We start from the raw sequence: 115,343 nt of genomic DNA on the forward strand, positions 1-115,343 counted from the left end.
GCGGGGGCGGGGGAGGGGAATGCGCTGCCAGCTCTGGGGGATTGGAGGCTGGCGGCGCTCACCCGCGCCGACCGGGAGATCTAGTCGTCTTCGTCTTCGTCGTCGATGGGCCAGCCGTCCGGGCCGATGTCTCGTGCCTCGCCCCGGTCGTTCACGTACACGCTCATGGCGACACCGCGGGGATCTCGTTGGCGGGGAAGTGTTCGATCTCGCGCCACACGTGGTCACACAGTGGGCAGGTGGGGTCCAGCCATTTCCCGCCGAGTTCGTGGAAGTCTTGGCGTTGCGGGGTGACCTCGTCGCCGCACAGGGCCCGGAACTGCTCGCCCGGTCGGGGCCGGGTGTAGGGGTCGATGTCGAGCGCGTGCCGCCGCCCTTCGGCCTGCTGCCAACGGAGAGTCATTGCTGCTCCCGGTCGCGCTTGTCCTTCTCGGCCAGTCCCACGTAGATGTTCGCGGCCAGCCGCTTCCCGTCCTCGACGTCGACGATCAGCGGTGGCGCGTCGTCGATCGCAACCGCGAAGTACTCCACACCGTTCAGCGTGACGACCCCGGTCTTGATGGGGATACGCCTCCCGGCTGCGGTGCGCCCGTCGACGAGGTTGGCGGTCTGCCACTCCGGTTTTCCCATGCTCGGCCTCCCCGGTAGGCTTCGGTCCTGCATCTTCGAGCGCTGCACGATTAACTATCCGCTGCATGCAGCAACCGTGCAATACTCCGATCGTATGACAGGGCGTAAACGCACCGTGACCGCCTACCATCTGCTGCATGGCTAGCAGCGCTGACACCCCCCGCGCCCGCGCACTCGGCGCCGAACTCCGCCAACTACGCGGCACACTCACCACCCGTGAACTGGGCAAACGCACCGGCCGAAGCAGCTCCCACATCTCCCGCTGGGAAACCGGCCGGCTGATCCCCAGCGAAACCGACGTGGCCACCGTCCTCGCGGTCCTGAACGTCACCGGCCCCGAACGGGACCGGCTGCTCGAACTGGCGCGCGACGCAGCCGACCCCAACTGGATCGCACCCGGTGTTGATCGGCAGTTGGCCGCGTTGGCGGAGTACGAGCGCACCGCCCGCAGCATCACCGAGGTCGAACCACAGTTGATACCAGGACTGTTGCAGACCGGCCCCTACGCCCGGGCGGTGATGGTGGCGTTCGGTGCCACCTCCGGTGAAGCGGATCAGCGCGCTCTCGTCCGGTTGGGGCGGCGGCAGGTGCTCACCGAGTCCCCACCGAAGCGGTTCACCGCGATCATCGGGGAGGCCGCGCTGCGCTACCCACTATGCGGCCGAGAGGTGATGCTGGAGCAGCTACGCGAGCTGGAGAAGCTGTCGGCCCTGTCGAACATCACGATCCAGGTGCTGCCACTAGATCGCCCTACCCCGTCGGCGTTGACCGGCGGGTGGGGGTTGATCGAGTTCGACCGGGCCAAACCGGTCGTGCACCTGGAGCACTTCAGCGCCGCGTCCACGATCACTGACGCAAAGACGGTTGCTCGCTACCAGGCGGCGGCGGATACCCTTCGTGACACGGCGATGAACCCCGCCGAATCCATGGGGCTCATCGCCGATGTCATCACGGAATGGGAGACAACACAGTGAAGATACCGCACTCCACCGACACGTGGCGCAAGTCGAGCTACAGCGGTGGGCAGTCGCAATGCGTTGAGGTGGCCCACGGCCAGTCCATCGGGGTCCGCGACACGAAGGACCGTGAGGGCGGGCACCTCGTTCTACCGTCGGCTGGATGGCGGGCCTTCACCGACCAGGTGAAGCGAGGCTAGCCCGACAACCAACAGCGGCCCCCCGGTGTCACGCACACACCGGGGGGCCGCTCTCGTATGCCAGCAGGGGTCAGCGCTTCTTCGGCAGCTTCCAGGCGATCACGGCCAGCAGGGCGACGATCGCCAGCCCGAGTGTGGCGCCTGAGCCGGAGCCGATGCCGTGGATCACCATCACGACGAAGAACAATATTGCGCCGCCTACGAGCAGCACGAAGAACCCGTTGAGGACGATGCTTGCTAGCGCTCGAAGCTTGTCCTGCCTCGTGACTTCTGGCATGGCCCTCTCCTCGTGTTCGGTTTGGTTGTCGTCTATTACTCGTTGCGGTGTCACTGGTCGTTACCCGGCCGGCCCGACTCTTTGGGCTCATCCTTCGGCCAGCGGACGATGCCGAGGTGCACGCCGATCGTCACGATCACGTCGGCGACGGTGCGGAAGAACCGGCGGATCATGTGCCCTCCGCCTTCGCGTGGTCCTTCACTGCCTGGCGCACGTCGCCATCGTTGAGCGCCACCTGGAGCAGTTCGACAGGCACAGACCCCCGGTAGTCGTAGTACCCGGCCAGGAAAGCGACCTGGCCAATCAGTCGCGCGTACTCTTCCTCCATCATCGGACGGTCACCACCTGTGCGCCCTCGGGCGTGATCTCGGAGTGCATCAGGGTGGGGTTACTGAAGCCGGTGAAGATCACGACGGCGAGACCGGCGAGGATCGGGTAGGCGAAGATGCGGGCGATTCGCCAGCCGCGAGAGTCGACGACGCGGGCGTGGGTGGACTGGCCAGCGGAGGGCCAGAGATAGGCGCGGAGACGCTGGTGGAATCGCACATTAACTGCACGAAAACCAGGTGACTTTAGGCGAATTGAGGTGACATGAGATGACGACGCAACACTCTGACCTGGCAGGTCAGCGACATGACGTGACTTGAGATGACCGACGGAGCGATACCCGGAGGGTTGTTGGTTCGAGTCCAACCGGGGGAGCACTCGCCCCAGGCCATTGGCCTGGGGCTTTTTTCTGCCCAAACACGGACACCCCCAATCCCGCCAGAGATCCGCTGCTTTCGTCACTCCCGCCGTCCGGGAGATCTTTGGTCGTCCTCGTCGGTTTCGTCGTCCACCGGCAGCAAGGTGTCGAGGTCGATCTGTTCACCCTTGGCGTTGGTGTAGGTGTTGCGCAGGCCGTCGTTGTCCACCACGTTCACCTGCCCACCGGCAGGGGTGGGATCTCGTTGGCGGGGAAGTGTTCGATCACCCGCCATTCGTGGTCGCAGTGCCAGCAGGTCGGGGCGTGCCAGTGGCCGCCGAGTTCCTGGAAGTCCAGCCGTGTCGGGGTGACCTCGGCGCCGCACAGTGCGCGGAATCGCTCGCCCGGTCGCGGCCGGTTGGCCGGGTTCATGTCGAGTGCGTGCCGTTTCCGTTCGGCCTGCTGCCAGCGCAGCGTCATCGCCGTCCCCGCTCACGCCCGGCCGCGGTGCGCGCCTCCCCACGGACCTTCGTCCGCCACACCGGTGTACGCATATCCACTCACTGGTCAACTCGTCCTTACCAGTATTACAATGGCAGCAGTGGTACTACTGGTCAAGACGTGTGGAGAATGGGTGCCATGGTGGATCGAACAAGCGGCGTTCCCGCCTTCCGGCAGGTAGCTGCCGACCTCCGAGCGAAGATCACCAGCGAGCAGTACGCGCCCGGCGCGCAACTGCCCAGTGAACGTGAACTGGTGGAGGCCTACGGTGTTTCGAGGCCGACGATTCGCGATGCGGTGAGCGTGCTGCGCGCCGAGGGCATCGTCGTGGCAGAACACGGCAAGGGCGTGTTCGTCCGGCCGCCGGCCGCGATCCACCGGCTGGCCAGGTCGCGGCTCTCCAAAGAAGCGCGTGATCGGAACCAGGGTGCGTTTCTCGCTGACGCCGCCACACGCGGATTCACCCCGTCGACGTCGGTCAAGGTCAGGTTCGAGGAGGCCGACGACCGCACGGCCGAGTATCTCGGTATCGAGCCCGGTGACGAGGTAACCGTGAGAGACCGGGTGATGCGGGCCAACGGACTGGTGGTTCAACTCGCCGTGTCGCGCCTGCCGCGCGAACTGACGCGTGACACCGCCATCGAGCAGGTCGATACCGGAGCCGGTGGGACGTACGCCCGCTTGGAGGACACGGGCCGCACCATCCTTCGCTTCGTGGAGCATGTCGGGGCTCGAATGCCGACTCCGGAGGAGGCCGCTGCACTTCAGCTCCGCTCCGGTGTTCCCGTCGTGGCCGTCACTCGTGTGGCGCACGGGGAGGATCGGGCGTTGGAAGTCAACGACATGGTGTTGCCCGCCGACCGGTACGAGCTGTCATACGAGTGGCTCGCTGACTGATTGCCCGAGCGGCATGCGGCCCCTGGTGCGTCCACCGCCAGGGGCCGCATGACCTTGTAATGGTGCTTGTTCGTCAGGTTCTCGTGGGAGGCGGACGATGCGGAGCCAGAATCCATGACGATCACAGCCGCCACCGCGCGTAAGAACTCGCGCATCATGGCGCTCGGATGCCGGACCTGGCCGGCGAGAACACACGGATCGCCACCGTCGGATCCGGTGGCGGATACGAGTGGGAGCGGTTGCGTGGCGAACGACCCGCTGTCGCTCGTCGCGGTTCGGGTGCTTGCCGCCGAAAACGACTAGGTATCAACTCTTGACCTAGTGGCCTGTGTCCGACGATGATCCCTGTCACGACAGAATGTGCGCGAAACGTACCTAAATCACGCGCAATCAATCACTCTCGGTGTGGAGATGCTCCGAGGAGAGGCGGAATCGTGAGGAACACGAGAAGGATGCTTCGCGCGGGCCGTTTTGGGGCGATCGCGCTCAGCATGGGCCTGGTGGCAAGCGCCTGCGGCTTCGGCGGTGCCAGCGACGAGGCCGGCGGCGGCACCACGCTGGATCTGCTGGTGCCCTCGTACAGCGACGCCACGAAAAGTCTGTGGGACGGGATCATCAAGGACTTCACGGCCGAGAACCCCGATATCGACGTGAAGCTGGACGTGCAGTCATGGGACAATATCAACGACGTCGTTCGGACCAAGGTGCAAGCCGGCGAGGCTCCCGACATCCTCAATATCGACGCGTTCGCCGGCTTCGCCGGTGATGACCTGCTCTACCAGGCATCCGAGGTGCTCTCCGAGCAGACGGCAGCGGACTTCCTCCCGGCGTTCGCCGAGAACGCCTCGATCGACGGCACCCAGTACGGCCTGCCGCTCATCGCGTCGGCTCGTACCTTGTTCGTGAACCGGAGCCTCATGGAGCAGGCCGGCGTCACCAAGATCCCCGAGACGTGGCAGGAACTGCTCGATGCCTCGAAGAAGATCAGCGCGCTCGGTGGTGGCATCAGCGGATACGGTATGCCGCTCGGCAGCGAGGAGGCGCAGGCCGAGACGTCCATCTGGGCGTTCGGCAACGGCGCGAACTGGGGTGACAGCGGCAAGATCACGGTGAACACCCCCGAGGCCGTCGAGGCCGTCGAGTTCATGAAGACGATGATCGACGAGAAGGCCACCCAGCCGAACCCCGGTGCGACCGACCGGACTCCGCTGATCAACGTTTTCGTCCAGGGCAAGATCGGGTTCATCGAGGCGCTACCGCCCACGGTCGCCCAGATCGAGCAGGAGAATCCGGAGCTCGATCTCGAGCTGGCGCCGATTCCCACCGCGGACGGCTCGCCGGTGACCCTCGGCGTGGCCGATCACCTGATGGCGTTCAAGAACGACGGTGACAAGCAGGAGGCGATTACGACCTTCCTGGACTACTTCTACTCGACCGAGGTCTACACGAACTTCGTGAAGACCGAGAACTTCCTGCCGGTGACCACATCCGCGTCCGAGAAGCTAGACAATCCCGATCTGCAAGTGTTCCTCGATGCCCTGCCCGAGGCTCAGTTCTATCCGAGCACGAACCCCGCTTGGTCGGCGACTCAGGGCGCGTTCCAGACACTGGTGGGTCAGATCGGTCAGGGCAAGTCCGCCGATGAGGTGCTGTCCGCCATCCAGGCCAAGGCCGACGCGGCAGCCTGACACTCAACTGCGGAGATCGAAGAACATGCTCAAGCAGGCCGGGAAGAGACGGTCCGTGGTGGCGGCGCTGCCATGGATAACGCCCACGCTTCTGCTGATCGTCACGATCGTGCTCTTCCCGGCCGGTTACATGGTCTGGACCTCGCTGCGGGACCTGTCGGAGTTCGGCACTGATCGCGGTCCCGCGGGACTCGAGAACTACCGGCGATTGCTCGACTTCGAAGCGCTCCCGCAGGTGCTGATCAACACCGTGATCTGGGTGGTCGGCGTGGTTGCCGTCACCGTGCTCGTGTCCCTCGCGCTCGCCCAGTTGTTGAACAAGGCTTTTCCGGGGCGACGGCTGGTCCGGCTTGCGGTGATCGTGCCATGGGCCTCGAGCGTCGTGATGACCTCGATCGTCTTCTACTATGGACTGGATCCGTTCTACGGCGTCATCAACCAGGCGCTCGTCGACATCGGAATTCTCGACCAGCCGTACGGCTTCACGAAGAACCCGGTCTCTGCTTTCGTGGTATCGATGGCAACGGCAGTTTTCGTTTCGCTACCGTTCACCACTTACACACTGCTCGCAGGCCTCCAGGCGATTCCACATGAGATTCTCGAGGCGGCGCAGATCGACGGCGCGAGCCCGACGCGCACCTACTTCAACGTGGTTCTGCCGAATCTGCGTTCCGCGCTCGCGGTCGCGGCGATCATCAACATCATCAACGTGTTCAACTCGCTGCCGATCCTGCGCACCCTCACCGGGAGCCTGCCCGGGTACGACGCGGACACGACCACGACGTTGATCTTCAAGTTCATCCAGGCCGACCGCCAGGTCGACACCGCGAGTGCGTTGAGTGTCGTCAACTTCGCGCTCGTGCTGGTGATCATCCTTGTCTACCTGCGCGCGGTCCGACCAATGAGAGAGGACTGACCGGATGTCCCTCAGTGGGGCCCGAAGGCCACGCTGGCTGTTGTCCGTTGCCGGCCTGGCGGTTGCGTTGTTCTTTCTCGCGCCGTATCTGGTCATGATCATCGGGTCGTTCAAGACCAGATCCGAGATCCTGTCGGTGCCGCCGACGTACCTGCCGACGGAATGGCATCCAGAGAACTACTTCGACATGTGGAGTACGCCGGAGACACCACTGCCGTACAACATGGTCAGTACGATCGTGATCTCCGTATGCGCCACACTGCTCGTTCTCGCGGTGGCCATGCCTGCGGCGTACTACAGCGCGCGACACAGATTTCCCGGCAAGCTCGTGTTCCTGCTGCTGGTCCTGGTCACCCAGATGCTGCAGCCGACCGTGCTGGCCGCTGGTCTGTTCCGGGAGTTCTTCACTCTCGGCATTCACGACACCTGGCTTGCCATGATCCTGGTCAACGCGGCATTCAATCTGTCGTTCGCGGTGTGGATCATGCATTCGTTCTTCGCCGGGGTGCCGAAAGAGATAGAAGAGGCCGCGGCCCTGGACGGCGCCACGCGAATGCAGACATTGCGCACCGTGATACTGCCACTGGTCTGGCCGGGAATCGTCACCGCGATCATCTTCACGTTCGTAGCCTGCTGGAACGAGTTCGCGGCGAGCCTGGTCATTCTGACCACCGCCGAGAACCAGCCGTTGTCGGTCGCGCTGACGAAATTTGTCGGCCAGTACTCCACGTCTTGGCAGTACGTCTTCGGCGTGTCCGTGGTCGGCATCGTTCCCGTCGTGATCCTTTTCGCGTTGATCGAGCGCAGGCTCGTCGCCGGTCTCACTGCCGGCAGCGTGAAGTGATTCCACCCTTGCTATAACACCTTCGGATGCTTGATACTGATTGATGTCCGGCTAAAAGTGTCATCTTCGATCAAGGAAGTGATGTCAATGCCGTCATCCACCAACAGCGGGCCGTCCCGGCGGACCGTCCTGCGGTCAAGCGGTTTGCTGGGGGCAGCCGCTGGGCTTGGCTTCGCCAGCGGGCTACCCGCAGCAGCCGACGAGCTGTCCTCGCCCGAGCCGGCCAGGACCGGCCGCGAGGGCACGATGACGAACGTTCCGTTCGAGGGCTTCGATGAGGTTCGCGTTGGCCTGGTGGGAGTCGGCAACCGCGGTCTGGGGCAGGCCCGTCGATGGGCCGCGGTCTCGACGGTGACGGCGATCGCGGATATCCGCCGAGGCCAAGCCGAACAGGCGGCGGATCGAATCGTGCAGGAGAGTGGCCAGACGCGTCCGGCGATCTATGCCAACGGCGAGGAGGACTATCTCAACCTCCTGAAGCGTGACGATATCGACCTCGTCTACGTGGCGACGCCGTGGGAATGGCACCATCCCATGGCAAAGGCGGCGATGGAGCACGGTAAACACGTTGTCGTCGAACTGCCGATCGCGCCGTACCTGAACGAGATCTGGGACCTGGTGCGGACATCGGAGCGCACTCGCAAGCACTGCATGCTCCTGGAGAACGTTTGCTACTTCCGTCCCGAGCTGCGCGCGCTGATGATGTCCAAACAGGGTCTCTTCGGTGATCTGCTGCACGGCTCCGGCGGTTATGTGCACGATCTCCGCGATCCCTACATGTTCCACGGCGCCTATTACCCCGAGGGCTGGCGCCGCTTGTGGCACACGCGAATGAACGCGAGTCACTATCCGATGCACGGCCTGGGGCCGATCAGCGCGGCGATGGACATCAACCGAGGCGACCGTTTCGACCGGCTGGTGTCGATCGCGTCCCCGGCTATGGGACTGGCGCTCTACCGCGAGGAGAACATGCCGCCCGACCATCCGTCGTGGGGCGAGAAGTACATCTCCGGTGATCGCAACACCTGTTTCATCCAGACAGTCAACGGCCGGTTCATCCGGGTGGAGCACGAGGTCACCACGCCGCACCCCTACACGCGCAGGACCACTTTGGTCGGAACGCGCGGCGTCTGGGACGAGAACCTCGGGATCTACCTGGAGACCCTCGGGCACAACAACCATTCCTGGCGCTCATTCGGCAGTGAGTTCGCCGAGTACGACCACTGGCTGTGGAAGGACATCGGGGACTCAGCGGAGGAGTACGGCGGTCACGGGGGTGGTGACTTCATCTCGATCTTCCGGACGATCCAGCTGATGCGCCTCGGGCTCACGCCGGACATCGATGTGTACGACTCCGCCGCGTGGTGCGCGGTGATCGAGCTCAGCGAGAAATCTCTGACGGCCGGCAGCCGGGCGGTGAAGGTCCCCGACTTCACGCGGGGACACTGGGAGGAGGAGCGACAGGGACTCTCCCGAGACCGTCCGGAGTCAAGTGAGCAGGTGAAGGTGGCCGCCACGGGGCGACGTGGCGCGCGAGCTGGCGGCTGAGGAGCTGACCCAGTAGGGCTCTGGCGGGAGCTCGTCCACGAGCTCCCGCCAGGGTTCCGGTCCTTATCGGCGCCAGATGATCCGATTCTCCGTGTGTATGTGCCGGTCGCACTTTCCCGGGAAAGCGCGCGCTCGCAGAGCTCGCGCCACGCCTGATCTCGCACTTTCCCGGGAAAGTGCGAGAGGGGTGGGCCGGGCCGGGGGTCTGGCTAGCCCGAGATGGTTCGCAGCAGCGCCGAAACCTCCGCGGCCATTGCCTCGCGGCCCGCACCCAGATACTTGCGGGTATCGACCGCACTGGGATTGGCGGCGAGGTATTCGCGGACCGCTGCCGTGAACACCTTGTTGAGATGTGTCGATACGTTGATCTTGGTCATCCCCGCCTTCACCGCCTTCGTCAGAGCCGCGTTGCTGACTCCGGACGAGCCGTGTAGTACGAGAGGCACGGGGACGGCGTCGTGCAGGCGGGCGATGAGGTCGAAGTCGAGTGCCGCGTCACGACTGAGCATGGCGTGCGAGGACCCCACGGCCACCGCGAGGGCGTCGACTCCGGTGTCCGCGACGAACTTCTCGGCCTCGGCGGGATCGGTTCGCACCCCGGGTGCGTGGGCCCCGTCCTTGCCGCCGACTTCGCCCAGTTCGGCTTCGACCCAGACGCCCTTTTCATGGCATGCACGGGTGACCTCGCGGGTCAGCCGGATGTTGTCGTCGTAGTCGAGTTTGGCGCCGTCGAACATGACGGAGGTGAATCCCAGTTCGACCGCCTCGTAGACCAGTTCAGTGGACTCGGCGTGGTCGAGGTGGACTCCGACGGGTACCCGTGCCGCACGAGCCGCGGCGAGTGTCGCGGCCGCGACGGGCTCCAGCGCACCGTGGTACCGGACGCAGTTCTCGCTGATCTGCAGCAGTACTGGAAGACCCACGTTCTCGGCGCCGGAGATGATCGCCTCCGCGCTCTCGAGCTGGATCACGTTGAACGCGCCTACTCCGCGTCCCCGGTCGCGGGCAGAGCCCACGATGTCACCGGTCGCTGTGCGGGTCATGAATCTCCTTGAGCTGAACGAGGTCGATGACCTCTCGGTACGTCTCGTCGTCGATGTCACCGGCGTAGGGCGCCGGTACGGCAGCCGCAGACCAGGCCACGGCAGTCCGCAACGTGCCGGGCCACCTCACCCCCGTCACGAAATCCGCCGCGAGCGCCGCCACGCAGGCGTCGCCCGCACCGGTCGGGTTGCCGGAGATCCGTGCGGGCGGACGGGCCTGCCATGCCTCGTCGAGCGTCACGCCGAGCAGGCCGTCCGGGCCGAGCGAGACCACGACGGCCTCAGCGCCGCCGGCGAGCAGCCGCCGTGCTCCCTCGTGGGGATCGGGAGATCCGGTGGTGGCCCGCAACTCGACACCGTTGGGTTTGGTCAGGGCAGGGCCGGCTCCGACGGCAGCGGACAGAGCGGGTCCGCTGGTGTCCACAATAGAGGGAACGCCGTGATTGCGCGCACGCAGGCACAATTGACCGTAGGCGTCCACGGGCAGCCCTGGTGGGAGGCTGCCAGAACAGACCACCACAGTCGCGGCACGTACCGCGTCGTCGAAGTAGTCGATGAAGTCCTGCCACTCCCTTGTGGACACAACCGGACCGCGCTCATTGAAGGCGGTGGCCTCAGCGGTGTCGGCGGATACGACGGTCACAGTTCGCCGTGATTCGCCGGCGATGGCGGAGAAACTATGCCGGATCCGTGCCTTGTCCAGATCGGCCCGTAGTGCGTCACCGCTGATGCCACCGGCCAATCCCGTGGCGAGTACCGGCAGGCCGAAGTGCTCCAGTACACGCGCGACATTGACCCCTTTGCCGCCCGCCCGCTCATGTGGTCGTTCGACAAGGTGCGAGGAGCCCGGCATCAGCGACGTGACCGGGTAGGTCACGTCGAGTGCGGCGTTGAGCGTGACGGTAAGAATCATCAGCGACTCTCCAGCAGGTCGAAGGCCATCAGCCCGGCGCCCACGCAACCGGCCCGGTCACCCAGCTCGGCTGGCACAACTTCGGGGACCCGCTGGTAGCTCAGCCGGGCCGCGAGCCTCTCACGTAGCGGGTTCAGCAGACGTCGCTGCCCGGCATCCGCCAGGCCTCCGCCCAGCACGATCACCCCGGGGGCCAGCACGCTCGCGCTCCACGCGAGAGCGTGGGCCAGACCGCCGATCGCGTCCGACCAGACCGATTCCGCCACGACGTCACCGCTCAGTGCCAGTGCGGCCACCTCGGCGGCGCCCGCGGGCCTGCGACCGGCCTTCGCGGCGTAACGGCGGGCGATCGCCGCTCCGGAGGACACTGCCTCAAGGCACCCTCGGAGGCCGCAGTAGCACGACTGTTCATAACCGACGTCGACGTGCCCTATCTCGCCGGCCCAGCCGCCCGCGGAGTAGCAGCGGCCGTCGAGAACGATCGCGGCCGCGATTCCGGTGCCGACCGGCAGGAAGAGAAGGCTCTCGTGACCGCGTCCCGCGCCGAGCCGGGCCTCCGCGAGCCCGCCCGCGCGCACGTCATGCCCGAACGCCACGGGTGCCCCGATGCGCTCGGCGAGCAGTTCGCGCATCGGTACATCGCGCCAGCCAAGGTTCTGCGACCACACGCCGAGTCCACGCGCTTCGTCGACGATCCCCGGCACGACGACGCCGACCGCGGCGGCGCCGTGCCGATCCGACAGTTGGTTGGCGAGGGTGGAAACCAGGTCGACGACGGCTCGGGCGTCACTGTCCCGTCCGATGGGGGTGGGTGCCGTGGTCGTGTGCAGGAGCTGGCCGTGGTCGTCGAGAATTCCGGCCTTGACCGTGGTGCCACCTACATCGATGGCACAGACCTGTGTCACGGCTGCGCCGTGGGCAGGACCACCGACCTGGACAGGTGCCGTGGTCGATCGGGATCGAGGCCCCGGCGATGTGCCAGCGCGACCGCGAACCGCTGCGCGATCACCAGTTGCGCCAATGGGTCCAGGTCGCTGGTCACCAGTGACGCCCCGGTCGCGGCGACGTCGTCGGCGAGTCCTTCGATGGGCTCGCCGAAGTTCCAGACGAGCCGTCCGGGTTCCGCGATCGCGATCGGGCCGTGGCGGTAGTCCATGGCCGGGTAGGCCTCCGCCCAGAACTGTGCCGCCTCTCTTGTCTTCAGGGCGGCCTCGTGAGCCAGCCCGACCGTCCATCCACGACCGAGAAAGGTGACCTGCGGTGCGTCGAGATGGCTCGCCACCGGGAGCTGCAGTGCCTTCTCGGCGTCCACCGCCGCGGTGTCCATGTCATGGCCGAGGCTGGCGCGCAGCAGTGCGAGGGTGGTCGTGGCGAAGCGGGTCTGCACGACCGACCGTTCGTCAGCGAAACGGAGCGGAATCAGGTGTGTGGCGACATCGCGAATCGGCGCGTCGGCGACCGCCGTCAGCGCGACACTCGGTGTGCTTTCCCGCCGGAGCAGTTGAAGCACCTCGGTCGTCGTGCCGGACCTGGTGATCGCCACGATCCGGTCGTAGCGGCGGCCGGTCGGCATCTCCGACGCCGCGAAGGCGTCCGTCTCGCCGATTCCGGCTTCTTCGCGTAGTGCCGCGTACGCCATCGCCATGAACCAGGACGTACCGCAGCCGACGACCGCGACCCTCTCGCCCGCCTGGGGAAGCGCGTCGGAGACCCCGCGCGCCAGACCGGCGGCGCGCCGCCAGAGGTCCGGCTGACTCACGATCTCGGCGCTGACATGGTCACTCACTGGGCGAGACCCCTTCGGTTGGCAGACAGCGATGCACACAACGACCATACCTGGAGTAAACTGATCGAACAACACCACAAACAATCATCTTTGCGCAGTTCGACGTTCGTTGTGTGCATCGCTGTCCGGTTGATTACGGTCAGGAGCAGGTGAACGAGGCCCCGGCCCAGTCGCCGTGGTCCCCGGCGTTGCCGCCTGCTGGATCCACCACCAACTCGACGTACTGTGCCCCGTTCAGGTCGATGTCCACATGCTCGGTGGCGAACGTCCCGGTCATCGTCGACGAACGGAACTTCTCCTCCCCGTCGACGAGCACGGTGAAGATGATCGAACCGTAGTCGGGGATCTCGTCATCGACACCCACGTCCGACACGAACCGGTCGCACTGACCGCCGACGTAATAGCTGATACGGGAGGTCGCGTGTACGCCGAGTCCCTTGGCGTAAGTCTGACCGTCCAATGTGATCGGACGTCCGTCGCCGGCGGCGCTCTCACCGTTGCTGGTGTCCTTCTCCACCGGTCCCCAGCCGTTGGTCGCCTCCACCCATGGAACGTCCGAGGCCCAGACCTGTCCGGTCGGTGGCGTTGGCAGTTCGCGGGTGACCAGTTTCAGATCGAACACGTGTAGCGCCTGGGTGTTCGACAGGGTCACCGCGTAGATCTCCTTGCCCGGCGTCGTGCGCACCTGGTTGGTGAACACGCGGTACTTCGTGCCGTGGTTGGCCGGGCCGTCCTGGGTGTTGCGGTAGTCCGTCGTGACGGCGATCTTGGAGCCACCGGCGCTCGGGTCGAGACAGCACCAGTTCGGCAGCCGGAGATCTCGCTTCTCGGTGCTGCCGTCGGCGTAGCGAATGGTGACGGTCCCGGTCTGCTGGCCCGCTTCGGCCCCCAGGAACGCGATATGTGTTCCCGTTCCGGACAGCTTCACCGTCTGTCCACTGAAGATGGTGTTGTTCGGCGTGCCCGGGGCCGCCGACGGCCAGGTGAAGTCGACGCCGTCAGCGGTGATCGTGCTGCCCGGTGTCACACCGGCCGCGGCCAGCGCCTGCGCCGAGTATGACGCACCGCCCAGGTCGAAGTTGCCGCTCGCGGTGTCGCCGTCGTCGGTGACTCCCACGTTGTTGTACGACGCGGCCAGTGACGAGTACACGACTTCGGTGGTTGCCGCCGTCGACACGGCCTGCTCCCGCCCGTGGGAGAGGTAGCGCGCCTTGGCGCGCAGTGTTGTCCGTCCAGGTTCCGCTGTCGGACCGACCTGGGCACGGATCGTCGCGGTGGCGCTCTCGCCGGCGCCGAGGTGCTCGATCGCGCTGCCTTCGGTCGCGCCGGCCGTCCACCCGGTGGGCAGGGTCGCGGAGATCTCGACGTCGCGAACCGGTCCACCGGTGTTGTTGGTGAACGTGACCCGCAGTTCGGCCTCGTCTTCCTGCGCGACCAGCTCCGGTACCTGCGTGCTGAGTGTGGCCAGACCGTCCTCCACGCGCGGTCCGCCGACCGACGAAGTCCCTTCGAGGTTCACCGTGCGGGTTTCGCCAGATGGAACGGAACCGGCCTTGACGTGCACCACGCCGCCGCGCTCGGACGGGTCGTAGTACCACCCGGTCACGGCCGACTCGAAGGCGTCAGCACCGGAGACCTTGATGAGCGGCGCCTGTCCGCCGATGCGAACCCGCGCGGGTTCCGAGCCGGTATGCACACTCAGCTCATAGGGCCGAGCCGCGGCCTTGCCTTCGTAGTCGCCCTCGCTCGCGCCGATCGTGACCGCGACCGTACCGCGGCCCTGGCTCGGCGACCGGACGCTGAAGACCTGTTCGGCCACCGCGCCCGTCGTGTGCTCTCGAGTCACCTGGTCGTCCTCGTGGAGAGTGAAGGACTCGTCGTCGCTGGGGTAGACGTCCAAAGTGATCGGTGCGTCCGCGGGAACCTCCGCGGCGTTGCGGTAGCCGTCGGGTCCCATCGGGAGCACCGCGCCGGCCCGGACGAACAACGGCAACGTCGCCAGCGGGGCGCTGTACCCGTCTAGCACCCGGCCGCCCTCGTACACCGTGCCGTCCCAGTAGTCGATCCAGCGTCCTTCGGGCAGGTAGATGCCGTCGCGTACGCCCGAGTCCTCGAACACGGGCGCGACAAGCAGGTCCTCGCCGAGCAGGTACTGGTGCGTGGCTTCCGCGCCGTACGCCTTCGGGTCTTCGGGGTACTCGATCGGCATCGAACGAGCGACCGGCGTCCCTGTGCGATGTGCCCGCGCCGCCAATGTGTAGATGTAGGGCATGAGGCGGTTGCGCAACTGGAGGTAGCTGCGGTTGATCTCCGTGGCCTCCTCGCCGTACAGCCAGGGGCGCTTGTCTACCGATGCCCATCCGCTCATCGAGTAGAGCGCCGGTGACAACGCCTTCCACTGCAGGTCCCGCACATAGCTCTCCGGGGAACCGCCGAAGATGCCGTCCACGTCCCCGGTGGTGAATGCCATGCCGGAGTTGCCCGAACCATGGATCGCGGGCACCTGCCAGCGGATGGCATCGAGATTCCCGGAGTGATCGCCGGTCCACGGCACGGCGCAGCGCTGCGCGCCCGCCCACGCCTCGACCATGAGTACGTAGCCACGCGCGTCGCTGTTGTCCTCGATTCCCGCATGGGCGTCCTCGCAGGCGGACAACGCCATCCGGTAGCCCTGTCCGACCCAGGCGACGTCGAGTTTGCGTAGCCGTACGCCCGCCTGCCCGACCTCGTACTCCTGTTCGGTAAGGGAGCGCTCGGTCCACAAGCCCATTTCGATGCCGCGTTCGCGCATGGCATCGCCGGTTTCCTCGAGTTCGACGTACTCGCAGCCGTAACCGTCGTTGACGAGCATCCAGCCACCGGGCATGTCGTGGTCGACGAAGTCCTGCGCTACCGAGACGGCATCAGGTGTTCGCAGCTTGCCCGGCGTTCGATCGCCGCGGTACGCCGGATTCGACCGGTTGTAGCAGTCCGCGTCGCCGTACTCGAGGCCGTAGACCGGCGGCATCATGGGGCGACCGGTCAGTTCCGTGTACTCGTCGAGGGCGTGCTTGTAGTCACCCGGTTTCCCGACCAGGAAGTAGGCGTCGAACCGCTGTTCGGCGTGGGTGGTGGCGACCGGTTCGGTGAACGCGTACCGGCCCGGGGCGAAGGTGTTGCGCAGCACGCCGTACCCATTGCTGCTCATGTAGTAGGGGACGGCGTTCGGGTTGCCGCCGTCATCCCAGTCGAAGTCGCGGTCGATCTCGATGGTGTGCCCACGATGGCTGAACCGGCCGTTCTGCATGCCGCCGCCGAGGAACTGTTCCCGCGCTGCGCGGTCCAGATGCTGAGTGGCACCGGCGTCGTCGAAGGACACCGGCGCCGTCTCCTGCCACACGACGCTGCCGTCGCTGCGATGCAGGGCCATTCGTGCCGTGGCCTTGTCGATCCGCAGCCGGACTTCGTCGCTGGAGACGGTGACGACCCCGTCGGCGTCGGTGACCGCGAGATCCGCGCCGGGCCATCCCTCACGGACGATGATGTCGGCGTCCGGCGCGGCGGGGTCCGCGGGGGCGTCGTTGGCGGGATCGGTGAACTGCCCTGTCGGATCGGCTTCCACGCGGAGAACGTCGTCCTCCAGGAAGGTGACGCGAGCGGCGCCCTCTTCCCCGGTGAGTACGACCTTCGCGCCGTCCTGTTCGACACCGGTGATCGGTCCGATTCCCGTTCCGGCCGCGGACGCACTCGCGGACTCCGGGATCGGCGCGGCGGTTGCCAGGCCGGACGGCACGAGGAGTGCTGCCACTGCGAGCACTCCAGTGGCACAACGTCGTCCCGTTGACTTTCTCCAGCTCGGTCCGGACATCAGCACTCCTACGTCTCAAGGGTGGAGGCAATGCTGATGCACGCTCGAGTAAACGTCAATAGTTGATTGAAACTGCCGCTGTTCACGCACAATCAATCAACCGTTCGTCCCAGCGCGGCTCCCTGGCGGGTCGCCTGTTCGCGCGATAGTCCGTCGTCCCTGACACGGCCCATCAGCGCGTCGGGCAGGATGCCACCATGTCTCGTCATCAGCGCCTCAACGACATCCTTCGACTGCTTTCCGAGGACGGTCACCTCGATGTCGAAGAAGCCGTCGAACGACTCGGTGTGTCGGCGGCGACCGTTCGCCGGGATTTCGATCACCTGGCCGAGCAACAGTTGCTGACTCGCACCCACGGTGGCGCGGTCACGGCCGCGGGGTCCTACGATCTGCCGTTGCGGTACAAGATCGCGCGCCACGCCGACGAGAAGTTGCGCATCGCGAGTGCGGCGGCCGAGATGGTCGGCCTGGGCAGCACCATCGCGCTCAACGGAGGCACCACCACCAACGAGGTCGCGCGCGCGATCGCGAGCCGGCCGGACCTCGCGGTCTCCGACAGCGGTCCCCGCGTCACCGTGGTCACCAATGCCCTAAACATCGCAACGGAACTCGCCGTGCGGCCATACATCAAGATTCTCGTGCTCGGCGGGGTGGCCCGCCCGCAGTCCTACGAACTGATCGGCCCGCTGGGAACGTCGATACTCGAGCAGATCAACGTCGACATCGCCTTCCTCGGAGTGGACGCGGTCGACGCCGAGCACGGAGCGACGGCGCACCATGAGGGTGAGGCGAGTATCAACCGCCAGATCGCGGCCCGTGCCGCACGGGTGGTGGTGGTCGCCGATTCCTCGAAGGTCGGCAAGAGCGCCTTCGCGCTGATCTGTCCGGCGGACGACTTCGACGTACTGCTCACCGACTCCGAACCCGACGAGAGCGAGCGAGCCCGATTCGCGGAGCGCGGTGTCGATGTCGTGGTGGCCGATACGGGGTCAAGCCTCGGTCGAACCACCTGAGCGGAGTTATGCCTCGGAATTCGCGGGGAACGCGAGATCGCGGAGCGTGCCGAACACCCAGCCGATGAGGGGCAACAGGATCGGCGAAAGCTGGAGAACGAGAAGCGGGAGGAAGAACGCGAGAAATTTGGCCATGGTTTGGTCTCCGAATCGCTGTCGGCAGAGATTCCATGGTCGCCAGAGCCTGGCTGTTTCAGCCATGGACTCAATTCAAATTCTGGCGACCCGCGATTTGGTGCCAGCTCCAAAGATCACCGCGGCGGGGACGATGCCCGCGCGACTCGCCACCGCGGGCGCACGGACGCCGGGGTTGTCACCTGCTGCGACAGAAGCGGTGGAACTGTCGTACGCTTGTGGCGTGAGCACACCCGCGTTCTACGACGAGCTACGGAACCTGCGTCGGGAGCGGCTGCTCGATGCGGCGGCGGAGCTCATCGGCGAGGACGGTTGGGAGCGCCTGACGATGACCCGTGTCGGCGAGCGGTCCGGCATTCCTCGGCAGAGCCTGTACAAGGAGGTCAGCTCCAAGGCCGAGCTGGGCGAAGCCGTGGTGCGGCGAGAAACCGATCGTTTCCTCACCGGCATCGACGACCGGATCCGTGCGAACCACACCGACCTCGCGGCAGGACTGATCGCGGCCGTCCGGTTCAGCCTGGAGGCAGGCTCGCGAAACGACCTGCTCAAGGCGGTGCTCGGGGCCGGTCAGGGCTCGGAACTGCTGTCCCTGCTGACATCCCGGCCCAACGCGGTTCTTGCCCAGGCCATCGATGGCGTACGCGAGTCGGCCCGGCGGCATTTGGACACCCTGCCCGATGAGGAGACCCTCGAAACCGTACTGGACTGTGTGGTCCGTTTGACGATGAGCAACATGCTGCAACCCACGGTGGGGGTCAAACGTGCGACGACGCGGATCGCCACGATAGTCAACTGCCTGCTGGGCTAGGTATCGCGCGCCCGGTTCTCATCCGTCTGGGAGCTGGGCCCGGTTACCAGCGCATCGCAGCCCGCGTGAGCGCCCACCAGGCCTCGAACGCGACCTCCGGCTCCCGCAGGTTTGCCCCGGTGAGTTCCTCGAAGCGCGCGAGCCGGTAGCGGACGGTGTTCTGGTGTACGAACAGCCGCCTCGCGGTGGTCTCGACGTGCGTTCCACACGCCAGGTAGCCGCGCACCGTTGCCATCAGTTCGTCGGCTGAGCCGCTGTCCGCGAGTGGATCGAGGTAGCGAGCGCGCAGAATGTCTCCGATCTCCGCGTCGGCCGCGACGGCCGCGCGCAGGCTCAGCGAGGGCAGATCGTGGACGCCGGTGAGGCCGCAGGCGGAAGCGGTTGTGAGCGCTCGCGTCGCGAGCCGGTACGACTCGGCGAGCTGTTCCAGTGGGCGCGGTGGCCCGACACCGGCCACACCGTCGAAGTCGGTGTCCGGGACCGCGTACAGGAACCCCGCGAGGTCGCCGTCCCAGAGCGTGCTCAGCCCACACCGGTCCCGCACGGCCTCGGGCAAACCCAGGGCATGTTCGAATGTGCGGGCCGCCTCCCGCCCGGTGCCGCGTGCCCGCACCGCGACGTATTCGCGGTCGGGGTCGAGCAGGTAACTCTCGGCCTGGATGCGCAGCTCGGCGGGGGCGAGGACGCCGAGGAGTGCGTCACGCACGAACGCCGACCGGCGCTCCTGGTCGGCGGCCGCGACCTCCACCTCGGCCTGCCGGTGTGCCCTGGCCGTCGTGACCATCGCGACATCGGACCAGGCGAGCGCCGATTCGACGAACTCGAGGACCCGCTCGTCATCGATGCCGAGACGGCTTCCCACCTCGCGCGCGTGGGAGACAACGATCTGGACGCCGATCCGCCAGGCGCGCAACATGTCATCGACAGGGACACCCTGCTGCGCGCGCAGCTTGCCGATCACCGCCAGCCCATCGATTTCGTGCTCGCTCGCCGCCGCGCTGCCGGCACGTGCCGCACGCAGTACGCGCTCGACCTCGACCCGAACGTCGTCGTCGAGGGTCCCGGCGGGCACTGACCGGTAGGCGGGCAACTCGGTCCGCATGGCTTCGCGAACCCGTCGCGAGAGTTCGCCGAGCTCGCCGAGCAGCGCGTCGAACAGGACGTTCCACGTGTGCTGATTCTCGCGGTTCGTCAGCACGTTACGACTCCACCGGCGCCACTCACGCGTCGTAGTCGATCCGGAGTTCCTCGCTCACCGGATGCGCCTGGCAGGTGAGCACATAGCCGCGGGCCAGCTCGTCCTCGTCGAGCACCTGGTTCTGGTCCATGACCGCCTGCCCAAGCAGCACTTTCGCCCGGCACGTTCCGCAGGCTCCCCCCGCGCAGGAGTAGGGCGGGTCGATGCCCTGCTGCAGCGCCGCGTCGAGCACGGTGTCACCTGATGAGGAGAGCGTGAAGGTGGTCTCCACGCCGTCGACGGCAACGGTGACCTGGCTGTTGATGTCGACGTCGATATCGGCATGGGCGGCCTCGGTGTGGAAGACCTCCGTGCGGATGCGGGACTGGTCCACTTCCGCCGTGAGCGCTGACTTCACCGACTCGACCATCTGACCTGGCCCGCACAGGAACCACGTGTCGACCTCGGGCCGGTTGGGCACGAGCCGGTCCACCAGCGCGGGTTCGATACGGCCGGTGAGTTCCGCGGTGTCGTCGCGGGAGAGAACGTGGTGCACCTTCAGTCGTTGCCCGGCGAGCTCGTCGAGTTCGTCGCGGAACATGGTCGACTCGACCGTCCGGTTTCCGTAGATCAAGGTGAACCGGCTCGCCGGTTCGACTTCGAGCGTGGTGGCGATGATGGACAGAATCGGGGTGATACCGGAGCCCGCGGCGATCGCGACGTACTCTCTGGCTCGGTCGGCGTCGAGGACGCTGTGGTAGCTGCCCGTCGGAGACATCACGTCGAGGATGTCGCCTGCGGCCAGTTCATTGTTGACATAGGTGGAAAAGATGCCGCCCTCGATCTGCTTCACGGCGACCCGCAAGGTTTTCGCCGATACCGGAGCGATGATGGAGTAGCTGCGCCGCAGTTCCCGGCCCCCGATGACCGCGCGCAGCGTGATGTGCTGGCCCTGCACGTAGCGGTACTCGTGGGCGAGATCGGCGGGTACGTCGAAGGTCACCACCGTACTGTCCGCGGTCAGCCGCTGCGCCGAACGGACTCGGAGGGGATGGAACATGGGCCGCTGCGCCGAAGCGCGGTCCGGGGTCGGGGCCAGCTGGTCGGTCAGTCGTCGCCAGGTGCGGTACTCCGACGTGGTCATCGAGCGTCCGAACCACGTCGAGATCGCGGCGTTCCGGTCCAAATAGGCCTCTTCGTTGCGGCGCCACGCGCGCAAGTAGCGGTAGAACGGCACGCTCGGGTGCAAATGGTGCACCAGGTGATAGTTCTGGTAGACGAACAGGGGAGTCAGCCACATTTCCCCGCCCACTCGTACGCGGGTGGCCTGGTACTTGTCCTCCCGCTGTGTCTTGCTCAGCCCGTGGTGGGGCAGGTAGTCGAACCACCAGGCCAGGACGACGAGCCCGATTCGCTGGGGGATGATGAAGGCCACGAGTAGTTGCGCGCCGTAGCCTGCCCCTGTCAGCCAGGTGAAACCGGCGATCACGACGCAGAACGCGGCGACGGTACCCGCTACCTCTCCGCGTGGACGGCCGGTCAACCGGCGTAGGTAGAAGACCAGATACCAGACATCGATCGTCGCCCAGCGCAGCGGAAGCTGCCACCATGGGCCCTCGTCGGTCCAGGCGTCCGGATCCACCCCCTTCGGCTCGTTCGTGTTCCGGTGGTGCTCGATGTGGATGAACTTGACCATCCGGAAGGACGCGTACGGCGTCACGAACGGAACCGAAAGGTGACCGAAGATGTCGTTGAGACGAGTGCTGGTGCTGATCGCGTGATGCGTCGATTCGTGTAGCACGCTGAACATCAGGAACGTCACCGCGGCTCCCATGGGAACCGTCGCCCACGGCGACCATCCGGCGGCGAAGACCGCGTACATCTCGGCGGCGAAGAGCAGCAGCGTACCCAGGTACAACGCCGCCGTCGGCCAAGCCAGCTTCGGGATCTTCTCGCCGGGATCCGGTAATCCGCGAACCGGTTGTCGTGCCTCGCTGCGAGTCGCGACCGTCTCCATTTTCGACCTCCTGCGATGACACTCAGCATCAGAGTGTCTACTATCGTGACAGATTAGCGGAAAATGTCAACGCGACTGCGAATCCGGCCTGGCACGCGGGTGAGCTGAGGTGATCAACGGTGGTGGCCGGGCGCTGGTGCACGAAACCGTCATATCCGGCTAGGGTGTTGCGTCATGGGAAACTCGGACGGCGCCAAGGCGCCCGCACTCGTGCAGTCCGTGGACCGCGCCATCAGTGTCCTCGAGTTACTCGCGCACAAGGGGGCGGCTGGAATCACCGAGATCGCGGCCGAACTCAATGTGCACAAGTCGACCGTTTCCCGGCTGGTCAGCGTGCTGGAGGCCCGTGGCCTGGTGGAACAACAGGGAGAACGGGGCAAGTTCTCGATCGGATTCGGGGTCGTCCGGCTCGCCGGTGCGGCGACCGGCCAGCTAGATCTGGCACAGCTCGGCACCCCCGTCTGTGAATCCCTCGCCGACACGCTTGGCGAGACTGTCAATATCGCGGTGCTGGACGGCTCCGTGGCCATCAACATCAGCCAGGGCAGGGGTGGTGCTGCCGTCGCGGCGCAGAACTGGATCGGCAAGCGGACCCCGCTTCACGCCACCTCCAGCGGCAAGGTTCTGCTGGCGTTCATGGCCGAACCCGAGCGGGAGCGGCTCATCACCGAAGGAACCACGGCATACACCGCGAACACGGTGACCCAGCCGGGCCGGCTCAGGACTTTGCTCCAGAACGTGATCGAGGACGGCTACGCCACCAGTTTCGAAGAGCTCGAAGTCGGGCTGCACGCCGTCGCGGTACCGGTGCGCGGGCAACAGAACGACGTGGTGGCCGCGATCAGTGCCTCCGGCCCGGGGTACCGGTTGTCGCACGACCGCATTCAGTGGATCGTCGACGAACTCCGCCATGGCGCGGCGGAGTTGTCCACACAACTGGGATACATCCGCAGTTGACGGTCATGGTGTGGCGAGCCTCTTCGCCGCGTCATCCGCCGCCTTCGCTGCCGCATCGGCCGCACCGATCCCCTCGTCGTCGGGGCGACCGGCTGTTGTCAGATTGATGCGCGCCAGTACGGCCGCGCTACCGGCTGCCCCCGCGGCCAGCAGTGCGGCGGCGATGGCGTCCCCACGAGTGACCGGTTTTCCCCGCACTGCCAACGACTCGGCCATGCCTGCGATTCGTTCACCCAGGCCGGCCAGCTCCTGCGGTGGTCGTGCCGCCCCGGCGAGTGCGACGCTGAGCCGGCCCCCGCGTGTCTCCCCGCCATCTCGAACCCGCTGTGCGTCCAGCACGGCGCGGTAGGCCTCCGCGTCCTCCTCGGCCAGTTCCATCGCGCGCGCGGCGAGCGCGTCCGCCTCCGCGGCGCGTTCGCCCGCGTCGCCGAGGTCGGTCGCCAGCCTCGCGGTCATGGCGAGGAGTCCGGCGGCGGCAGCGGCGGTGACGGCCGCGACCCCGCCCGCACTCCAGTTGGGCGTGGGAGCCGCCACCTCGGAGAGGAAGCCGCGTAACGAGATGTCGCCGCTCGTCCGGGAAACCGGGCCACCAGGACCAGGCGATCCGCTGTTTTCAGGCGCCGTGTCAGTCAATTCAGTCCGGTCACCTCTCCGTTGTCGTCGATGTCGATCCGCTCGGCCGCCGGATGCGAACCGAGCCCGGGCATCGTACGCATGTCCCCGCAGATCGGGTAGACGAAACCCGCGCCGACCGACGCCCTGACCTCCCGTACCGGCAGCGTCCATCCGGTTGGTGCACCGACGAGACTCGGGTCCGAGCTCAACGAAAGGTGGGTCTTGGCGATACACACCGGCAGCCGCCCGAACCCGTTGGACTCGTAGTCGTCGATCGCCCGCGCTGCCGAGCGTTCATAGCTGACACCGGCCGCCCCGTACACTCGCGTCGCGATCGTCTCGATCTTCGTCCGCAGGTCGGCCGAGTCCGGGTAGAGCAGCCGGAACTCACTCGGCTCGTCGGCGGCCTCCATCACGGCCTCGGCCAGTTCGAGCGCCCCCTTGCCGCCACCGGTGAAGTGGTGGCTCACCGACACGCGCGCACCCGCCTCCTCGGCCACCGTCCGGATGGCGTTGTGCTCGCTGGGGTGATCAGTGGGGAAGGCATTGATCGCGACGACCGGAGACACACCATGCAACCGGATGTTGTCGATCTGTTTTCGAAGATTCGCCGCGCCGGCCAGCACGTCGTCCGGATTCTCCGCCAACAGTTCCTGGGGAAGGTCGCGCCCGGCCACCACCCGGTAGCGGCCCGAGTGCGCCTTGAGCGCGCGAACCGTCGCCACCAGCACCGCGGCGTCCGGTACCAGTCCCGAGTTCCGGCACTTGATGTTGAAGAAGCGCTCCGCGCCCATGTCCGCGCCGAACCCCGCCTCGGTGACCACGTAGTCGGCCCCCCGCGTGGCGATCAGGTCCGCCACGATCGAGGAGTTGCCGTGGGCGATATTGCCGAACGGTCCAGCGTGCACCAGCACAGGCGTGTTCTCGACCGTCTGCATCAGGTTCGGCTTGATCGCCTCTCGCATCAGCACGGTCATCGCTCCAGCCGCGCCGATCTCCTCGGCCGAAACCGGCACCCCACCGCTGGTGTAGCCGACCACGATGCGACCGAGGCGCGAGCGCATGTCCCGCAACGAGGTGGACAGTGCGAGTATCGCCATCACCTCGCTCGCGGCGGTGATGTCGAAACCGGTCTGCCGCGGGGTGCCGTCCGCGCTTCCGCCGAGCCCGGTGATCACCGAACGCAGCTCGCGGTCGTTGACGTCGAGCACTCGTCGCCAGGTGATCCGCTGTGGATCCAGGCCGAGCCGGTTTCCCTTGTGCAGATGATTGCCGACCATCGCGGCCAGTATGTTGTGCGCGGCGGTGACCGCGTGCATGTCGCCGGTGAGATGAAGGTTGATCGCCTCCATCGGAACCACCTGGCTGTACCCGCCTCCCGCCGCTCCGCCCTTGATGCCGAAGGTCGGCCCCATCGACGGCTGCCGGATGGCCACGGCAGCGTTCCTGCCGAGCTGCCGGAGTGCCTGGCCGAGCCCGACAGTGGTGGTGGTCTTTCCCTCCCCGAGCGGGGTCGGCGTGATCGCGGAAACCACGACGTATTTGCCGCGTGGCCGAGTTCCGAGTTCGTCGACGGCATCCAGGTCGATCTTGGCGACGTTGGGCCCGTAACTCTCGAGCAGGTGCGGCCCCAGGCCGAGTGAGGCGGCGATCTCGCCGAGGGGCCGCATCGTGGCCGCGCGGGATATCTCCAGATCGGACGGAATACTCATGCTGGCACCTCCTGTAGCCGGGCGGCGAGCTGGTGGCTCCAATCCCGGGTCCTGGCGATCTCGTTGAAGGTGAAGAAGTGCCATCCCGCGATCCGGTTCGCGGGATCGACGACGGCCGGTACGAGCTGGGTCAGCAGCTCCTCCGGCGTGTATCGGGTGACCAGTCTGCTGAGGACGGAGTGTTGCGAACGCAGAAACCTCATCGAATCGCCGAGGCCGATCTTGAGGGAGATCCGAAGCAGCTTCGAAGCGTCCACCACACCGGGTGCACCGAGATGGATGGGAAGCGTGATCCCGCGTTCCCGCACCGCATGTATCCAGGAGATGATGGTCGCCGGGTCGTAGCAGATCTGGGAGACGATGTAGTCGGCATATCGCGACTTCTCGTGCATGGCCTGAATCGTGGCCTGGTCGGAGATGAACGAGTGCCGCTCGGGGTAGCCGGTGATGCCGACCCGTGCGGGTCTGCGTTCGAGTTCACTCATCGCACGAAGCAGCGCGATCGCGTCACCGAACTCTCCCGCGGGCGTGTCCACATCCCCCGCGACCACGAAAACCTCGGCGATTCCCAGATCGGCGACCCGGTCGAGCAGTGACACGAGTGCCCGGCGATCCTGGATCATTCTCGCGGCAAGGTGAGGGACCACCCGCATGCCGAGCCCGGTCAGCTGCCCGGCGATGTCCAGAGTGGTCGCGACGCCCTTGCGGGGTGAGGATGTCACGGTCACCGTGGTACCCGCGGCCAGCTCCGATACCTGGTCGACGACGCCACGCAGCGGCAGCACCTCGAACCGTGCGTTCAGCAGGTGCCGCCGCAGCACCGCGTACCCGTGACTACTCATCGGACCGGTTCCCGGCTAGACCGGCGCAGCGGTGCGCTCGAGGCGTTTGGGAATGTCCTTCGTCGGGTCCAGGAAAGGCTTTTCCACCACTACGGCGTCCTGCGTGCCGTGCTGGGTCTCGACGAGCAGGCGCGTGCCGATCTCCTGGTATTCGATCGGCACCATCGCGTAGCCGACGTTGCGATCCAGACGTGGTGAATGACAGGCGGAGGTGACCTCGCCGACGCGCGCGCCGCCCGGCTCGTGCACAGCGAACACGTCGATCATCGACCCGTCGTTGAAGCTGCCCACACTTGGCCCACCGATCTCGACGCCGACGAGTTTCCGGCTGATCCCCGTCTCCTTGATCCGGCGCAGCGCGTCCTTGCCGACGAAGTCAGCCTCCTGCTCCAGATCGACCATCCAGGTCGACTCGAACCCGTACCCCACTTCGAACGGGTTGGTGTCGTAGGTGATGTCGTTGCCCCAGGACAGGATGCCTGCCTCGATGCGGCGGATGTGACACGGTCCGATCACCCGGAGATCGTGCGGCCTGCCGGCCTCCCAGATCCGGTCCCACAACCGGACACCGTCCCGGCTTGCGTTGTGCAGGTAGATCTCGTACCCGAGTTCGGCTGTGAAACCGGTACGGGAGACCACCACGTCCATTCCGTCGAGCTGCCGTTCGACCGCATAGTAGTAGGGAACGTCCAGAATGGACTCGCCGAACAGGTCCACCATGACCTTGCTCGACCTTGGCCCCTGCACCTGAACCGGACCCACGTCAGGCTCGGAGATCTGTACGTTCATGCCGAGGTTGTAGGCGAGGCCCTTGGCCCAGAGCAGGACATCGCTGTCGGCGAGTGACAACCAGAAGTGGTTCTCACCGAGACGGAGCAGCACCGGGTCGTTGATGATCCCGCCGTCGGCGTTCGTGACGAACACGTACTTGCACTGCCCGACCTTGCACTTCGTCAGATCCCTCGGGACGAGCATGTTGGTGAACTCGAACGCGTCCGGCCCGGTGATCTCCACCTGCCGCTCGACACCGACGTCCCACAGCGTCACGGCTTCGAGCAGGTGCCAGTACTCACCGACCGGATCGCCGTAGTGACGCGGATGGTAGGTGTGGTTGTAGACGCTGTAGAGCCCGACGTGGTGCTTGCGCGAGGCGTAGAAGTACGGTGACTTGCGGATCCGCGGGTACTGCAGGATTCCGGGCTGTGGGTTGATGGTCATGGCACTCTCCTTCACGTCGTCGGCGGATTCGGCGGTCATTGCCGCATCCGGTGCATCTCTGGATCCAGCACGGGGTCGGCCACGACCGTTGCCGGATGTCGCTTGTCGAAGTAGGAGATCTCCAGTCCGGTGCCCTCCACGGCGAGGTCGGCGGGCAACCAGGCGTAGGCCAGGCTGGCGCCGACGGTATGGCCGTACGCCGCGCTGGTGGTGAAGCCGACCACCCCGCGTTCCGGTGCTTCCGGCGCGTGCACGGCCTCGGACCCCAGCAGCACGGTGCCGTCGTCGACGGTCAGGCACCGCAACCGCCGGCGCGGGGACCGCTCCCTGCGGCGCAGGAGCGCGTCCCGGCCGATGAACTCGCCCTTGCCGGGTTTGACGGCGAAGCCGAGCCCGGCCTCGTCCGGATCGTGCAGGCTCCACATGTCTGTGCCCCAGGCCCGGTAGCCCTTCTCGATGCGCATCCCGTTGAACGCACCGCGCCCTGCGGCGATCACCCCGTGGGCGGCTGCCGCCTCGCTCAACAGATCCCACAGCCGCAGGCCGAACTCGGCACTGGTGTAGATCTCCCAGCCGAGTTCGCCTACATAGGACAGCCGCAGTGCGGTCACCGGCACCTCGGCGACGAAGAACCGCTTGGCACGGAAGAACCGGAAGGCCTCGTTCGAGATGTCGGTACTGGCCAGCGGGCCGAGTACATCACGTGCACGCGGACCCCAGAGACCGACACAGCAGGTACCACCGGTGATGTCCCGGACGTGGGTGGTGTCATCGGCATGCGCCTGAAGCCAGGCGATGTCGCGCCTGCCGTTGAGTCCGACCTGGAACGTGTCCTCGGACAGCCGGGCCACGGTGATGTCGGCTCGGATCCCTCCCGTCGGTTCGAGCATCAGGGTGTAGGTGACGTAGCCCGGCGGCCGGTCGAGCTGGTTGGTCGTCAGTCGCTGCAGCAGGTTCAGCGCACCTCGGCCGCTGACCTCGGCCCGGGCCAGGGAGGTCATATCGTACAGCCCGCCGCGTTCACGGGTGACCTGGTGTTCGGCGCCGACGATCGGGGAGTAGTACCTGCCCGCCCACGGTCCAGGGCCGGTGATGTCACGCCCCCGGACCAGGTGAGCGTTGCTCTCGAACCAGTGCGGGCGCTCCCAGCCGTTCGCCTCGAGGAAGACGCCGCCGAGTTCGCGCTGGCGAAGATAGAACGGGCTGGTGCGTAACGGCCTCGGCTGCTCGGGAGGCTGCTGCGGATGAATGATGTCGTAGACCTCGCGGAAGCTCTGAGATCCACGTTGGGACACATAGGACGGACTGTGGGCGAAGTCCTCGAAGCGCCGGACGTCCGCGGCGCGCAGGTCGATACTCGGGACACCTTCGGCCATCCACTCCGCGACCGCACGCCCGACCCCGCCGCCATGGGTGATCCACACCGCCTCCGCGAGCCAGAAGTTGTCCACCTCCTTACTCGGCCCGAGCAGTGGCATACCGTCCGAGGTGAACAGGAACAGTCCGTTCATCCCCTCGGAAACCTGGGTGTGCCCGAGTTCGGGCAACAGACGCACGGCGTCCTGCCACGGCCCGCCGAAATCCTCGGCGGTGAACGGCTGCACCGAGGGCATCCCCTTCCATGCCCCGCCCTCGGAAGGTGCTTCGGCGCCGCTGCCGGACGTGCTGACCGATATTTCCTCGGCGCGCACGGGCATCGGGCGGTGCTGGTAGGACCCGATGCCGTACCGGTCGTGAATCTGGCGGAAGTACATCGAGCGGTCCTGATGCCGCAGGATGGGCTGGGCGACCTCGACGCCCGCCGCCGGATCCTTGAGGCCGGGATCGTTCAGTCCGGGAAGCGCTGTGGTGACCGCGTACTGGTGCGCCAGTGGCTGAGCCGGCACCGAAACACCGGCCAGTGCGGCGACCGCGGGTCCCCAGATCCCGGCGGAGCAGAGCACACGTTCGACCGCGACCGTTCCCCGCGTCGTTCGCACGGCGCGAACCCTGCCGTCACTGATATCGAAACCGGTCACCCTCGTGTCCGCCTGGAAGCGCACACCGCGAGACCGCGCGGCACGGGCCATCGCCTCGGCCGCCCGAACCGGTTTCGCGATCCCGTCGGTCGGGGTGTACAGACCGCCGTGAATCCGTGCCGGATCGACCTGCGGGATGCGGGCGTGTACCTCGGCGGGCCCGATCAGTTCGGCGTCGATGCCCCATGCACGCGCCAGGCCGAGCTTGCGCTCGAGGTCCAGCCAGCGCTCCCGGGTGGTCGCGACCTCGATACCGCCGACCTGATGGAAGCACGGTTTGCCGTCGAGCTCGTCCGAGGTGAAGCGCTCGACGGTGTAGGCCGCCAGTTGGCTCAGCAGTTGTGCTGCGTTCGTCTGGAACACCAGCCCTGGCGCGTGGGAGCTGGACCCGCCCGTGGCGAAGAGAGGGCCTTGCTCGAGTACCAACACGTCGGTGATGCCCAGGTCAGCGAGGTGGTAAGCGGTGCTGCAACCCACGATGCCGGCACCGATGACGACGGTCTGCGCGCTGGAGTCCATAACGGCCGCCTTCAAAGCATTGCGTGTAGGGCAACTAATCGCGTTATACGCAACAGTGCGCCGAGCTCCGGCTGTGCGTCAAGTCACTTGTCGTACTACATTTAGGTGACGATCGACCCACTGCTATTGCTTTTCCTTGTCGGGCGAGTGGGTTAGCCGCGGCTGTCTGGATGGCTCGTCCACGAGGCCGAGTGACGCCGCTCGGCGACGTAACCGCGCCGCGGCGAGCGCGACGAGGTCCAGTGCGAGGAACCGGCGATGCCCGAATCCCCGATCGGGCATGGACATCGGTGCGCCGTCCGTGTACGAATGTACGCAAATCTGTGGCGGAAGCCACAGGGCAGGTTCTCTGGGCCAGGCAGTCAGGCACGAATCGCGTGCGAACTCGGCCCGCCTCAAGAGGAAAGGTGACCGCGCTTGTCTACAACTGGCGAACCTGATGCCCAAGCCGGACAGGACCGAGGGACGTCGACGGGCGGACCTTCAGGCGCGATCGCCGCTGCGAAGGAGAGCAGGGTCAATCCGGTGGTGTTCGCCGGAGCGTCGGTGATCATCCTGGCCATCTCGATCTGGGCGATCATCACACCGGCCGGTGCCGAACAGGCCATCGGCACAGTGGTGGGCTGGATCTCGAGCGGCTTCGGCTGGTACTACTTCCTCGCCGCCACGCTGTTTCTCGTCTTCGTGGTGTACGTCGCCTCCTCGCAGTACGGCAAGGTCAAACTCGGCCCGCAGCACTCGCGGCCCGATTACGGCCTGTTCGCCTGGGCGTCCATGCTTTTCGCCGCTGGTATCGGTATCGACCTGATGTTCTTCTCGGTCGCCGAACCCGTCACGCAGTACCTCGCCCCGCCGGACGGCGCTCCCGAAACGATCGAGGCGGCGCGCCAGGCGATGGTGTGGTCCCTGTTCCACTACGGGATCACCGGGTGGGCCATGTACGCGCTCATGGGGATGGCGCTGGGTTACTTCGCCTACCGTCACGGCCTGCCGTTGAGTATCCGCTCGGCGTTGTATCCCCTCATCGGCAGGCGCATTCACGGCCGGATCGGCCACGGTGTCGATATCGCCGCGGTCCTCGGCACCATCTTCGGCATCGCCACCTCGCTCGGGATCGGGGTGGTGCAACTGAACTTCGGGTTGAACTTCCTCTTCGGCGTCCCCGAAGGCGTGCCCGCACAGATCGGACTGATCGCCGTCGCCGTGTTCATGACGACCGTGTCCGCGTTCGCGGGTGTGGACAAGGGAATCCGCAGGCTCTCCGAGCTCAACGTCGTGCTCGCCATCGGCATGATGATCTACATCATGATCCACGAGGATCCGCTGTACCTGCTCAACGGTCTCGTGCTGAACATCGGTGACTACGTCAGTGGCTTCACCGGGATGACGCTGAACACCTTCGCCTACGACCAGCCGACCGAATGGCTCAACAGCTGGACGCTGTTCTTCTGGGCGTGGTGGATCGCGTGGGCGCCCTTCGTCGGCCTGTTCCTCGCCCGGATCTCCCGCGGCCGGACCATCCGCCAGTTCGTGGCCGCCACCCTGATCATCCCGTTCCTGTTCACCCTCAGCTGGTTGTCCATTCTGGGCAACAGCGCGCTACGTGTGGTGCGCGACGGCGACACCGAGTTCGGCCAGACCGCGATGAACGCTCCCGAACAGGGCTTCTACCTGCTTCTCACCCAGTATCCGGGAGTCACGTTCAGTGCCGGTCTCGCCACCTTCGTCGGGCTGCTGTTCTACGTGACCTCGGCCGATTCGGGTGCGCTGGTGATGGGCAACTTCACCTCGCACCTCAAGACCGCGACCACCGACTCGGCTCGCTGGGTCCGGGTCTACTGGGCTGTCGCCACCGGCCTGCTCACCCTGGCGATGCTGATCGTCGGGGGAGTGACGACCCTGCAGTACGCGACCATCATCATGGGCCTGCCCTTCTCCTTCGTGATGTTCCTGATCATGTGGGGCCTCTACAAGGCGCTGCGCGTCGAACGGTTCCGTGAGGACAGTTTCCGGACCAGCCTCCCCTCGTCGCTGTCGGAGCGAACCCAGGCCGAGGGCCGGGGCGCGCCGCGCGGCTGGCGGCAGCGGTTGACCCGGGTCATGAGCTATCCGGGCCGCCACGCCGCAGCCAGGTTCATCGATGAGGTGAGCAGGCCCGCGTTCGCCGAGGTCGCCGAGGAGCTGTGCACGCAGGGAGCACGGGCCGAGGTAAGCGAAGGCCTGACCGACGACAGCGATCTCCCGCACCTCGCCCTGAACGTCGCGCTCGGCGATGAAGAGGAGTTCACCTATCGGATCCGGCCAGGGGAGAAGAAGACCCCTTCGTTCGCTCTGAGTTCGTTGAACACGCAGAACACCTACTTCCGTTACGAGGTGTATCTGACCGAGGGAAGCCAGGGCTACGACGTACTCGGTTACAGCAAGGAACAGCTCATCGGCGACATCCTCGACCAGTACGAACGGCACCTCGAATTTCTCCGGCTGCATCGGGAAACGGTGGGCGGTGACGCGCTGCCGGACCGCGATCACGCTTCGGTTGAGGCGGACTGACAGGGATCTTCCGCGGATGCCGTATGCGCTGGGCGGGGCCGGTCCTGGGCAACACGACAAGACGGCCGAATCGGACCGGATTGCGCCAGCGGTTATTGTTGCGCTATGGGAAACTCCGACGACGGCAAGCCACCGGTGCTCGTGCAGTCGGTCGATCGGGCGATCAGCGTCCTCGAGCTACTCGCGAGCAACGGCGGAGCAGGCATCACCGAAATCGCTGGAAACCTGGGCGTGCACAAGTCGACCGTGTCCCGGTTGCTCGGTGCACTCGAGGCGCGCGGCATGGTGGAACAGCAAGGTGAGCGCGGCAAGTTCACCATCGGATTCGGCATCGTCCGGCTGGCCGGTGCCGCGGCCGGTCAGCTCGACCTCGCCCGCCTCGGGACTCCGGTCTGCGAATCCCTCGCCGAGAAGCTGGGCGAGACCGTCAACATCGCCGTGCTCGACGGTTCGGTGGCCATCAACATCTGTCAGGCGCGCGGTACCGCCGCTGTCGCTGCCCAGAACTGGACAGGGCAACGGACGCCGTTGCACGCCACATCGAGCGGGAAGGTCCTGCTCGCGAACGCCGACGAAGCGGACCGGGAACGGATCCTCGGCGGGCCGCAGCCGTCGTACACACCTCGAACCGTCACCGATCCGGACGAGCTGCGGTCGATGCTGCAGGTCGTCGCAGACGACGGCTACGCCACCTCGTACGAGGAGCTGGAACTGGGCCTGCACGCCGTGTCCGTGCCTGTGCTCGGCAAGAACAGTGAAGTGATCGCCGCCATCAGTGCGTCCGGTCCCGCGTATCGCTTGTCCCGTAAGCGAATCCGGCAAATCGTCGAGGACCTGCGCACGGGTGCCGCCGAGCTGTCAAACCAGTTGGGCTACTTCAACCAGTAGATCCTTTTCGTCCTGGCGCCGCACCCCGTACGGGGGTTGACAGCGCCTGTCGCAGGCCTCACATTATGTCGAGCGAAGTTGCGTCAATCGAAGGTTGTTGCGTAATGCGCAGCTTCTGATCCGGTCGATCCGGCATCGTTCGAAAGACTGGAGGACGGCTGATGGCGAGGACGCCGCGCGTGGTGATCATCGGTGCGGGCATCACGGGGTGTGCGCTGGCCGACGAGCTGAGCGCGCGTGGCTGGAGCGATATCACCGTCCTCGAACAGGGGCCGTTGTTCACCACGGGTGGACACACCTCCCAGGCTCCGGGGCCGGTGTTCCGGACCACCGGATCCAAGACGATGACCGGTTTCGCGAACTACACAGTGGACAAATACGCCGAGCTGACGCTCGACGGCGAGCAGTGCTTCCATCCCGTCGGTGGGCTTGAGGTCGCGGTCAGCGAGTCACGCTGGGCAGACCTCAAACGCCGGCACGGCTGGGCGACGTCGTGGGGAGTGGAGAGTTACCTGTGCTCGCCAGAGGAGTGCGCGGCACTGAACCCCATGCTCGCCGCCGACCGGCTGATCGGCGGCTTCCACATCCCGGGCGACGGGCTGGTCCGGCCGTCGCGCGCCGCGGAGGCGCAGGCGCGCCGCGCGATGGATCGCGGCGTGCGCTTTCTGGCGTGGCACACGGTGACCGGCGTGGAGCGTCACGCGGGGCGGGTGCGCGGGGTGACGACGGATCAGGGCGGCTTCCGCGCCGATGTCATCGTCTCCTGTGCGGGAATGCGCGCTCCGGCGATCGGCGAGCTGGTGGAACTGGACGTACCGCTCGTCCCGATGGTGCACCAGTACGCCAAGACCGCACCGGTTCCACGATCGCGCGGGCAGCGCGAACAGGATGGTTCTCGGCTCGAGGCGACCAGCCCGCTGCTGCGGCACCAGGAAGCCGGGCTGTACTTCCTTGAGCACGCCGATCGGATCGGTATCGGCTCGTACGGGCACCGGCCCATGCCGGTGAGCCAAGGGGAGCTCGCGGCTCCGGCCGTGGGGAGCGTGCCTACGGAGTCGCCCTTCACCGCGGAGGAGTTCGACTCCTCCTGGGCGCGCGCTGTTGCGCTGTTACCAGGGCTTGCCGATACGAAGGTGGAGGAGAGAAGCGACGGTCTCCTGCCCTTCACCGCCGACGGCAATCCGCTGCTCGGCGAGCACCCGGAAATGGAAGGCTTCTGGGTCGCCGAAGCCGTACGGATCAGTCACTCCGCGGGGGTGGCCAAAGCCATGGCGGAATGGCTCGTGGACGGGCAACCGGGTGTGGACGTGCGTGCCTGCGAACTCAATCGGTTCGAGCCCGCACAGCTGGCACCCGAGTATGTCGAGGCGCGCAGCAGCCGCACTTTTGCGGAGGTGTACGACATCGTGCATCCCCTGCGGCCGATGGAACACCCCCGCCCCTTGCGGACCAGCCCGTTCTACGAACGCGAGGTGGAGCTCGGAGCGCACTTCCTCGAGTCGACCGGCTGGGAGCGTCCACAGTGGTACGAGTCGAACGCGGAACTCCCCGAGGTTGAGCAGATACCGCCGCGAAACGACTGGGCCGCACAGTACTATTCGCCGATATCCGGAGCCGAAGCCCTCGTCACCCGCGAGCGGGTCGCGATGTTCGACCTGACATCACTGAAGCGCTTCGAGGTCAGCGGTCCCGAGGCGCTGGCCTTTCTGCAGACCCTGACCACGAATCAGATCGACCGCAGCCCGGGATCGGTGACCTATAGTCTGTTGCTCGGCGAGGACGGTGGGATTCGCAGCGACCTTACCGTCGCACGCCTTGCCGAGGACAGATTCCAGGTGGGTGCCAACAGCAATCTGGACCTGAACTGGCTGCAGCGGCACCTGCCTCCCGGGGGCAAGGTGCAATTGCGGGACATCACCGCGGGAACCTGCTGTATCGGATTATGGGGTCCGCGTGCGCGATTATTGCTCCAGCCGCTCATCCGGCAGGACATTTCGCCCGAGTCGATGGGAATCTTCACGGCAAAGAAGCTCTTCGTCGGCGACGTGCCCGTGACGGCAATGCGATTGTCCTATGTGGGTGAGCTCGGCTGGGAGCTCTACACCACGGCGGATCTGGGGCGGAAACTGTGGGACACCTTGTGGGAGGCGGGCCAGGACCACGGGGTTATCGCTGCCGGGCGAGGTGCTCTCGACAGCCTGCGACTGGAGAAGGGGTACCGCGCCTCGGGTGTCGATATGACGACGGAACACGATCCGTTCGAGGCCGGTGTCGGCTTCGCCGTGCGGATGGACAAGGGATATTTCATCGGCAGGGATGTACTGGTGGGACGTTCGCCCGCGACAGCGTCCCGGAAGCTGACCTGCCTGATCATCGATGACGACTATCAGGTGGTGATGGGCGGCGAACCCGTTTTAGGGGCGGGAGAGCCGGTCGGTTATGTCACCAGTGCCGCGCGCGGTTACACCATCGGCAGGAACATCGCCTACGCCTGGCTGCCGGCGGGGGTGGCGGTGCCGGGCAACGAAGTGGCCATCGAGTACTTCGGTGAGAAGGTGCCCGCGGTGGTTGCCGAGGAGCCGTTGTTCGACCCCGGAATGACGCGTCTTCGAGGTTGAAGAACACGAATCTTATTTAGGTCATCGCGGTTTCATTGGTCATGTTCCTCAGCCATTCTTCCTTGTTCTCATAATGCGAGATCGGGCCGTCGGCTTGGGATAAATCGGAACGCCGGCTCTCTTGACAGGTAATGTGCGTCAGGTCATAGTTGCACGGGTAATACTCATTCCTTGATCAGATCAATTCATCACGTTATGTGTACGACTTACCCGGCAAATCGGGCACATTGATTTCGCCTTTGATTCCCGGGGTTTTCGTTGTCCCCACGGCGAGAGGAGGCGGCGTCCTATGGGCGCCGGATACCAATGTCAGCGGATAACTCACCAGATACCTCGAACGACGGGCCTGGCGGCCGTCCCGGCCGGACGGACCGGGTCGTCTTCGGCAGCTCGGCGTTGGTGGTGCTCGGGTTCGTCGCCTGGGGCGTGATCGCCACCGACTCCCTGAGCGGGGTGTCCACTTCGGCGCTCAACTGGCTGATCACGAACATGGGCTGGGCGTTCCTGCTCGCGGCGAGCGGCTTCGTTGTCTTCGCACTGTGGCTGGCCTTCAGCCGCTACGGCAAGATCCCACTGGGTAAGGACAACGAACGTCCGGAGTTCCGGACGGTGTCGTGGGTCGCGATGATGTTCAGTGCCGGAATGGGCATCGGGTTGATGTTCTACGGCGTGAGTGAGCCGCTTGCGCATTTCACCGAACCACCGCCCGGCACCGTGGCCGGTGGAACCGACGCCGCGATCGACACCGCGATGGCCACCTCGCTCTTTCACTGGACGTTGCACCCGTGGGCGATCTACGCGGTGGTGGGTCTGGCGATCGCCTACGGCAGCTTCCGGCGCGGCCGCAAACAGCTGATCAGCGCTGCCTTCGCGCCCCTGTTCGGCAAACGGGCATCCGAAGGACCGGTCGGCAAGATGATCGACGTGTTCGCGATCTTCGCGACGTTGTTCGGTTCCGCCGCGTCGCTGGGCCTGGGTGCTTTGCAGATCGGTAGTGGACTCACCGAAGGTGGCTGGCTTTCCGGGCAGCCCGAGGTCGGCCTGCTGGTGGCGGTGATCGCGGTGCTGACCGTCGCATTCATCGCCTCGGCGGTCTCCGGCGTGGCGAAGGGAATCCAGTGGTTGTCGAACATCAACATGGTGCTGGCCGGAGTGCTCGCCCTGTTCATCTTCGTGGTGGGGCCGACGGTGTTCATCCTCAATCTGATTCCCTCGGCGATCGGTGACTACTTCCGGGAGATGGGGGAGATGGTCTCCCGAACCGCGGCGTCGGGTGGCGATCCGATGGAGAGCTGGCTGTCGTCGTGGACGATCTTCTACTGGGCTTGGTGGATCTCCTGGACGCCGTTCGTCGGCATGTTCATCGCCAGGATCAGCCGCGGTCGCACCATCAAGCAGTTCGTCGGTGGGGTGATCCTGGTGCCTACGGTCGTCAGCCTGGTCTGGTTCGCGATCCTGGGTGGTACGGCCGTCGACCTCCAGCGCGGCGGCACGGACCTCGCCGGCGCGGGTAGCCCGGAATCGCAACTGTTCGGGGTGCTGGGTCAGCTTCCACTGCCCGCCGTCGCCGGTGTGCTGGTCATGGTTCTGGTGGCGATCTTCTTCGTCTCCGGCGCCGATGCCGCGTCCATGGTGATGGGCACCCTGTCGCAACGGGGATCGATCGAGCCCAGGAAGTCCGTGGTGATCTTCTGGGGTGTGGCAACCGGTGCGGTCGCCGCGGTGATGTTGCTCGTAGGCAGCGGCGGTGGCACGGCGTTGACCGGCCTGCAGAACCTGACGATCATCGCGGCGGCGCCGTTCGTGCTCGTGATGATCGTGTTGTGTGTGGCGCTGGCGAAGGACCTGCGCAGCGATCCGATGGTCCGGCGGGACGAGAAGAGCGCCGAGCTAGTGGATCAGGCAGTCATGGTGGGCGATGCCGAGTACGACGGCGACTTCCAGTTGCAGGTCACCGCCGCTGTGGACGGGCCAGTATGTTCCCCTGACGACCTGATAGCGGACGACCTAGGGCTCGAGGAGGAGTTACGCGACATGACCGAGCATGTCGCGAGGGTCGATCGCGAGGACTAGGACGTGTCTGACGGATCCGCTTTCCGGCTGCGCGGTGCCCAGGCGGCGCCTCGCGGCGTTGCCCCCGCACCCCCGTACAACCAGTACGAGGGTGCGGGGGCGCCTTGCGATGCATCCACCTGGATCACCGCTCGCACGGAGGAGATCCATCAGACACGCCCTAGCGGTGACCACGAGAGGCCCGGCGGTGTCGTCCCGCCGGGCCTCTCGTGGTCCGCGTCGTCAGTGCCGGTCCCGCTCCGGCCCGGTATCGGCGGCGACGCAACGAAAGCCCACGTTGCCCGTGGTGGAGTCCGGCGTCATGCCCTGCCTGGCGGCGACGCGGTATCGGCGGCAGTAGGAGCTGTGGCACAGGTAGGAACCGCCTTTCGCCACGCGCCGGGTGCCGTCCCCGCCGAACTGGTCGGCGCACCATTCCCAGACGTTGCCGGTCATGTTGTACAAGCCGAAGTCGTTGGGTTCGAAGGTGTCCACCGGGCAGGTGCCGTACCAGCCGTCAGCCGTCGAGTTGTGCGCGGGAAAACTGCCCTGCCACACGTTCATCCGGTGCTGTCCGCCCGGTTCCAGTTCGTCGCCCCACGGAAAGAGCTTGCCCTGATGTCCGGCTCTGGCGGCGCACTCCCACTCCGCCTCGGTGGGCAGGCGTTTGCCCACCCACCGGGCGTAGGCATCGGCATCGGCCCACGAGATGTGCACCACGGGATGGTCCGGACGAAGCTCCACGGTGGATCCTGGTCCTTCCGGACGGGACCAGTCCGCGCCCTCGACCTGCCGCCACCACGGTGCCGCGGCGACGCCGCGCGTCGGCGGGAAGTTGTCGGGCAGTAGTCCGGCGAAGACGAACGACCAGCCGTACCGTTGCGCCTCTGTGCGGTAGCCGGTGCCCTCGACGAATCGCGCGAAGTCCGCGTTGGTCACCGCACGGGTGTCGATCCGGAACGAGTCGAGGGTGACCTCGCGAACCGGCCCCTCCCCGTCGTCCGGATACGCCGAGGGATGGACGCTGCCCATGAGGAAGCTGCCTGCGGCGACCCGGGTCATGCCCTCAGTGGAGACGGGCGACGCCGCCGTCTCGATCGGCGCCCCCGCCCCGGCCGGTACCGGGCCACGGCCTCCGGACGGGGCGCAGCAGCTCACTGTGCCCCCATGATCCGCCGGTGCAGGCCGCCGTCGAAGCCCGGTTCCTCCTCGCCCTGCGCGTCGAGATCGACCCGCACGGAGTGGATGAGGCCGGTGAATTCGTTGTCGATCACCGGATAGTCGTCGGTCACGGGCGTGCTGAGGTCCACCCCGATGTCGAGTGTCTCGTCGAAGGCGAAGTAGTACGGAATGGTCTGCTCGACACGCCCTCGCGCGTGTTCGGTGCCGTCGACGCTGACGACGACGGTGCCGCCGTTGCCGATCCCGCCGTCGTAGTCGAAGTCCATCCTGATCTCGTGCCGCCCCTGCGGTATCCGTTCGGCGCCACGCACCGGGTAGAGGTCCATGCCGAAGTAGTTGTAGACGTAGGCGGGCATGCCATCGGTGAAGTACATTGCCCAGCCGCCGAACCGGCCTCCTTGGGCGATGAGGACGCCCTCGCCCCCTGCTGCGGGCACCTCCACGTCGGCGACCACCGCGTGCGAGCGATTCTTGATGTTGGGCGTGGTCTCCTCGGTGAAGCGCCGCATTCCGCCGCGGTAGGTCACCGACTTCCGGTCACCGAGCAGGTCGAGACGTCCCGCCAGGGCCGGGTTCTCCCGTTCGGTGACCCGATCGTCCAGCGGGAAGACATTGTGCTTCGCGGCTTCGATCAGGAACAGTTCCTGTAACTTCCGGAGCTTCTCGGGGTGCTCGTGGGCGAGGTCGTGGGCCTGGCTCCAGTCGTTGTCGAGGTCGTAGAGTTCCCAGACGTCGTCGGCGAACCGCCTTTCCGCCGTCGAGACCATCTCCCACGGTATGCCGTGCCTGGTGACGGCCATCCATCCTTCGTGGTAGATGCCGCGGTTGCCGCACATCTCGAAGTACTGGGTACGACGGCGATCCGGAGCGTGCGGATCGGCGAGGGTCTCCCGCATGCTCGTCCCCTCGATCGGTTGCTGCCGCACGCCGTCCACCCGGGTGGGAGCGGGAATACCGGCGCACTCGAGCACCGTGGGCAGTACGTCGATGACGTGGTGGAACTGGTGCCGCAGCCCGCCACGCTCCTCGATCCCGCGTGGCCAGTGCATGATCATGCCGTCCCGCGTGCCGCCGAGATGTGATGCGACCTGCTTGGTCCACTGGTAGGGCGTGTTCATCGCCAGGGCCCAGCCTGCCGGTGCGATCGGATAGCTGTGCGGGCCGCCGATCTCGTCGATGTGCCGGATCATCTCGTCGGGGTCGTCCACCACGCCGTGGCCCAGACGGTGTTCGACGACGGTTCCCTCGATCCCGCCTTCGCCGGACGCACCGTTGTCGCCGAGGATGTAGAGGAACAGCGTGTTGTCCAGTTCGCCGAGTTCCTCCAGCGCGGCGGTGAACCGGCCGATCTGGGTGTCGGCATGCTCGGCGAAGCCCGCGAAGGTCTCCATGAACCTGGCCGCGAGCAACCGCTGGTTCTCGGTGAGCTCGTCCCAGCGCGGCACCCCCTCGGCCCAGTCCGCGAGTTCGGTGTCCGGCGGCACGACGCCGAGTTCCTTCTGCCGTCGCAGGGTGATCTCGCGCTGGCGGTCCCACCCGTGGTCGAACGCGCCCCGGTACTTCTCCCGCCATTCGGCGCCGACGTGGAGCGGTGCGTGCGCCGCGCCCAGCGCGAGGTAGGTGAAGAACGGGCGCTCCGGGGTCAGCGTGTGCTGCGTGCGGACCCAGTCGATCGCGTGATCGACGAGATCCTCCGAGAGGTGGTATCCGTCCTCCGGCCGCCCAGCCGGCTCGACGGGCGTGGTGCCCTCGTACAGCAGCGGATACCAGTGGTTCATCTCGGCGCCCATGAAACCGTAGAACGAGTCGAAACCTTCCCCCGTCGGCCAGCGGTCGAAGGGGCCGACTGCGCTGATCTCCCGTGGCGGCGTCTGGTGCCACTTGCCGAAGGCGGCCGTGCTGTAACCGTTGCCCTGCAGGATCTGGGCGATGGTCGCGGCGCTGCGGGGACGGAACCCGTTGTAGCCGGGCGCGGACGTGGCCATCTCGCTGGTGCCGCCCATGCCGACGGAGTGATGGTTGCGTCCGGTGAGCAGGGCCTGTCGGGTCGGGGAACACAGCGCGGTCACATGGAAACGGGTGTATCGGAGCCCGTTGTCGGCAAGCCGGTCCGCGGTGGGCATCTCACACGGTCCGCCGAAGGAACTGGACGTGCCGAATCCCATGTCGTCGACCAGCACGATCACCACGTTCGGCGCGTCCGGCGGGGCGGTCAGCGGGCGGACCGGCTCGAACGGAGCGTCCTGATCGTGGATGTCCATCGCCGTCGCCACCTGCTGCACGTGCTCCGGTTGCGGAAGCTCGTGGCGGCCTGCTTCGGAATCGTTCACGGTGCCCTCCTTGCTGGGTCGGCGACTCGCCCAGTCTTCGTGCCAGAAGCTCATCGGTCCAGTCGAGAGGGCCGAGCGGCACGATCGCTCCCAACGGCACCCCGCGATGACCCGCACTGCGCACACCCCCACCCCCGCCCATCGCACTTTCCCGGGAAAGTGCGATGGACTGGGCGCTTAGCCGACGGCTGTAGCCGGTCGCGCGATCTGGCGGCGCAGCCGGTTGAACAGCTTGGCGTTGTTCATGGCGAACACTCCCACCGTGACGCCGTCGCGCTGGTAGGTCGCGACGAAACGACGCTCCTGCGGTGTGCCGTCGACGATCGTCACCTCGTCACTCGGGTGCGGGTGCCCGGAGAGCTGGATCGTGGAGGAGTACTGATCCGACCAGACATATCCGGTGGGCGTGTAGTGCCGCGCGGTGTGACCGGCGAGGAGGTTCGTGACAGCGACTCCCGCCTGGTCGGCGGCGTTGGTCCAGTGCTCGTGGCGCACGACGGTGCCGGATACCGCGGACGTGTAGCGGGCGACATCACCGACCGCGACCACGTTGGGAAAGCCGGTCACGAGGCCGGAGTCGGTACCGACCCCGTTGTCCACGGCGAGGCCGGAGCCCGCCAGCCACTCGGTCGCCGGGATCATGCCGATGCCGACGACGACCACGTCGGCCGGAATGTGCTCGCCGCCGACGAGGTCGACGCCTGTGACACGACGGCCGTTCGCGCCGTCATCGGTGGTGCTCAGACCGTCGACCACGGCCCCGCACCGCAGCACCGTCCCGTGGTCGTCGTGCAACTGGGCGCACGCCGTTCCCAGTTGCGGGCCCAGAACGCGGGAGAGCGGTGTGTCGAGGGCTTCCAGGACGGTGACGTTCAGCCCTAGGCCGCGACATGTGGACGCGACCTCCGCGCCGATGAATCCGGCCCCGACCACGACCACCCTTGGTGAGCCCGCGGTGAGATCGGCGCGCAACCCGAGCGCGTCGTCGACCGTTCGCAGAACGTGTACCCCGGAGATGCCGTCCGTGCCGGGCAAGGTCCGGGGGCGTCCGCCGGTCGCGATGACGACGCCGTCGACGACGAGTTCGCTGCCATCGGAGAGGGCGATCCGGCGGTTCGCCGGATCGAGCCGTTCGGCCCGGATGCCGGTGCGGAACTGCAGGTCCAATTCGGCGTCCTCGCCGGCATCGAGCAGATCGAGTTCCGAGCGGTCCAGTGTGCCCGCGAGAAACGCCTTCGACAGCGGGGGCCGGTCGTAGGGCTGCTGATGTTCCTCACCCACCACGAACAACTGGCCGTCGTACCCCTGGACGCGCAGCTCCTGAGCCGCACGCGTCCCGGCCAGGGACCCCCCGATGATCGCGATGCTCTTCATGCCGCTTCCTCACTCGCCGCGTCCGATGCTGCGCTAGTTGCGTATTACGAGAATGGATGTGTATTACGCAACACAGTCTGGTTTCTCGTACCGTGGTGCGTCAAGGGTGTCCCGATCGTCAATCCGGGGGATACTTGTTGGTATGAGCCGATATTCGGGCATTCGGGTCGCCTCCGGACCCGCTGGACGGTGGCTGCCCGTCGCCCGGCGGTCCACCGGGCGACGGACAGGTCCGGCGGGGCCTAGGTCGCGGTCTCGCTGTGCCGGAAGAAGGGCAGATGGACCGGGGCCAGCGGGGTGTTGCCGAGGATGAGGTCGGCCGACTTCTCCGCGGTCATCATCACCGGCGCGTAGATGTTCCCGTTCGGGATGTACGGCATCACGGAGGCATCGGTGACGCGCAGTCCCTGAAGCCCGTGCACACGCATGGTCTCCGGGTCCACGACGGAATGCTCGCCGGTGCCCATCTTGGCGGTACAGGACGGATGTAGCGCCGTCTCCGCGTCGCGGGCCACCCAGTCGAGGATCTGCTGATCGGTCTCGACGTCGGGGCCCGGTGAGAGTTCGCCGCCGTTGAACTCGTCCAGCGCGGGCTGGTTGAGGATCCGCCGTGCCTCTCGAACGGCTTCCACCCACTCGCGGCGGTCCCGCTCGGTGGAGAGGTAGTTGAACCGCAACGCGGGGTGGGTCCTCGGATCGGTCGAGGTGATCTTCACGCTGCCCCGCGTGTCCGCGTACATCGGTCCGATGTGCACCTGGTAGCCGTGCCCCTCGGTCGGGGCGGAACCGTCGTAGCGGATCGCGACCGGCAGGAAGTGGAACATCAGGTTGGGGTACTCGACCTCGTCGTTGCTGCGTACGAAGCCCCCACCCTCGAAATGGTTGGTGGCGGCGGGTCCGGACCGCAGGAACAGCCACTGGGCGCCGATGAACGGGCGCTTCCACTTCTTCAGCGACGGTGCCATCGAGACCGGCTTGCGGCAGGCGTACTGGATGTAGACCTCGAGGTGATCCTGCAGGTTCTCACCGACTCCAGGAAGGTCGGCTACGACGTCCACGCCGAGCGCCTCCAGTTCCCGGGCGTTACCGACACCCGAGAGTTGCAGCAGTTGCGGTGTGTTGATGGCGCCACCGCAGAGGATGATCTCCTTGCCGTAGACCTCGGTCGGAGCGCGCCTGCCCTGCTGGTACTCCACGCCGATCGCCCTGGTGCCGTCGAAGAGAACCTGCGAGACGAACGCGCGCGTACGTACGGTCAGGTTGGGCCGGTTCATCGCCGGACGCAGGTACGCGCCCGCGGCGGAGAGCCTGCGTCCTCGGCGCACGTTGCGGTCGAACGGCGCGAACCCTTCCTGCCGGTAGCCGTTCACGTCGTCCGTGCGGGGGTGACCCGCCTGCTCGGCAGCGGCGAAGAAGGACTGGAACAACGGATTCGTGGCCGGGCCGCGCTCGAGTTCCAGCGGGCCGTCGTGGCCGCGGTACTCGCCGTCGTCGGCCAGGCAGTCCTCCATCCGCTGGAAGTACGGCAGGCAGTGCGCGTAGTCCCAGTTGGACATTCCGGGGTCGCCTGCCCAGCGCTCGTAGTCCATCGGGTTGCCCCGCTGGAAGATCATTCCGTTGATGCTGCTCGAGCCGCCGAGCACCTTGCCTCGGGCGTGGTAGACCCGGCGGCGGTGCATGTGGGGCTCGGGTTCGCTGCGGTATCCCCAGTCGTAGAACTTGCTGCCGATGGGAAAGGTGAGCGCCGCCGGCATGTGGATGAAGACGTCCCACGGGTAGTCGGACCGCCCGGCCTCCAGCACCAGCACCTTGTTGGCGGGGTCGGCCGAGAGCCGGTTGGCCAGAGCGCTGCCTGCCGAACCGCCGCCGACGATGACGAAGTCGTACTGATTGCCGCTCATGAGTTCCTCCTGAGGGTGCCTTGTCAGCCCTTGAACCAGCGGGCGGGCGTGGGGTCGATGTTGTGGTAGATGTGTTTCGTCTCCTGGTACTCGGCAAGACCCGAGGGGCCCAGTTCGCGGCCGATGCCGGACTTGCCGAAACCGCCCCACTCCGCCTGGGGGAGGTACGGGTGGTAGTCGTTGATCCACACGGTGCCGTGGCGCAGCGCGCCGGCGACCCGCTGGGCGACCGAGGCATCGGTCGTCCACACAGCACCGGCCAGGCCGTAGTCGGTGTCGTTGGCCAGGTCGATCGCTTCCTGCTCGTCGCGGAAGGTCTCGACGGTGACAACCGGGCCGAACACCTCCTCGCGGACGACCGCCATATCGCGAGTGCAGTCGGTGAAGATGGTGGGGCGCAGGAAGTAGCCGTCGCTCAGTGCCGGGTCGTCCGGGCGCTTCCCGCCCGCGCGCAGGGTGGCGCCCGCGTCGAGCGCGCCTGCGATGTACCGCTCGACCTTCTCCCGGTGCTCCGCCGATACCAGTGGCCCGCATTCGGTCTCCGGGTCCAGCCCGTTGCCGAGCCGGATGCGTTCGGCGCGGGCGGCGAACTCGTCGACGAACCGGTCGTGGATTCCCTCCTGGACGATCAGCCGCGCCCCGGCGGAGCACACCTGGCCGGAATGCGCGAATGTCGCGGCGAGCGCGTAGTCGACGGCGGTGTCGAAGTCCGCGTCGTCGAACACGACATTGGGGTTCTTCCCGCCCAGTTCCAGCGCGATTCGCTTCACGCCCTTCGCGGCGTTCGCCATGATCCGCTCGCCGGTCGAAAGTCCGCCGGTGAACGACACCAGGTCGACGTCCGGATGCGTGACCAGTGCCTCGCCGACCGGCCCCGGCCCCAGCACGAGGTTCACCGTGCCCGCCGGGACACCGGCCTCCGCGACCAGTTCGACGAGCTTGATCGTCGTCAGCGGGGTGACCTCACTGGGTTTGACGATCATCGTGTTGCCGGCCGCCAGCGCGGGGGCCACCTTCCAGCAAATCTGCAGCAGCGGGTAGTTCCACGGCGCGATCAGGGCGCATACCCCCACCGGTTCGTGGACGATCCTGCTGACGACGTCCGGACTGCCGGCGTCGACCACGCGGCCCGCGTCGCTACCCGCGAGATCCGCGTAGTAGCGGAACACCGCGACGACGTCGTCGACGTCGACCCGGCCCTCCTCGAGGGTCTTGCCCGTGTCGAGGCTCTCCGTGCGTGCGAGTTCCTCTCGGTCGCGAATGAGCAGGTCCGCGATGTGGCGCAGCACCTCGCCGCGTTCCCCGGCGCTGGTACGTCGCCACGCGCCGTTGTCGAAGGCGAAGCGCGCCGCGTCGACCGCGGCGTCGACGTCGGCTGGACCGGCAAGCGAGACCGATGTCAGCACACTGCCGTCGTATGGGTTGAGTACGTCGGTGCGCGCGCCGTCGCCCGCCTCGTACCAGCTTCCGTCGATGTAGAGATCTTTCATTCGGACTTCCCGTCCCAGTCGCCGAGCAGTACGGCCGGCGGGTGACCGCCGGCATCTCAAGTGCGTACATTTGTACGCGAAACTATGTACGGATGTCCACAAACTTGGTCGGCGAGTTGCTCAGGGATCGTTCTGACGGGGAGCCGGCCGCGCCGGTGGGAAGCGCCCGGGGCCGGACGTGGGAGGATCGACACGTCGCAGGGCCGGTCCGGCCGACGTAGCACAGAGGAGCAGGTCCAGTACTCATGTCGAAGGCCGATACCGTCCGGCGGAAGAAGATTCGCGGGCCCAACGATCCCGATCGGCGCGACAGGATCGCGCAGGCCGCGATCACCGTGGTCGCGGAGCGCGGGATCGACGGACTCACGCATCGGGCAGTGGCCGCGGCGGCCGATGTTCCGCTCGGCTCGACCACGTACCACTTCGCGACCTTGGATGACCTGCTGGCTGTCGCGCTCACGGAGGCGGCCGAGAACAACGTCCGCCAGCTTCGGGAATGGGAACAGGGGTTACCCGAGGAGGTCGATTTCGCGGCCGCGCTGGCCGATCTGGTGCTGAGCTTCCTCGACGACCAGCGTTCGCACACGCTGGTGGAGTACGACCTCTACGTCGCCGCCCTGCACCGGCCTGCGCTTCGCGAAGTGAGCGCGGCGTGGGACGAGGCATTGATCCAGCTCTTCGGATACCGAACCGACGCGATCACCGGACGACTGCTCGCGGCGATGTTCTGCGGGTTGCTCATGCAGCTGGCGCTGGCCGAACCGATGCCGTCCGGCGCCGAGATCGAGGCCCTGTTCCGCCGCGCGATCGCGGGTCCTGTTCGGTCCGATTAGGGCGCCGGGCGGGCTCGTGCCCGCCCGGCCTACACGCGCTCGCTCAGGCGGCGCCTTCCTGGGACAGCGCGTACTCCGTCTGCCGGACCGGCTCGGCCGCGGCCACGTGCACGTAGATCATCCCGTCCTCGACGAAGACAGGGTGGGTGCGGACGGCGCGCTTGGCCGGGAGGCAGGTGGGCATCCCGGTGCGCAGATCGAACAACGCGGCGTGCAGCGGGCATTCCACGAAGCATCCTTCGAGGAAGCCGTCCGAAAGGGCGGCGTCCTGGTGGGTGCAGGTGTCATCCACCGCGTAGAAGTCACCGTCGGCGTTGAAGACGGCGACGGGGACGTCGGCGGTGAAGCGGATCGACTCGCCGACGGGGAGTTCGTCGGTTCGGCAGACGGCGATCATCTCGGCTCCTGTTGCGTATGGCGGAACGAACTGCGGAAGACGCAACTAACGGTCCCCGATGCGTTCGCGCTCGTCAAGAGTTTTCGCCCCCGAGTCCACGTCCGTTCGGGCGATCTTTTGGGGCTATCCCGGCAAACCCCGCCAAAGTGCCGCCCTCGTGCCGCCGGCCGGGCGACCTGTCGACGACTGATGAGAATTTCGTCTTGACAGTGACTCGGGCCACCCCCATTCTGTTCCCTATAGGGCAACAAGCAGCGTAATACGCAACTACCTCGCGCGATCGACGCGATGGCCATCACCGTGCAGTCAGCCCGCCTGCCACACCCCCAAGACGCTTATCCGAACTGGCCGAGAAGGAGATATGCCTGTGCCACAACAGGTTCGTGGCGTGATCGCTCGCAAAGAGGGTGCGCCGGTCGAGTTGGTGGACATCATCGTGCCCGATCCGGGCCCGGGCGAGGCCGTGGTCAGGGTGCAGGCCTGCGGTGTCTGCCACACCGACCTGCACTACCGGGAGGGCGGGATCAACGACGAGTTCCCGTTTCTGCTGGGCCACGAGGCCGCGGGCGTGGTGGAGTCCGTCGGTGCCGGCGTCACGGATCTGGCCGAGGGTGATTTCGTGGTGCTGAACTGGCGAGCGGTGTGCGGTGTGTGCCGCGCCTGCCGCCGGGGTCGTCCCTGGTACTGCTTCGACACCCACAACGCTGCCCAGCCGATGACCCTGCTGGACGGGACCGCGCTGTCCCCGGCGCTGGGTATCGGCGCCTTCGCGGACAAGACCCTGGTCGCGGCCGGTCAGTGCACGAAGGTCGACCCGGCCGTGCGCCCCGATGTCGCCGGCCTCCTCGGCTGTGGGGTGATGGCGGGCATCGGCGCCGCGATCAACACCGGCGAGGTCACGCGCGGCGACTCCGTGGCGGTCCTCGGCTGTGGCGGCGTCGGCAGTGCCGCCGTGGCTGGTGCGCGACTGGCCGGTGCGCGTGAGGTGATCGCCGTGGATCTGGACGATACGAAGCTGGCCTGGGCCCGCGAACTCGGGGCCACGCAGACGATCAACGCGACCGAGGTGGATCCGGTCGAAGCCATCCGGGCACTCACCGGCGGCCACGGTGCCGATGTGGTGATCGACGCCGTGGGCAGGCCGGAGACGTTCGAGCAGGCGTTCTACGCGCGAGACCTGGCAGGCACCGTGGTGCTCGTCGGCGTCCCCACCCCGGAGATGAAGCTGGAACTTCCCCTGATCGACGTGTTCTCCCGCGGCGGGGCGACGAAGTCGTCCTGGTACGGCGATTGCCTGCCGAGCAGGGACTTCCCGATGCTGATCGACCTTTACCAGCAGGGCAGGCTCCCGCTGGACGCCTTCGTCTCCGAGACGATCGCGATCGACGACGTCGAGGCGGCGTTCGAGAAGATGCACCGCGGTGAAGTGCTGCGTTCGGTGGTGGTTCTCTGATGTCCGCGCGGGTCGACCTCGTACGAACGTCCGGGAACTTCGTACTGGACGGCGGAACCTTCGCCGTGGAGAACAATGTCTGGGTGATCGGCGACGAGCGCGAATGCATCGTCGTGGATCCGGCCCACGATCCCGATTCGATCCTCGAGACCGTCGGATCCCGCTCGCTGACCGCGATCGTGTGCACACACGGACACAACGATCACGTCAACGGCGCCATCCCGCTCGCGGACAAGGTGGGTGCACCGGTGCTGCTGCATCCGGAGGACCGAGAGCTCTGGGATCAGGAGAACCCCGAACGGCGGCCGGATTGGAGCCTGTCCGAGGACGAGGTGCTGACCGTCGCGGGTATCGACCTGCACGTACTGCACACTCCGGGGCACACCTGGGGCAGCGTCAGCCTGCATGTGCCCGAGCATGGCTGGTTGTTCGGCGGCGACACCCTCTTCCAGGGAGGCCCGGGAGCCACCGGCCGCTCGTACTCGGACTTCGACACCATCATCGACTCGATCTCCCGGAAGCTACTCGTTCTCGACGGTGCGACCACCGTCTACACCGGACACGGGCCGACGACGACCATCGCCGACGAGGCACCACACCTCGACGAGTGGATCGCGCGCGGTCACTAGCTTTTCTTGTTCCGAATCAGCCGTCGTTACACGGAGAGGACCGAAGTCCGTGACCACCACAGACCTGCCGCAGAGCCTGATGGAGACCCTGCCCGGTCACTACTACACCGATCAGACGATCTTTTCCCTCGAGCAGACCCGAATCTTCGAACGCGGCTGGTTCTGCGCGGTGCGCAGCGGTGATCTGCAGGCCGCGGGGGCGTTCCAGACAGTGCAGGTCGGCCGGGAGAGCGTGTTGATCGCGCGCGGCCGGGACGGAAAGCTGAACGCCTACCTCAACGTCTGCCGCCACCGCGGTGCGCGTCTGTGCACCGAGGAGACCGGCTCGGTCAAACGTTCCTTCCAATGCCCATACCACGCCTGGACCTACGGGCTGGACGGAAAGCTCATCGCGGCGCCCAACCTCACCGGCATGCCGGACGTGGACCGCTCGGAGTACGGACTGCACCGGGTGCGGTTGCGGGAGTGGCTGGGATACGCGTGGGTGTGCCTGGCCGCCGAACCACCGTCCTTCGAGGAAACGGTCATCGCCGACGTGGCCGATCGGCTCGGCGGCGCTGACGAGATCGCCGGATACCAGATCGACCAGCTCGCACTCGGCAAGCGCATCGAGTACGACGTCAAGGCGAACTGGAAGCAGATCATCGAGAACTTCATGGAGTGCTACCACTGCGCGACCATTCACCCCGAACTGACCGAGGTGCTGCCGGAGTTCGCGGACGGGTTCGCCGCGCAGTACTACGTCGGTCACGGCGCGCAGTTCGGCGAGGAGGTCGAGGGGTTCACCGTCGACGGCAGTGCGGGCGTCGACCGGCTGCCGGGGGTGGGGGAGCACCAGGACCGGCGCTACTACGCGATCACCGTACGGCCGCAGGTGTTCATCAACCTGGTGCCGGACCACGTGATCGTGCACCGGATGTTCCCGCTCGCCCCGGACCGCACCCTGATCCACTGCGACTGGCTGTACCTGCCGGAGGTCGTGGAGTCGGGACGTGACCTCTCGCGTTCGGTGGAACTGTTCCACCGAGTGAACCAGCAGGACTTCGACGCGTGCGAGCGTTGTCAGCTCGCGATGGATTCACGGGCGTACGCGCGTGGTGGCGTGCTGGTACCGAGCGAGCACCACATCGGCGAGTTCCACGACTGGGTGCGCAACCAGATCGATGCGGACGAGGTGACCACGGCTCGATAACGTGCTCGCGCTTTCGGCCGGGCGCCGGGAGCTTGCGGTGTGGTGCGGTTCTCGGCGAGGAGAGGAAGTGTGCGGTGGTGCGGCGTGCGCCCGACCACGACATCGACGAGGCGGCGCTCGCCACCGGTGAGCCCGAGAACGTGGCCGCCGGGCTCACCGGGGTGCTCGTGTCACTGCGGCGGAGCGGGCAGCAGATGGGATTCGCCCGCTCCGCCAGGACGCTCCCGCTGATCAACCAGCGGGACGGGTTCGACTGCCCGGGTTGCGCCTGGCCCGATCCGCCGGAGGCGGAGGGCGACCGGCGCAAGCAGGCGGAGTTCTGCGAGAACGGTGCGAAGGCGGTAGCGGAGGAGGCCACGAAGCGCCGGGTCGGCCCGGAGTTCTTCGCGCGGTTCTCCGTGACGGAGCTCGCGGCGAGGACCGACTACTGGCTCGGCCAGCAGGGCAGGCTGACGCAGCCGATGATCCTGCGTCCCGATGCCGAGCATTACCAGCCGATCAGCTGGGACGACGCGTTCGAGGTGATCGCCGCGGAGCTGGGCAGGCTGAGCGGTCCAGACGAGGCGGCGTTCTACACGTCCGGCCGGACCAGTAACGAGGCCGCGTTCCTGTACCAGCTCATGGTGCGCTGTTTCGGCACCAACAACCTGCCGGACTGCTCGAACATGTGCCACGAGTCCTCCGGCGCGGCGCTGACGGAGACGATCGGCATCGGTAAGGGTTCGGTCTCTCTGTCGGACGTGGAGAGCGCGGACCTGATCCTCGTGGTCGGCCAGAATCCGGGGACGAACCATCCGCGGATGCTCGCCTCACTGGAGAAGGTCAAGCGGAACGGCGGAAAGATCGTCGCCGTGAACCCACTGCCCGAGGCCGGGCTCCTGCGGTTCAAGAACCCGCAGAACGTCCGTGGGGTCATCGGTGGCGGAACACCACTGGCCGACGAGTTCGCGCAGATCCGCATCGGTGGCGACCTGGCCCTGTTCAAGGCCCTCACGGGACTCCTGCTGCAGGCCGAGGATCGAGAGCCCGGCTCCGTACTCGACCGGACGTTCATCGACGAGCACACGCATGGTTTCGCGGAGCTCGCCGAGCGGGCGCGCGACATCGACTGGGTCGCGACGGAGCTGGCGACCGGCCTCGGCCGCGAGCAGATCGAACGGATCGCGGCCATGCTCGCCGGCTCGCGGCGCACGATCGTCTGCTGGGCGATGGGTCTGACCCAGCACAGGGACGGCGTGGCCACCATCCGCGAGGTGGTCAACGTGCTCCTGCTTCGCGGCATGATCGGGAAGCCGGGCGCGGGCGTCTGCCCGGTTCGTGGCCACTCCAACGTGCAGGGCGACCGCACGATGGGTGTGTGGGAGAAGATGCCCGATGAGTTCCTCGCGGCCCTGGAGAAAGAGTTCGGGGTGACGGTCCCGCGCGAGCACGGTTTGGACACCGTCGACACGTTGCGGGCGATGAAGTCCGGCAAGGTCAAGGCCTTCGTCGCGGTGGGCGGCAACTTCGCGGCCGCGACGCCGGATTCCGCCGGCACCGAACGGGCCCTGCGGGGGTGCGATCTGACCGTGCAGGTGTCCACGAAACTCAACCGCTCACACGTCGTTCCCGGCCGGACCGCGCTGATCCTGCCCACGCTGGGGCGCACCGAACGTGACAGCCAGGCCACGGGCGAGCAGTTCGTCACGGTCGAGGATTCCATGTCGGTCGTCCATCGTTCGCGTGGACGACTCGAACCGGCCTCGGAGCACCTGCTGTCGGAGGTCGCGATCGTGTCCCGGCTCGCGGGAAAGCTGTTCGGAGCGGGGCATCCCGTTCGATGGGCGGAGTTCGAACACGACTATGACCTGGTTCGCGAGCACATCGCGCACGTGGTGCCCGGATGCGCCGGGTACAACGAACGGGTGCGCGCGCCGGACGGATTCGTTCTGCCACACCCGCCCCGCGACAGCCGCAGCTTTCCCACCGCGACGGGGAAGGCGAACTTCACCGTGAACGCGGCCGCACCGATCGCGGTCCCCGAGGGCAGGCTGCTGCTGCAGACGCTGCGCAGTCACGACCAGTACAACACCACCATCTACGGGCTCTCTGACAGGTACCGCGGAATCGAGGACGCCCGTCGGGTGGTGATGGTCAACGAAAACGACATCGCGTCGCTGGGGTTCGCCGACGGTGACATCGTCGATCTGGTCTCGGAGTGGACCGGCGCGGACGGCGGGCGCGAAGAGCGGCGGGCCGAGCGGTTCCGGATCGTCGGCTACCCGACTCCTCGCGGTTGCGCGGCCGCCTACTATCCGGAGGCGAATCCGTTGGTGCCACTCGATTCTGTCGCGACGGGATCAAACACGCCCGTGTCCAAGGCGATCGTCGTCCGGTTTGAACGGCGGTGAGTTCCCCGTTCCGGGCGTCCGCGTCAGATCAGTGCCCGGATCGCGCGCTCGAACCCCGCTACGTGCTCGCGGGTCAGGTCCGCCGCCTTCTCGGCGTCACCGTCGATGATCGCCGTGAGCAGTGGGATGTGCTCGTCGACGTGCCCGGCCATGCCGGAAAGGCGAGGTACGAAGACACACCAGATCCGGGTGGCCAGGTTGTCGTACCGGATGAGCGTGTCCTCCATGAACGGGTTGTGTACGCAGTGATAGATCGCCCTGTGCACGCTCAGATCCATCTTGAGCAGGTCCGCGTTGTCCTGGAGCCGCTCATCCGCGTCGAGTTGCTCCCGCAGCGCGGTCAGGACGCCTCGGTCGTCGTGGGTCGCCCGCTCGGCGGCCGCGGCGGTCGCCACCGGCTCGAGTGTGCGCCGCACCTCGGAGATGTGCGCGAGGTCGGAGATGTTGACGTCGGTCGCGAACGTCCCGCGCCGGGGAAACGCGACGACCAGCCGCTCGTTCTCCAGCCGCTTCAGGGCTTCCCGGATAGGGGTACGCCCGACACCGAGCGTGCTGCTCAGCCAGTCCTCGTTGATCGGCTCTCCAGGCTTGATCTCCAGCATGACAAGACGGTCGCGAATGGACATATAGGCACGCTCGGCCAGTGAAGGGCCCGCGTCCGGCATTTCGATGTTGACCTGTGTGCTCACCCGGCCTACCCTACATCGAAGACTGATATACCAGTAATCGACCAGGTCCCTTATCGGAGAGTGAGCGGGATATGACCACGACGATCGACCAGCGGGACGACGTGTTGAGCCGTTCCCTGCGCGAGTACGACCCTGTGGTCGCCGCGGCGATCGACGACGAACTGGAACGCCAGCAGTCCACGCTGGAGATGATCGCGAGCGAGAACTTCGCCCCGGCCTCGGTGTTGCAGGCCCAGGGATCGGTACTGACGAACAAGTACGCCGAGGGTTATCCGGGCAAGCGGTACTACGGCGGCTGCGAGCACGTCGATGTCATCGAGACCCTGGCGCTCGAGCGGATCAAGATGCTGTTCGGAGCGGGTTTCGCCAATGTGCAGCCGCACTCCGGCGCGCAGGCGAACGCCGCCGCCATGGCCGCGCTGATCAAGCCGGGCGACAAGATCCTCGGCCTCTCGCTGGCGCACGGCGGGCATCTGACCCACGGAATGCGGATCAACTTCTCCGGCCTGCTGTACGACGTGGCCGCCTACGAGGTGTCCGCCGACGACTTCCGGGTCGACATGGACGAGGTCGCCCGCCTGGCCAGGCAGCACCGGCCGCGACTGATCATCGCGGGCTGGTCCGCCTACCCCCGCCGGCTCGACTTCGCCCGGTTCCGCGAGATCGCGGACGAGGTCGGGGCCTATTTGATGGTCGACATGGCGCACTTCGCCGGTCTCGTCGCCGCGGGCCTGCACCCGTCTCCGGTGCCGCACGCACACGTCACGACCACCACGACCCACAAGACGCTCGGCGGTCCGCGCGGCGGGGTGATCCTCACCGACGACCAGGCGCTGGCGAAGAAGGTCAACTCGGCGGTGTTCCCCGGCCAGCAGGGCGGCCCGCTGGAGCACGTGATCGCGGCCAAGGCCGTGGCGTTCAAGATGGCCGCGGAACCGGAGTTCCGCGAACGCCAGCAACGCACCCTCGAAGGCGCGCGCATCATCGCGGAGCGCCTGATGGGCACTGACACCGGCGAGGCCGGGATTTCCGTGCTCACCGGTGGCACGGATGTCCACCTGGTGCTCGCGGACCTGCGTGACTCCGAACTCGACGGCAAGCAGGCCGAGGACCGGCTGCACTCGATCGGGATCACGGTCAACCGCAACGCCGTCCCGTTCGATCCGCGTCCGCCGATGGTGACCTCCGGCATCAGGATCGGCACACCCGCGCTGGCGACCCGCGGGTTCGGCGCCGACGAGTTCCGCGAGGTCGCCGACATCATCGCCGCAGCCTTGGTGCCCTCGTTCGACGACGAGGTCGCCGACTCCCTCCGGGCCCGTGTAGCGGACCTCGCCCACCGCTTCCCGCTCTACCCGCACCTGCAGGAGGTGTCGCGATGACCGAGACCGCAACCACCGCCCCCGGTGCGCACCTGCCGGACCACCCGTCGTTCCTCTGGGACAACCCCGATCCCGCCGACTCCTACGACGTGGTCATCGTCGGCGGCGGCGGGCACGGTCTCGCGACGGCCTACTACCTCGCGAAGGTCCACGGGATCACCAACGTCGCGGTCCTGGAGAAGGGCTGGCTGGCCGGCGGAAACATGGCCCGCAACACCACCATCATCCGGTCCAACTACCTGTGGGACGAGAGTTCCGGCATCTACGAGCACTCCCTGAAACTCTGGGAAACCCTCGAGGAGGAGCTGGAGTACCCGATCCTGTTCGACCAGCGGGGCGTGCTGAACCTGGCACACAGCCTGCAGGACGTCCGCGACAGCGTGCGCCGGGTGAACGCCAACCGCCTCAACGGCATCGACGCCGAGTGGGTGGATGCCAAGCAGGTCAAGGAGATCTGCCCGATCGTCAACATCTCGTCCGACGTGCGGTACCCGGTCATGGGCGCCACGTTCCAGCCGAGGGCGGGCATCGCCAAACATGACTACGTCGCGTGGGGATACGCCAGTGCCGCGGCCCGGCTCGGCGTCGATCTGATCCAGAACTGCGAGGTCACCGGGATCGACACCGCGAACGGAAAGGTCACCGGGCTGCGGACGACCCGGGGCCGCATCGCGGCGGGCAAGGTGGCGCTGTGCGCGGCAGGGCACTCCTCGGTGCTCGGCGAGATGGTGGGCCTCGAGTTGCCGGTGGTGTCGCACCCGTTGCAGGCCCTGGTGTCGGAGCTGTTGGAGCCGGTGCACCCGACGGTCGTGATGTCGAACGCGGTGCACGTCTACGTGTCCCAGGCACACAAGGGCGAACTCGTGATGGGCGCGGGTATCGACAGCTACAACGGGTACGGCCAGCGCGGCTCCTTCCACATCATCGAACAGCAGATGGCCGCCGCGCTCGAACTGTTCCCGATCTTCGCCAGGGCGCATCTGCTGCGGACCTGGGCGGGCATCGTCGACGTGAGCCCGGACGCCTCACCGATCGTCGGGCTGACGCCGGTCGACGGGCTGTACCTCAACTGCGGTTGGGGGACCGGCGGATTCAAGGCCACGCCCGGGGTGGGGGACTGCTTCGCGCACACCGTCGCGACGAACAAGCCGCATCCCTTCAACGAGCCGTTCACCCTCGAGCGGTTCACCACCGGAGCCCTCGTCGACGAACACGGCGCGGCAGCCGTCGCGCACTGATCAGCCTTCCGCGTCCTTCACAGGAGTTCTCATGCAACTCATCCCATGTCCGTGGTGCGGGCCTCGTGAGGAAATCGAGTTCCACCACGGCGGCCAGGCACACGTGGCCTATCCCGAGGACCCGTCGGCCTTGTCCGACGCGGAGTGGGCCAAGTACGTCTTCTTCCGCGACAACCCGCGTGGGCCGTTCGCGGAGCGCTGGAGTCATGCGGCCGGGTGCCGGCGTTGGTTCAACGCGGTCCGCGACACCAGCACACACGAACTCCTTGCTGTCTACCGTATCGACGAGCCGAGGCCGGTGATCTCATGAGCGCGGACTTCCGGCTGCCCGGCGGCGGCCTGATCGACCGGGACGAGGAACTGCACTTCACCTTCGACGGGCAGGCCCTGACCGGGTATCGCGGTGACACGCTCGCGTCCGCGTTGCTGGCGAATGGCGTGCACCAGGTCGCGACGAGCATCAAGTACGGCAGGCCCCGCGGGATCATGGCGGCGGGCGCCGAGGAGGCCAACGCACTGGTCCAGATCGACGAACCATTCCCCGAGCCCATGATCACCGCGACGACCGTCGAGCTCTACGACGGGCTCGTGGCACACGGTCTGCCCGGGCAGGGCAGCCTCGCCGACCGGCCCGACCCGGCGCGCTACGACGCCAAACACGTGCACTGTGACGTGCTGGTCGTCGGGGCGGGACCGGCTGGACTCACAGCCGCGCTCGCCGCTGCCCGCAGTGGCGCCAGGGTCGTCCTCGTCGACGACCAGAACCAGGCCGGTGGGTCACTGCTGGGCTCGGACGAGTACCTCGGCGAACGGCAGTCCTCGGCATGGGTGGAGGACATCGTCTCCGAGCTCCGCAGCACCCCCGACGTGCTGGTACTGCAACGCACCACCGCGTTCGGTGCCTATGACGACGGCTTCGTGCTGGCGCTGCAGCGGCGTACCGACCACCGGGGCGCCTCGGCGCCGGAAACCGTCGCCCGCCAACGCGTGTGGCGCATCCGTACCAAACAGACCGTGATCGCGACGGGCGCGCACGAGCGTCCCGTGGCCTTCGCGGACAACGACCGTCCCGGGATCATGCTCGCCGGTGCGGCTCGCACCTACCTGCACCGCTACGGTGTCGTGCCGGGCAGGCGCGCCGTGGTGTTCACGACCAACGACAGCGCCTACACAGCGGCGATCGAACTGGCCGAAGCCGGTGTCGACATCGCCGCTGTCGCCGACGCGCGCGACCGGCCCCCGGCCGGTCTGGCCGCGGAGTGCGCCGCACGGGGTATCGACGTGCGAGCAGGACACGTCGTAACCGGCACCGAGGGCGGCAGCAGGGTGTCCGCCGCGCACGTTTCGGCGCTCGAGGGCGAAGGGACCGGGCCCGCCGACGTGATCGACTGCGACGTGCTGCTGGTCTCCGGGGGATGGAACCCGGTCGTGCACCTGTTCAGCCAGGCGCGGGGAACGTTGCGCTACGCCCCCGAGATCGGCGCCTACGTGCCCGGCGACCCGCTGCCGGCGACGCGAGTCGCCGGTTCGGCGAACGGAGCGTTCGACCTGGAGACATGCGTGCTGCAGGGCCGGGAATCGGGCCGGACCGCGGCGACGGCGGCCGGCTTCCGCCCTGCCGCGGGCTGTCCCCTGCCCGAGTGCGACGCGCGCCCCGCGGAAGCGCCGCCTGTGGTGATGTGGCTGGTCCCGGCAGGCAGGACCGGAGCCAGGCACGAGGCGGACACGCGGTTCGTCGACCTCCAGCGCGACGCGACGGTGTCCGACGTCCTGCGTGCCACCGGCGCCGGCTTGCGCTCCCTGGAGCACATCAAGCGCTACACCACCATCGGTACGGCACACGACCAGGGAAAGACGTCGGGTCTGATCGCCGCGGGCATCGTCGCCGAGGCTCTCGGAGTCGACCTGGCCGAGCAGCGCCCCACGACCTACCGGCCGCCCTACACCTCGGTGCCCTTCGCGGCGCTGGCCGGACGCGACCGCGGCGAGCTGCACGATCCCGTGCGGACCACCTCGATCCATTCCTGGCATGTGGCCCACGGTGCGGAGTTCGAGGACGTCGGGCAGTGGAAGCGACCCTGGTACTACCCGCTTCCCGGGGAGGACATGGACACCGCGGTACTGCGGGAGTGCCGCGCCGCGCGCGAGAGCGTGGCGCTGATGGACGGCTCGACGCTGGGCAAGATCGACGTGCAGGGCGCTGACTCCGGCGAGTTCCTGAACATGCTCTACACGAACATGATGAGCAACCTCAAGGTCGGCCGGATCCGTTATGGGCTCATGTGCGGTGTCGACGGCATGGTCATCGACGACGGCACGGTGATCCGGCTCGCCGAGGACCGATTCCTGATCACCACCACCACCGGCAACGCGGCGAAGATTCTGGAGTGGATGGAGGAGTGGCTGCAGACGGAATGGCCGCACCTCGACGTGTTCCTCACCTCGGTCACGGAGCACTGGGCCACCGTGCCACTGGTCGGCCCGCGCTCCCGTGACGTGCTGGGTGCTCTGGCACCAGAACTGGACGTGTCCAACGAGGCGTTTGGTTTCATGGACTGGCGGGACGCGACGGTGGCCGGAATTCCCGCCAGGGTGTGCCGGATCAGTTTCTCCGGCGAGCTGGCCTACGAGATCAACGTCGACGCCTGGCACGGCCTCGCACTGTGGGAAGCGTTGATGGCGGCCGGTGAACGGTACGGGATCACGCCGTACGGCACGGAGACGATGCACGTACTGCGGGCCGAGAAGGGCTACCCGATCATCGGCCAGGACACCGACGCGACGGTGACCCCGCAGGACCTCGGCATGTTCTGGGCGGTGTCGAAGAAGAAGATCGACTTTCTCGGGAAGCGTTCCTTCTCCAGGGCCGAGAACCAGCGGCCCGACCGCAAGCAGTTCGTCGGTCTGTTGCCCGCCGATCCCACGGTCCGGCTCCCCGAGGGGGCGCAGATCATCGAGTCCGATCACATACCGGAGCCACCTGTCCGGATGCTCGGACACGTGACATCCAGTTACAACAGCGCCGCGCTGGATCGCACGTTCGCCCTGGCTGTCCTGAGGTCCGGCCGCGAACGTATCGGCGAGACGCTGTTCGTGCCGCTGGGCGAGTCGGTCGTGCCGGTCACCGTGACCGAATCCGTGCTGTTCGACAAGGAGGGAGCCCGCCGTGACGGTTGACACCACGACCCCGCACAGCCCACTGGAGGCGTGGAGTGACCGGCTGGCCCGGCTCGCTCCGGGAGCGCGGGCGGTCGAACAGCCCTTCTTGACTCAGCTCACCCTGCGTGTCACCGACAGCGCGGCGGCTTCCGCCGTCGGCGATGCGCTCGGTGTGTCCCTTCCCGCCGCCCCGTGCACGTTCACGGCAGGAGCGGGCCCGTACGGGGAACTCGGGGTTCTGTGGATGGGGCCGGACGAGTACCTGGTGCTCGGTCGTCCCGGAAGCCAGGTCGACCTGGAGGACGCCCTGCGAGCCGCACTCTCGGGGTCCCGTGGCGCGGTGACCGACGTGTCCGCACAGCGCACCACGATCACCCTGGCCGGGCCGCGGAGTCGTGACGTCCTGGCGCACGGGTGCTCGATCGACCTGCACCCCTCGGCGGCCCCTACCGGCACCTGTGTGCAGACGATGCTCGCCAGAGCCGGGGTGGTGTTGCTGGTGGACGACACCGATCGCGACCAGTTCACCCTGCTGGTCCGCTCGTCGTTCGCGGAGTACCTCGCGGCGTGGCTGGTCGATGCGAGTGTGGAGTACCGGGAGTGGGCGACATGAGCCTGACAGACAGTTCTGGGACTGAAGCGACGAGCGCAGATCGCCCACGTGAACGCGCGTTCGGCGAAGCCCCGCGATGGCGGCGGCGGGGCGCGGAGCAGCGAAAATTCACCCTCAACGTCAAGTCTGAGCCCCGTCGACGTCATCGCGGTCGCGCGTTGGAAAACAAATGTTGAGCGTGTTCGAGCTGTTCAAGGTCGGGATCGGCCCGTCCAGCTCGCACACGGTTGGACCGATGCGCGCCGCGAAATCCTTTGTGGATTCGCTACGTGACGACGGCCTGCTGGCTCGGGTCGACACGGTGCGGGTCGAGTTGTTCGGCTCACTCGGTGCGACCGGGCGTGGCCACGGGAGCGTCAACGCCGTGGTCCTCGGCCTGGCCGGGCACGCACCGGACACTGTGGACCCGATCGAGGCGCAGCCCATCGTGGACCGGGTGGCGGAGATCGGCAAGCTCGACCTGGCCGGATGTCAGACGATCGGATTCTCCGTCGATCGCGACGTGGTGCTGCACCGTCGCAAGCGGCTGGACTTCCACACGAACGGGATGGTGTTCCGGGGTATCGCCGATTCCGGCGAGCCGGTGTCCGTCCGCACCTACTATTCGGTCGGTGGCGGATTCGTGGTCGACGAGGACACGGCCGGGGCGAAACACATCGTGGAGGACGCCACCCCGGTGCCGTTTCCCTTCCACACGGCCGTGGAACTGCTGGAGCACACGACGCGCACGGGCCGTTCGATCAGTTCGCTGATGATGGACAACGAGAAGGTCCGGCAGTCCGAGAGCGAGATCCGTGCCGGGCTGCTGACTATCTGGTCGGTGATGCGTGAATGCGTCGACCGCGGCAGCGCGACCGCCGGTGTCCTACCGGGACGACTGAAGGTGCGTCGCCGTGCGGAGGCTCTGCGCAAGCAACTCCTGGAAGCAGACAACGCGGGCGACCCGCTGCACGCCATGGAATGGGTGACGATGTTCGCCCTGGCCGTGAACGAGGAGAACGCGGCGGGCGGACGGGTCGTCACAGCGCCGACCAACGGCGCTGCCGGAATCATCCCCGCCGTCCTGCACTACTACGAGATGTTCGTGCCGGGTGCATCCGAGGACGGGGTGGTCGACTTCCTGTTGACCGCGGGCGCGATCGGCATGCTGTTCAAGGAGAACGCATCGATATCCGGTGCGGAGGTCGGCTGTCAGGGCGAGGTCGGATCGGCGTGCTCGATGGCCGCCGGCGCGCTGGCCGAGGTGCTCGGTGGCACACCGGAGCAGGTGGAGAACGCCGCGGAGATCGGCATCGAGCACAATCTGGGCCTTACCTGCGATCCGGTCGGTGGATTGGTGCAGATCCCGTGCATCGAACGGAACGCGATCGCCTCGGTCAAGGCGATCACTGCCGCGCGGATGTCGGTGCGAGGTGACGGCGTGCACCACGTCAGCCTGGACAAGGCGATCAAGACGATGCGCGAGACGGGCGCCGACATGAAGGACAAGTACAAGGAGACCGCGCGCGGGGGCCTCGCCCTCAACGTCGTCGAGTGCTGACGATTCCGCGAAAGATTCATTGACGTGTCCGCCGTCACCGCTCTAGCATGAGACTGGTATATCAAGTATCTATCAGCTTCCCCCGGGTACGAACGCCGAGGAGAAAACCGTGGCGCAACCCTTCACCCTGACCCTTAGTTGCCCGGAGCGGGCGGGGATCGTCCATGCGGTCACTTCGTTCCTCGTCGGCCGCGGCTGTGACATCGTCGAGCACCAGCAGTTCGACGACGACGTCCGTGGATCGCTGTTCCTGCGCACCTCGTTCTCCTGCCCCGAGCACACTGTCACCGTCGAGGACCTCACCCGTGAGTTCGCCGCGGTGGCCGGGGAGTTCCAGATGGAGTTCCGGATCTCGGACGACCGGCCGGAACGCGTCCTGGTGATGGTGTCCAAGTTCGGGCACTGCCTCAACGATCTGCTGTTCCGCTGGCGCGCAGGCAGTCTGGGCGCCGACATCGCGGTCGTGGTGTCCAATCACGAGGATCTGCGCCCGATGGTCGAGGCCGCGGGACTGCCCTTCGTGCACGTGCCGGTGACCGCCGAGACCAAGCCGGAGGCCGAGCAGCGACTGCTCGAACTCGTCGACGAATACCAGGCCGACCTGGTGGTGCTCGCCCGCTACATGCAGGTGCTGTCCAACGACCTGTGCGTGAAGCTGCAAGGCCGGGCGATCAACATCCATCACTCGTTCCTGCCTGGTTTCAAGGGCGCCAAGCCCTATCACCAGGCCTACGACCGTGGCGTGAAGTACGTCGGCGCCACGGCCCACTACGTGACAGCCGATCTGGACGAAGGTCCGATCATCGAACAGGAAGTGTTGCGGGTGGACCACAGTTACTCGCCGCGCTCACTGGTCACCGCGGGACGCGATGCCGAGGCGCTCGCCCTGTCCAGGGCCGTGCGCTGGCACTGCGAGCATCGCGTGCTGCTCAACGGCAACAGCACCGTGGTCTTCCGTTGATCCTTTGTCCAATTCAACGGTCGGGTGATGCACAGTTGCGGGTTCGCCTCCCGCTAGTGAGTCACCTGCATACGACCGCCACGAGTCGGCCTCCGCAAGCTCCAGCCGACCCCCGTCGATCGCATTGTGCATAACCCTCCCAGACCCCTTGACATCCCGCTTTCTGAAATCACGGTCGGTTCGCCGCCCATTTCCAGACCCCGCAGGAGGACTTCTCATGGCCACTACGCCCCGTGTGGTGATCATCGGCGCCGGCATCGTGGGTGCGAATCTCGCGGACGAACTGACCGTCCGCGGATGGACCGACATCACGGTGCTCGACCAGGGACCGTTGCCGTTGACCGGCGGGTCCACATCGCACGCTCCCGGACTCGTGTTCCAGACCAACGCGTCCAAGTCCATGACGGAGTTCGCCAAGTACACCAGGGACAAGCTCGCCGGCCTGGAAGTCGACGGCGCGTCGTGCTTCAACCCGGTCGGTGGCATGGAGGTGGCGACAACACCAGCTCGCTGGGACGACCTCAAGCGCAAGCACGGGTGGGCGACGTCGTGGGGCATCGACGGCAGCCTCATCGACGCGGACGAATGCGCGAAGCGGTATCCCCTCCTCGACGCCGACCAGGTGTTCGGCGCGCTGTTCGTGCCGAGTGACGGACTCGCCAAGGCTTCCCGGGCAGTGGTGGCGTTGGCGCGGTTGGCCGAAGCACGCGGTGCCCGCTTCGTCGGTTCCACCCGCGTCACCGACATCGAGCAGGCGGGTGGCCGGGTGACGGGCGTGCAGACCACCGCGGGATACTTTCCCGCGGACATCGTGGTGTCCTGCGCGGGCTTCTGGGGGCCGAAGGTCGGCGCGATGGTGGGGCAGGACGTGCCGCTGCTACCGCTGGCGCACCAGTACGCGAAGACCGGGCAGGTGGCCGAACTCGTCGGACGCAACACGGAGGCCTCCGAGGCGAGCCTGCCCATCCTGCGGCACCAGGACCAGGACCTCTACTACCGCGAGCACAACGACCGGATGGGGATCGGCTCCTACGCTCACCGCCCGATGCCGGTGGATCTGGCCGAACTCGACGAGGACGGCACGGACATCACGGCTTCGGAGATGCCGTCCATGCTGCCGTTCACCGAGCAGGACTTCGCTCCACAATGGGAAGAGAGCAAGCTGCTGCTGCCCGCGCTGGGTCAGACGAAGGTGGAGGAGGGCTTCAACGGGATATTCTCCTTCACCCCTGATGGCCACTCACTCGTCGGAGAATCTCCCCAGGTACAGGGTTTCTGGGTCGCCGAGGCGGTCTGGGTGACGCATTCGGCGGGAATCGCCAAGGCGGTCGCGCAGCAACTGGTCGACGGCAGGTCCGAAACCGACCTGCACGAACTGGACCTGAACCGGTTCGAGGAGATTCAGTTGTCGCCGGACTACGTCAGCGAGACGGCGCAGCAGAACTTCGTGGAGATCTACGACGTCCTGCACCCGCTGCAGCCCAAACTGTCTCCCCGCGACCTGCGGGTCACACCGTTTCACGCCAGGCAGCGGGAACTGGGAGCTGTGTTCCTGGAATCCGGCGGCTGGGAGCGTCCACACTGGTACGAGGCGAACGCATCGCTGGTGAAGGACCTGCCACACGACGCTTTGCCGCCTGCCCGTGACTCCTGGGCCGCGAAGTTCGACTCGCCGATCGTCGCTGCCGAGGCCTGGTGGACCAGGAACAAGGTCGCCCTCTACGACATGACGCCACTCAAGCGCCTCGAGGTCAGCGGGCCGGGCGCGCTCGCGCTGCTGCAACGGCTGACCAGCAACCAGCTGGACAAGACGGTCGGGGCGGTGACCTACACGCTGGCACTCGACGAGGCGGGCGGAGTTCGTAGTGACCTCACCGTCGCGCGCATCGAGCACGATGTGTTCCAGGTCGGTGCCAACGGGAACCTGGACCTGGAGTACCTGCGCAGCAGGCTGCCCGACGACGGCAGCGTGCGGGTCCGCGACATCACCGGCGGCACCTGCTGCATCGGCGTGTGGGGACCGGCGGCCCGGGATCTCGTCCAGCCGCTGAGCCGGGAGGACTTCTCCCACGAGGCGCTCAAGTTCTTCCGTGCCAAGCGCGCCCGCATCGCCGGGATTCCAGTCACGGCCATGCGCCTGTCCTATGTGGGCGAGCTCGGCTGGGAGATCTACGCCAGTGCGGAGAACGGCCAGCGGCTGTGGGACGCGCTGTGGGAGGCCGGACGGGAGCTGGGCGTCATCGCCGCGGGACGCGGAGCGTTCAACAGCCTGCGCCTGGAGAAGGGATACCGGCAGTGGGGCACCGACATGACCACGGAGCACGACCCCTACGAAGCGGGCGTGGGATTCGCGGTGCGGCCGAACAAGGGTGAGTTCGTCGGCAGGGCGGCATTGGAGGGGCGTTCGGAGGACACGGCGCAGCGGCGGCTGCGGTGCCTGACCATCGACGACGGGCACTCGGTCGTCCTGGGCAAGGAGCCGGTCTTCGTGGACGGCCAGGCCGCGGGCTACGTGACTAGCGCGGCGTACGGCTACACCATCGCGCGTCCCATCGCTTATGCCTGGCTGCCTGCCACGGCAACCGTGGGAACCCAGGTGGAGATTGAGTACTTCGGCCGCCGCATCGCCGCCACAGTGACGGCGGAGCCGCTGGTCGACCCCGGAATGGAACGGATTCGTCGTTGACCTGCTCTGGCCGAAACAGCCCGAATCGAAGGATGTGCCCTGATGCGTGATCAGACGATTAACGATTTCCTGACGCAGCTTTCCGCACGCGTTCCCGCTCCGGGTGGAGGCACCACCGCCGCACTCCACACCGCGCAGGCTGCCGCGCTGGTGGCGATGGTGGCCCGGTACAGCGACGGGCCCAAGTACGCCGAGCACCACGACGTCATCGCCGAGGTGGTCGCGGACGCGGACGCGTTCCGGATGCTGTCGCTGCGCCTGGCGGAGAAGGACGCGTTCGCCTTCACCGCGGTGACCGACGCCTATGCGATGCCCAAGGCCGACTCCGAGCAGAAGGCCAAGCGGTCCGCCGCCATCGCCCGCGCACTCCTGGCCGCGTGCGCGCCCCCCGCCGAGGTGATCGAGGTGGCTGCCCGCGTGCTCGGGCTGGCCGAAAGCCTGCTGCCCATCGGCAACCGCAATGTCATCACCGACGTGGCCGCGGCCGCGGAAGCCGTGCGTGCTGCGGCCACGACCGCGCGAGTCAACATCGAGGTGAACCTGGGCGGCATCACCAGTGACGATGCGCGACAGGAGTTGCTTGTCGCCACCAGGGGTGTCGAGCTCATCTGCGAGCGCGCGGACAAGCTCACCGCCGCCGTCCGAGCGGGACTCGGCGCATGAGCCCGGCGGTGGCCACCGGGCCGTCGACCGCGCAAGTGTTGTCCGGAAAGGACATCGCAGCCGAGCTTCGTGGTAGAAATGCGCGGATCGTCGATGAGCTGGCGGACATCGGGATCCGGGTGAAGCTCGCCGTGGTCGTGGCGACCGACGACGGATCCAGCCACTGGTATGTCCGCTCCATCGCCATGGCGGCGGTGAGGTCGGGAATCGACTGCGAAATCGTCGATCTCGGCGCCGATGCCTCGGCAGAGCTGATCCGCGGGACCCTGACGAGGTTGAGCGGGGACAGCGCCGTGCACGGGATCATCCTGCAGACCCCACTTCCATCAGGTGTGGCACAACAGGACCTGACCTCGGAGATCGATCCGGTGAAGGACGTGGACGGGGCCAATCCCGTCAGCCTCGGTCGACTGGCGGCCGGGATGACGGCCTTCCCGCCCGCCACGGCGGAAGCGGTTCTCCAGATCCTCGACCATTACGAGGTGGAACTCGCCGGGCGGCAGGCGGTCATCGTCGGACGTTCTACAGTGGTGGGTGTCCCGGTGGCGCATCTGTTGCTGGCGAGGCATTCGACGGTGACAGTCTGCCATTCCCGGACGGCAGATCTCGCCGAACACACCCGCCGAGCCGACGTGCTGGTCGTCGCGGCGGGCAGGGCAGGACTCATCACCGCGGAACATCTGAGCTCGGGCACGACGGTGATCGACGTCGGCACCAATCCGACCGATGACGGTGGACTCGCCGGGGATGTGCACGCGGCCGAGGCTTGGCCGGTGGTCGACGCGCTGACGCCGGTTCCGGGAGGTGTCGGACCCGTCACGACCGCGTTGCTGCTCGCGCACACGGTCGAGGCCGCACAGGCCGCCGTGCGTCGAACCGCATCTTGACCGGATCCGCCGGGGGAATCGGAAGCCTCAGCACGGCGGAAAGCGCACCGAGATTGGGATGTCTGCAAGTACCACCAAGCAAGATCATTCTTGCGTTTTCTACCCCCAACCTGGCGCCAAGATAGTGGTTCGGGCGCCAGGGCTTGGCAACAGAAATGTGCCTAGTGGATCTTGCTTGGGGGTACTTGCAGGCGCTCCAACCCCAGACGGCGCTGCTCCCGCGTGGGGGAGCAGCAGGCCTAGCCGATTGGGGCACGACCGGAACGCAATCGCTTGCGCATGTCGCGCAGGTAGTACCGCTTCGGCGCCTCGCGGAGCAGGACCGGCAGGCGGGGGTAGACCGCGACGGCGACCCGCATCAGCCGTTCGTACCGCCGTTGCCTGCGTCCGTTCCACTCGATCCCGAAGCCGTCCCGTAGCCGGGGAGGCAGCCACGCGGCGGTGAGCAACCGATTGAGCGGCATTGCCGCTCGGATGGCCAGCGGGGCCCGCACGGGATACAGCAGGTCATGGGCCACTGATCGCGCGTGGTCGGTGACCTCCACGGTGGCGACCACCTGGTTCCAGTAACGGCGGAAAGCCGCGCGGTCGGCGGGCCACATCTCAGGCGGCACCTGCAACGAGGTGGCCAGCACCGCGTACTCCTGGTAAATGCGTTCGGCGGCGTCGTCCTCGATCGGACCGAACATCTCCTCGTAGAGCACAGTGGCGGTGTCGTATAGGGTCGCGGCGACCCAGAGCTGCAGTTCCGGATCCGTCGCACGGTAGCCGGGGCCGCGCACCTTCGCGTGCACGCGGTTGACCATCCGGCTGACCTGCCGGACCTCGTCGGGACTGCCGTAGGTCATGCAGTACACATAGGTCAGTGTGGTGCGCAGGCGGTCCACCGGGCGGTACGCGAAGTCGCTGTGTTCGGCGACCCCGCGGCCGACGCCGGGATTGGCCACCTGCAGCAGAATCGCCCGTGCGCCCCCCGCCAGCAGTACACCCTCGCGGACGACCCTGTGCATCTCGAGTGGTGCCGGAATCGATTGCCGAGTCATGACCGCACTGTAAATCTGAATTAACTTACTGGGAAGTCCGAGTAGAGAAGTCGCAGGTAGATCGGCCGCAGAAGGCTCGCTCAGCTTGCCAGCGCGGCGAACACCAGATCCTCGACCTGCACAGGGTCGGTGAGCCTGCGTCTGCTCATCGACAGGTCGTGCACGATGTTCAGTGCGGCATGGACGACGAGGCGGGCGTGAGCACCCCGAGTGTGCTCCCGCACTGCCGTCAGCAGGCGTACCCACTGCTCTACGTGCTCGCGTTGCACCTTGCGCAGCGTATGCCGGTCGTCGTCGGGCAGATTCTCGTACTCCGACAGGTACACGGCGGCGAGGTCGCTGTGCTGGAAGGCGAAGCCGACGTACGCGCGAACCAGCTCCCGCAGCGCTTCTCCCGGTTCCTCCGCGTTCTCGATGGCGGCGTTCGTCGTGGCCGCGAGCCGGTCCGCCGCGCGGTAGTAGACCGCGGCGAGCAGGTCGGCCTTGCTCGGGAAGTGCCGATAGACGCTGGAACCGCTGATGCCGGCGGTCACGCCGATGTCCTCCATGGTCACGCCGTGAAAGCCACGCTCGCGGAACGGGCGCAGGGCGGCGGCCAGCAGCCGCTCCCGTCGGGCGCCGAACTCGCCGACGACCGGTTCCGGCGCGGGGTGGGCGGGCTGGGTGGTCAGCCGCGGCGGGAGCCCGGTGACCAGGACGCCGAGCCCGATGGCGCGCAGCCCGTCCGTCGCGGCGCGGGCGGTCACCGGCGTTCGGTGCGTGCCGAGGCTCGCCATTCCGCTCAGCGCGGCCGACGCGAGCGTCCGGTGCTCGGCCGGGGGCAGTCGTGGCCGGACCTCGGCGAGCAGTTCGGCGACGACATCGACGAGCGACGCGATCGCGGCGGTGAACCGCTCGTGGTCCTCGGGGCCCAGATACCGCCGTTCCCACTGGTAGAGCCGCACACTGCGCCTGCGCTCGACCACGAGTCCGACAACCTCGCCGACCACCGCGTCGAGGCGGCTCCATGAAGAACCGCCGGTTCGCGCCGCCCGGCTCACCACGTCCTCGACCGCCGAAGAGAGTTCGGCTGTCGCGTGAGCGAGGATCGCTTGTTTGTTGCGGAAATGGCGGTAGATCGCCGGGCCGGTGATCCCGGCCTCGGTGGCGATCTCGCCGAGGCCGACGGTGTAGTACCCGCGCTCACAGAAGAGGTCGGCAGCAATCCGGGCGATCTGGGACTTGCGGTCGACGCGCCGACGGGGCAGCGCCGACCGCTCCGTGGCCGATTCGCTCATCCTGCACCTCCACCGGCAATTCCTTGCCTCAGCGAACGATTTTCACTCTACGCGGGACCGACGCGTGCCTCTTGACAACGTGCCATGTCACTCAGCTACGTTAATCCGAATTCGCATGGCTGCCCATGACGCGCTCGTCGGAGGATGCCCATGGACGACGACGTCCAGTTCGCTGCCGAGACCCTTCCCGGTCCGGGCTCGGTCACCTGGCGGTGGTTCGCGGCGACTCCCGGTGTCCTGCTCGCCGGAACGGGTCTCCTGCTGCAGGTGGCGCACCCGGTGGTCGGCGCCGGCGTATCGCAGCACTCCGATTTCCGGCGCAGACCGTGGACGAGAGCGTGGCGCACACACCTGTCGACCCTGCGGTTCGTCTACGGAATGGGCGATGGGGCGCAGGCCGAGGGACGCAGGCTGCTCGAGGTGCACAAGGAGATCAAGGGCGTCGATTCGGCGGGGCGGCGCTACCACGCCCTCGATCCACACGCGTACGCGTGGGTCCACCTGACCCTCGCCCGGTTCACGGTGGACACCGCTGCCCTCTTCGGCGATCCGCTGACCGAGTCCGAACTGGACCAGATGTGGTGCGAGTTCCGGGCGATCGGGCTGGCGCTCGGCCTGAAGGAGCAACATCTGGCACCTGACTGGGCGACCGCGTGCGCACACTTCGACGAGGTGGTTCGCGACATTCTGGAGGCGAACCAGAGCACGCGGGACGTACTGGACGCACTCATCGCACCGGCAAGACCATCGCGATACCTGCCGAGTCCACTTTGGAGGTTGCTGACACGGCCCGCAAGCCGTGTCCTGCGCCTGACCACGGTCGGTGCGCTACCGCCGGTGCTGCGGGAGCGGATGAACCTGAACTGGACCGAGCGGGACCAACGCGAACTGACTCGGCTCGCGCGGGCCGTACGAGCCGTCGACCGGCGACTGCCGGAACCGTTGCGTTACCCACCGCTCGCCTACAGCCTCATCCTGCGGGCCCGCCTGCGCCACCGCTGGGCGACGTGATGGGAATCGAAGCCCCACCACGGCGCGCAGCGCTCGCCGATGCGCTCACACAGGCTGGAATGCTGCTGGCCTTCGCGGTACAGACCGGGCAGGCGGCGGTGCGTGTGCTCCTGCGACGCAGGCTCGCCTGGCGGGAGGTGCTCGAGCAGGCGTGGTTTCTCGCCGCGGTGACCACGCTCCCGGCTCTGCTGGTGACGATCCCGCTCGGCGTGGTCGTGGCGCTCAACGTCGGTTCCATGGCGGGCCAACTGGGCGCGGAGGGCTACGGCGGAGCGGTGGTCGCGTTCGTCATCGTCGCGCAGGCCTCCCCGCTGATCTGCGCGTTGATGATCTCCGGCGTCGGTGGCTCGGCTCTGTGCGCGGATCTCGGGGCGCGCACGATCCGTGAGGAGGTCGACGCCCTGGAGGTCATGGGCATTCCCGCGATGGAACGCTTCGTCGTACCCCGAGTGATCGCCGCCGTGCTTGTCACGACGGCGCTGGCCTGCCTGGTCATGGCCGTCGGTATCACCGCCAGTTTCGCGTTCCAGGTGATCGTGCTGGACGACTCGCCCGGCAGTTTTCTCGGGACTCTCACTCAGTTCTCCCGCATCGAGGACTTCCTGATCGCCGAAGTGAAGGCGGCGGCATTCGCGGTGCTCGCCGCACTCGTGTCCTGTTTCAAGGGGCTTACGGCCAAGGGGGGTCCCAGCGGCGTGGGTGACGCCGTCAACGAGGCGGTTGTGCTGTCGTTCATTCTCGTCTTCGTCGCCAACACGGTCCTCACCGAGCTGTACTCCGTCATCGTGCCCGCCCGAGGGGCGTACTGATGGCCGTCCGTCCGCTCGGCGGCTACCCCTCGCGCGCAGCGGCGCCGGTGGTCGACACGTTCGCCGGCATCGGGCGGCACACCACGTTCTACGGCAGGGTGCTGCTGCACCTGCCAGCCGCCTTCGTCCGGTACTGGCGGCACGTGCTCAAGCTGATCGGGGAGATCAGTTTCGGCTCCGCCTCGCTGCTCGCCGGTGGCGGGACTATCGGCGTCGTGTTCGCGATGTCGGCCGTGGCGAGCACCCAGATCGGGCTGGAGGGATACCGCGGCCTGGACCTGATCGGTCTCTCCCCGATGACGGGCCTGATGTCGGCGCTGGTGAACACCAGGGAGATCGCGCCCGTGGTCGCGAGTATCGCGCTGGCCGCCAAGGTCGGTACCGGTTTCACCGCGCAGCTCGGCGCGATGCGGATCTCCGACGAGATCGACGCACTGGAAACGATGGCGGTGCCGTCGTTGCCGTTCCTGGTGAGCACTCGCATGGCCGCCGCGTTCATCTCGGTGATCCCGCTCTACCTGGTGGGGTTGTTCGCCTCCTACGCGGCCACGAGCCTGGCGGTGGTCAATATCAAGGGCCAGTCCGCAGGCACCTACGACTACTACTTCCACCTGCTGCTCACGCCGACCGACGTGCTGTACTCCCTGTTGAAGGCCGTCATCTTCGCGCTGATCATCACCCTTGTCCACTGTGGATACGGCTACTACGCGACCGGTGGGCCGGAGGGGGTCGGCAGGGCCGCTGGCCGAGCCCTGCGCACGAGCATCGTCGCCGTGACGATCATCGACGTCCTGCTCACCATCGCGTTCTGGGGGCTTCGGCCCACCCTGCCGGGCCTGGGAGCGTAGCCGTGAGAGCACAGTCGAGCAGGGCGGCACTGGCCCTTCGTGGCCTCGCCACCGCCGTGGCGTTCGTGCTGGTCGCGGTCGTGACGATCGCGGGCAGCGGCGGCGCGTTCGCGGGTGATCCCACGGTGAGCACCACTCTGCCCGCCTCAGCCGGACCGGTTCGCGCCGACTCGCCGGTGCAGTACCTCGGCGTTACCGTCGGCAGGCTGGCGGCCGTCGACGGCGACATCGACGGTGCTCGTCTCAGCCTCGACCTGGACGCCGATCTGCTGGAGCAGGTGCCAGGAAACGTGCGGGCACGAGTGTTGCCCCGCACCCTTTTCGGGGACCAGTACATCGACCTCGCCGTACCACGGGGAGCACCGGCGGAGGGCAGCCTGACCGAGGGGGCGGAAGTCGCCGCGGATACCTCCGGCGAGACCGTACGGCTCTATGCCGCCTACACCCGGCTGTACGAACTCATCACCGAACTGCGCCCCGCCGACCTACAGATCGCCCTCACCGCCCTGGCCGATGCCTTGCGCGGAAGGGGCGCGGAGATCGGCAGGATGATCGACGAGGCGAGCGAGCTCGCCGGGGACGCCGGTCCGCTGCTCGACTCCCTCGGCGAGGACGCGGGCACCGCCGCCCGCCTCGGCAGGGACCTAGCGGCGAGTACGCCGGAGTTGCTGGACGCGCTCGACGACGCGGTCGCGCTCTCCCGCACGGTGGTCGCGCAACGGCAGGCGCTGAGCGACCTCCTCTCGGCCGGAATCGAGCTGACCGGCCAGTCCGAACGACTGCTCGCCGACCATGCCGATCGGTTCATCCAGCTTGTGGACGCGACCGGTCCACTCGCCGAAGTGGTCACCCGCCACCCCGGCGCGGTGGGCGAGAGCCTGGACGCGGCGAACTTCTTCCTTGACGGTGCCAAGCGGGCTTTCGGCACCGGCAGATTCGCCATCGACGCAGCGTTGACCTTCGATGATCCCTATCCGTACACGGCTGCGGAATGCCCCCGTTATCCAGGACTCGACGGAGCGAACTGTGGCGACCCGGTCCCGGATCGCAGCGGCGAAGCTGCCGCAGCACCGGCGGCCCCACCGCCGCCGCCACCGGAGACCGGCGGGCGCACGGGGCCCGTCGGCGGCGAGCGGGAACAGGAGATCATCCGCCAGCTGGCGCCGCTGCTGCCGGAAGCAGGCGAGGGCGCGAAGGTCGAGCAGCCACCCGTGGATCTGCTGTCGCTGTTGCTCGGCCCGCTGGTCCGCGGCACTCGGGTGGTGGTGCCGTGAACGTTCGCGGGACGCTCGTCAAGCTCACGGTTTTCGTCGCGGTGTGCGTGTTCTCGGCCGTGCTCGTGGTGAACACGCTCACCGATCCGCTGACCGGGCGGACCACGACCTATCACGCCGTGTTCACCGACGCGCACGGGTTGAATCCCGGCACGGACGTCACGGTGGCCGGCGTCCGGGTCGGCACGGTGACCGGCCTGAAGCTTGTGGACGGTCACGCCCGCGTCACCTTCGACACGATCTCGGCCCAGCATGTTCCGGCTGACGTGCGAGCCGTGGTTCGTTACGCCGATCTGCTCGGTGCTCGTTATCTCGCACTCGTCGCGGAAGAAGATGCGGCGGCAGCCGAACTGGCGCCGGGCGCGACGATTCCGCTCGACCGCACCCGGCCCGCCCTCGACCTCACCGCGCTGTTCAATGGTTTCAAGCCGCTGTTCGACTCGATAGATCCCGCCCAGGTGAACCAGCTCGCCGGCCAGATTGTTGCGGTGTTCCAGGGTGAAGCCGGTTCACTGGACGGGTTGCTGAGCAAGGTGGTGTCGCTGACCGCGGCGCTGGGCAGCCGGGACGACGTGCTCGGCGAGGTGCTGACGAACCTGAACGCGGTACTGGACACCATGGACGAGCACCGGGCCGATCTGGCCGGCCTGATCGACGGGCTCGCCGAGTTGACCTCGTTCGCGGCGGACAGCCGCGAGCAGATCGCGGGAGCCCTGGACAGTGGCGCCGAGCTGGCGGGTTCACTGACCCGGTTGCTCGCCGATATCGAACCGGATCTGTCCGGGAACGTGCGGCGGCTGAGTGAGTTGACCTCGACATTGGTGGAGAACGACGAGGAGTTCGAGGCCGTCGTGCGGGAGGCGCCCGAGTTCGTCGCCACCCTGGGGCGAACGCTGGACTACGGATCCTGGGTCAACGTCTATGTCTGCAACCTCGGCGTCAGCATCGGCGGGGAGCCGATCGATCTCGGGGCAGGCCCGCATTCGGGGGTATGCCGATGAGCGCGCGCAGGCTTCGCAGGGGGCCGGTGTTCGACGGAGCGGTGGGTGCGGCGGTGCTCGTTCTGCTGCTCGCCGCCGCGGTCGCGTTTCCACAGCTGACCTTCCGCGCCGCGACCAACGCCTACTCGGCGGAACTGGCGAACGCCGCGGGTCTCACCGATGGCGACCAGGTCTACGTCGCGGGGGTACCTGCCGGGCGGGTCACCGGGGTGACGCTGGCGGGTGATCGGGTGCGGGTGGACTTCCGTCTCGACCGGGATCAGTCGCTCGGTGGCGCCACCTCGGCCGAGGTGAAGCTCGGAACCATCCTCGGCACCCGCTACCTCGGCGTCCGGCCCGCGGGTACCGGGACGTTGCCGAGGGGCGCGTCGATCCCGCTCGAGCGCACCTCTGTGCCGTACAGCCTCAACGACATCGGCTCCGACGTCGTCACGACGACCACCGAACTCGACGTCCCCATGCTGCGGAAAATGATCACCACTCTGGCGAGGTCCACACCGGACGGCGAGCTGCTGGGTGAAGCGCTCGACGGCATCAGCCGGGCCACCGGGATGGTCAGCGAGCGTAACGGCCAGTTCCGCGAGCTCCTCAACGGTGTGCAGGCACTCACGACATCGTTGCTGGACCAGCAGGACACATTGGTCGCACTCCTTGGCGACGCCCGGCTCGTCGCGGAAACCTTGGCGGATCGGCGGGAGACGATCCGCACCCTGATCACCGATGTGCACACTCTGACCACAGCGCTGGATTCCGTGGTGACCGAGAACGAGCCCCTGCTCGGCCCGTTGCTGGCCGACGTCCACACCATCACCGACACCCTCGACCGCAACGAGGCGGCATTGTCGGAGACACTGCGGCTGCTCGGGCCCGCCAGCCGGTATCTGGCCAATGCCACCGGAAACGGTCCGTGGGGAGACGTCTCCGCCCCGGCGGGTCCGTTGCCGGACAACCTGTTGTGCGTCGCCGGACTACTGGGAGGCTGCCGATGACTCGCGGTTCGACCAGGATGGTCGCCCTCGCGTGCGTACTGGGTCTCGCGGGTGCGCTCGGCTGGTACGTCGTACTCCGACCGGACCCGGTACTGCGCATCGCGGCCGAGTTCACAACGGTGGATGGGATCTTCCCCGGCAGCCGGGTCGCCGTGCTCGGGGTCCACGTCGGCACGGTCGAAACGGTGGACGCGGCGGGCGCCACGGTACGGGTCACGATGAGCCTGCCCGAGGGAACCGCGGTTGCCGAGGACGCGCACGCGTACGTCATGAGCCCGGCGGTCGTGAGTGACAGGTTTGTCGAACTGGCTCCCGCGCACACCAGTGGTCCCGCTCTGCGGGACGGGGCGGTGATTCCGGTACAGCGCACACATTCGCCGATCACCTGGAACGAACTGAGCGGGTCACTGCACGAACTGCTCACCGCCCTCGGCCCCGGAGCACCGGGGGAGAGCGCCGGACTCGGCGAGCTCGTGCACAGCGGTGCACGATCATTCGCCGGGAACGGGCAGAAGATCCGCGACGCGATCACCGGCATCGCCACCGCTACCGACCTGGTCGCGGACGGCACCGGCGATATCGGTGCGGTACTGGACAACGTCGACGAGCTCACCAGGCTGCTCGTGAAACACAGTTCCACAGTGGACACGGTGACCGCGACCGTATCGCAGGCGGCCCGGGACTTCGCCGGCCAGCAGGACGTGGTGGCCGAGGCGATCGGGCAGTTCACCCGCTCACTCGCGACATTGAGCCGGCTGCTGGACGAACACGGGGAGGAACTGACCGGTGATCTCTCGCAGCTGACCGAGCTGAGCACGATGCTGGTGGCGCGGCAACAGGAGCTCGCCGAGACGCTCGACACCCTGCCGCTGGCACTGGACAACTTCGGGCGCGCGGTGACCGGCGACGACCGGCTCCGCATCCGGCTGGACATCTCCACGAATCTGGCGCAGTTCCCTGCTACGGCGGCACTGTGTGAGCGCGTTCCGCTGCCACTGTGCTCCGGTGCCGGCATCGTCAACCCGATTCCGTTCCCGCCGCATCTCCCGGAGGCGCTCGGCCTCGACGCTGCGATGAATGGCGGTGGCCGGTGAGACCGGGACGACGACCACGTGACGTCGCGCTGACGGTGCTGCTCGCTACGGTACTCGCGGGTTGCGGGATCAGCCTGCAGAACACGGTGGGCCTCGGCGGTTCGGGAACGCCGACGTATCGGGTGACGGCAGTCTTCACCGACGCGGCGGGGTTACCGCTCGGTGGCACCGTGCAGATCGGGCAGGCCACCGTCGGCCGGGTCGCCGACGTGCGCGTGCAGGACTTCCACGCGCACGTCGACCTCGACATCCACGCGGACGTCGAACTGCCCGAGGGCACGGGTGCCCGGCTGGAGCTGACCTCCGCCCTCGGTGAGGAGTTCGTGGTGCTGGAACCGCCCGCACGGGCCGGCTCAGCGACATTGGCCGACAACGCGGTGATCCCCCTGGAACGCACAGCGCGGGGACCCGATGTGGAGAACACGCTCGCCGCGGTGGGGGTGCTGCTCAATGGTTCCGGCATCGACCAGATACGGACGATCGTCACCGAGGCCAACGCGATGCTCGGCGGCCGGGCGGGCACCATCAACGGGCTCCTCGGGCGGCTGGACTCGATTCTGCTGTCGCTCGAAGACAGCAGCGAGGAGATCCTCGGCGTCATCGACTCGATGCGCGAGGTTTCGGCGCGACTGGCCGAGCGCCGCCCGACACTGCGGGCCGCGCTCACCGAGATCGAGCCCGCACTGCGAGTCCTGCTCGCCGAGCGCGAGCGGTTCGGCACGCTGCTCGGTGACGTCACCTCGCTGAGCCGGACGACCCATGAGCTGATCGAGCGCAGCGGACCCGCACTCACCGAACAGTTTCGCGCGCTGCGACCCGTACTCGACGATCTGCGCACGCTGGACGGCAGGCTGGGTACGACGTTGAGCGGACTGCGCGAGTTCGCCGGGCTGCTGCGGGAGGCGACGCCGGGGGACTATCTGATGCTCGACGGGACGCTGGACGTTCCGTTGAGTGTCGCCGAGATCCTGAGTCCCGACTTGTTCGGCGCCCAGCCAGGCCGGGGTAACGCCGCGCTGCTGCTGGAAGGCGGAACGCGATGAGGAGCAGACTCGGCCTTGGTCAACTCGCCCTCTTCGCGGCGATCGGTCTCGTGTGCAGCTACTACGTCGCCATCGACGTACTCGGCCCGCAGGCGTTCCGGGCGCCGATCACCGTGACCGTGCGGATGCCGGATACCGGAGGGCTTTCGGTCGCCTCGCAGGTCACCTATCGGGGCGTGGGTGTCGGTCAGGTCGCCGAGATCGGCATCGCCCCGGAAGGCGGGGTGGAGGTGTCACTGGAGATAGATCCCGACGAACGCATCCCCAGCGCGGCCGAGGCTGTGGTCACGATGGACACTCCACTCGCGATCCTGCACCTCGACCTGCGGCCGCACAGGGATGCTCCGCCGTATCTGGAGAACGGCAGCGTCATCCCGGGGGAGAACACGCGACGGCCACTGCCGCTGGAGACCCTGCTCGAGGACTTCCTCGCGGTGGCCGACAGTCTGCCCGCCGACGATCTGGCGGTACTCGGTGAGGCCTTGGCCACGGGGTTGACTGGGACGGCACCGGAACTCGAGCGGATCCTCGACAACACCTCGGCATTACTGCGGTTCGCCAAGGAGCGCGGGCCACAGATCGAGCGAGTGACCGGAAACGGTATGGCGTTGCTGGGGGAGGGCGGTGCCCGGCTGCGGGAGTTCACAGCGGCGATGCGCGGACTCACCAGCGGGTTGCGAGGGCAGGAACCGGCACTGACCGAGCTGCTGCACGCCGTTCCCGACCCCGCGCGGCGCGTGGCCAGGATGATGGCGGACAACCAGCCCGCGCTCACCACTCTGCTCGGAAACCTGGTCACGACGGCGCAGTTGGTGAGTGTCCGAGCGCCCGCGGTCGAACAGACGCTGATCTCGTTGCCGGACACGCTGACTAAACTGGGCGACATCGTGGAGGGCGACGCGGCGAACTTCTATCTCGTCGGCACGCAGGGGCCGGTCTGCTACAACGACACGCCACGCCGCCCGCCGCAGGACACCACCGAGCGGGACCCGATCCTGACGTGGCACTGCCCGCCCGGCCCTGATCTCGGACAGCGAGGTGCGCGGAACGCGCCCCGGCCGGGCGCTCCCACCCGGTCGCCACGGGCGCACGATCCCGAAACCGGGCAGGCGCTGCCGTTCGAGGTGGGAACGGGTGGCGGGCAGAACTCCGTGTTGGGCCCACGTTCGTGGTCCTCGATCCTTCTGCAAGGAGTCCAATGATGAGCAATGTCGACACGAGAAACGAGAAGCCCTCGCCGAGCCCTCGTAGCACAGTGGACAGTGATGCTGAGGGAGATGTCGCGGAGGTGGAATCCACCGCGGACGACACCACTGGCACCGCATCAGCGAACGAGCCGGCACCGGCCAGGTGGCGGCGGCCAGGGGTACTGCTTGCCGTCCTGCTCAGTGTACTGGTGCTCGGCGTCGCGGTGTTCCTCACGGTCCAGTACCTCGGATTGCGCTCGTCGGAGTCGGCCCGGGCGGAGGCAATCGGGGCGGCCACCGAGTTCGCCACGAACCTGTCGTCCTACGACTTCGCAGATCTCGAGGGCAACTTCAGCGGGGTCACCGAGAACGCGACGGGCCGCTTCGCCGAGCAGTACACCCAGGTCGGGGCGAATCTGACGGAGCTGATCAAGCAGCACAAGGCGGTGTCGGAGGGAACGGTGCTGGCGGCGGGGGCGGTCGAAGCGGATGATGACCATGCGGTCGTGCTGTTGTTCGTCGACCAGACGATCACCAACACCAACAGCCCCCAGCCACGCGTCGACAGGAATCGGATGCGGATGACGCTGGTGCGTCAGGACGGGCGTTGGCTGGTGGACGACGTGAAGTTGCTCTGAACACCGAACCAGCCGAAGTCGCCTGAAGGAGGAGCACGATGACCGATATGTTGACCCAGGAGCAGCAGGACTTCGTCGCCGCGATCGCCGAGTTCTGCCGCCGCGAGGTGGGCAGTGCGGAGCAACGAGACCGGCTCACCGGTGGGGGCAGGTCACCGCACAGCGCGGAGCTGTACGGCAAGCTGGCCGAACTGGGCTGGCTCGGCATCGCGGTACCGGAGGAGCACGGGGGAGCGGGCCGCGGGATGGTCGATCTTGTGCTGTTCCTCGAGGAGACCGGCTACTGGCAGGTGCCGATCGGCGGGTTTGCGACGTCGGTCATCACCGCGTCGGCGATCGAGAAGTTCGGTACGGAGGAACAGAAGCGTCGCATTCTCGGCGACTTCCTCGAGGGCAAGGTGCTGTCGATCTCGATGTCCGAGCCGGGAGCGGGCTCCGACGTCGGTGCGCTGACCTGCCGAGCGGAGAAGCGGGGCGCCGGTTGGGTGATCAACGGCCAGAAGACGTGGTGCTCCAACGCACACATCGCCGAGCACATCCTGCTCGTCGCCCGCACCTCTACCGAGGGTGGCAAGCACGAGGGACTCACGATGTTCACGGTGCCCGCGAAGGTGGACGGACTGTCGGTGCACGGGATCGACACGATGGGCGGCAGGGAGGTAAACGACCTCTACTTCACCGACTGTGAGCTGCCGGAGGACGCGGTGGTCGGGGTCGAGGGCGACGCATGGCCGCAGCTCATGGCGGGGCTGAACATCGAGCGGATGATCCTGGCCGCGTTCATGCTGGGCACCGCTCGGCGGGCGTTCGACGACACCGTGCGATACGTGCGGGAGCGCGAACAGTTCGGGCGCCCTGTCGGCTCGTTTCAGGCACTACGGCATCGGATCGCCGACCACGCGACCGAACTCGAATGCACCCGGCTGCTGGTACACGACGTCGCGCACCGGATCGATGAGAGCCCCGGTGAGTTGTTCCCGCGCGAGGCGTCGATGGCGAAGCTGAAGGCCACCGAGTTCGCGAAGGCGATGGCGCTGGACGGCATGCAGATGATGGGCGGGTACGGCTACGCCACGGAGTACGGAATGGAACGGCTGCTGCGCTCGACCGTCGTGTCGACGGTGTACGGCGGCACGAGCGAGATTCAGCGCGACATCATCGGCAAGACCTTCGGCTTGTAGCGGAGGCGGTCGGTGTCATCGAGTGTTACCGGAGGAGGGCGGGGTCCTGGGCGTAACCAGCCAGTGCCGATGCGAGGTGGTCGGTTCTGCCTGTGCGGCCCAGGCCGGGTGACTCCGACTGCCCCGCCGGCCTGCCCGCGATAACGGACTCGGCGAAGGCGGCCACCATGCCCGGCTCGGGGACCAGGCAGTCACCCAGGTACGCGAGGATCATCGGCCGTTCGCCCGGGCGGGTCTCGAGCGCGGCGTGCCATCCGTCGCGTTCGTTCCACAGCAACATCAGATCGTCGTCGGGATGGGTGCGGCAGCGTCTTGCCACGGCCAGATATGCGTTCGCGCTGTCGCTGATCTCATGGGTTGTTCCCGCGCTGGGAATGCCGATGAGAGCCGCCACCGACCGGACATATCCGGCCAGTCCATCCTCCGCCGCCGGAATTCCTTCGGGCTTGGTCCGCACGTCCAGCTCCCCTCGTCGTCACTCTGGATCTATGCCCTGAGAGTTGCCCGATTGGCGCTGTGCCAACCCTTCTGCTTGGCACGAAATCGCTGCTATTCAATGGCTCGATGACGTTTGGCGGGTCTGCCGGGCGGCAACGGCTGGGGTTGGCGGATTACCGCGAAAGAGCTGGTTTTTCCGTTCCTAGAAGGAGAAAGGAGCTCAGATGCACTCCACTCAGACTCGCCGGGATCCGGCGGCCGCCGCCCAGCAGACAGCGGGCACGGCGCGCGCGGAGGGGCGAGAAGTAGCACACACCACTGCCGATGAGGCCCGGAACGTGTCGCAGGACGTGCGGCGCGAGGGACGAGAGGTGGCCGAGCAGGCGAGGTCGGAGGCCCGCCATGTGATGGAGGACGCCAGGTCCCAGCTTCGTGGTCAGGCGCAGGAGCAAACCCAGAGGGTCACGGAGTCACTGCACCGGCTCGGCGATCAGGTGACGGCGCTGGCACGGGGACACCCACAGGAAGCGGGTCGGCTGGCGGACTACGTGGACCAGGCGGCCGGTGAGATCCAGCACGCCGCACAGCGAGTGGAGGCCCGTGGTTTCGACGGTGTCGTGCAGGACACCGAAAGCTTCGCTCGCAGGCGTCCTGGGGCGTTTCTCGCGGCAGCGGCGGCCACCGGTTTCTTGGCCGGGCGCGTCCTTCGTGGTGGTTCCGAGGCTCGCCAGGAGCAACACGACGAGCAGCGGTACGGCCAGGAGCAGCACAGCGGAGATGGCCATGGCGGGCCGAGTGCCGCGGCGCGGGCCCGCGCCGCGCAGACACCAGGGACCGCGGGGATGTATCAGGAAGGTACGACGCGATGACTCAGAGCCAGACGCAGAACCGGGCTTCTCCGGGCAGCACCCAGACCGACGACGGGCACTCGATTCGGCACCTGCTGAACGAGGCGACCCAGGACGTCAGCGAACTGGTGCGCAAGGAAGTGCAGCTGGCCAAGCTGGAGTTGCGTGAGGAAGCGACGAAGGCGGGCAAGGCAGGCGGCAAACTCGGTGCGGCCGGGATCATCGGCTACCTGTCGCTGCTCCTGGCGTCGTTCGCCGCCGCGTGGGGCTTGGCGGAGGTGCTCAGCGTCGGCTGGGCGTTCCTCATCGTCGCGGTGGTCTACGCGGTCGTGGCGGCGGTGCTGTTCGCGAGCGGGCGTTCGCAGATGCGCAAGGTCTCCCCGATGCCGGAGCAGACCATGGAAACGTTGAAGGAGGATGCACAGTGGGCACGAGCACAGAGCAGGTGAGGCACGAGATCGAGCGCACGCGCCAGGACCTCGGCCACACGATCGACGAGGTGACGGAACGGGCGCATCCGCAGCAGATCGCCCAGCGCGGCAAGCAGCGTGCCCGGCAGCGAATGTCCGGAATGAAGGACAGGGTGATGGGCAGTGCGGAGCACGGTGTCCACCGGGCCGAGGGTCAGGTCCAGGGCAACCCGCTGGCAGCGGGCCTGATCGCGCTCGGTGGGGGCGCGCTGGCCGCGTCGCTGGCGCCCGCGAGCCGAACTGAGCGCAGGGCGGTCCAGACCCTGTCCGAAGAGGCGGGCCCGATGGCCGATCAGATGAAGAACGAGGCCCGCGAGGCAGGCCAGGAGTTGAGCGAGAACCTCAAGCACAACACGCGGGATGGCGCCCAGCATGTGGAGCAGCGGGCGAAGGAGTCGGCGCAGCAGGTCAAACAGGAGGCCGGTTCCTCCGCTGAGCACATCCGCGGTCAGGCGCAGCACGCGGGCCAGGACGTCAAGCACGAGGCGCGTCGGCAGATGTAGTGCTGGAAAAGAACGAAGGCCCCGCCGGAGAACCGGCGGGGCCTTGCTGAGGTTTAGGTCGGCACGCCCGGTCGCCTCTCGGCGGAAGGCGCAACGCGGTTCCAGCCGAACGGAACTCCGCGAGGGCAATGGGGTGAGCCCGGGGGACACGTTGACGTGCCGACACGGGGTATAACCAGACGGCGCCGCCGGCTATTCCCTGGGACTCGAGCTACGGGTCCGAGACCCCGGGACAGAGGTGCAGGCGGCTGCAAGCAGAAGTGCCTGATTACGAGGGATCCGTGGCCGACTCGTCATCCATGGCCTTTCAGGCGCTGGCCAGGAGCCCGATGCCAAGTGTGAGCACGCCTGCTGCCAGTGAGAGTGCGCCGAGCCAGAGCAGTGCGATCAGTTTGTTCGGCCGGGTGACGTCGCGACCGATCGAGGACAGGAAGAAGCCCGCCGACATGAGAACGGCGGCGGCGAGGACGCCGACGCGGGCAATCCAGAGCCACGCACCGGTCAGGGCGGTGGCATCGGTGTAGAGCAGGCAGACGAGGCCGAGGATGACCAGCACGCCCGCGTGAGCGTGGCCGGCGCGGGCGAAGGATTTCTGGAAGTCGGTCATCGGCACGGCACCACGCACGACGCGACTCAGGAACCAACCGCCGAACTCGATGGTCACGATCGTCAGCAGGGCAACGCCGGCCAGGTAGTGCGTCTCGGGGCTGAACACCAGAACTCCTCGGATCGAGTAACGTAACGCTGTTATATAACGACGTTCCAGTGTGAATGTCAAGGTGTATTCCATGGGACGCGCCGCGCAGGCTGCTTTCGTGGACCGCTGGGCGAAGCTGAAGCAGTCAATGCGGTAGGTTCAGTGCCGCGATCCCAGGGGGCGGGTGCACAGGCGGTTCCGGCTCTCCGAGAGGTCGCGACGGGGCCGGTAGCTCAGTTGGTTAGAGCAGGGGACTCATAATCCCTTGGCCGCGGGTTCGAGCCCCGCCCGGCCCACACCGCCACACCCTGACCAGGCGTACGCCGATTTCCCGATCATGGGTCTGCTGTGCTCTGCCGCTGTGGAACAGATCGGGTGCCTCAATAATCTCCGAGGCCCCCGATCTAACTGCGACTGCTCGTTTTTCCCTTCACAGCACGTGAACGCGCTTCATCGCGCACGACTCTTGTGGGCCGTGCCTCGTCCTTGGTGGATCAGCTATCGAGCTGAGGTACCTTCCGTGCTAGCCAGCCGCTTGGAAATCTCGTCGGCCTTGAGGTTTTCCCGGTCGGCCCAGTACAGCGCCTCGTGGTGATGGCCTCGGTCGATCTCGGCGATGCGGGCGTATGTCGCTGCACTACGGCGGTAGTAGTCCCGCCAGACCGGCAGTGGGGCGTCCTCGGACGGCCGCATCGAGGACAGGACCTCGTGCGCCTGCATCAACGTGCGCAGCTCACGTTGTTTGTTGATGTTGTTCACCTCCCCTCGCTGTTCGTGGGCGTCGCGAAGTCGAGGAAGGCCCGCAGCTCGTCGGCGCTGTCCCGGATCTCGCGTAGCAGTCGGGCGAACTGGGGCCAGTCGGCACGATCACGCGGCGGGACGAGGAGCAGCCGGTCGGTTCCTTGAGTGACGACGAGTGCGGGCTCGTGATGGACCATCCCGACGAACTGCATGCTCGCCGCCGTGTCCGCGCACGGGCTCCAAGTCAGGTTTATCGCCACGCGATCACCCCTGTGCCCGTGTCGGACCATTGGCGTTCCGCAGCTCTGTTCCGGCCGCCTCGATGGCCTCCGCAAGCCGAGCAAGCGCGGCCTCATCGACCAGCAAGGCGACCGGAAAGGCTTTGCCGAAGCGCACCTCCACGCGGTTCGCGAACGGCAGGGCACGCGCGCGAATCGGGAGATCGGCGGTCACGTGGACCTGTACCAGGTCACGCACACTCACCACGCCCTACGCCGCTGCCTGCTCGGACTGCCCGGACTTGCCGCCCCCACGGTTCACGTTCGCCGCACGGGGAGCCCGCATCTCCTTCGCGCGCAGGCTGAACTGCACCCCCGCCGTTCTGCTCATAGGTCGTCGCGGTCAGGCCCTCGAACACCTCGGTCACCTGCACGTTCCAAACGAGCTGCCCGGTCACGTTGTCCTTGGCCGGGGTCTTGTTGCCATTGCGGTCCCAGTCGAAAGCCTGCTCGACGCCGAGCACGTACGCGCCTTCCGGGAACACCTCATCGAAGGGGGCCGCGAACCGGTATCCACCCGGGATCGCCATGGAAGTTCCTCCTTGGGTTCTGCTGCCGTGCCTATCCCGGCAACCTGCCTTCCAATGTCGGCGAAATGGACGGACGTGATCACCACACGGCGGGACATCTCGGGACGTCCTTGGTACGGTTGAAGACGTCCCTACAGGTCCCGAGGGGTGGGCATGCCGAACGAGCGGCTACGAGACGCGCTGATGCGCAATGGGCTGACCCTGGATCAGGTCGCCAGGGCCGTGAACGTCGATCCGAAGACGGTCGAACGGTGGATCACCAAGGAGCGGACGCCGTACCCGAAGCACCGGCACAAGATCGCCGCGATGACTCGGGAGTCGGAAAGCTACCTCTGGCCGCAGGCGATCCCCCCGGAACGCAAGGCTGAGACCGCCGCCGCCGAGGTGGTCCGTGTGTTCCCGCATCGGAACGCGATTCCGGTCGAGCTGTGGGACCGGCTCATCGACGACGCCGAGAGCACGGTCGAAATCCTTGTCCACGCGGCGTTGTTCCTGGTTGAGCGGCCGAGGTTCGTCAAGGACCTGGCGGGCAAGGCCGAGAACGGAGCAAAGGTCCGGCTGCTGTTCGGTGATCCCGACGGTGGCAGCGTGGCGCTACGCAGCGAGGAAGAACAGCTCGGAGTAGGCACACTCGCCGCACGTATCCGTAATGCGCTGGCGTACTACCGGCCGTTGCAGGGAGTCGAGGGCGTGGACATGCGGTTCCATAACACCACGCTCTACAACTCGATCTTCCGCTTCGATGACGAAATGATCATCAACACCCACGTCTACGGCTTCCAAGGCGCACACGCACCATCGCTGCACCTGCGCAGGCTCTCCGCAGGCGATCTGTTCGAGACCTATTCCGAGAGCTTCGAATCCGCCTGGAATCTCTCTCGCCCAGCCACCTTCTAGGAGGCAGCATGGCCCGCAGGGACTACTACCACGACACGAACGCACCGGCCGCCAACAGCATCGCCATCGCTGTCAGTGCGTTCATCCAGGACGAGCAAGGCCGGATACTGATGATCCGCCGGACGGACAACGACTACTACGCCATACCTGGCGGCCAGCTCGAACTAGGGGAGACGCTGACGCAGGCGGCCGTGCGCGAGGTCCGCGAGGAGACCGGCATCGAATGCGAGGTGACCGGCCTGATCGGGATCTACTCCAACCCGAACCACGTCATCGCTTACGACGACGGCGAGGTCCGCCAGGAGTTCTCGATCTGCTTCCGCGCCAAGCCCCTCGGCGGCGAAATGCGGACGAGCAGCGAGAGCAAGGAAGTGCACTGCGTGGACGTGGACTCTCTGCCGAGTCTGGGCATCCACCCCTCTATAAGACTCCGCCTCGAACACGCACTTGAGAATTCCTCAATGCCCTTTTACTCCTAGGGTTCGGTAGAACGGCGGCTGGCAGTACGGCAGCGTTGCTACTCACGCAGAAAACTTCGACGGATGACTGGATTTGGGCGAACAGCAAGGAGATCACCGCGTGAGCGACCTCAACCACCTGCTCGGCGTCGACTTCGGTATCCCTGGCTATCGGCCGCACTGGCACGACAGTGCCGACTCGGTGATAGTCCGCCACGGCCACCGGCTTGCTTCCCTTGTCGGCAGGCGTTTCACTCGCTGCTGGTTTGTCTGGGACCACAGCAACGCCACGTGGTTCGCGGACTGCCCGGTCGTCTTCGACTTCGACGGCGAACAGGTCGAGGTCAACCACATGAAATTCACCGAAGTGTCGATCACGTGGAACTCCATCGACACGACTAAAGACCCTGTGTGGCCGACGTCCGATGACTTCCGCCTGACCTGGCGCGCCGACGTCCTTTCCGGTGTGGCCGACCTGCAACATCAGCGCCTCAACGCCGTCGACGTGCTCGAATGGGTCGGCGGTCGCGACGACATCGCGAACGGAACGGTCGCCCTCAGCTTTGTGATGACCGGCGGTCGTATGACCGTCTACAACGCCCTGGACGAGAACGGCATCAAGGTCGGCGACCTGGATTCGAACTGGCGCCGGCGCCCCCTGCGCTGACCGGCGAACCAGAAGCCAGCCTTGCGACTTACGGGACGTACGGCGTGTCGACTGTCTGTTGTGGATTTCCATCGGTGTGAATAAGTCCGCGGCAGAGTCCTACGCCAGCACCGAAAGCACCTTGCGGTGAGGCCGATCTTCGGTGGAGACAACACGGTTCGTGCAATCGATACCGTGGTCGGGCCGTTCGAGTCGTATGCCGCTCGTGGCCGGGATCCGTTCCCGGCCACGAGCGGCATGGATCGTGGTGGTCACCGCATGTGGCCGCCGACGAACGCCTCGGCGCTCCTCATCGGCTGCGCTGGTACGAGCGGCTCAGTTGCTGCCCCAGTCGAGTCGGTCGGCCAGGCCTGCCGCGGTGAAGGCGTCATGCAGGTCGTCGCGTCCCTCCGTGAAGTGCGCCCAGCCCTCGAAATGCACGGGAACGATCCTGCGGGCGCCGAGAATGCCGCTGGCCTCGGCCGCCTGGGTGCTGTCGAATACGACCGGCTTGCCGCCGAAAAGCATCGGGGAACTGGGTGCGCCGGCGAACATGATGGCGGTGTCCACAGGGGCGAAGCGCTCGGTGATCTCGCGGACCAAATCCAGGGAGGCGTTGTCCCCGCTGACGTAGACGGTCGGCAGTCCTTCCCCAGTGAGCACGAAGCCGACGACCTGGCCGGCGATGGGCTCCACTTCTTCGCGGGCAGCCGGTCCGTGGATGGCGGGGACGGCTGTGACGGTGACCGTGCCCCCATCGGGACGGTCGAGTTCGACGGCTTCCCAGTCGGCCAGGCCCCTGGCCTTGTCGCCGAGCCGCTCGCCGCCACCCGGGGTGGTGAGCGTCAAGGGAACGTCGGCAAGCAGGGCTCGGCCGGAGTTGTCGAGGTTGTCGGCGTGCTCGTCGTGGGAGAGCAGCACCACGTCCACCCGGCCCAGGTCGGCGGGGGAGCCCTGCGGGGAACTCGTCTTGGTCAGCACAGGCCCGGCGCTCTCGTAGTCGCCGGGGCCGTCGAAGGTCGGGTCGGTCAGGAAGCGCAGGCCGCCGTAGTCGAACAGGGCGGTGGGGCCCCCGAAGACGCGGACGGGGAACTGCGCGGTCGCTGAAGCGGGCATGGGAATCCTCTCACGGATGTTGCTGGATCAACCGTGATGCACGGTAATCGTTTCTCACGGATGAATGCAAGTTGGACCATGAGGCTCATGGATGTGGCACTGCGGTACCATGAGGTCGTGGACGAGATCGCGACGGTGGATCACGAGTTGCCGCCCGCGCCCGGCGAGGACGAACACCTCTCGCTCGCGCTGGCGAACAGCGTCATTGCGCTGCCGGGTGGTCACTTCATCGATCACCTGGGCACCCCGGACGCGGCGAACCGGTGGCTGACCGAGCGCGACTTGGCGCCGGTGGATTCCGGTATGCGCGACATGTGCGCCTCCCAGCTGCGGTCTCTGCGTGAGCAGGTCAGGGCGCTGTTCGCCGCGCGTGTATCGGCGCTGCCGGCGATCCCTGCAGCCTTGTCGTCGATCAATGATGCGTTGACGCGGGTGCCCACGGCCCCGCTCCTGCAGTGGGACGACAAGGCGGGCCCGTACCGCGCTGCACCGCATCCGACGACCCAGATCGTCGACCACGCGTTGGCCACCCTCGCCGCGGATGCCGCCGACCTGTTGACCTCGGACGAGGCAGACCGGCTCACGGCCTGCGGTTCGGCCCCGTGTACCCGGTTCCTGGTCCGCCGTGGTCGTCGCACATGGTGCTCGACGCGTTGCGGTGACCGTGCGCGCGCCGCGCGGGCCTACGCCAGGCGCACTGGCCGTGATACGCCGTGACCGCCTGCGGTGCACTGCTGGTCGAGCAGGGACACCTGGAGGAAGCGACGGCCGTCTACCGCACCGATCTCGTTTTCAGCGACTCGCTGGCTCGTCGCCGAACAATGCATAATTGGAACGGCTCGTCGGAATTCGCCGTTCAATCCATCTGCGAGACAACATGCGGGTCAATAGCGAAATGTGATCCACGCTGCGAAAACTTGTGGAATCGCACCGATTAGTCGGCCGGACCCACCGCCGCGCGACGTAGCCCGCGTGTGGGTGGCAGCGCCGCTCGACGGCGGCGCGCGAATCCTCTGGCCGAGTTGGTGGAACCATCCGGGTGTGCAGACGTCGAACTGTAAGGATTCTTCGCCTGGCTCGCCGAAGAGCCAGGCCGGCATCCGGAGCAGGAAGGAGATCGACGTCGTCGTCGCGTTTCGGGAAACGTGCGCGCAGGCAAGTGTGGGCTCGTAGACTGCGCGGTAGAGCAGCGTGAGCGCGGGCGTTGGCGCCAGACACTGGAGGGAACACTGATGAGCCGCCGATTCGACCCAGAGCAGATTGCCGACCTCGCCAAGAAGGTCGGCAACCTCAAGGACGGCTACAGCAAGGCGGGCACGGACCTGGGTGATGGCGACCCTGGAGGCGCGTACGGCGATCTGCGCAACGCGGCCAGCGCGGGTAAGACGATGCAGGGATTCTACAGTGGCGTGAACAATGAGCTGGGTGCCGCCGCGAAGCTCGTCGACGCCGCTTCCCAAGCACTGGCCAACGCTGCTGAGCTCATGCGGAACGACGAGGACCAGGGCGTGTACACCTTCGGTGGTGGCAAGTCCGAGCGGGCTTGATCGGAATCAGGACGGGAACCAGGGGATTTACCGATGACCACCACAGGACAGCAGTTGAGTGCGCTCGACGATCCGTCGCGTGACCGTCCGGCGTCGATGGACGCCATCGACAAACATGCCGAACAGGCAGGAAAGCTCGACGCGCGAGCGCTGAACGACCAGGCAGAAAAGGTCAACGGAGCCGCCACCAGCGCCAATGATCTCGGCGACGATCTCAAAGTCTTCCGCGACGACGTGCTGCGCGAATGGGACGGCAAAGACGCTGACGCCCTCGGCGACCACCTCGAACAGCTGAGCAAGGCCAGCTACAAGGTCAGCGACAAGGCCGAGGCAGCCAAGAGCATTCTCCAGCGCGTGTCCGAGATTCTTGAGGACGTCAAGAAAAAGGTCACAAACCTTGCTGAGCAAGCCAACGACAACGACGCGGACAACCGCAAACTGATCAGCGCCGCTCGGCAGCGGAAGAACAGCTCCGACGACGAGAACGAGATCGAATCCGCCGCGTCCGACATCGAACGGCTTCGGCAGCTCAATGAGAAAGACTCCAATGGCAAAAAGGAGGAGATCGAGCAGGCGCTGGAAAACGCCGAGAAAGAGATCGACGCCCTCCTCGAACCCCTCGGCCTGGAGATCGAGGGCGGTTTCGTGGAGCTGCTGCCCGCCGACACCAGCCAAACCACGCCGCAGAGCGCCGGCCCTGGCCCCGTCAATGCCGGTGGCAGTCCACCTCCAGCCGTCGGCGGCGGTGGAGGCGGTGGTGGCGGCGACAGTAGCGGTGGCGGGGTCGCCGCGGTCCAGGGGGACGGGAGGCCCGCAAAGCCGATCGAAGCCCGAGGTGACAACCCGGCCAAGATCGCCGAGAGGTTCCTCGGCCGCAACGCGGGCGACCTCAAGGGCAGCGGTGAGCTGCCCGCGATGCAGTCCTGGGTGCCCAACGACGTCAACTGCGCGAACTTCGTCTCCGGCTGCCTGGAAGCGGCAGGCCTGATCGACGAAAGCCAGGCCAGCGCCTCAGTCGCGGAACTGCGAGCCAACCTCAAGGCGGACGGCTGGACGACGGTGTCATTGTCCGAGGCGCAGCCCGGTGACGTGGTGGTCTCGAACGGCGGCGGGCACGTCGTGCTGTATGCCGGCGACGGTCAGTTCATCGGCTCGAACAACATCAACCCCGACGGTTCGCAACAGATCAGCATGGGTGGCGGCGGCGGTCTCGTCGAGATCCTCCGGCCGCCGAGCTGAGCCTGCTCGCGCGGAATCAGAATCCGAACAACGCGCGCGGCGCCGCGTGCTTGTCCGGCCAGGTCAGCCAGGCCACATCGGTCGGGCCGATGGCCTGGTCGGACAAGCGCCAGGACTCGGCGTCATTGTCGGCACCCGCATCGTCAGTCTTCCTGAGCAGTACGGCGTAGGCATCGGACATGACGCCGTCGGCCCGGCGTGACTCGTAGACAGTGCCGGCATAGTTCGGGCGACCGCCGTCGGCGCCGCGCGTTCTCCCCTGCAGGAAAACCCAAGGTCCAATTCGGTCGAGGCGTTCCACCTCCACCTGAACGCGATCGCCGAAGACCTCACGAAGCGGCGCGGTGGCGGCGTGGTGTACCGCCTTCCGGACCGGGTCGTCGGGGTCCAGCGATTGCGGGACGGATTGCGCGGACGGGGTGTGCATCAAGCTACCTCCCAATAGCAGGGCAGCGATTCGGCCGACGGCAGCAACCGCATCCTGGCATCGACGTCAGATCCTGCAGATCAACCAGCCTGGCCCCGACGATGCTACAGCGTCGGGGGAGCGTAGTCCTGACTTCGGGCAAGTGCCCCCCCGGGCGTCGTCCGGGCAGGCCTGTCTCGGAACCGTGGTGCTTGTGCCGTCCGTGCCACGGATTCAGCCTGCCCGGTCATAAACGACGAGCCCGTCCGCTCGCACTCGCGCTCCTGCTGTGGGTGGGTGCGGCGTCAACCGTCCATCGTGCATGAGGTGCCGGACCGGTACATCCCTGCTCAGTACCAGGAAGTCCGCGACGATCCGGCGATGGCAGCGCCACCACACGCTCTCGCTGCACATCACCACGGTGCGTGTCGAACGCGCACTGGCGATCAGGTCGTCGACTGCTTCGAGGAACCGGGCGTCGCGGGTGTAGCCGGCGTATCCGCGGAAGGAATCGTTGCGCCAGAAGGTGTCCGGTGAATCAGCGGCCACTTTGCGGAAACCACCCAAGCGCTGTTCCCAGCGATACCCGATCCCGACGACAGGCAGCCATTCGCGCAAGCGCTCCCGTCCGGCGTCCGGGTTTTGCCTGCTGCCGGGTGCGGTGCGGATGTCGACCAGTGACTCGATGTCCGCGTCGTGCAACAACGCGGACAACTCGTCCTTCCCGGCGGTACCGTGCCCGACCGTCAGCAACTCCATCGGCGATCAGTTCCCCGCGTTGTAACCAGTTCCATACCCTCCCTGGTACCCGCGCACGGCCCGTGGTACACCTGCGGCGTCGGTTCAGCGCCCCAGTCTGCGGCGGACTTCGCGGGTTGCGAGGTAGGCCGCGACGTCCGAATAGCGTTCCGTCTGGTTGGCGAACTCCACGTACGCTCTGGCTCGGGTAAGCCAATCCAGGGTCGAGGGGCGGACGTCGGCAATCGCACGTTCGACTGCTGCCATGGTCACCGGTGGTTCGGTACCAGCGGTCAGGGCCTGGTCGCTGGTGGCGTCGGTGGCCCGCTGTACCACGGCTTCAAGATCGGCCCCACTGCACAACGGCGTGGCCGAGGCAACCCTGGCAACATCGATGCCCTCGGTCGGGATGTCGTGCAGCAGCACCCGCATGGTTTCGGCTCGTGCCGCCTCGTCGGCTCTGTCATCACGGGTTCACAACATGTGACCGCCGCTGCGTGCAGACTGTTACAGACCGTGGCCACGTGTCGATATACAGCATGTGCCACTTTTCGATCATTGCGTGCGGGAGGACTAAGTGCCAACGGACCATCAGGTCGTGGCCAGCCGATTCCGGCTGCTCGGGCCTATCGGCAAGGGCAACATGGGCGAGGTTCACCGTGCTGAGGATTGCGAGGCACCCGAAGGCTCTGCAAGCCGCATCGTCGCGGTGAAGCTCGTCCTGCACAGCCGCTCCGGCACGCTCATCGACTCTGGGTCCGACGCGAAGGCGGTCCAGCGCTTCGGTCGTGAAGTGCGCATCATGCAACGGCTCAGCCATCCCAACTTCCCCCGTATCGTCGACGGGGGTGTGGACTCTGCCGGCCTGGCCTACCTGGCGATGGAGTATCTCGACGGACGATCACTCCGCGACCTGGTCTGTGAGTATCCGCAGTCGCCGGTCTCCTGGGTCGCGGCCCTGGGCGCGCAGATCGCCGACGGCTTGTCCGTGGCGCACACCGCCGGTGTGATTCACCGCGATCTCAAGCCGTCGAATGTGATGGTGTTGCGCGGCGGCGCGGTCAAGGTTCTCGACTTCGGTATGGGACGGATCGTCGACGACGCCAAGGACGCCCAGCTCACCAGCACCGGCGTCACGGTCGGCACCGCCCGCTACATGGCTCCTGAGCAGTTCCGCGCATCTGCAGTGGGACCGGCGGCGGACCTCTACGCCCTCGGCTGTGTGTTGTTCGAACTTCTCACTGGTGTCCCACCGTTCCACAGTGAGTCCGCGCACGAACTCGGGCAGAAGCATCTCGACGAGGCGCCACCACCCGTCGGGCCTCTGCGCTCGGACGTGCCCAAGGAGCTGACGAGACTCATCGAGAGCCTGCTGATGAAGAATCCGGTCGATCGGCCGGTCGACGCAGTCGCCGTCCGCGAGGCCCTGCTGCCGCTCGCGGTGGGTGAGGAGAGCCTCCACGGATGGAATGCCTTGAATCCCGTGGAGTGGCTTGCCGAGACCCACAAGCCCACCCGAGTGAACCCTGTGAGCGATTCCGACAACCGTCAGGCCGCAACAGGCATGGACGTCTTCGGGGTCCATCGGAAGCTCATCACCGACTACCGGTCGTTCACCGAGGGGGGAACAATCATCCGCGACGACCGGATCGCGTCGTTCGTCGAGGACGATCTGGACGCGAAGTCCCAGTGGCCCGACCCCTGGCTGTCGCTGAACCCCTTCTTCGCCTCCGGCGGCACAGTGCTGGAGCTGGCGAACTCAGCTGTCCTGGACGAGGAATGCACGCGCATCTTTCAGTCAGGCAAGACCGAGGGCGCCACGATGTGCGACGGCCGCCCGCTCACGCTCCATCGCCATCAGCGCGAGGCGATCGACGCCGCGCGGTCCGGCGAGTCCTACGTCCTCACCACGGGAACGGGCTCCGGCAAGTCGCTCGCCTACATCGTGCCGATCGTCGACAAGGTCCTCAAGGCTCGCAAAGAAGAGGGCCCGGACACACCAAAACGAGTTCGCGCGATCATCGTGTACCCGATGAACGCTCTGGCCAACAGCCAACTCAAGGAACTCGACAAGTTTCTTCTCGACGGCTACGGCAAGGGCCGAGAGCCGGTGACCTACGCCCGCTACACCGGTCAGGAGGGTGACGAGCGGCGCAAGGAGATTCGCGACAATCCGCCGGACATCCTGCTCACCAACTACGTGATGCTGGAGCTGATGCTCACGCGGCCCGACGACCGGCGTTCGCTGATCAAGATGGCCAGCGGCTTGGAATTCCTCGTCCTCGACGAGTTGCACACCTACCGGGGCCGCCAGGGCGCGGACGTGGCCCTGCTCATCCGCCGAGTCCGCGAAGCGTGCCAGGCCGAGCGCCTGCAGTGCGTGGGCACCTCCGCCACCATGTCCAGTGAGGGCACCTTCGCCGATCAGCGAAAGGTCGTGGCTCGTGTCGCGTCCAATCTCTTCGGCACCACCGTGCGCCCCGGCAACGTCATCGGCGAGACCCTCGTACGCGCCACCGGCGAGACGCCCGACACGGTGCAGGCCGAGCGGCTCCGGTTGCCCGGTGCGCCGCGCGCCTACGCGGATTTGGTGGCCGACCCGCTCGCCCGCTGGATCGAGACGCGCTTCGGTCTCGCCACCGAGGAAGGGACGGGCCGGCTGGTCCGGCAGCGTCCCGCCAAGATCGAGGACGCGGCGGCCGAACTCGCCCTCGACAGTGGGCTGGCCGAGGAGGACTGCGCGGAGGCGATCCGCCGGACGCTCTCAGCAGGTTCGGAAGCCAGGAACCCCGTCACCGAACGCCCCCTGTTCGCCTTCCGGCTGCACCAGTTTCTGTCCAAGGGCGACACCGTCTACGTCACCATCGAGGACAAGTCGTCTCGCCATCTGACGCGCGACTACCAACTCGTCCAGCCGGGCTCGGGTGGCAAGGTCCTGCTGCCGTTGGCCTTCTGCCGTGAGTGCGGCCAGGAGTACCTGACGGTGTGGCGGAAGTCGAAGGACGGCAGCACGGTTTACGAGCCGCGCCAGGACACGGCCGCGACCGGTGGCCGCGCCGGGGACGGCTACCTCTACATCGACCCCGAACGCCCCTGGCCCCGCACAACCGAGGAGGCCATCGCCGACAGGCGCCTCCCAGAGTCCTGGCTGGACGTCGACGACCACGGTCAGGAGGTCGTGCGGGACTCCTACCAGAAGCGGTTGCCTAAATCCGCCTTCGTGGACCCCTACGGAACCGAGGGCCAGGGTGATCTCACGGCCGCGTTCATCCCCGCGCCGTTCCTGTTCTGTCTGCACTGCGGAGTGAGCTACGAGCAGACCCGCGGGAAGGACTTCGCCAAACTGGCCACCCTTGCCCAGGAGGGTCGTTCCTCGGCGACCTCACTCGTCTCCGCCTCCATCGTGCGCTCCCTGAAAAACACTCCCGCCGAGGCGCTCGACAAGAAGGCCCGCAAGCTCCTCACGTTCGTCGACAATCGGCAGGACGCCTCCCTGCAGGCGGGTCATTTCAACGACTTCGTGCAGATCACCCAACTGCGCGCTGCCCTGTATCAGGCGGCGGTCGAGGCGGGGGAGGAAGGCATCCGGCACGAGGAACTCGCCTCCCGGGTCGCGGATACGCTGGGTCTGGGACTGGCCGATTACGCGGGCGAAGCGGATCTGCCGCCCTCACTGGCCCGCAACGCCGCCAAGACCTTGCGGGACGTCATCGCCTTCCGGCTCTACCTCGATCTGCAGCGCGGGTGGCGGGTGACAATGCCCAACCTGGAGCAAACCGGCCTGCTGGAGATCCACTACGAGGACCTGGAGTGGATCGCCGGCCGGGACGACCGCTGGGCCAAGGCGTACCCGGACCTGCGCGACGCCGAACCGGGCCGTCGCGCCGAGATCATGCGCGTGCTGCTGGACGAGATGCGCAGGGCGCTCGCCGTGGACGTGCAGTACTTCCGCGACGACTTCGACACCCTGCAGCGCGCCAGCGAGGAGCGACTCGTCGACCCCTGGGTGCTGTCGATGAGTGATCGTCCTCAGCTGGGCACCGCCTATCCGCAGGGTTCCAAGCCGGGCATGGACCGCTCGGGCCTGTTCCTGTCCGGCCGTGGCAAGTTCGGCAAGTACCTGCGCCGGGTGCATTTCACGGATCTGTCGACCGACGACGCCCAGAAGGTGATCGCGGATCTGCTCGACGTGCTGGCCGACGCCCAACTACTGCAGAAGTTCGACACGATGCCGCAGCGGGCCGGCCGCTTCCGGCGGTCCGCGGGACCGACGATCACCGGCTACCGCATCGCTGCCAGGGCGTTCATCTGGCGGGCCGGGACCGGTGAGACCGGCACCCACGATCCGCTCACCCGCACCTACGCCAGCGGTGACGGCCCTCGGGTCAACACGTTCTTCCGCGACCTGTACGGCAGCGCAGCCGGTGCCCTCGGCGGCATGGCCGCCAGGGAACACACCGCCCAGGTCTCCCCGGAGGAACGGGAGCGGCGTGAGGAGGAATTCCGCAAGGGCCAGCTCAAGTTGCTCTACTGCTCACCGACGATGGAGCTGGGCGTGGACATCTCCGAGCTCAACGCCGTCATGATGCGCAACGTCCCGCCCACCCCCGCCAACTACGCGCAGCGCAGTGGCCGCGCGGGCCGCTCCGGTCAACCTGCGCTGGTCACCACCTACTGCGCCACCGGCAACAGTCACGACCAGTACTACTTCCGCCGCTCGGATCGGATGGTCGCCGGAGCCGTCGCCCCGCCCCGCCTCGACCTCGCCAACGAGGACTTGGTGCGCTCCCACGTCCAGGCCATCTGGCTGGCCGAATCCGGACTCAAGCTGGGCCGCGCGATTCCCGAGATCATCGACATCGGCTACGCCGAGGACGCCCGCAGACCCGACCCCGCGCTGCCGCTGCACGAGCATGTCGCCGTCGTTATGCACGACTCCGGAGCGCAGCGGCGCGCCGTGTCGGCTTCCCGCCAGGTTCTCGGCGGCCTACTGGCCGACTTCGCGGACACAGCCTGGTGGCACGATCTGTGGATCGAGGACACCGTGCGGGCCGCCGGCGAGCAGTTCGACCGCGGCTTCGACCGCTGGCGAGATCTGTTCAGGGCCGCGCTGGTGGACCAGGCCGAGCAAAACCGCAGGGTGCTTGACCACACTCTGTCCGAGCGCGACCGCAACTCCGCGGTCCGGCGCCGGAAGGAAGCGGAAACTCAGCTCAATCTGTTGAAGAACGAGAGTGTGGACAGCAAGTCAGTGTTGTCGGACTTCAGTCCCTACCGCTATCTCGCCAGTGAGGGTTTCCTGCCCGGCTACTCGTTCCCGCGTCTGCCGCTCGCCGCCTACATCCCCACCACGGGTCGTCGCTTCGGTGAGGGCGACTACCTCCAGCGCCCCCGGTTCCTGGCCATTCGCGAGTTCGGTCCGGGCGCGCTCATCTACCACGAAGGAGCCCGCTACCAGGTCACCCGGATTCAGCTGCCCCCCGACGCCACCGGCGACGTGGTCACCACCAGCGCCAAGCGCTGCGCCGCCTGCGGCTATCACCACGATATCCAGGAGAACGCCGACAACTGCCAGATGTGCGATGCGCGGTTGCCGGCAGCCTCGACCGGCCTGCTCCAGTTGCACACCGTCTACACGAGGCAGCGGGAGCGGATCTCTTCGGACGAGGAGGAGCGCAGGCGAGCGGGTTTCCGGTTGGTGACCTCCTACCGGTTCCACGACCATGGGGCCCGCCCCGGCCGCCGGGACGCCACGGTTTCCGACTCCGACGGCACGATCGCCACCGTGACCTACGGCGACTCCGCGACGGTGCGTATCACCAATGTCGGTCGTCTGGCCGCCAAGGAGAACGAGCCGGACGGGTTCTGGCTCGACCCCGCGGACGGGCGCTGGATGAACGAACGCGATGCGGGCGAGGCGTCCGGTGACTCCAGCGAGATGCCCATCGTCGACGCCGACGGCAACGAGAAGCGCCGCAAGAAGCGCGTAATCCCCTACGTCCAGGACCGCCGCAACATCTTGGTGGTCAAGCTCGCCGCAGCACTGCCGGAGGCGGTCGCTCTGTCGTTGATGTATGCGCTGGAACGTGGCATCGAAGCCGCCTTCGAGCTGGAGGACTCCGAGTTGACCAGCGAACTCCTGCCACCCGAGGAGGGCGACAGAGACCGAATGCTGTTCACCGAGGCCGCCGAGGGCGGTGCTGGTGTGCTGCGGCTGATGCAATCCCAGCCGGACGCGCTGAAGCAGGCCGCGGCGGTCGCCTTGGAGATCTGCCACTTCGAGCTCGACGGCACCGACAGGGGCGGTCCGCACCCTGACCGGCTTTGCGCGCGCGGCTGCTACGAGTGCCTGCTCACCTACGGCAACCAGCCCAACCACCTCGCGATCGACCGGCACTCGGTCCGTGAGCTGCTGTTGCGCTTCGCGGACGCGCAGGCACTTGCCGCCGGCCGTGGCGAATCCCGCTCCGAGCAGTTGACGCGGCTTGCCGGGCAGTCGGACACCCGGTTGGAGGAAAAGCTCATCTCCTGGCTCAAGGACCACGGGTTGCGTTTGCCTGACGAGGCGCAGACCTTCCTCCCCGAGGCTCTTGCCCGGCCCGACTTCGTCTACCGGCTGCCCGGTGCCAGCGTCGCCGTCTTTGTCGACGGCCCGATGCACGAGTACCCGTCGGTCGCCGAACGCGATGTCGAAGCGGAGGACCGTCTGCTCGACAAGGGCTGGGACGTGGTGCGGTTCCCGCACGACGGCGACTGGGCCGGCATAGCCAAGAATTTCGAGCGCTACTTCGGGCCCGGCGTGGGCGTCTGACGACGAAAGAGACGACGACAAAGATGACGACCACCTTCACCACAGGTTCCCTGGTCTCCGCCCGTGGACGCGACTGGGTCGTGCTGCCGGACAGCGCCGACGACATGCTGGTCCTGCGGCCGTTGGGCGGGGCCGACGACGATGTTGCCGCCGTCTTCCCGGCGTTCGAGCAGGTTCGTCACGCCGAGTTCGAGCGGCCGTCGGCCGATGACCTCGGCGACGCGCTCGCCGCGGGTTTACTTCGCTCCGCGCTGCGGATCGGTTTCCGCTCCGGCGCCGGGCCGTTCCGCTCGCTCGCGGGGATCGCCGTCGAGCCACGTGCCTACCAGCTTGTTCCGCTGATGATGGCCCTGCGACAGAAGACCGTGCGCATGCTGATCTCCGATGACGTCGGTATCGGCAAGACCGTCGAGGCCGGCGTCATCGCCAGCGAACTGCTCGCGCAGGGAAGCGCCCGGGGGCTTGCCGTGCTGTGCTCGCCCGCCTTGGCCGAGCAGTGGCAGGACGAGCTGCGCACCAAGTTCGGCATCGACGCGGAGCTGGTCCTGGCCTCCACGGTCTCGAAGCTGGAACGCGGGCTCGACCTGGGGCAGTCGCTGTTCGACAAGCATCCGCACGTGGTGGTGTCCACCGACTACATCAAGTCCACCCGCCACCGGGACGACTTCGTGAAGCACTGTCCCGACCTGGTCGTCGTGGACGAGGCGCACACCTGCGTCACCGCGGATGAGACCGCCTCCACCCAAAGTCAGCTGCGCTACGAGTTGCTCCAGCGCGTCGCCGCCGACATGGATCGCCATCTGCTTCTGGTGACCGCGACCCCGCACAGCGGCAAGGAGAGCGCCTTCCGCGCGCTGCTCGGCCTCGTCAAGCCGGAACTGGCCACGGCCGACTTTGATTCGGACCGGGGCCGAAAGCTACTCGCCGCGCATTTCGTGCAGCGCAAGCGCGCCGATGTGCGCCAGTTCCTCACCGTGAATGACGGGCTGGCCGACGACAGTTTGCGCGAGGAGACCGCGTTTCCCTCGGACCGGTTCTTCAAGGACGAGACCTACCGGCTTTCCCCGGCCTACCGGGCCCTGCTCGACGACGCCATCGCCTATGCCAGTGAGCGCGTCACGAATGCTGGTGAGCAGGGCAAGCGCGAGGCCCGCATCGCCTGGTGGTCGGCGATCGCGCTGCTGCGGTCCCTCGTCTCGTCACCGAGGGCCGCTGCTCAGACCCTGCGCACCCGGTCCGCGGCGGCGACGGCCGCGACGGTCGAGGAAGCCGACCGGCTCGGTGCCCCGTTGATCCGGGACTCCCCGGACAGCGACGGGCTGGAAGGTGTCGACGTCGCCCCCGGGGCGGAGACCGACGACGCGGGCGCGCGGCTCGCCGAACTGGCCGACCGTGCGGCGCAACTGGAGGGAACGACCGAGGATCGGAAGCTGGCCGCTCTGGTCAAGCACCTCAAGGCCTTGCTGGCCGACGGTTACCACCCGATCGTTTTCTGCCGCTATATCCCCACCGCCGAGTATGTGGCCGAATATCTGGACGGCAAGATCGGCAAGAAGACCGTGGTGCGTGCCGTCACCGGAACGCTCTCCCCACAGCAGCGGCTGCAGCGGATCGAGGCGCTGGCCGAGGAGGCCGGCGCGGATGCCGCCGCCCGCCGCGTGCTCGTCGCCACCGACTGCCTCTCCGAGGGCGTGAACCTCCAGCATCACTTCGACGCCGTGGTGCACTACGACCTGGCCTGGAACCCCACTCGGCACGATCAGCGTGAAGGCCGTGTCGACCGCTACGGCCAGAAGAGGGACACCGTCAAGGTCGTCACGCTCTACGGCAGCGACAACGGCATCGACGGGAAGGTCCTCGAAGTTCTCATCAAGAAGCACCGGCAGATCCAGAAGGACTTGGGCATCTCGGTGTCGGTCCCCGACGCCGCCTCTTCCGGGGTGACGGACGCGATCGTGGAATGGTTGCTGATGCGCAGCCGCCGCCCGGAGCAGGCGGAGCTGTTCGAGGCCGAGACGTTCAGCAGCAAGACGGCCGCGCTGGAGGTGGACTGGAAGTCGGCCGCCGAACGGGAGAAGACGTCCCGCTCGCGTTTCGCCCAGCGCGCCATCCATCCCCAGGAGGTCGCCCGCGAGGTCGCCGCGGTGCGGGACACCTTGGGCCGTACGGAGGAGACCCGCGACTTCGTCCGGCAGGCGTTGGCCGCGCTGGAAGCCGTCCTGCGAGACGAGGCCGGAGACGATTTCACCGCCGATCTGAGTGGCACACCTGTCGGACTCCGCGACGCCCTCGCGCCGATGCTCGGCGGCGACGCCGTCGAGGCGGGACGCCGCGTACCGTTCCGCACGACGGCAGCGGTGGCGCGCGGCGAGGCCGCCCTGGTCCGGACCGACCCGGTGGTCGGCGCGCTCGCCGGGTACGTCCTCAACGCGGCGCTCGACGGCAAGGCCGTCGGGCCGAGGCCAGCCCGCCGTTGCGGGGTCATCCGCACGAGGAGCGTCGACACCCGAACGACGCTCCTGCTGGTCCGCTACCGTTTCCACCTCACGCTGCCGTCCAGGGTGGGGGAGCGGCAACTGGTCGCCGAGGACGCCCGCCTGCTCGCATTCCAGGGTTCGCCGTCCAACGCCACCTGGTTGCCCGCCGAGGATGCCCTGGCGCTGCTGGATTTGAGTGCCGACGAGAACACCGACCCGGTGTTCGGCGAGCGCACGATGCAACGCGTGCTGGACGGGCTGTCCGCCGCGAACCCGCACCTGGAGTCCTATGGGGACAATCTCGCGGCCGAACTGCTCGCCTCACACCGCCGGGTGCGCAGCGCCTCCGGTGAGATCGTCCGCGGCGTGAACGTGTCCGCGCAGAAACCCGCCGACATCCTCGGCGCCTACGTGTACCTGCCAGTGTCCGGAGGGGCCGCCTGATGTCCGCTGTTGCTCGTAATCAGGTCTTCTCCGCGGTCCACACCATCGGTGGCCTTTTGCCCGCCGACATGTTGGTGCGCATCTCCGAAGGCAAGGATGTCGGCGGTTGCTTGCCCGCTGACTATCGCGTGATCGGCTCGCGTTCGGTGCGTGATGACGCTGAACGTCATTGGGACTATCTCAAGACTGTGTGGAGTGAGCTGCGGGAGAAGCTTCCCGTCGCCCCGGAGGCCGACGTCCCGGCAGACCCCACGGGGCTGGCGATCACGCAGTGGCTAGCGCCGCTGTTCGCCGAGCTCGGCTTCGGTGAGCTGACCGCGATCGGGGACACGGGCATCGCCTCCGACGATGGCGGCAAGGCCTTCGCGATCAGCCACCGCTGGAACCACGTGCCCGTGCACCTGGCCGGATGGAATGCCTCGCTTGACAAGCGGCCGGGCGGTGCGGGCACGGTGCCGCCGCAGTCGTTGGTGCAGGAATGCCTGAATCGCTCCGAGGCCCACCTGTGGGGAGTGATCACCAACGGCCGGCAGGTGCGCCTACTGCGCGACTCCAGCGCCTTGGCCACCGCCTCCTACGTCGAATTCGACCTGGAAGCCATCTTCGACGGCGAGTTGTTCAGCGAGTTCGTCCTGCTGTATCGGCTGCTGCACGTCTCCCGCTTCACGATCGCCGAGGGCGCGGCGCCAGCGACATGCTGGCTGGAAACGTGGCGCGGAGAGGCCATCAAGTCCGGCACCCGGGCGCTCGACCAGCTCCGAAACGGGGTTCAGAAGGCGATCACTACCTTGGGCACGGGATTCCTCAGGCACCCCGACAACGCGACGCTGAGGGAGGACGTCGACGTCGCCGCGGTCCACAATGCCCTGCTGCGGCTCGTCTACCGGCTGCTGTTCGTTTTCGTCGCAGAGGACCGGGACGTATTGCACGCACCGGACGCGAGCGAGCAGGCTCGGCAACGGTATGCCGCGTACTTCTCGACGGCGAGGCTGCGGGCGCACGCGCGGCGACGCCGGGGCAGCGCCCACGACGACCTCTACCAAGCCCTGCGGATTGTTCTGGACGCACTCGGTGACGAGGACGGACGCCCAGAACTCGGCTTGCCTGGCCTCGGTGGCATTTTCGACGACACAGAAGCCGACGCCCCGCTGCACGGTTTGTCATTGGCCAACGGCGACCTGCTGGCCGCCGTGCGGCACCTCTCGCAGGTCCGAGACGTGGGATCGCGCCGCTGGCGCTCGATCGACTACCGGCACCTGGACGCCGAGGAATTGGGCTCCATCTACGAATCGCTGCTGGAGCAGGTTCCCAGGCACAGCCCGATGGATCGCAGCTTCGAGCTGGAGAATCTCGCGGGCAACACCCGGAAGACCACTGGCTCTTACTACACGCCGTCGTCATTGATCGAGTGTCTGCTGAACTCGACATTGGACCCAATCATTGATGACGCCGTGAAGCGCGGCGAGCAGGCGGCCACGACGGCGGGGGAGGCGGATCCAGCGGAATCGATCGCAGCCGAGTTGCTGTCCCTGACAATCTGCGACCCTGCCTGCGGTTCAGGGCATTTCCTCGTCGCCGCCGCCCGCCGCATCGCCAAGCGAGTGGCGGCGGTACGGGAACGCAATCCCGAACCCACGCTGGACGCCGTTCGCCAGGCCCTGCACGAGGTCATCGCCCGCTGTGTCTACGGCGTGGACCTCAATCCGATGGCCGTCGAACTCGCGAAGGTGTCGCTGTGGTTGGAAGCCTTGGAGCCTGGCAAGCCTCTGGGCTTCCTCGACGCGCACGTCAAGTGCGGCAACGCGCTCATCGGTACGACCCCGGCGCTGCTGCGCGGTGGTATCCCGGACGAGGCGTTCAAGCCAATCGAAGGAGACGACAAGAAGTACGCAAAGACTCTTGAACGGCAGAACACGAGCGAGCGCCACGGCCAGCGCGGGCTGTTCGACCTCGGCACCGAGACGAAGGTGGCGAACTCTGTGTTCGCCTCCGGTTTGCGCCGGATCACCAGCGCGCCATCGGACACATTGGTCGACGTACGCCGCCAGGAGTCCGCGTACCGCGAGTTCGCGGAGTCGGCAGACTATGTGCGCGCGCTGCATGTGGCCGACGCCTGGTGCGCGGCCTTCTTGTGGCGCAAGACCACCGATACTCCGCTCGCGATCACAGAGGAAGTGTTCCGTAACCTCCAAGATCCGGAAGCCGACGCGGCGCCTCAACGCACACACGACGAGATCGCCCACCTCCGCGACCAGTATCGCTTCTTCCATTGGCACCTGGAGTTTCCCGACGTGTTCACCGTCTCCGAGACAGGCGCGGGCGGCGACGAGGCGAGCGGTTGGGCGGGCGGCTTCGACTGCGTACTGGGCAACCCGCCGTGGGAACACCTGGAACTCAAGGAACAGGAGTTCTTTTCGTCGCGCGCTCCGGAGATCGCGGCTGCGTCGGGCTCAAAGCGCAAGAAGCACATTGAGAGGCTTGAAGCGCATGATCCGGTACTTCACCAGGCGTATGAAGACGCAAAACGCCAGATTGACGGAATGCGGCAGTTTGCCAGCAACTCGCAGGTCTTCCCGTTGTGCGGCAGAGGGCGCATCAAGACGGATTCCATATTTGCAGAGCAAGGGCTGCGCTTGACTGGGCCTCGCGGCCGGATGGGCGTGCTCGTCCCCACCGGCATCGCCACGGATGCCACGACTCAGTACTTCTTCAAAGACCTCGTACTGCGTGGTTCTCTGGCCGCGCTCTACGACTTCGAGAACGCGGCGCCGCTCTTTCTCAGCGTTCACCGCTCATTCAAGTTTTGCATCCTGTCCCTCGCGGGACGTGCGCTCCGGGAACCGGCGGCAAGCTTTGCCTTCTTCCTCCACGAGCCGGCTGAACTCGACGACGCCGACAAGGCTTTCGCTCTCACCCCCGATGAGATCACCCTTCTCAATCCCAACACCGGCACTTGCCCGATCTTCCGTTCCCGGCGAGACGCCGAAATCACTCTCGACATCTACCGCCGAGTTCCGGTGCTCATCAGGGAACCTGACGAACACGGCCAGGGTGGCAGCAATCCGTGGAGTGTGTCATTCATGCAGGGGTTGTTCAACATGACCAGCGACTCTCACCTTTTCCATTCACGAGAGGACCTGGAAGCGGACGGCTGGACCCTCTCCGGCAACGTCTTCAGCAAAGGCACCCAGCGGAGGTTGCCACTGTACGAGGCGAAGATGCTCCACCACTACGACCACCGCTGGGCCACCTACGACGAGCACGGCGCCACGCATGACTTCACTCTTGAGGAGAAGCAGGACCCCGACGCCGTCGTTCTCCCGCGCTACTGGGTGTCCGAAGATGACGTGCCGACCGATCGCCTCGACAAAGACGGCAAACGGATCTATGAAGCGGGAGTGAGCACCCGCCTGGCCGCTAAGGGTTGGGACCGCGGCTGGCTCCTCGGGTTTCGCAAGATTTGTCGGGCTACGGACGAGCGCACAGCAGTCGCCTTCGCTTTTACGAAGGGAGGTTTAGGTGACTCCGGGAACGTAATCATTCCGTCATCGAGTAAGTCAACCGAACTTTTGTACGCGAATATGGTGTCGCTAGTGCTAGATTACACTCTGCGCCAGAAACTTGGTGGAACCAATCTAAATTTTTTCCAGTTCGAGCAGCTTCCGTTTCTGACCCCTGAGAGTTCGCGGAACCACCGTGACTTCATAGGTCCTCGAGTTTTGGAGCTGACCTACACCGCCCACGACATGCGCGCCTTCGCCTGTGACCTTGGCGACACCGACGCTCCATTCGTCTGGAGCGAGGAACGCCGCGCCCTGATCCGAGCTGAGTTGGACGCGCTCTTCTTCCACCTATACGGGATCTCGCGCGACGACGCGGCGTACATCCTCGACACGTTCCCAATCGTCAAGCGCAAGGACGAGGCCAAGTACGGCACCTATCGCACCAAGGACCTGATTTTGGCCGAGTACGACCGGATGGCGGCTGCTGGGGTCGGCCTCACCGATCCGCTCATCGATGGCGAGAACTACAACTCCAAACTCACCCCGCGCCCCGGCCAAGGCCCCCGGCACTCAGCACGGTGAGGAGCGCGGACAGTCAGGAAGCTTGAGGGAGATGCGTACCTAGCCGCACAGGTACCTGGGGGTTGAATGTCAGTTGAGAATCTGGCTGGGTCAATCGAGCAGGCACTCGCGTCCTGGCCAGCTCCTGCGTTGTCCGAAGCTCTTGCCGGTGTCGAGGAAGCTCGGGTCGTGCTGGTGCAGATCGCGGAGGGCAGTGATGCCCCCGAACTGCCCGAAGCCATCGCAGGGCTTGGCCAGGCGACTGACGAAGTAGTGTCGATCCAGCAGTTGCGTGAACGTCTGCACGACGTGCTCGGGGCTTACCTGACAAATCTCGGAGTCACCGCCGCACCGGTGGTTACCCATCCGGTGCCGCTGAAGTCGACTGAACCGCCACGGCAGCGGTCATCGCCACCCGATCCCGCGTTGATCGCCGAGGCGCAACGACAGGGCCACAAGATCAGCCCGAATCGAGTGGTGCGTATCGCCCGCGCTCGCGACGACCGTGTGGTATGGCTGGAGAAGGGCGACGAGCGCAGCGGCCTGCAGCACATCATGAAACCGGTCCGAATCACAAACTTCGAGAGGCAAGGAATTGTCGGCGACGAGATTGTGGACGCCATATTCACTGCTCTTGTGCACGGAAAACCCAAGGGCGTTTCCGGCGGTGACCGGACCGTCTACGAGTTCTCGCACCGGGGACAGCCCAGACGTATGGCTATTTCTGTTTCGGCCAACGGTTACATTGTCGGCGCCAACCCGGTATCACTGACGAGAAAGTTGAGGCCATTACCATGACGGATACGAGCAGCGACCTGGTAATCATGTTGCAGTTCGATTGGGGTACCGGTCCGTTCTGGGTCTCGGTCGGTGATGACATTCCCTACGACGTTGACGTCGATGACCTCTGGGAGGTCGTCGTGCTCAGTGATGAGCTGCTCGCGGCCGTGGCCGAGTGGGACGATCGGATGCAGAGCACCTACAACGATGAGACTCCGCAGGACATCGGGATACGCGACCCGGTGGAAGAGGCGAAGTGGGTCGCGGACGGTCGGGATTTGGCGCGGCGGATGAAGGGCGAGGTTGGGCCACGCGTGCGAGTGGAGTACTCGGCTCTCGGTGACACACCCGAAGTCATCGAAGCGTGATCCTTCGCCCAGCACTGGAGGAATAGCCCGTGAGCGATGCTGAGCAGATCATGGAGGTATCCCTTCGGTTCGACTGGCGTGTCGACCCGTTGTGGGTGTCCATCGACAACGATATTGCCGACAACTACGGCCCGGGCGACATCACCGAGATGGTCTCGCTCAGCGCCGAGCTGCGCGCGGCGATCGCCGAGTGGAACGATCGGATGCAGAGCACCTACGTGGAGGAGCAGCCGCAGGACTCGGGGTTCAGCGACCCGGAGGACGAACGAAATTCATCGCCGACGGTCGGGAACTGGCGCGACGGTTGAAGGGCGAGGTTGGGCCACACATGCGAGTCGAGTACTCACCTCTCGGCGGCTCGACTGAAGTCATCGAAGCGTGATCCTTTGACGACGATGGAGGAATGACCGTGAGCGGTGCTCTGTAGGCATCGGTGAGACGAGAAAGTTGAAGCCTCTGCCATGACGGATGCCGAACTCACTGTCAAGTTGCGGTTCGACTGGGGTACCGGCCCGTTCTGGGTTTCAGTCGGTGATGACATTCCCTACGACGTTGACATTGACGACCTCTCGGAGGTTGTCGTGCTCAGTGACGATCTACTCGCAGCCGTCGCCGAGTGGGACGACCGGATGCAGAGCAACTACAACGATGATGCTCCGCAGGACATCGGGATACGCGACCCGGTGGAAGAGGCGAAGTGGGTCGCGGACGGCCGGGAGTTGGCGCGGCGGATGAAGGGCGAGATAGGTCCACATGTGCGAGTGGAGTACTCACCTCTCGGTGACACGGCCGAAGTCATCGAGGCTGACCCCTTCGGCGATGCAGTTCGGCTTTGCCTGACCCTTGTCGCCACACCGGCCCCTGGCCGTCGGCGCTGACGAAGTTGATACCCGTTGTGACACGCTCGGGAAACCGGGTGCGACTTCCGGCGAGGTCGTGGGCGACGATGGACCTCGTCGTCGATCACTAGCACCGACAGTGAGGGAGCCCGATGTCTGACGCCTACCCCGAGTTCCAGCTCCGCCTGCCGAACGGAGGTCCTGTGGCGCGTGGGCGACTTCTCGAGGAGATGGGTAGCCGTCGCAGCCGGAAGTTCCTGGTGCTTGCGGGATCGCCGGTTCGTGCCGAGGTGTCGCCGTCGTTTTCCACGGAGACCAAGGCCTTTGCCAGGCTCCGCGAGAGGCTTGTCGAGGACGGCCGGATCGTGCCATCCCAGAAATGGCGCGGATTCCTGGAGACCGCCGAAGACATCAGCTATGAGTCTCCCTCGGCCGCGGCAGCGGTTCTCGTCGGTCGCAACGCAAATGGCCCCAGATCGTGGCGAACCGTCGACGGGCGTCCGCTGAGCGAGTTCGTCGAGGACGCGCAGCTTGGTCGGAACCGGACGTGGCTGGTGCGCGGCTCCAACGTGTCCGGCCTCGATCTGGTACAGCGTCTGTGGTTGCCCGAAGGGCAGGTCAGCGTCGCTGCCGGACAACTGCGAGAGGTCGAGCAGGGCATCAGCAAGTACCAGCTGCGCACCGTCGTAGAAGAGGACTACGAATTCATCCTCACCTACAGCCAGCGGACCCACTTGGTCGACGAGCTGCACACCTTCCTGTCGAAGATGAAACCGGGCGACACCGTGTGCACGATCTCCAACGGCCAGCTCTACGTCGGAGAGGTCACCGGGGACGTTGAGCAGGTCGCCTCCGAGGCAGGCCGATCGAATCTGTGGCGCCCGGTCGAGTGGCAAGAAGTGTCGTTTGCCTACCACGAGCTACCCGAAGAGCTTCAGCAGAAACTGTCCGTCCAGCACGACGTCGTCGACCTCACCGCCGTCGCAGGCCTGGTAGCCGGACTCGGCCGAACTGACGAGGAACTGGAAGACGAGGCGCGGGACTGGGACGGGGATGCGAGCGCGGAAATCGCTGCTCTTGCTCGCCGAGAGCTGGAACTGCCCGAACCGACGGACGAACTCGCCAACGAGCTGCTGGTCCACGACGTGGAATGGTTGCGGGAGCTGCGAGAGCTGCTCTGGGACGACCGCCAGCTCATCCTCTACGGGCCACCCGGCACTGGTAAGACTTACCTGGCGCTCAAACTCGCCGAATACCTCGGTGGTGGCCCGGAACAGGTCAAACTGGTGCAGTTCCACCCCTCCTACGCCTATGAGGACTTCTTCGAAGGGTTCCGGCCACAGGAGGATCCGCAGACCCGGGAGGTCGCCTTCCGGATCACTGCCGGCCCGCTGAGGGAACTCGCCGACCTCGCCTCACGCGAAGGCAACCGCCATGTCCCGCACTTCCTCGTCATCGACGAGATCAACCGCGCCAACCTCGCGAAGGTGTTCGGGGAGCTGTATTTCCTGTTGGAGTACCGCAACAGATCGGTGCGGCTGACGTACTCGGGCGACGACTTCGCGCTGCCACCGAACCTGTTCGTCATCGGCACCATGAACACCGCCGACCGTTCCATCGCCCTCGTGGATACCGCGATGCGCCGCCGCTTCTCGTTCGTCGAGCTGTCACCTCGGATCGAACCGACCAGCGGACTGCTGCGGCGCTGGCTCAAGCGGGAAGGCCGCGCCCCTGAGCCCGCCGACCTTCTCGACGCCCTGAACTCCCGCATCGCCGATCCGGACTTCCAGGTGGGGCCCGCCTACCTGATGAAGAAGGGGGTCTACCGCGACGGCGGGCTCGAACGCACCTGGCGCACCAAGATCCTCCCCCTCCTGGAGGAACACCACTACGGCGAGGGTGTCAACGTCGAGCAGCGTTATGGACTGCGGTCGCTACGCACGGCCATCGCACCCACCACTGGAGCCGACGAACCGGAACCAGCATGACGACCGTCGAGATCGCCGAGCACGGCACGCCGCAGTCGGTGCCGCTCGACGACGTCACGGGACGCGCCCTTTCCAATAGCGGGATAATCGACGCGGCCGCGGATCCGAACGCCACGGGACGGTGGCGGCTCCGCGCCAAAGGCAAGGTCGGTGTGGCAAACATTCAGCTGCCCGACGGCCACGAAGTCACTCTCCGGATCCGCCCCAAGATTCCCATCGCCCGCCTGCTCTTCCTGTTGGGTTACAGCCGCAGCCCGAAGGGGTGGCGCAACGAACACGTGCAGGTGGACGAGGAACGGGAACTGCTGCCCGCGTTCGCCCGCCTGTTCGCGCTCCAGGCCGCGAGAGCGCTCCGTCAAAGGCTACTCAAGGGCTACCGCGACGTCGAGGAGACCGTCCTGGTCATTCGTGGTCGTATCCGCCACGCCGAGCAGGTACGCCGGCACCACGGCAGACTCATCCCCCTGGAGATTGCCCACGACGAGTACACCGCCGATATCGCGGAGAACCAGCTCCTGCGCACAGCTTGCGAAGTGCTCCTCCGCTCGCCGGGCGGTATTCCCGTCGACGTGCGAGTCCGACTACTCCGCTTGCGCGTCGCCCTGGCCGACGCGACCCCGATCGCTCGCGGCCTCACCCTTCCGGCGTGGCGGCCCAGCCGACTCAACACTCGGTATCACCACGCACTGCGCCTGGCCGAGCTCGTCCTGCGAAACGCCTCGATCGAACATCGACCCGGCGATGTCACCGTGAACGGCTTCCTGTTCGACATGGCCCGGGTCTTCGAAGACTTCGTCACCACGGCGCTGCGCGAAGCGCTCACCGGACACGGCGGCCACTGCATCGTGCAGGCAACGCACCACCTCGACGAGCACAACGCGATCCGCTTGATCCCCGACTTCGTCCGATACGCCGAGAACGGCACTCCACTCGCGGTGGCCGACGCGAAGTACAAAGCCGAGAAGCCCGAAGGCTTCCCCGACGCGGATCTTTACCAAATGCTGGCCTACTGCACGGCGCTGGACTTGCCGGAGGGCCACCTCGTTTACGCCAAGGGCTGGGACCAGGCTGTGCCGCACGGCTCCCACCGAGTCAAGAACGCGGGCATCACCATCCACCAGCACGCCCTCGAACTCGACCAACCACCCTCCGGGCTGCTCCACGACATCCAGATGGTGGCCCAGCGGCTCGGGCGCAGAGATCCAGCACCGCAGAATGGCGCCGGAGTCTCCATGGAGACGACCGTCAGTGGCGGACAGACGTGAGGAATGCCGACCAGGCGTCACCAGCGACTTCGAGGTGCCCAGCCTGTCGGTCTTTCGTGTCTCGAACCCTGGCTTGTGTGGGCGCTAGTGTGACTTCGACGCAGGCGGTCTCCTGCTGGCTGTAGCTCGATTTGCGCCACTTGTCCTGTGCGCGATGCACACTCACTACATGTTCTCCACTTCTTTGATGACATCGGCGATGAACTTCCGCGAATCCTCGGGGCTCATCGCCAGTTCCTTGCGGAGGGTTTCGGCAGCGCGCCTGTAGTCCTCCACGTCGTGCTCGTTGTATACGAACGAGCTGGACCGGTAGGGCTCCAGGTGCACGATCGCTGGCGACTCGGCGAACTCGTACAGAATGAACGGACCTGCCAGCCCTGGATGCCAACCCCGATCAATCGGCACTGCCTGCACGGTGACGTTGTTCGGCGCTTCCGTCAGGCTGCCCAACTGATGGATCATGATGTCGTTTCCGCCGATAATCTGGCGGAGCCCCGGCTCGCCGATGACGGCATGGAACTCGACGGGGTTCCGGCGCGTGAGGATGTCGCGGCGGGCGATGCGAACGTTCAGTTTTGCCTCGTCTGGTCCAATCACCGCGCGGGCATACTCGGAGGTCTGCAAGAGACCGGGGATGCTCCACGGCAGCCACTCGGTGATACACACAGCGGTGCGCTCGCACTCCAGCACGCCCATCATCTTCTGCGACACACCAGGGACGCCAGCGGTGAGCCAATCGCTGTCTCCCGCGTGACGTGCGAGCTCGACGATGCGAGCGCGCTCGGCGGCGTCCAGTCCGATGCCGGTCACAACCACGAGCACGTCTTCGACCTTCGGTAGGCGATGACCGTTCTCCCACTGCGACACCAGTGTGTGCGAGACGTTGATCTGGCGAGCTAACGCACGAAGCCCGATATTTCGGGACATCCGCGCTTCGCGCAGTGCGGCGGCGAGTGCGCGCGCCCTCGGCGTGCCAGTGGTTGCAGCCATGAACCAGAGGGTAGCGGACAGCTCACCAAGCAGGTTCGCCTGAACGAGTTCTTGCGAGCTGGTTGCGTAAACGCAATAGTGGTTGCGCAACCACTTATGGCCGACGCCCTGGAGCCGATGATGGAGATTCTGTATCCCGCGCTTGTACTGCTCGTGCTGCTACCTCTGGCGCACCAGTTCGTCAGGACTTCGAACCGGGGGAAGCAGTGATGGGTGCTCGAATCATGGTGGAGATGCCGCACGTGCGGCCGGTCATCGACGGGAGATGGCACATCACCAACCTCACGCGTTGGCCGGCCCCCGGCGCGACCGTGACCACGATCTGCGGGGTATCCGAGACCGCCGAGTACTCGGATACCCCACCGCAGGAAGTCGTCAGGACCTGCTGGCACTGCGACTTCGTCTACCGCAAGGAAGCCGGCATTCCCTGGTACGGATCGAGTCCGCACCCTGCGACACAAGCCGAGGAGCCGAGCCGATGAGAGACCATGACCGGGGGCTGCTGGCCCGGGTGGCACGGCTCAACGACATGGCCGGTCAGATGGTGCTGGCGATTCTTGGTGACCGAGACCGGTGTGACCCCGAGCCCGCCCGGCTGCGAGCCCTGGGACAGACCTACACATCACTGGGTGCGGATTTGATCGACCGTGCCGACGAACTGGACGGACGCAACCCGCCTCGGGTGATCAACGTCCAAATGTAGCTCCCGGTCGCCGCGACTGCCCCGACCTTTCACGGCGGCCGGGTTCCACGAAGTCACGTGTTGGCCCACCTGCCCATCGCGGCCGTAGGATCGTCAACCATGCCCCAACTCGCCTTCGCCAACAGCTTCTGGGAGAACTACGACCGGCTGGAGAAGCAAGTCAAGGCCGGAGTTCGCAAGGCGATGGCAAAGTTTCAGCACCTCACGATCGCCGAGTTGTATGCGGACAAGGGCGTGCATCTGGAATCGGTGGACAAGGCGCGCGACGAGCGGATGCGGACCATCCGCATCACCGACTTCTGGCGCGGCGTCGTACTTGCCCCAGACGACGGAAGCGACATCTTCCTGTTGCTGAATGTTGTGCCGCATGACGACGCCTACACGTGGGCGGCCAAGCGCCTCTACACCGTCAACACTGCGACACGTGCATTGGAGGTGCGTAACGTCGTCGCGATCGAGCAGTTGACTCCTTCATTGGAGGAAGCGGCTGCGACCGCACCAGTTTTGCTGTTCGCCAGCTATTCGAACACGGTGCTGCGCGACCTCGGCATTGACGACCAAGTGCTGCGGGCCGCGCGGGCGATCGCCGACAAACCTCAGCTCGAAGCCTTCGGCGGTGTTCTGCCGGAGGATCAGTTCGAGGTTTTGCAGTTCCTCGCCGAGGGCTTCTCCCCAGAAGAGGTCTACCGCGACGTTGTCACCGAGCGCCGGCCTGCCGACGCCACAACCGACGAGAGCGACAGCCTGGCGATGGCCATCGTCAACACCGCCAGTCGCATCACGCTTGTCACCGGCCCCGACGAACTTGCCGACATCCTCGACAAGCCGTTCGCGGCCTGGCGGGTGTTCCTCCACCCATCACAGCGGCGCGTCGCGTATCGAGTCTCGTTCAACGGACCGGCGCAGGTCACTGGCGGCCCGGGAACCGGAAAAACGGTGGTCGCTCTGCACCGGGTCAAGCATCTGCTCTCTCGGTCCCCGAACAGCCGAGTGTTGCTCACGACCTTCACCAACGCGCTCGCAGGGATGTTGCGCGAGAACCTGGCGTTGCTGCTCAACGATGACGAGCAGCTGGCGCGAGTCCACGTCACCACGGTGGATTCGTTCGCGAACCGGGTGGTGCGGGACCATTCCGGGCCACCAGCGCCGCCGATCACCGACGCCGACGAGCGACAGATTTGGCGAAGGGTTCGCCGTACGCTCGATCTGCCGTGGACCGAACAGTTTCTGGCGCAGGAGTTCCGGCACGTCATCCTCGCCCAGCAGGTGAACACCGAAGACGAATACCTGCGGGTCGACAGGCGCGGCCGGGGCGCCGCGGTCCGGGTGCGGCAGCGAAAGCAGCTCTGGCAGGCAATGAACGCCTTTGCCACAGAGTTGCACGCCGCGGGTAAAACCACGCACTTGCAGATTTGCGTCCATGCATCCGAGCTGCTCAACGCGGGCGACCCAGGTGGACATCGTTACGATCACGTCGTTGTCGACGAAGCCCAGGACCTGCACCCGGCGCAGTGGCGCGTATTGCGCGCCGCCGTTGCCGAAGGCCCGGACGATCTATTCGTCACCGGCGATCCACATCAGCGGATCTACGATTCCCGAGTCTCGCTCCGCTCGCTGGGAATCTCCGTTGCGGGACGCAGCAACAGACTGCGGATCAACTACCGCAGCACCGCCGAGATCCTGGCGTGGTCCACCGAAGTAATCGACAGCTCGCAAGTCGAGGAACTCAGCGGCGACGGCAGCGACACCCTGGTCGGCTACCGCTCGCTGCTCCACGGAAGACGACCGCACATTGCCGGACACGCCAACGAGCACGCGGAGATGACCGCGCTGATAAACCGTGTGCGGGAATGGATCGATCAGGGCGTCCTCCCCAGCGAGATCGCCGTGTGTGCGCGGTTCAACATCTTGTTGGACAAGGTGCATGACCGGTTGAAGGATGACGGCATCTCCGCAGTGCGAGTCAAGGAACGTCCCTGTGCGGACGTCGAAGGAGTGCGTCTCGCCAGTATGCACGCGATGAAAGGGCTCGAGTTCCGTTGTGTCGCCGTGGTGGGAGCAAACGAGAGAGCCCTGCCGTTCACCAAAGAGATCACGCCCGTGGACGTGGACCCTCAACAGCACGCGAGCGACATGCTCAAGGACCGCTGCCTGCTTTTCGTCGCGTGCACCCGGGCACGTGAAAGACTGGCCGTGTCCTGGAGTGGCACGGCCAGCCCGTTCCTGCCTGTCGCTTCCGGTTGATCTTGATTGTGCCGTTACCCCCAGTGCAGCTCCTGGTATTCGATCATCTCGTCGCCGTGAAGCTGCTTGCAGGCGTTGCCGATCCGCACCCAGAAGTCCGTGGCTCCGGCGTTACCCGTTGGTGCCTTGGCGAAGACCGGCTTCCCGGAAGGCACAACCAGGACGACGCAGACGTCGAGGCCGTCGACGTCCTCGAAACGGATGTTGACCATCCCGGCCGTGGACACCGAAAGATTGGTGTCGAGCAACTGCCGCAGGAAGAGCTCGTAGCCGTCGCGGTTGCCGCGGTTACCGAGGGTCTTGTAGTCGAGATCAAGGCCGAGGACGGTGCCTTCGTCGTTGACGCCGACGAGCAGCGTCCCGCCGTCCCCGTTGAGCAGTCCGCACACCGCCTTGACGATGATCTGTTCCATCTTCTTGTCGGCCTGACCCGCACGGAGATTCCAGCGCGCGCTGGACTTGTACTCCAAGGTCTGCGACTCACCGGACTCGAGCAGGTCGGCGAGCGTAGCGTCGTGGCCCGTCGGTACCTGGTTATCCCAAAGGGTCGAGAAGCCGTCCCGG

The 115,343-nt window shown here is 66.6% G+C and carries 106 protein-coding genes and 1 tRNA gene (1 of these 107 running past the window's edge); 63 read left to right on the forward strand and 44 right to left on the reverse strand.

Annotated features, from left to right (window positions below):
* Positions 1-163: 163 nt before the first annotated feature.
* Positions 164-403 (reverse strand): HC3 family zinc finger protein, encoded by a 240-nt coding sequence (locus D0C15_RS02625; protein ID WP_116040711.1) that lies wholly within the window; start codon positions 401-403, stop codon positions 164-166.
* Complete coding sequence (locus tag D0C15_RS02630; protein WP_116040712.1) at positions 400-630, reverse strand: hypothetical protein; 231 nt, start codon at positions 628-630, stop codon at positions 400-402. The genes D0C15_RS02625 and D0C15_RS02630 overlap by 4 nt, the downstream gene beginning before the upstream one ends.
* 137 nt (positions 631-767) lie before the next feature.
* On the opposite strand from D0C15_RS02630, the gene D0C15_RS02635 reads away from it, so the two are divergent.
* Complete coding sequence (locus tag D0C15_RS02635; RefSeq protein ID WP_116040713.1) at positions 768-1,604, forward strand: helix-turn-helix domain-containing protein; 837 nt, start codon at positions 768-770, stop codon at positions 1,602-1,604.
* Positions 1,586-1,786, forward strand: a complete 201-nt coding sequence (locus D0C15_RS02640; RefSeq protein WP_116040714.1) for a DUF397 domain-containing protein — start codon at positions 1,586-1,588, stop codon at positions 1,784-1,786. The genes D0C15_RS02635 and D0C15_RS02640 overlap by 19 nt, the downstream gene beginning before the upstream one ends.
* A gap of 70 nt (positions 1,787-1,856) precedes the next feature.
* Here D0C15_RS02640 and D0C15_RS02645 read toward each other — a convergent pair whose 3' ends face one another.
* The 6 genes from D0C15_RS02645 to D0C15_RS02655 form a co-directional block, all read right to left on the reverse strand.
* Positions 1,857-2,063, reverse strand: coding sequence for a hypothetical protein (locus D0C15_RS02645; RefSeq protein WP_116040715.1), 207 nt, complete (start codon positions 2,061-2,063; stop codon positions 1,857-1,859).
* Between the two features lie 50 nt (positions 2,064-2,113).
* The gene (locus tag D0C15_RS35395; RefSeq protein WP_281270649.1) at positions 2,114-2,236 is read right to left on the reverse strand and encodes a hypothetical protein; all 123 of its coding nucleotides are present in this window, start codon (positions 2,234-2,236) and stop codon (positions 2,114-2,116) included.
* Positions 2,233-2,394, reverse strand: coding sequence for a hypothetical protein (locus D0C15_RS33915; RefSeq protein WP_162829873.1), 162 nt, complete (start codon positions 2,392-2,394; stop codon positions 2,233-2,235). Before D0C15_RS33915 ends, D0C15_RS35395 begins: the two co-directional genes overlap by 4 nt.
* Positions 2,391-2,609, reverse strand: a complete 219-nt coding sequence (locus D0C15_RS02650) for a hypothetical protein (protein WP_116040716.1) — start codon at positions 2,607-2,609, stop codon at positions 2,391-2,393. Before D0C15_RS02650 ends, D0C15_RS33915 begins: the two co-directional genes overlap by 4 nt.
* Before the next feature lie 239 nt (positions 2,610-2,848).
* The gene (locus D0C15_RS33920) at positions 2,849-2,986 is read right to left on the reverse strand and encodes a hypothetical protein (RefSeq protein ID WP_162829874.1); all 138 of its coding nucleotides are present in this window, start codon (positions 2,984-2,986) and stop codon (positions 2,849-2,851) included.
* The gene (locus D0C15_RS02655; RefSeq protein WP_116040717.1) at positions 2,983-3,228 is read right to left on the reverse strand and encodes an HC3 family zinc finger protein; all 246 of its coding nucleotides are present in this window, start codon (positions 3,226-3,228) and stop codon (positions 2,983-2,985) included. Before D0C15_RS02655 ends, D0C15_RS33920 begins: the two co-directional genes overlap by 4 nt.
* A gap of 159 nt (positions 3,229-3,387) precedes the next feature.
* Between D0C15_RS02655 and D0C15_RS02660 the strand changes: the two genes are divergently transcribed.
* The 6 genes from D0C15_RS02660 (at position 3,388) to D0C15_RS02685 (ending at position 9,142) form a co-directional block, all read left to right on the forward strand.
* Positions 3,388-4,146, forward strand: a complete 759-nt coding sequence (locus D0C15_RS02660; RefSeq protein ID WP_116040718.1) for a GntR family transcriptional regulator — start codon at positions 3,388-3,390, stop codon at positions 4,144-4,146.
* Positions 4,147-4,260: 114 nt separating this feature from the next.
* Complete coding sequence (locus tag D0C15_RS02665) at positions 4,261-4,449, forward strand: hypothetical protein (protein WP_116040719.1); 189 nt, start codon at positions 4,261-4,263, stop codon at positions 4,447-4,449.
* 131 nt (positions 4,450-4,580) lie between these two features.
* On the forward strand, positions 4,581-5,834 hold the full coding sequence (locus tag D0C15_RS02670) for an extracellular solute-binding protein (protein ID WP_245975524.1): 1,254 nt from the start codon (positions 4,581-4,583) through the stop codon (positions 5,832-5,834).
* A gap of 25 nt (positions 5,835-5,859) precedes the next feature.
* A complete protein-coding gene (locus tag D0C15_RS02675; protein WP_116040721.1) occupies positions 5,860-6,750 on the forward strand; it encodes a carbohydrate ABC transporter permease in 891 nt (296 codons plus the stop codon).
* A 4-nt stretch (positions 6,751-6,754) separates the two neighbouring features.
* Positions 6,755-7,594, forward strand: coding sequence for a carbohydrate ABC transporter permease (locus D0C15_RS02680; protein WP_116040722.1), 840 nt, complete (start codon positions 6,755-6,757; stop codon positions 7,592-7,594).
* Between the two features lie 87 nt (positions 7,595-7,681).
* Complete coding sequence (locus tag D0C15_RS02685) at positions 7,682-9,142, forward strand: Gfo/Idh/MocA family protein (RefSeq protein ID WP_116040723.1); 1,461 nt, start codon at positions 7,682-7,684, stop codon at positions 9,140-9,142.
* A 209-nt stretch (positions 9,143-9,351) separates the two neighbouring features.
* On the opposite strand, the gene D0C15_RS02690 is transcribed toward D0C15_RS02685, so the two are convergent.
* The 5 genes from D0C15_RS02690 to D0C15_RS02710 form a co-directional block, all read right to left on the reverse strand.
* Positions 9,352-10,185, reverse strand: a complete 834-nt coding sequence (locus tag D0C15_RS02690; protein WP_116040724.1) for a class II fructose-bisphosphate aldolase — start codon at positions 10,183-10,185, stop codon at positions 9,352-9,354.
* On the reverse strand, positions 10,163-11,098 hold the full coding sequence (locus tag D0C15_RS02695; protein WP_116040725.1) for a 1-phosphofructokinase family hexose kinase: 936 nt from the start codon (positions 11,096-11,098) through the stop codon (positions 10,163-10,165). The genes D0C15_RS02690 and D0C15_RS02695 overlap by 23 nt, the downstream gene beginning before the upstream one ends.
* Positions 11,098-12,003 carry an ROK family protein gene (locus D0C15_RS02700; RefSeq protein WP_116040726.1) on the reverse strand — a complete coding sequence of 302 codons (906 nt, stop codon included), beginning with the start codon at positions 12,001-12,003 and terminating at the stop codon, positions 11,098-11,100. The genes D0C15_RS02695 and D0C15_RS02700 overlap by 1 nt, the downstream gene beginning before the upstream one ends.
* Positions 12,000-12,884, reverse strand: coding sequence for an SIS domain-containing protein (locus D0C15_RS02705; protein WP_245975525.1), 885 nt, complete (start codon positions 12,882-12,884; stop codon positions 12,000-12,002). The genes D0C15_RS02700 and D0C15_RS02705 overlap by 4 nt, the downstream gene beginning before the upstream one ends.
* Before the next feature lie 139 nt (positions 12,885-13,023).
* Positions 13,024-16,671, reverse strand: a complete 3,648-nt coding sequence (locus tag D0C15_RS02710; RefSeq protein WP_162829875.1) for an NPCBM/NEW2 domain-containing protein — start codon at positions 16,669-16,671, stop codon at positions 13,024-13,026.
* Between the two features lie 257 nt (positions 16,672-16,928).
* Between D0C15_RS02710 and D0C15_RS02715 the strand changes: the two genes are divergently transcribed.
* On the forward strand, positions 16,929-17,744 hold the full coding sequence (locus D0C15_RS02715; protein WP_116040728.1) for a DeoR/GlpR family DNA-binding transcription regulator: 816 nt from the start codon (positions 16,929-16,931) through the stop codon (positions 17,742-17,744).
* 6 nt (positions 17,745-17,750) lie between these two features.
* On the opposite strand, the gene D0C15_RS35400 is transcribed toward D0C15_RS02715, so the two are convergent.
* Positions 17,751-17,879: a hypothetical protein gene (locus D0C15_RS35400; protein WP_281270650.1), complete on the reverse strand. Its 129-nt coding sequence runs from the start codon at positions 17,877-17,879 to the stop codon at positions 17,751-17,753.
* A gap of 223 nt (positions 17,880-18,102) precedes the next feature.
* Between D0C15_RS35400 and D0C15_RS02720 the strand changes: the two genes are divergently transcribed.
* Positions 18,103-18,687, forward strand: coding sequence for a TetR/AcrR family transcriptional regulator (locus D0C15_RS02720; RefSeq protein WP_116040729.1), 585 nt, complete (start codon positions 18,103-18,105; stop codon positions 18,685-18,687).
* 43 nt (positions 18,688-18,730) lie between these two features.
* Here D0C15_RS02720 and D0C15_RS35405 read toward each other — a convergent pair whose 3' ends face one another.
* Both D0C15_RS35405 and D0C15_RS02730 read right to left on the reverse strand, forming a co-directional pair.
* Positions 18,731-19,885: a PucR family transcriptional regulator gene (locus tag D0C15_RS35405; protein ID WP_281270651.1), complete on the reverse strand. Its 1,155-nt coding sequence runs from the start codon at positions 19,883-19,885 to the stop codon at positions 18,731-18,733.
* Positions 19,886-19,907: 22 nt separating this feature from the next.
* On the reverse strand, positions 19,908-21,881 hold the full coding sequence (locus tag D0C15_RS02730) for a fatty acid desaturase (protein WP_116040730.1): 1,974 nt from the start codon (positions 21,879-21,881) through the stop codon (positions 19,908-19,910).
* Positions 21,882-22,055: 174 nt separating this feature from the next.
* On the opposite strand from D0C15_RS02730, the gene D0C15_RS02735 reads away from it, so the two are divergent.
* Positions 22,056-22,838, forward strand: coding sequence for an IclR family transcriptional regulator (locus tag D0C15_RS02735; RefSeq protein WP_116040731.1), 783 nt, complete (start codon positions 22,056-22,058; stop codon positions 22,836-22,838).
* 3 nt (positions 22,839-22,841) lie between these two features.
* Here the strand turns inward: D0C15_RS02735 and D0C15_RS02740 are convergent, their stop codons facing one another.
* The 6 genes from D0C15_RS02740 to D0C15_RS33925 all read right to left on the reverse strand — a co-directional run bounded on the left by D0C15_RS02740 (position 22,842) and on the right by D0C15_RS33925 (position 30,050).
* On the reverse strand, positions 22,842-23,471 hold the full coding sequence (locus tag D0C15_RS02740; protein WP_162829876.1) for a cyclodeaminase/cyclohydrolase family protein: 630 nt from the start codon (positions 23,469-23,471) through the stop codon (positions 22,842-22,844).
* Positions 23,468-25,165, reverse strand: coding sequence for a formate--tetrahydrofolate ligase (locus D0C15_RS02745; protein ID WP_116040733.1), 1,698 nt, complete (start codon positions 25,163-25,165; stop codon positions 23,468-23,470). Before D0C15_RS02745 ends, D0C15_RS02740 begins: the two co-directional genes overlap by 4 nt.
* Complete coding sequence (locus D0C15_RS02750; RefSeq protein ID WP_116040734.1) at positions 25,162-26,007, reverse strand: methylenetetrahydrofolate reductase; 846 nt, start codon at positions 26,005-26,007, stop codon at positions 25,162-25,164. The genes D0C15_RS02745 and D0C15_RS02750 overlap by 4 nt, the downstream gene beginning before the upstream one ends.
* Before the next feature lie 15 nt (positions 26,008-26,022).
* A complete protein-coding gene (locus D0C15_RS02755) occupies positions 26,023-27,225 on the reverse strand; it encodes a glycine cleavage T C-terminal barrel domain-containing protein (RefSeq protein ID WP_116040900.1) in 1,203 nt (400 codons plus the stop codon).
* 35 nt (positions 27,226-27,260) lie between these two features.
* Positions 27,261-29,762 (reverse strand): GcvT family protein, encoded by a 2,502-nt coding sequence (locus tag D0C15_RS02760; RefSeq protein ID WP_116040735.1) that lies wholly within the window; start codon positions 29,760-29,762, stop codon positions 27,261-27,263.
* Positions 29,763-29,885: 123 nt separating this feature from the next.
* Positions 29,886-30,050 (reverse strand): hypothetical protein, encoded by a 165-nt coding sequence (locus D0C15_RS33925; RefSeq protein WP_162829877.1) that lies wholly within the window; start codon positions 30,048-30,050, stop codon positions 29,886-29,888.
* A gap of 129 nt (positions 30,051-30,179) precedes the next feature.
* Here D0C15_RS33925 and betT point away from each other — a divergent pair, with 129 nt between their 5' ends.
* From betT to D0C15_RS02780, 4 genes are all read left to right on the forward strand, one after another.
* On the forward strand, positions 30,180-32,312 hold the full coding sequence (gene betT / locus D0C15_RS02765; RefSeq protein WP_116040736.1) for a choline BCCT transporter BetT: 2,133 nt from the start codon (positions 30,180-30,182) through the stop codon (positions 32,310-32,312).
* 105 nt (positions 32,313-32,417) lie between these two features.
* Entirely contained in the window at positions 32,418-33,200 is a 783-nt protein-coding gene (locus D0C15_RS02770; RefSeq protein WP_116040737.1) for an IclR family transcriptional regulator, read from the forward strand.
* A gap of 161 nt (positions 33,201-33,361) precedes the next feature.
* Complete coding sequence (locus D0C15_RS02775; protein WP_116040738.1) at positions 33,362-35,818, forward strand: GcvT family protein; 2,457 nt, start codon at positions 33,362-33,364, stop codon at positions 35,816-35,818.
* Positions 35,819-36,124: 306 nt separating this feature from the next.
* Complete coding sequence (locus D0C15_RS02780) at positions 36,125-37,891, forward strand: BCCT family transporter (RefSeq protein ID WP_116040739.1); 1,767 nt, start codon at positions 36,125-36,127, stop codon at positions 37,889-37,891.
* 222 nt (positions 37,892-38,113) lie between these two features.
* On the opposite strand, the gene D0C15_RS02785 is transcribed toward D0C15_RS02780, so the two are convergent.
* The 5 genes from D0C15_RS02785 to D0C15_RS02805 all read right to left on the reverse strand — a co-directional run bounded on the left by D0C15_RS02785 (position 38,114) and on the right by D0C15_RS02805 (position 46,147).
* Complete coding sequence (locus tag D0C15_RS02785; protein ID WP_483964183.1) at positions 38,114-39,028, reverse strand: formylglycine-generating enzyme family protein; 915 nt, start codon at positions 39,026-39,028, stop codon at positions 38,114-38,116.
* Complete coding sequence (locus tag D0C15_RS02790; RefSeq protein WP_116040741.1) at positions 39,025-41,382, reverse strand: arylsulfatase; 2,358 nt, start codon at positions 41,380-41,382, stop codon at positions 39,025-39,027. The genes D0C15_RS02785 and D0C15_RS02790 overlap by 4 nt, the downstream gene beginning before the upstream one ends.
* A 177-nt stretch (positions 41,383-41,559) precedes the next feature.
* Positions 41,560-42,756, reverse strand: coding sequence for an NAD(P)/FAD-dependent oxidoreductase (locus D0C15_RS02795; RefSeq protein WP_116040742.1), 1,197 nt, complete (start codon positions 42,754-42,756; stop codon positions 41,560-41,562).
* A gap of 242 nt (positions 42,757-42,998) precedes the next feature.
* Complete coding sequence (gene betA, locus D0C15_RS02800; protein WP_116040743.1) at positions 42,999-44,657, reverse strand: choline dehydrogenase; 1,659 nt, start codon at positions 44,655-44,657, stop codon at positions 42,999-43,001.
* A 23-nt stretch (positions 44,658-44,680) separates the two neighbouring features.
* Complete coding sequence (locus tag D0C15_RS02805; RefSeq protein WP_116040744.1) at positions 44,681-46,147, reverse strand: aldehyde dehydrogenase family protein; 1,467 nt, start codon at positions 46,145-46,147, stop codon at positions 44,681-44,683.
* Positions 46,148-46,392: 245 nt separating this feature from the next.
* Between D0C15_RS02805 and D0C15_RS02810 the strand changes: the two genes are divergently transcribed.
* Entirely contained in the window at positions 46,393-46,980 is a 588-nt protein-coding gene (locus D0C15_RS02810; RefSeq protein WP_116040745.1) for a TetR/AcrR family transcriptional regulator, read from the forward strand.
* A 43-nt stretch (positions 46,981-47,023) separates the two neighbouring features.
* On the opposite strand, the gene D0C15_RS02815 is transcribed toward D0C15_RS02810, so the two are convergent.
* A complete protein-coding gene (locus tag D0C15_RS02815) occupies positions 47,024-47,377 on the reverse strand; it encodes a bifunctional 3-phenylpropionate/cinnamic acid dioxygenase ferredoxin subunit (RefSeq protein ID WP_116040746.1) in 354 nt (117 codons plus the stop codon).
* A 367-nt stretch (positions 47,378-47,744) separates the two neighbouring features.
* On the opposite strand from D0C15_RS02815, the gene D0C15_RS02820 reads away from it, so the two are divergent.
* The 4 genes from D0C15_RS02820 (at position 47,745) to D0C15_RS02835 (ending at position 53,041) form a co-directional block, all read left to right on the forward strand.
* Entirely contained in the window at positions 47,745-48,830 is a 1,086-nt protein-coding gene (locus D0C15_RS02820) for an S-(hydroxymethyl)mycothiol dehydrogenase (RefSeq protein ID WP_116040747.1), read from the forward strand.
* A complete protein-coding gene (locus D0C15_RS02825; protein WP_116040748.1) occupies positions 48,830-49,459 on the forward strand; it encodes an MBL fold metallo-hydrolase in 630 nt (209 codons plus the stop codon). Before D0C15_RS02820 ends, D0C15_RS02825 begins: the two co-directional genes overlap by 1 nt.
* Before the next feature lie 49 nt (positions 49,460-49,508).
* Positions 49,509-50,651 (forward strand): aromatic ring-hydroxylating oxygenase subunit alpha, encoded by a 1,143-nt coding sequence (locus D0C15_RS02830; RefSeq protein WP_116040749.1) that lies wholly within the window; start codon positions 49,509-49,511, stop codon positions 50,649-50,651.
* Between the two features lie 74 nt (positions 50,652-50,725).
* Positions 50,726-53,041: an FdhF/YdeP family oxidoreductase gene (locus tag D0C15_RS02835; protein WP_116040750.1), complete on the forward strand. Its 2,316-nt coding sequence runs from the start codon at positions 50,726-50,728 to the stop codon at positions 53,039-53,041.
* 23 nt (positions 53,042-53,064) lie between these two features.
* Here D0C15_RS02835 and D0C15_RS02840 read toward each other — a convergent pair whose 3' ends face one another.
* Positions 53,065-53,706 (reverse strand): GntR family transcriptional regulator, encoded by a 642-nt coding sequence (locus D0C15_RS02840; protein ID WP_116040901.1) that lies wholly within the window; start codon positions 53,704-53,706, stop codon positions 53,065-53,067.
* Positions 53,707-53,801: 95 nt separating this feature from the next.
* Between D0C15_RS02840 and glyA the strand changes: the two genes are divergently transcribed.
* The 10 genes from glyA to D0C15_RS02890 all read left to right on the forward strand — a co-directional run bounded on the left by glyA (position 53,802) and on the right by D0C15_RS02890 (position 66,859).
* A complete protein-coding gene (glyA, locus tag D0C15_RS02845; RefSeq protein WP_116040751.1) occupies positions 53,802-55,112 on the forward strand; it encodes a serine hydroxymethyltransferase in 1,311 nt (436 codons plus the stop codon).
* Positions 55,109-56,350: a sarcosine oxidase subunit beta family protein gene (locus D0C15_RS02850; RefSeq protein ID WP_116040752.1), complete on the forward strand. Its 1,242-nt coding sequence runs from the start codon at positions 55,109-55,111 to the stop codon at positions 56,348-56,350. The genes glyA and D0C15_RS02850 overlap by 4 nt, the downstream gene beginning before the upstream one ends.
* 31 nt (positions 56,351-56,381) lie before the next feature.
* Positions 56,382-56,660: a sarcosine oxidase subunit delta gene (locus tag D0C15_RS02855; RefSeq protein WP_116040753.1), complete on the forward strand. Its 279-nt coding sequence runs from the start codon at positions 56,382-56,384 to the stop codon at positions 56,658-56,660.
* A complete protein-coding gene (locus D0C15_RS02860) occupies positions 56,657-59,527 on the forward strand; it encodes a 2Fe-2S iron-sulfur cluster-binding protein (RefSeq protein WP_116040754.1) in 2,871 nt (956 codons plus the stop codon). Before D0C15_RS02855 ends, D0C15_RS02860 begins: the two co-directional genes overlap by 4 nt.
* Positions 59,517-60,122, forward strand: a complete 606-nt coding sequence (locus D0C15_RS02865; RefSeq protein ID WP_116040755.1) for a sarcosine oxidase subunit gamma — start codon at positions 59,517-59,519, stop codon at positions 60,120-60,122. The genes D0C15_RS02860 and D0C15_RS02865 overlap by 11 nt, the downstream gene beginning before the upstream one ends.
* Positions 60,123-60,291: 169 nt before the next feature.
* On the forward strand, positions 60,292-61,662 hold the full coding sequence (locus tag D0C15_RS02870) for an L-serine ammonia-lyase (protein WP_116040756.1): 1,371 nt from the start codon (positions 60,292-60,294) through the stop codon (positions 61,660-61,662).
* 109 nt (positions 61,663-61,771) lie between these two features.
* On the forward strand, positions 61,772-62,623 hold the full coding sequence (gene purU / locus D0C15_RS02875; RefSeq protein WP_116040757.1) for a formyltetrahydrofolate deformylase: 852 nt from the start codon (positions 61,772-61,774) through the stop codon (positions 62,621-62,623).
* A 217-nt stretch (positions 62,624-62,840) separates the two neighbouring features.
* Positions 62,841-65,309, forward strand: coding sequence for a GcvT family protein (locus D0C15_RS02880; protein WP_116040758.1), 2,469 nt, complete (start codon positions 62,841-62,843; stop codon positions 65,307-65,309).
* A 42-nt stretch (positions 65,310-65,351) separates the two neighbouring features.
* Positions 65,352-65,972 (forward strand): cyclodeaminase/cyclohydrolase family protein, encoded by a 621-nt coding sequence (locus D0C15_RS02885; protein ID WP_116040759.1) that lies wholly within the window; start codon positions 65,352-65,354, stop codon positions 65,970-65,972.
* Positions 65,969-66,859 (forward strand): bifunctional 5,10-methylenetetrahydrofolate dehydrogenase/5,10-methenyltetrahydrofolate cyclohydrolase, encoded by an 891-nt coding sequence (locus D0C15_RS02890; protein ID WP_116040760.1) that lies wholly within the window; start codon positions 65,969-65,971, stop codon positions 66,857-66,859. Before D0C15_RS02885 ends, D0C15_RS02890 begins: the two co-directional genes overlap by 4 nt.
* Before the next feature lie 239 nt (positions 66,860-67,098).
* Here the strand turns inward: D0C15_RS02890 and D0C15_RS02895 are convergent, their stop codons facing one another.
* Both D0C15_RS02895 and D0C15_RS02900 read right to left on the reverse strand, forming a co-directional pair.
* Positions 67,099-67,902, reverse strand: a complete 804-nt coding sequence (locus D0C15_RS02895) for an oxygenase MpaB family protein (protein ID WP_116040761.1) — start codon at positions 67,900-67,902, stop codon at positions 67,099-67,101.
* 80 nt (positions 67,903-67,982) lie between these two features.
* Positions 67,983-69,179 carry a TetR/AcrR family transcriptional regulator gene (locus D0C15_RS02900; protein WP_116040762.1) on the reverse strand — a complete coding sequence of 399 codons (1,197 nt, stop codon included), beginning with the start codon at positions 69,177-69,179 and terminating at the stop codon, positions 67,983-67,985.
* Positions 69,180-69,329: 150 nt separating this feature from the next.
* Between D0C15_RS02900 and D0C15_RS02905 the strand changes: the two genes are divergently transcribed.
* Genes D0C15_RS02905 through D0C15_RS02955 form a run of 11 tightly spaced genes read left to right on the forward strand, consistent with a single transcriptional unit; the run spans position 69,330 to position 80,254 of the window.
* The gene (locus tag D0C15_RS02905; protein WP_116040763.1) at positions 69,330-70,190 is read left to right on the forward strand and encodes an oxygenase MpaB family protein; all 861 of its coding nucleotides are present in this window, start codon (positions 69,330-69,332) and stop codon (positions 70,188-70,190) included.
* Positions 70,190-70,999: an MlaE family ABC transporter permease gene (locus D0C15_RS02910; RefSeq protein WP_116040764.1), complete on the forward strand. Its 810-nt coding sequence runs from the start codon at positions 70,190-70,192 to the stop codon at positions 70,997-70,999. The genes D0C15_RS02905 and D0C15_RS02910 overlap by 1 nt, the downstream gene beginning before the upstream one ends.
* The gene (locus D0C15_RS02915; RefSeq protein ID WP_116040765.1) at positions 70,999-71,847 is read left to right on the forward strand and encodes an MlaE family ABC transporter permease; all 849 of its coding nucleotides are present in this window, start codon (positions 70,999-71,001) and stop codon (positions 71,845-71,847) included. The genes D0C15_RS02910 and D0C15_RS02915 overlap by 1 nt, the downstream gene beginning before the upstream one ends.
* A 2-nt stretch (positions 71,848-71,849) precedes the next feature.
* Positions 71,850-73,121: an MCE family protein gene (locus tag D0C15_RS02920; RefSeq protein WP_116040766.1), complete on the forward strand. Its 1,272-nt coding sequence runs from the start codon at positions 71,850-71,852 to the stop codon at positions 73,119-73,121.
* Positions 73,118-74,122: an MCE family protein gene (locus tag D0C15_RS02925; protein ID WP_116040767.1), complete on the forward strand. Its 1,005-nt coding sequence runs from the start codon at positions 73,118-73,120 to the stop codon at positions 74,120-74,122. Before D0C15_RS02920 ends, D0C15_RS02925 begins: the two co-directional genes overlap by 4 nt.
* A complete protein-coding gene (locus tag D0C15_RS02930) occupies positions 74,119-75,111 on the forward strand; it encodes an MCE family protein (RefSeq protein WP_116040902.1) in 993 nt (330 codons plus the stop codon). Before D0C15_RS02925 ends, D0C15_RS02930 begins: the two co-directional genes overlap by 4 nt.
* On the forward strand, positions 75,108-76,205 hold the full coding sequence (locus D0C15_RS02935) for an MCE family protein (RefSeq protein ID WP_116040768.1): 1,098 nt from the start codon (positions 75,108-75,110) through the stop codon (positions 76,203-76,205). Before D0C15_RS02930 ends, D0C15_RS02935 begins: the two co-directional genes overlap by 4 nt.
* Positions 76,202-77,248 (forward strand): MCE family protein, encoded by a 1,047-nt coding sequence (locus tag D0C15_RS02940; protein WP_116040769.1) that lies wholly within the window; start codon positions 76,202-76,204, stop codon positions 77,246-77,248. Before D0C15_RS02935 ends, D0C15_RS02940 begins: the two co-directional genes overlap by 4 nt.
* Positions 77,245-78,450, forward strand: a complete 1,206-nt coding sequence (locus D0C15_RS02945) for an MlaD family protein (protein ID WP_116040770.1) — start codon at positions 77,245-77,247, stop codon at positions 78,448-78,450. Before D0C15_RS02940 ends, D0C15_RS02945 begins: the two co-directional genes overlap by 4 nt.
* Entirely contained in the window at positions 78,450-79,073 is a 624-nt protein-coding gene (locus D0C15_RS02950) for a hypothetical protein (protein ID WP_162829878.1), read from the forward strand. Before D0C15_RS02945 ends, D0C15_RS02950 begins: the two co-directional genes overlap by 1 nt.
* Before the next feature lie 38 nt (positions 79,074-79,111).
* A complete protein-coding gene (locus D0C15_RS02955; RefSeq protein WP_116040772.1) occupies positions 79,112-80,254 on the forward strand; it encodes an acyl-CoA dehydrogenase family protein in 1,143 nt (380 codons plus the stop codon).
* A gap of 25 nt (positions 80,255-80,279) precedes the next feature.
* On the opposite strand, the gene D0C15_RS02960 is transcribed toward D0C15_RS02955, so the two are convergent.
* Positions 80,280-80,711: a DUF6292 family protein gene (locus tag D0C15_RS02960; RefSeq protein WP_116040773.1), complete on the reverse strand. Its 432-nt coding sequence runs from the start codon at positions 80,709-80,711 to the stop codon at positions 80,280-80,282.
* 205 nt (positions 80,712-80,916) lie between these two features.
* On the opposite strand from D0C15_RS02960, the gene D0C15_RS02965 reads away from it, so the two are divergent.
* From D0C15_RS02965 to D0C15_RS02975, 3 genes are read left to right on the forward strand one after another with little or no spacing between them, the layout of a single operon-like run.
* Positions 80,917-81,561 carry a hypothetical protein gene (locus D0C15_RS02965; RefSeq protein WP_116040774.1) on the forward strand — a complete coding sequence of 215 codons (645 nt, stop codon included), beginning with the start codon at positions 80,917-80,919 and terminating at the stop codon, positions 81,559-81,561.
* Positions 81,558-81,989: a phage holin family protein gene (locus D0C15_RS02970; protein WP_116040775.1), complete on the forward strand. Its 432-nt coding sequence runs from the start codon at positions 81,558-81,560 to the stop codon at positions 81,987-81,989. Before D0C15_RS02965 ends, D0C15_RS02970 begins: the two co-directional genes overlap by 4 nt.
* A complete protein-coding gene (locus D0C15_RS02975) occupies positions 81,965-82,513 on the forward strand; it encodes a DUF3618 domain-containing protein (protein ID WP_116040776.1) in 549 nt (182 codons plus the stop codon). Before D0C15_RS02970 ends, D0C15_RS02975 begins: the two co-directional genes overlap by 25 nt.
* 307 nt (positions 82,514-82,820) lie before the next feature.
* On the opposite strand, the gene D0C15_RS02980 is transcribed toward D0C15_RS02975, so the two are convergent.
* Positions 82,821-83,228 carry a hypothetical protein gene (locus D0C15_RS02980; RefSeq protein ID WP_245975526.1) on the reverse strand — a complete coding sequence of 136 codons (408 nt, stop codon included), beginning with the start codon at positions 83,226-83,228 and terminating at the stop codon, positions 82,821-82,823.
* A gap of 204 nt (positions 83,229-83,432) precedes the next feature.
* Here D0C15_RS02980 and D0C15_RS02985 point away from each other — a divergent pair.
* Positions 83,433-83,506 (forward strand) — tRNA-Ile (locus D0C15_RS02985).
* Positions 83,507-83,708: 202 nt separating this feature from the next.
* On the opposite strand, the gene D0C15_RS02990 is transcribed toward D0C15_RS02985, so the two are convergent.
* The 4 genes from D0C15_RS02990 to D0C15_RS03005 are packed head-to-tail and all read right to left on the reverse strand — an operon-like array spanning position 83,709 to position 84,759.
* Entirely contained in the window at positions 83,709-83,969 is a 261-nt protein-coding gene (locus tag D0C15_RS02990; RefSeq protein WP_245975527.1) for an AMED_5909 family protein, read from the reverse strand.
* Positions 83,966-84,211, reverse strand: coding sequence for a hypothetical protein (locus tag D0C15_RS02995; protein WP_162829879.1), 246 nt, complete (start codon positions 84,209-84,211; stop codon positions 83,966-83,968). The genes D0C15_RS02990 and D0C15_RS02995 overlap by 4 nt, the downstream gene beginning before the upstream one ends.
* A gap of 4 nt (positions 84,212-84,215) precedes the next feature.
* Positions 84,216-84,404 (reverse strand): hypothetical protein, encoded by a 189-nt coding sequence (locus D0C15_RS03000; RefSeq protein WP_245975528.1) that lies wholly within the window; start codon positions 84,402-84,404, stop codon positions 84,216-84,218.
* A 16-nt stretch (positions 84,405-84,420) separates the two neighbouring features.
* Complete coding sequence (locus D0C15_RS03005; RefSeq protein ID WP_116040778.1) at positions 84,421-84,759, reverse strand: hypothetical protein; 339 nt, start codon at positions 84,757-84,759, stop codon at positions 84,421-84,423.
* Positions 84,760-84,912: 153 nt separating this feature from the next.
* Between D0C15_RS03005 and D0C15_RS03010 the strand changes: the two genes are divergently transcribed.
* The 3 genes from D0C15_RS03010 (at position 84,913) to D0C15_RS03020 (ending at position 86,781) form a co-directional block, all read left to right on the forward strand.
* Positions 84,913-85,656 (forward strand): DUF5919 domain-containing protein, encoded by a 744-nt coding sequence (locus D0C15_RS03010; RefSeq protein ID WP_116040779.1) that lies wholly within the window; start codon positions 84,913-84,915, stop codon positions 85,654-85,656.
* 8 nt (positions 85,657-85,664) lie between these two features.
* Entirely contained in the window at positions 85,665-86,135 is a 471-nt protein-coding gene (locus D0C15_RS03015) for an NUDIX hydrolase (protein WP_116040780.1), read from the forward strand.
* Between the two features lie 100 nt (positions 86,136-86,235).
* Complete coding sequence (locus tag D0C15_RS03020; protein WP_245975529.1) at positions 86,236-86,781, forward strand: hypothetical protein; 546 nt, start codon at positions 86,236-86,238, stop codon at positions 86,779-86,781.
* A gap of 315 nt (positions 86,782-87,096) precedes the next feature.
* Here the strand turns inward: D0C15_RS03020 and D0C15_RS03025 are convergent, their stop codons facing one another.
* Entirely contained in the window at positions 87,097-87,876 is a 780-nt protein-coding gene (locus D0C15_RS03025) for an MBL fold metallo-hydrolase (RefSeq protein WP_116040781.1), read from the reverse strand.
* 87 nt (positions 87,877-87,963) lie between these two features.
* Between D0C15_RS03025 and D0C15_RS03030 the strand changes: the two genes are divergently transcribed.
* The 3 genes from D0C15_RS03030 (at position 87,964) to D0C15_RS03040 (ending at position 90,662) form a co-directional block, all read left to right on the forward strand.
* Positions 87,964-88,593 carry a CGNR zinc finger domain-containing protein gene (locus D0C15_RS03030; protein WP_116040782.1) on the forward strand — a complete coding sequence of 210 codons (630 nt, stop codon included), beginning with the start codon at positions 87,964-87,966 and terminating at the stop codon, positions 88,591-88,593.
* 515 nt (positions 88,594-89,108) lie between these two features.
* Positions 89,109-89,423 carry a hypothetical protein gene (locus tag D0C15_RS03035; RefSeq protein ID WP_116040783.1) on the forward strand — a complete coding sequence of 105 codons (315 nt, stop codon included), beginning with the start codon at positions 89,109-89,111 and terminating at the stop codon, positions 89,421-89,423.
* Between the two features lie 54 nt (positions 89,424-89,477).
* Complete coding sequence (locus tag D0C15_RS03040; RefSeq protein ID WP_245975530.1) at positions 89,478-90,662, forward strand: peptidoglycan-binding protein; 1,185 nt, start codon at positions 89,478-89,480, stop codon at positions 90,660-90,662.
* 16 nt (positions 90,663-90,678) lie between these two features.
* Here D0C15_RS03040 and D0C15_RS03045 read toward each other — a convergent pair whose 3' ends face one another.
* From D0C15_RS03045 to D0C15_RS03055, 3 genes are all read right to left on the reverse strand, one after another.
* Complete coding sequence (locus tag D0C15_RS03045; protein ID WP_116040785.1) at positions 90,679-91,089, reverse strand: hypothetical protein; 411 nt, start codon at positions 91,087-91,089, stop codon at positions 90,679-90,681.
* A gap of 213 nt (positions 91,090-91,302) precedes the next feature.
* Positions 91,303-91,827 (reverse strand): DUF488 domain-containing protein, encoded by a 525-nt coding sequence (locus D0C15_RS03050; RefSeq protein ID WP_116040786.1) that lies wholly within the window; start codon positions 91,825-91,827, stop codon positions 91,303-91,305.
* A gap of 84 nt (positions 91,828-91,911) precedes the next feature.
* Positions 91,912-92,238 carry a hypothetical protein gene (locus D0C15_RS03055; protein WP_116040787.1) on the reverse strand — a complete coding sequence of 109 codons (327 nt, stop codon included), beginning with the start codon at positions 92,236-92,238 and terminating at the stop codon, positions 91,912-91,914.
* Positions 92,239-92,404: 166 nt separating this feature from the next.
* Here D0C15_RS03055 and D0C15_RS03060 point away from each other — a divergent pair, with 166 nt between their 5' ends.
* The 9 genes from D0C15_RS03060 to D0C15_RS03100 all read left to right on the forward strand — a co-directional run bounded on the left by D0C15_RS03060 (position 92,405) and on the right by D0C15_RS03100 (position 110,842).
* Positions 92,405-98,617: a protein kinase domain-containing protein gene (locus D0C15_RS03060; protein ID WP_245975531.1), complete on the forward strand. Its 6,213-nt coding sequence runs from the start codon at positions 92,405-92,407 to the stop codon at positions 98,615-98,617.
* Positions 98,618-98,640: 23 nt separating this feature from the next.
* Positions 98,641-101,538: a DEAD/DEAH box helicase gene (locus tag D0C15_RS03065; protein ID WP_116040789.1), complete on the forward strand. Its 2,898-nt coding sequence runs from the start codon at positions 98,641-98,643 to the stop codon at positions 101,536-101,538.
* Positions 101,538-105,623, forward strand: coding sequence for an Eco57I restriction-modification methylase domain-containing protein (locus tag D0C15_RS03070; RefSeq protein ID WP_116040790.1), 4,086 nt, complete (start codon positions 101,538-101,540; stop codon positions 105,621-105,623). Before D0C15_RS03065 ends, D0C15_RS03070 begins: the two co-directional genes overlap by 1 nt.
* A 168-nt stretch (positions 105,624-105,791) precedes the next feature.
* On the forward strand, positions 105,792-106,400 hold the full coding sequence (locus D0C15_RS34615; protein WP_245975532.1) for a hypothetical protein: 609 nt from the start codon (positions 105,792-105,794) through the stop codon (positions 106,398-106,400).
* Between the two features lie 26 nt (positions 106,401-106,426).
* Entirely contained in the window at positions 106,427-106,750 is a 324-nt protein-coding gene (locus D0C15_RS03080) for a hypothetical protein (RefSeq protein WP_245975533.1), read from the forward strand.
* A 29-nt stretch (positions 106,751-106,779) separates the two neighbouring features.
* Complete coding sequence (locus D0C15_RS03085) at positions 106,780-107,058, forward strand: hypothetical protein (RefSeq protein WP_245975534.1); 279 nt, start codon at positions 106,780-106,782, stop codon at positions 107,056-107,058.
* A 153-nt stretch (positions 107,059-107,211) separates the two neighbouring features.
* Positions 107,212-107,628: a hypothetical protein gene (locus D0C15_RS03090; protein ID WP_211323068.1), complete on the forward strand. Its 417-nt coding sequence runs from the start codon at positions 107,212-107,214 to the stop codon at positions 107,626-107,628.
* A gap of 113 nt (positions 107,629-107,741) precedes the next feature.
* Positions 107,742-109,577, forward strand: coding sequence for a DUF4357 domain-containing protein (locus tag D0C15_RS03095; RefSeq protein WP_116040792.1), 1,836 nt, complete (start codon positions 107,742-107,744; stop codon positions 109,575-109,577).
* Positions 109,574-110,842, forward strand: coding sequence for an McrC family protein (locus tag D0C15_RS03100; RefSeq protein WP_116040793.1), 1,269 nt, complete (start codon positions 109,574-109,576; stop codon positions 110,840-110,842). The genes D0C15_RS03095 and D0C15_RS03100 overlap by 4 nt, the downstream gene beginning before the upstream one ends.
* Here D0C15_RS03100 and D0C15_RS03105 read toward each other — a convergent pair.
* Both D0C15_RS03105 and D0C15_RS03110 read right to left on the reverse strand, forming a co-directional pair.
* Complete coding sequence (locus tag D0C15_RS03105) at positions 110,823-111,008, reverse strand: DUF397 domain-containing protein (protein WP_342768544.1); 186 nt, start codon at positions 111,006-111,008, stop codon at positions 110,823-110,825. The genes D0C15_RS03100 and D0C15_RS03105 overlap by 20 nt on opposite strands.
* On the reverse strand, positions 111,008-111,922 hold the full coding sequence (locus D0C15_RS03110) for a helix-turn-helix domain-containing protein (protein WP_162829880.1): 915 nt from the start codon (positions 111,920-111,922) through the stop codon (positions 111,008-111,010). Before D0C15_RS03110 ends, D0C15_RS03105 begins: the two co-directional genes overlap by 1 nt.
* 119 nt (positions 111,923-112,041) lie before the next feature.
* Here D0C15_RS03110 and D0C15_RS03115 point away from each other — a divergent pair, with 119 nt between their 5' ends.
* From D0C15_RS03115 to D0C15_RS03125, 3 genes are read left to right on the forward strand one after another with little or no spacing between them, the layout of a single operon-like run.
* Complete coding sequence (locus tag D0C15_RS03115; RefSeq protein WP_116040795.1) at positions 112,042-112,314, forward strand: HC3 family zinc finger protein; 273 nt, start codon at positions 112,042-112,044, stop codon at positions 112,312-112,314.
* Positions 112,311-112,535: a hypothetical protein gene (locus tag D0C15_RS03120; protein WP_116040796.1), complete on the forward strand. Its 225-nt coding sequence runs from the start codon at positions 112,311-112,313 to the stop codon at positions 112,533-112,535. Before D0C15_RS03115 ends, D0C15_RS03120 begins: the two co-directional genes overlap by 4 nt.
* Positions 112,536-112,592: 57 nt before the next feature.
* On the forward strand, positions 112,593-114,779 hold the full coding sequence (locus D0C15_RS03125; protein WP_245975535.1) for a DEAD/DEAH box helicase: 2,187 nt from the start codon (positions 112,593-112,595) through the stop codon (positions 114,777-114,779).
* Positions 114,780-114,793: 14 nt separating this feature from the next.
* On the opposite strand, the gene D0C15_RS03130 is transcribed toward D0C15_RS03125, so the two are convergent.
* Positions 114,794-115,343, reverse strand: partial view of a GmrSD restriction endonuclease domain-containing protein gene (locus D0C15_RS03130; protein ID WP_116040798.1) — the 3' end only. Its footprint extends 1,724 nt past the window's final position; 550 of the gene's 2,274 nt are visible here — the last part of the coding sequence; its start codon lies beyond the right edge, outside the window; it ends in the stop codon at positions 114,794-114,796.

Origin of the sequence: Amycolatopsis palatopharyngis (assembly GCF_003385185.1) — a bacterium.
Lineage (GTDB): Bacteria > Actinomycetota > Actinomycetes > Mycobacteriales > Pseudonocardiaceae > Amycolatopsis > Amycolatopsis palatopharyngis.

What these genes read in the sequence shown, in the direction of transcription:
- D0C15_RS02885 (WP_116040759.1), top strand. Translation starts at nt 65,352, where the DNA reads ATGCGTGATCAGACGATTAACGATTTCCTGACGCAGCTTTCCGCACGC.
- D0C15_RS02860 (WP_116040754.1), top strand. Translation starts at nt 56,657, where the DNA reads ATGAGCGCGGACTTCCGGCTGCCCGGCGGCGGCCTGATCGACCGGGAC.
- D0C15_RS03115 (WP_116040795.1), top strand. Translation starts at nt 112,042, where the DNA reads ATGGGTGCTCGAATCATGGTGGAGATGCCGCACGTGCGGCCGGTCATC.
- D0C15_RS02680 (WP_116040722.1), top strand. Translation starts at nt 6,755, where the DNA reads ATGTCCCTCAGTGGGGCCCGAAGGCCACGCTGGCTGTTGTCCGTTGCC.
- D0C15_RS03010 (WP_116040779.1), top strand. Translation starts at nt 84,913, where the DNA reads ATGCCGAACGAGCGGCTACGAGACGCGCTGATGCGCAATGGGCTGACC.
- D0C15_RS02645 (WP_116040715.1), bottom strand. Translation starts at nt 2,063, where the DNA reads ATGCCAGAAGTCACGAGGCAGGACAAGCTTCGAGCGCTAGCAAGCATC.
- betA (WP_116040743.1), bottom strand. Translation starts at nt 44,657, where the DNA reads ATGAGCGGCAATCAGTACGACTTCGTCATCGTCGGCGGCGGTTCGGCA.
- D0C15_RS02910 (WP_116040764.1), top strand. Translation starts at nt 70,190, where the DNA reads ATGGGAATCGAAGCCCCACCACGGCGCGCAGCGCTCGCCGATGCGCTC.
- D0C15_RS03070 (WP_116040790.1), top strand. Translation starts at nt 101,538, where the DNA reads ATGTCCGCTGTTGCTCGTAATCAGGTCTTCTCCGCGGTCCACACCATC.
- D0C15_RS02950 (WP_162829878.1), top strand. Translation starts at nt 78,450, where the DNA reads ATGAGCAATGTCGACACGAGAAACGAGAAGCCCTCGCCGAGCCCTCGT.
- D0C15_RS02685 (WP_116040723.1), top strand. Translation starts at nt 7,682, where the DNA reads ATGCCGTCATCCACCAACAGCGGGCCGTCCCGGCGGACCGTCCTGCGG.
- D0C15_RS02825 (WP_116040748.1), top strand. Translation starts at nt 48,830, where the DNA reads ATGTCCGCGCGGGTCGACCTCGTACGAACGTCCGGGAACTTCGTACTG.
- D0C15_RS02895 (WP_116040761.1), bottom strand. Translation starts at nt 67,902, where the DNA reads ATGACTCGGCAATCGATTCCGGCACCACTCGAGATGCACAGGGTCGTC.
- D0C15_RS02970 (WP_116040775.1), top strand. Translation starts at nt 81,558, where the DNA reads ATGACTCAGAGCCAGACGCAGAACCGGGCTTCTCCGGGCAGCACCCAG.
- D0C15_RS03015 (WP_116040780.1), top strand. Translation starts at nt 85,665, where the DNA reads ATGGCCCGCAGGGACTACTACCACGACACGAACGCACCGGCCGCCAAC.
- D0C15_RS03045 (WP_116040785.1), bottom strand. Translation starts at nt 91,089, where the DNA reads ATGCACACCCCGTCCGCGCAATCCGTCCCGCAATCGCTGGACCCCGAC.
- D0C15_RS02780 (WP_116040739.1), top strand. Translation starts at nt 36,125, where the DNA reads ATGTCAGCGGATAACTCACCAGATACCTCGAACGACGGGCCTGGCGGC.
- D0C15_RS33915 (WP_162829873.1), bottom strand. Translation starts at nt 2,394, where the DNA reads ATGATGGAGGAAGAGTACGCGCGACTGATTGGCCAGGTCGCTTTCCTG.
- D0C15_RS35400 (WP_281270650.1), bottom strand. Translation starts at nt 17,879, where the DNA reads ATGGCCAAATTTCTCGCGTTCTTCCTCCCGCTTCTCGTTCTCCAGCTT.
- glyA (WP_116040751.1), top strand. Translation starts at nt 53,802, where the DNA reads ATGACCACGACGATCGACCAGCGGGACGACGTGTTGAGCCGTTCCCTG.
- D0C15_RS03030 (WP_116040782.1), top strand. Translation starts at nt 87,964, where the DNA reads ATGGATGTGGCACTGCGGTACCATGAGGTCGTGGACGAGATCGCGACG.
- D0C15_RS02890 (WP_116040760.1), top strand. Translation starts at nt 65,969, where the DNA reads ATGAGCCCGGCGGTGGCCACCGGGCCGTCGACCGCGCAAGTGTTGTCC.
- D0C15_RS02965 (WP_116040774.1), top strand. Translation starts at nt 80,917, where the DNA reads ATGCACTCCACTCAGACTCGCCGGGATCCGGCGGCCGCCGCCCAGCAG.
- D0C15_RS02805 (WP_116040744.1), bottom strand. Translation starts at nt 46,147, where the DNA reads ATGAAAGATCTCTACATCGACGGAAGCTGGTACGAGGCGGGCGACGGC.
- D0C15_RS02745 (WP_116040733.1), bottom strand. Translation starts at nt 25,165, where the DNA reads ATGAGTATTCCGTCCGATCTGGAGATATCCCGCGCGGCCACGATGCGG.
- D0C15_RS33925 (WP_162829877.1), bottom strand. Translation starts at nt 30,050, where the DNA reads ATGTCCATGCCCGATCGGGGATTCGGGCATCGCCGGTTCCTCGCACTG.
- D0C15_RS02750 (WP_116040734.1), bottom strand. Translation starts at nt 26,007, where the DNA reads ATGAGTAGTCACGGGTACGCGGTGCTGCGGCGGCACCTGCTGAACGCA.
- D0C15_RS02760 (WP_116040735.1), bottom strand. Translation starts at nt 29,762, where the DNA reads ATGGACTCCAGCGCGCAGACCGTCGTCATCGGTGCCGGCATCGTGGGT.
- D0C15_RS02630 (WP_116040712.1), bottom strand. Translation starts at nt 630, where the DNA reads ATGGGAAAACCGGAGTGGCAGACCGCCAACCTCGTCGACGGGCGCACC.
- D0C15_RS02625 (WP_116040711.1), bottom strand. Translation starts at nt 403, where the DNA reads ATGACTCTCCGTTGGCAGCAGGCCGAAGGGCGGCGGCACGCGCTCGAC.
- D0C15_RS02735 (WP_116040731.1), top strand. Translation starts at nt 22,056, where the DNA reads ATGGGAAACTCGGACGGCGCCAAGGCGCCCGCACTCGTGCAGTCCGTG.
- D0C15_RS02635 (WP_116040713.1), top strand. Translation starts at nt 768, where the DNA reads ATGGCTAGCAGCGCTGACACCCCCCGCGCCCGCGCACTCGGCGCCGAA.
- D0C15_RS02815 (WP_116040746.1), bottom strand. Translation starts at nt 47,377, where the DNA reads ATGATCGCCGTCTGCCGAACCGACGAACTCCCCGTCGGCGAGTCGATC.
- D0C15_RS02850 (WP_116040752.1), top strand. Translation starts at nt 55,109, where the DNA reads ATGACCGAGACCGCAACCACCGCCCCCGGTGCGCACCTGCCGGACCAC.
- D0C15_RS02955 (WP_116040772.1), top strand. Translation starts at nt 79,112, where the DNA reads ATGACCGATATGTTGACCCAGGAGCAGCAGGACTTCGTCGCCGCGATC.
- D0C15_RS02880 (WP_116040758.1), top strand. Translation starts at nt 62,841, where the DNA reads ATGGCCACTACGCCCCGTGTGGTGATCATCGGCGCCGGCATCGTGGGT.
- D0C15_RS03095 (WP_116040792.1), top strand. Translation starts at nt 107,742, where the DNA reads ATGTCTGACGCCTACCCCGAGTTCCAGCTCCGCCTGCCGAACGGAGGT.
- D0C15_RS02930 (WP_116040902.1), top strand. Translation starts at nt 74,119, where the DNA reads ATGAGCGCGCGCAGGCTTCGCAGGGGGCCGGTGTTCGACGGAGCGGTG.
- D0C15_RS02795 (WP_116040742.1), bottom strand. Translation starts at nt 42,756, where the DNA reads ATGAAGAGCATCGCGATCATCGGGGGGTCCCTGGCCGGGACGCGTGCG.
- D0C15_RS03090 (WP_211323068.1), top strand. Translation starts at nt 107,212, where the DNA reads ATGACGGATGCCGAACTCACTGTCAAGTTGCGGTTCGACTGGGGTACC.
- D0C15_RS02900 (WP_116040762.1), bottom strand. Translation starts at nt 69,179, where the DNA reads ATGAGCGAATCGGCCACGGAGCGGTCGGCGCTGCCCCGTCGGCGCGTC.
- D0C15_RS02730 (WP_116040730.1), bottom strand. Translation starts at nt 21,881, where the DNA reads ATGGAGACGGTCGCGACTCGCAGCGAGGCACGACAACCGGTTCGCGGA.
- D0C15_RS02655 (WP_116040717.1), bottom strand. Translation starts at nt 3,228, where the DNA reads ATGACGCTGCGCTGGCAGCAGGCCGAACGGAAACGGCACGCACTCGAC.
- D0C15_RS03065 (WP_116040789.1), top strand. Translation starts at nt 98,641, where the DNA reads ATGACGACCACCTTCACCACAGGTTCCCTGGTCTCCGCCCGTGGACGC.
- D0C15_RS03005 (WP_116040778.1), bottom strand. Translation starts at nt 84,759, where the DNA reads ATGGCGATCCCGGGTGGATACCGGTTCGCGGCCCCCTTCGATGAGGTG.
- D0C15_RS35395 (WP_281270649.1), bottom strand. Translation starts at nt 2,236, where the DNA reads ATGATCCGCCGGTTCTTCCGCACCGTCGCCGACGTGATCGTGACGATC.
- D0C15_RS02915 (WP_116040765.1), top strand. Translation starts at nt 70,999, where the DNA reads ATGGCCGTCCGTCCGCTCGGCGGCTACCCCTCGCGCGCAGCGGCGCCG.
- D0C15_RS03055 (WP_116040787.1), bottom strand. Translation starts at nt 92,238, where the DNA reads ATGCGGGTGCTGCTGCACGACATCCCGACCGAGGGCATCGATGTTGCC.
- D0C15_RS02855 (WP_116040753.1), top strand. Translation starts at nt 56,382, where the DNA reads ATGCAACTCATCCCATGTCCGTGGTGCGGGCCTCGTGAGGAAATCGAG.
- D0C15_RS02775 (WP_116040738.1), top strand. Translation starts at nt 33,362, where the DNA reads ATGGCGAGGACGCCGCGCGTGGTGATCATCGGTGCGGGCATCACGGGG.
- D0C15_RS03120 (WP_116040796.1), top strand. Translation starts at nt 112,311, where the DNA reads ATGAGAGACCATGACCGGGGGCTGCTGGCCCGGGTGGCACGGCTCAAC.
- D0C15_RS02810 (WP_116040745.1), top strand. Translation starts at nt 46,393, where the DNA reads ATGTCGAAGGCCGATACCGTCCGGCGGAAGAAGATTCGCGGGCCCAAC.
- D0C15_RS02715 (WP_116040728.1), top strand. Translation starts at nt 16,929, where the DNA reads ATGTCTCGTCATCAGCGCCTCAACGACATCCTTCGACTGCTTTCCGAG.
- D0C15_RS02755 (WP_116040900.1), bottom strand. Translation starts at nt 27,225, where the DNA reads ATGACCATCAACCCACAGCCCGGAATCCTGCAGTACCCGCGGATCCGC.
- D0C15_RS02695 (WP_116040725.1), bottom strand. Translation starts at nt 11,098, where the DNA reads ATGATTCTTACCGTCACGCTCAACGCCGCACTCGACGTGACCTACCCG.
- D0C15_RS02660 (WP_116040718.1), top strand. Translation starts at nt 3,388, where the DNA reads ATGGTGGATCGAACAAGCGGCGTTCCCGCCTTCCGGCAGGTAGCTGCC.
- D0C15_RS02640 (WP_116040714.1), top strand. Translation starts at nt 1,586, where the DNA reads ATGGGAGACAACACAGTGAAGATACCGCACTCCACCGACACGTGGCGC.
- D0C15_RS02675 (WP_116040721.1), top strand. Translation starts at nt 5,860, where the DNA reads ATGCTCAAGCAGGCCGGGAAGAGACGGTCCGTGGTGGCGGCGCTGCCA.
- D0C15_RS02945 (WP_116040770.1), top strand. Translation starts at nt 77,245, where the DNA reads ATGAGGAGCAGACTCGGCCTTGGTCAACTCGCCCTCTTCGCGGCGATC.
- D0C15_RS02840 (WP_116040901.1), bottom strand. Translation starts at nt 53,706, where the DNA reads ATGCCGGACGCGGGCCCTTCACTGGCCGAGCGTGCCTATATGTCCATT.
- D0C15_RS03100 (WP_116040793.1), top strand. Translation starts at nt 109,574, where the DNA reads ATGACGACCGTCGAGATCGCCGAGCACGGCACGCCGCAGTCGGTGCCG.
- D0C15_RS02770 (WP_116040737.1), top strand. Translation starts at nt 32,418, where the DNA reads ATGGGAAACTCCGACGACGGCAAGCCACCGGTGCTCGTGCAGTCGGTC.
- D0C15_RS03025 (WP_116040781.1), bottom strand. Translation starts at nt 87,876, where the DNA reads ATGCCCGCTTCAGCGACCGCGCAGTTCCCCGTCCGCGTCTTCGGGGGC.
- D0C15_RS02935 (WP_116040768.1), top strand. Translation starts at nt 75,108, where the DNA reads ATGACTCGCGGTTCGACCAGGATGGTCGCCCTCGCGTGCGTACTGGGT.
- D0C15_RS02665 (WP_116040719.1), top strand. Translation starts at nt 4,261, where the DNA reads ATGACGATCACAGCCGCCACCGCGCGTAAGAACTCGCGCATCATGGCG.
- D0C15_RS03080 (WP_245975533.1), top strand. Translation starts at nt 106,427, where the DNA reads ATGTTGCAGTTCGATTGGGGTACCGGTCCGTTCTGGGTCTCGGTCGGT.
- D0C15_RS02690 (WP_116040724.1), bottom strand. Translation starts at nt 10,185, where the DNA reads ATGACCCGCACAGCGACCGGTGACATCGTGGGCTCTGCCCGCGACCGG.
- D0C15_RS02870 (WP_116040756.1), top strand. Translation starts at nt 60,292, where the DNA reads ATGTTGAGCGTGTTCGAGCTGTTCAAGGTCGGGATCGGCCCGTCCAGC.
- D0C15_RS03050 (WP_116040786.1), bottom strand. Translation starts at nt 91,827, where the DNA reads ATGGAGTTGCTGACGGTCGGGCACGGTACCGCCGGGAAGGACGAGTTG.
- D0C15_RS02905 (WP_116040763.1), top strand. Translation starts at nt 69,330, where the DNA reads ATGGACGACGACGTCCAGTTCGCTGCCGAGACCCTTCCCGGTCCGGGC.
- D0C15_RS03035 (WP_116040783.1), top strand. Translation starts at nt 89,109, where the DNA reads ATGAGCCGCCGATTCGACCCAGAGCAGATTGCCGACCTCGCCAAGAAG.